Here is an 89,004-nt window from a genome sequence, read left to right on the forward strand (position 1 = left end):
CACCGGATCTCGCTCCAGCCGGAGCTGTGGGTGCGTCAGATCGACGCCGACGCGGTGGTCGCCGGGCTGGTGCCGAACGTCAAGGCCCCGCAGACCGTCCCGGCCGCGCCCACCGGCGGCGGCGTGGGCACCGGCGGCGTGGGCGCCGGGGCCGGACGGCCGTGAACGTGACGCCCCGTCGAGGAGCGGCGGCGCCCGGCGACCCGGCCCCGCTCGCCCTGGCGCAGCCCCCGGCCGAGCCGCCCGCGCACTGGCGGGCCAGCGAGCGGACCCTGCGGCTGTTCACCCTCACCGTCGCGGCGGTGTCCGCCGCCCTGCTCACCGGCCACGCCTGGGTGCTGGCGGTGGCCGCCGGCCCCCTGGTGCTGCTGGTGCTGTCCACCTCCGCCGGTGGCCGCCCCACGGTGGCCGGTGCCGAGGCCGAGGTCTCGGCCCGCCGCTGCTTCGAGGGCGAGACCGTCGAGGTGCGGATCGAGCTGGCGGTGCACGGCGCCTTCGGCCGGATCGCGCCCCGCCCGTACCCGGGCCCGGGGGTGTCGGTGGACTCGGTGGAGGTCACCGGCACCACCGTCACCCTGCGGCTCACCCCGCACCGCTGGGGCCGCTGGAGCCTGGGCACGGTGGACGTGGACGTGTACGACGCCGGCGGGCTGGCCCGGCGCACCGTGCGGGTGGATCCGGGCGAGGCGCAGGTCTTCCCGATGCCCACCCACACCGCGCTGACCCCGATCCCGGTCCGGCTGCCCGAGCGGCTCGGCGAGCACACCGCCCGCCAGCGCGGCGAGGGCGTGGAGGTGACGGGGGTGCGCCCGCACGTCTGGGGCGAGCGGCAGCGCCGGATCCACTGGCCGTCCACCACCCGGCGGGGTTCGGTGCAGCTCAACCAGTTCGCGGCCGAGCGGGCCGCCGACACGGTGGTGCTGCTGGACGTGCTCGGCGACTACTACGACCCGTCCAACGGCGTCTCCAGCCTGGACGAGACCGTCCGCGCCGGCGCCGGGATCGCCCGGGCCTACCTGCGCAGCCACGACCGGGTCGGCGTGCTGTCGATCGGCGGCACCACCCGCTGGCTGGTCCCGGGCACCGGCGGGGGCTACTTCCACCGCCTGGTGGAGACCGTCCTGGAGGTCCGCCGCGACCTCGGCTACCAGGTCCCCGACCTGGCCGGCCTGCCCCGCCAGGCGATCCCGGCCGACGCCCTGGTGTACGTGATCACCACCCTCACCGACCACCGGGTGCTGGAGGTGCTGCGGCACCTGACGGCCCGTGGGAACCCGGTGGTGGTCATCGAGGTGCCGATCGGCTCGCCCCGGCCCTCCACCCGCGCGCTGGGCGCGCTCCGCCGGGAGGCCGCCGAACTCTCGGTGCGGCTCTGGCAGGCGGACCGCGAGGCCAGCCGCTTCGCCCTGCGGGCCCGGGGCGTCCCGGTGCTGCCGCTCACGCCCGGGGCCGGGCTGGACCTGACCCTGGCACCGCTGCTGCGCGCCCGGGTCCAGGGGAGGAACCGATGAACCGTCAGCCCGCCACCCCGCCCGCGGGCCCTCCCGGCGGCCCCTCCCCCGCCCCGCCCGCGGGCCGGCTGCCCGGCCTGTTCGCCGAGCTGGGCTCCGCCGCGTGGACCGCCCGCCTGCTCGGACTGGCGCTGGTGCTGGCCGCCGACGCGGCGGTGGCCAGCACCCCCGCCGCCTGGCTCGCGCTGCTGCCCTTCACCGTCCCGGCCGCCTGGTTCGCCGCCCCGTCCGCGCCCGGCGCCGCGGCGTCCGGCTCGAACTGGCAGGCCGTGCTCTCCCGGCACCGCCCCACCGCCTTCGCCACCGGCTGCGTGCTCCTCGCCGCCCTCGGCGGGCCGCCGCTCTGGCTGGCGGCCGCGTTCACCGCCCTGCTGCTCGGCTACCTGCTGTACGTGGACCGGCTCACCTCCGGCTCCGCCGCGCCGTCCCCCCGCCGGCAGCCGGCCCCGGCCGCCGCGTACGGCGCCGCCGCCCTGGTGCTGGCGGCCGCGGCCGTCCCGGTGGGCCGTGCCGCACCCGGCCCGCTGGTGGCGCTGCTCGCGGTGGCGGGTGCGGCGCTCGCCGCCGCGGTCGCCCTCTGGGCGCCGGGCGGGGTCACCGGGGAGAACGGCACCGAAGGGGACGGCGAAGGCCCCCGGCCGGAGTGACCGGGGGCCTCGTGGCGGAGTGCGGCCCTACCGGACCGGGTGGCTACCGGACCGGGTGGCCCGACTCGCGCAGGCTGTCCTTGACCTGACCGATGGTCAGGTCGCCGAAGTGGAAGACGCTGGCGGCCAGCACCGCGTCCGCGCCGGCGTCCACCGCGGGGGCGAAGTCGGCGAGCTTGCCGGCCCCGCCGGAGGCGATCACCGGCACCGAGACGGTCTTGCGGACGGCCCGGATCATCTCCAGGTCGTAGCCGTCCTTGGTGCCGTCGGCGTCCATCGAGTTGAGCAGGATCTCGCCCGCGCCCAGCTCGGCGGCCCGGCCGGCCCACTCGACCGCGTCCAGGCCGGTGCCCTTACGGCCGCCGTGGGTGGTGACCTCGTAGCCGGAGGCGGTCTCGGTGCCCTCGGGGCAGCGGCGGGCGTCCACCGAGAGCACCAGCACCTGGCGGCCGAAGCGGGCGGCGATCTCCCGGATCAGCTCGGGGCGGGCGATGGCGGCGGTGTTGACGCCGACCTTGTCGGCCCCGGCGCGCAGCAGCCTGTCGACGTCCTCGACGGCGCGGACGCCGCCGCCGACGGTGAGCGGGATGAAGACCTGCTCGGCGGTGCGGCGCACCACGTCGTAGGTGGTCTCCCGGTCGCCGGAGGAGGCGGTGATGTCGAGGAAGGTCAACTCGTCGGCGCCCTGGGCGTCGTAGAGCTTGGCCAGCTCGACCGGGTCGCCGGCGTCGCGCAGGTTCTGGAAGTTGACGCCCTTCACCACCCGGCCGGCGTCCACGTCCAGGCAGGGGATGACTCGTACGGCGAGGGTCACTGCTTCGTACCTTCCAGGGTGCTGGCGAGCCCGGTGCGGTGGGCGTCGATCTCGATCTCGACCATCATCCGGGAGTCGATCAGGCCCTCCACCACGACCATGGTGGCGGCGGGCCGGGCGTCGGCGAACAGCGCGGCGTGCGCGCGGCCCACCTCCTCGGCGTCCCGGACGTGGGTGATGTACATCCGGGTGCGGATCACGTCGGCGGCGGTCAGGCCGTAGGCGGTGAGCGCCTTCAGGCCGATCTCGAAGGCGGCCAGGGTCTGGTGGTACGGGTCGCCCTCGTGGGCGATCGCGCCGTCGACCCAGGCGGTGGTGCCGGCCACGTGCACGTAGTCACCGGCCGCGACCGCGCGGGAGTAGCCGAACTCCGCCTCCCAGGGGGAGGGCCCGGCCAGCTTGCCGCCGACGAGCCGATACTCCGTCATGAAACCGCCTCCAAGGCCTCGGCGAGGGTGAACTTGCCCTCGTAGAGTGCCTTGCCCACGATCGCCCCCTCGACACCCAGGCCGGTGAGTCCGGCGATGGCGCGCAGGTCCTCCAGCGAGGAGACCCCGCCGGAGGCGACCACCGGGCGGTCGGTGGCGGCGCAGACCTTGCGCAGCAGTTCGAGGTTGGGGCCGGTCAGGGTGCCGTCCCGGTCCACGTCGGTGACCACGTAGCGGGCGCAGCCCTCGGCGTCCAGGCGGGCCAGCGCCTCGAACAGGTCGCCGCCCTCGCTGGTCCAGCCGCGGCCGCGCAGGGTGGTGCCGACCACGTCCAGGCCGACCGCGATCCGGTCGCCGTGCTCGGCGATCGCCTTGGCCACCCACTCGGGCTTCTCCAGCACGGCGGTGCCGAGGTTGACCCGGCGGCAGCCGGTGGCCAGCGCGGCGGCCAGCGTCTCGTCGTCCCGGATGCCGCCGGAGAGCTCGACCTTGATGTCCAGCGCGCCGGAGACCTGGCGGACGATCTCGCGGTTGTCACCGGTGCCGAACGCGGCGTCCAGGTCCACCAGATGCAGCCACTCGGCCCCCGCCTCCTGCCAGGCCAGGGCGGCCGCGAGGGGCTCGCCGAAGGACTTCTCGGTGCCGGACGCGCCCTTGGTCAGACGGACGGCCAGGCCATCGCGGATGTCGACGGCGGGCAGCAGTTCGAGGCGGCTCATCGGTGCAACTTTCCTGATCTGTAAGGGAGTTGTCAGGTTGTCAGAGGGTGTTGACCCAGTTGGTCAGCAGCGCGGCACCCGCGTCGCCGGACTTCTCGGGGTGGAACTGGGTGGCCCAGAGCGGGCCGTTCTCCACCGCGGCGACGAAGGGGTGGCCGTGGGTGGTCCAGCTGACCTTCGGGGCGCGGATGTTCTCGTTGGTGATCCGCAGCTCCCACTCGCGCACCCCGTAGGAGTGCACGAAGTAGAAGCGGGTGTCGGCGTCCAGGCCGGCGAACATCCGGCTGCCCTCGGGCACGTCCACCGTGTTCCAGCCCATGTGCGGGACGACCGGGGCGTCCAGCGGGCCGACGGTGCCGGGCCACTCGTCGCAGCCCGGCGTCTCGACGCCGTGCTCGACGCCGCGCTCGAACAGGATCTGCATGCCGACGCAGATGCCCATCACCGGGCGGCCGCCGGCCAGCCGGCGGCCGATGATCTGCTCGCCGCGGACCGCCTTGAGGCCGCGCATGCAGGCCTCGAAGGCGCCGACGCCCGGCACCAGCAGGCCGTCGGCGTCCATCGCGGTCTTGAAGTCGGAGGTCACGGTGACGTTCGCGCCGGTCCGCTCGACCGCGCGCTGGGCCGAGCGGAGGTTGCCCGAGCCGTAGTCGAAGACCACAACGTTCTTTGCCATCAGGGGAGTTCCGTCTCTTGCTAGTGGCTCAGAGGCGCATCAGGCCGGAGGCGAGGCACATCGCGGCGCCGAACGCGAGGACCGCGATCACGCCCTTGGACTGCTTCTGCTTCCAGAACGAGTAGACGCCGCCGGTCAGGAAGAGCCCGACGATGATCAGCAGTGTTGACGCGGTCACAGTGCACCCTTGGTCGAGGGGAGGATGCCCGCCGCGCGCGGGTCGCGCTCGGAGGCATAGCGGAGTGCCCGCGCCAGTGCCTTGAACTGGCATTCCACGATGTGGTGGGCGTTCCGACCGTACGGCACGTGCACGTGCAGGGCGATGGCGGCCTGCGCCACGAAGGACTCCAGGATGTGCCGGGTCATCGTGGTGTCGTAGCTGCCGATCATCGGCGCCATGCCCTCGGGCTCGGTGTGCACCAGGTACGGGCGGCCCGAGAGGTCCACGGTGACCTGGGCGAGCGACTCGTCCAGCGGCACGGTGCAGTTGCCGAAGCGGTAGATGCCGACCTTGTCGCCGAGCGCCTGCCGGAAGGCGGCGCCCAGCGCGAGGGCGGTGTCCTCGATGGTGTGGTGGGTGTCGATGTGCAGGTCGCCCTCGGTCTTCACGGTGAGGTCGAAGAGACCGTGGCGGCCGAGCTGGTCGAGCATGTGGTCGTAGAACCCGACGCCCGTGGAGATGTCGGTCTTGCCGGTGCCGTCCAGGTCGATCTCGACCAGGACGGAGGTCTCCTTGGTGGTGCGCTCGATGCGGCCGGTGCGGGACATGAGGGTTCAAAGCTCCTTGGTGGCGGTGCGGACGGCGTCCAGGAAGGCGTCGTTCTCGGCCGGGGTGCCGGCCGTGACGCGCAACCAACCCGGGACACCGTTGTCGCGGACCAGCACGCCTTGGTCGAGGATCGCCTGCCACACCGCGTGGGTGTCGGCGAAGCGGCCGAACTGGATGAAGTTGGCGTCGGAGTCGGTGACGTCGAGGCCGAGCCCGCGCAGCGCGGTGACCAGCCGGTCCCGCTCGGCCTTCAGCCGCTCCACGTAGCCGAGCAGGGTGTCGGTGTGCTCCAGGCAGGCCAGCGCGGTGGCCTGGGTGACGGCGCTCAGGTGGTACGGCAGCCGGACCAGCTGCACCGCGTCCACCACGGCCGCGTCCGCCGCCAGGTAGCCGAGCCGCAGCCCGGCCGCGCCGAAGGCCTTGGACATGGTGCGGGTGACCACCAGGTTCGGCCGGCCCTCGATCATCGGCAGCAGCGAGGCGCGGTGCGAGAACTCCACGTACGCCTCGTCCACGACCACCAGGCTGGGCCGGGCCGCCTGGGCGGCCTCGTAGAGCGCCAGCACGGTGTCGGCCGCGACGGCGGTGCCGGTCGGGTTGTTCGGCGAGCAGACGAAGACCACGTTGGGCTTCTGCTCGGCGATCGCCGCCCTGGCCGCCGCCAGGTCGATGGTGAAGTCCTCGTTGCGCGGCCCGGAGATCCACTGGGTGCCGGTGCCGCGGGAGATGAGGGCGTGCATCGAGTAGGAGGGCTCGAAGCCGAGCGCGCTGCGGCCGGGGCCGCCGAAGGTCTGCAGCAGCTGCTGGAGCACCTCGTTGGAGCCGTTGGCCGCCCAGACCTGGTCCTTCGTCACCCGGTGGCCGGTGGTCCGGCTCAGGTACGCGGCCAGGCCGGTGCGCAGCTCGACCGCGTCCCGGTCGGGGTAGCGGTTGAGGTTGCGGGCCGCCTCGGCCACCCGCTCGGCGATCCGGGCCACCAGCGGCTCGGGCAGCCGGTACGGATTCTCGTTGGTGTTCAGCTGGACGGGCACGTCCAACTGCGGTGCGCCGTACGGCGACTGGCCGCGCAGCTCGTCCCGGATCGGGAGGTCGTCGATGTTCGTCACGCGTCCGGTACCGTCCAGTCGAATCGAGCCTTGATCGCATCGCCGTGACCGGGCAGGTCCTCGGCGGTGGAGAGGTTGACCACGTGCGCGGCGATGCCCGCCAGCGCGTCGCGGTCGTACTCGACGACCTGCACGCCGCGCAGGAAGGTCTGCACCGACAGGCCGGAGGAGTGGCAGGCACAACCCCCGGTCGGCAGCACGTGGTTGGAGCCGGCCGCGTAGTCGCCGAGCGAGACCGGGGTGTACCGGCCGAGGAAGATCGCGCCCGCGTTGCGGACCTTCGCCGCGACGGCGTGCGGGTCCCGGGTCTGGATCTCCAGGTGCTCGGAGGCGTAGACGTTGACGACCTCCAGGCCCTGGTCCAGGGAGTCCACCAGGATGATGCCGGACTGCGGGCCGCCCAGCGCCTCGGCCACCCGCTCGGAGTGCTTGGTCCTCGCGACCTGCGTCTTCAGCTCGGCCTCGACCGCCTCGGCCAGCTCGGGCGAGTCGGTGACCAGCACCGAGCCCGAGGTCGGGCCGTGCTCGGCCTGGCTGATCAGGTCGGCGGCCACCTCGCCGGCGTCCGCCGAGTCGTCCGCGAGCACCATGATCTCGGTCGGACCGGCCTCGGAGTCGATGCCGATCTTCCCGGCGAAGTAACGCTTGGCAGCGGCCACGTAGATGTTGCCCGGCCCGGTCACCACGTTGACCGGCTCGCACTCCTCGGTGCCCAGCGCGAACATCGCGACCGCCTGCGCGCCGCCGACCGCGTACACCTCGGTGACGCCGAGCAGCTGACAGGCCGCCAGGATGGTCGGGTGCACCCGCCCGCCGAAGGCCTTCTGCGGCGGGGAGGTGACGGCGATCCCGGCGACGCCCGCCTCCTGCGCGGGCACCACGCTCATCACCACGGAGGACGGGTAGACCGCCAGACCGCCGGGGACGTACATGCCGACCCGGTCGACCGGGATCCACCGGTGCGTCACGGTGCCGCCGGGCACCACCTGGGTGGTGTGCCCCTCGCGGCGCTGGTCGCGGTGCACGATCCGGGCGCGGCGGATCGACTCCTCCAGCGCGGCGCGCACCTTCGGGTCCAGCGTCTCCAGCGCCTCGGCCAGCTGCTCGGCCGGCACCCGGGTGGACTCCAGCCGGACCCCGTCGAAACGCTCCGTGAGCTCGATCAGCGCCGTGACCCCACGATGGCGTACGTCCTCCGCGATCGGCCGCACCTTCTCCAGGGCGGCTTCCACGTCGAACTCGGCACGGGGCAGCACGGTGCGCGGGTCGGCAGTGGAGCCGCGCAGGTCGATTCGAGAGATCACGTGACCCAGTGTAGGGAGTGGCCGGAACGCGAGGTCTTTCATTTCAGTCCGTGATACGAAGGGCGAGACAGACGAAGATCACGGGGGAGGCAGCGGTGGAGCGACCGCCGGAGGACTGGACGGCCGTCGAGCGGGGGCTCTGGGAGGCGTTCCGGCACGGGGAGCTGTACGACCTGCGCAGCCGGCGCGAGGACGGCGAGGACGACGTGCTCGGCCCCGCCGAGTGGCCCGAGAGCCGCCACGTACGGGCCGAGGTACTGGCCACCCTGCTGCTCGACGGACCGCCCGCCGCCTCCGGCCGGGTCGCCTCGATCAAGCTCAGCGGCGCCTACGTCACCGGCCCGCTGCGCCTCGCCGGGGCCCGGATCGAGCAGTACGTCGAGCTGCACGACTGCCGCTTCGAGAAGAAGGTGCTGATCTCCGAGGCACAGGCGAGCACACTCCGTCTGATCCGCTGTCTGATACCCCGGCTGGAGGCCTCCCGGCTGGTCACCGAGGGCGACCTCCACCTGGCCCGCTGCATCTTCCCGCAGGGCATCCGGCTGACCGACGCCAAGATCGGCACCGACCTGCTGCTCAACCAGGCCAGCATCGGCGGGGACAAGTTCGGCCGCGCGCTGGCCGCCGACGGCCTCAAGGTCCAGCAGGACTGCGAGATCGAGCGGGCCTTCGTGCACGGCGAGGTCTCGCTGCGCACCGCCCACATCGGCGGCCGGCTCTCCTTCCGCGGCGCCCAGCTGCACGCCGTGCCCGGCCGCTACTGCCTCAACCTGGCCCACATCGCCGTCGTCAACACCATGTACCTCGGCGGCTCGCTGGACGGCGGCTGGGCCGACTCCCACTCCATCTACGGCGACGGCTACGGCGCCCCCGTCCCGGTCGACTCCCCCTCCACCCCGCTGCGCTGCTTCGGCGGGGTCCGGCTGGTCGACGGCCGCTTCGAGAACGCCCTGCTGATCACCCACGCCGAGTTCCACCTGGCGGAGGGTCAGGAGCTCTCGCTGCGCCGCATCCAGACCCCGGAGCTGCGCTTCACCTGCCACACCCCGCCCACCGGCAAGGTCTCCCTCTCCCGCGCCCGGATCGGCAACCTGGTCGACAACCCCGCCAGCTGGCCCCAGGACGGCCACGTCGGCCTCAGCGGCTTCACCTACGAATCCCTGCGCCCCGACCGGCCGTTCAGCGTCGAGCAGCGGATCGCCTGGCTGGAGGGCGCCCTCGGCGAGTACCAGCCCGAACCCTACGAGCAGCTCGCCGCGGCCCTGCGGCGCGACGGCCGCGACGAGGACGCCCGCGAGGTCCTCTACGCCAAGCACCGCCGCCGCCGCACCACCCTCCCCCTGCTCAGCCGCCTCTGGGGCCGCCTCCAGGACGCCACCGTCGGCTACGGCTACCGCCCCGGCCGCGCCGCCCTCTGGCTGCTCCTCGCCTGGGCCGTCGGCACCGCCTGGTTCGCCACCCACGAACCCGCCCCCCTCAAGCCCGACGAGAAGGCCACCTGGAACCCCTACCTCTACTCCCTCTCCAAGGTGATCCCCCTCATCAACCTCGCCCCCGACACCTGGAACCCCGACCGCACCGGCCAGTTCGTCGCCGCCGCCCTGGTCCTCTCCGGCTGGGTCCTCGCCACCACCGTGGTGGCCGGCGCCACCCGGATGCTCCAGCGGGGGTGAGACGTGAACGACTTCGTGTTCGACACCTCGGCCGAGACCCGCGAACTGCTCGACGCCATCGTCGATGAGATGAGCTCCACCTTCTCGATCCCCCGCCCAGAGGCCGTGGCCAGGATCAACGAGCACTGGGGCGGCCTGGACCTGTCCTCCGGTGACGACCTCGTCCTGCACGAGGACGGGTACTACTGGGCGCTCTGGATCTACTTCGACGGCGCGGTGCCCGACTGGAGCCCGCAGGCCGACCGGACCGCCTGGGTGCCACGTGCCGCACCGTCACGCGACTCCGGGCACTGGCCTGCCCAGGCCCGTGCTGACGGGTAATCGGGACGGCGGCGGGCGCGGCTGAACTACGCTGTGCGCCGTGACCGAACGCCTGCCGATCTTTCCGCTCAACACGGTGCTGTACCCCGGGTTGGTGCTGCCGCTGCACGTCTTCGAGGAGCGGTACCGGCGGCTGGTGGCCGATCTGGTGGCGCGGCCGGAGGAGGAGCCGCGGCGGTTCGGGGTGCTGGCGATCAAGGACGGGCGCGAGGTGGCGCCGGTGCGGGAGAACGAAGGGCCGGCCGGGCCGTTGGACGGGCTGGGGACGGTGACCGGGGATCCGTTGGAGGCGCTGCACCACGTCGGGTGCGTGGCGGACGTGGCCTCGGTGCAGGAGCAGCCGGACGGGCAGTACGAGCTGCTGGTGACCGGGACGACGCGGTTCTGGCTGCGGTCGGTGGATGTGACGGGCCCTTACCTGGTCGGTGAGATCGAGCCGATCGAGGAGCGGACGGGTGCCGGGGCCGGGGCGCTGGCCTCGGGGGTGGAGCGGGCGTTCCGCGCGTACCAGCAGAAGCTGGCCGGGGCCAAGGAGGTCAGTCTGACCGGGCAGACCGAGTTGCCGAACGATCCGCAGGTGCTGTCGTACCTGGTGGCGGCGGCGGCCGTGCTGCCGACGCCGGTGAAGCAGGAGTTGCTGGCCTGCCCGGACACCGAGGAGCGGCTGACCAAGGAGCTGGAGCTGCTGCGGCGGGAGACGGCGGTGATCTCCTGGCTGCCGTCGGTACCGGGGGTCGACCTCACCCGGCAGAGCTTCAGCCCGAACTGAGGGAGGGCCAGGTCGTGGCCAAGAAGAAGCAGGGCGGCGGGACCCCGGCGACGGTGGCGTTGGAGGCGGCGGGCGTGGAGTTCACCGTCCACGCGTACCAGCACGATCCGGCGGCCGCCTCGTACGGCGGCGAGGCGGCGGAGCTGCTCGGGATCGAGGCCGGGCGGGTGTTCAAGACCCTGGTCGCCGAGGTGGACGGCAAGCTGACGGTCGGGGTGGTGCCGGTCTCCGGGCAGCTCGACCTCAAGGCGCTGGCCGGGGCGGTCGGCGGCAAGCGGGCGGCGATGGCCGACCCGGCGGCGGCCGAGCGGAGCAGTGGCTACGTGCTGGGCGGGATCTCGCCGTTGGGCCAGCGGAAGGCGCTGCCGACGGTGGTGGACGCGAGCGCGCTGGAGCACGCGACGGTGTACGTCTCGGCCGGGCGGCGGGGCCTGGAGGTCGAGCTGGCCCCGGCTGATCTGGTCGCGCTGACCCGGGCGGGAGTGGCCCGGATCGGCCGGTGACGGTGGACGAGGCGATGCACAGCCCGTCGGCCCCGGCCTGCTGACCGCAGGACCGGGGCCGACGTGTGGTGACCGGACGGGCTGATCCGCCGTCAGCGGACGGTGTCGGGGCCCGGGGCGGCCGGGGGCACCGGGCCGTCGGTGGGCGGGGCCGGGGGCTGCGGGGCGGCCCAGGGGTCGGTGGCGGGCTGGACGCCCGGCTGCGGCGGCTGCGGGGCACCCCACTGCGGCTGCGGAGCGCCCTGCGGGGCGGCGGGCTGGGGCCAGTTCGGGCCGGCCCAGTCGGGGCCCGCCCAGTACGGGGAGGGGTCGGGCTCGCGCTTGCCGAAGGCGGCGGAGAGGGCGAGCAGCAGGATCATCGCGGCCATCGGCCAGACCAGCAGGGCGCCGTGCGCGCCGAGCTCCAGGGCGGCGCTGAACTGCACGCCCTGACCGGCCTTCTTGGCGCTGGCGACCACGTCGGTGGAGGGGCCGAGCCGGGTGCCGAGCTGCCAGGCGATGACCGAGCCGGCCAGGCCGCCGACCGCCAGGCCCGTGGCGACCGCGATGCCGCCGCCCCGACGACGGGTCAGGACGAAGGCGACCAGGGCGCACAGGACGCCCGCGCCGAGGCCCAGCAGGGCGAAGGTGCCGTCGGCACCGGCGCGCTGCTCGCCCTCGGGGTCGACGTAGCGGATGGCGTCGCTGCCGGCGATCAGCATCACCCGGGGGGCCAGCTGGAGCCAGAGGACGCCCATGACCGCGCCGAGCACCGCACCGGCCGCCGTGATGACCGCGCCGATCCTCAGCTCCGGCCCGAGCGGGCGCCGTTCCCGGGCGGGGGCCGGCGGCGGCAGGTACGGGTCGGGCTGGGCGGGGTACGACGGGAGGGGCGGCTCGGGAGTGGAATCCGCAGGGGTGTTCGGTACGGTCACCGGCCCATCGTTTCACGTCACGACGACGGGCGGAGGGCCGACCCGGAGCCGGGCCCGGCCCCCGGTGAACGGGAGCACCCGCCTCCGACGGGGCGTCAGCGGGTGGCGGCCCGCCGGTAGGCCCAGGTGGCGACGGCCAGCGAGACCAGGCCCACCGCCCCGCACACCGTCAGGTCGCGGAGCACGGCGGCCCAGTGCGGCTCGGCCGCGAAGCTGCGGGCGAAGGCCTCGACCCCGTAGGTGGAGGGCAGCAGGTCGCGCAGCAGCAGGACCGGTCCGGGCAGTTGGTCCACCGGGAGGACGCCGAGCAGCAGCGCCGCCGACATGCCGAGCTGGCCGAGCAGGGTGGCCAGCTCCTGACGGGGCGCCAGCAGCCCGCAGGCCGCGCCGATCCCGGCCAGCGCCGCGCCCGCGAGCGGGACGACCGCGAGCAGCACCCACAGGTGGCCCATCGGCAGCGAGAACATCCAGGCCCCGACCCCGGCCGTGACCAGTGCGCCGGGCACGGTGAACGAGGCGTACGCGGCCGCGGCGCCCAGCACCACGGCGGCGGGCCGGACCGGCAGGGTGGCGTAGTGGTCCAGGCCGCCGGTGGCCCGGAGCCTGCCGAAGTACTGGGCCAGCAGGTTGAGCGCCACGAAGGCGACCACCAGCACGCTCGACCCGGCCACCACCGAACGGGCGGCCTCGACCTCCTCGGGGCCCACCACGCCGCGCATCATCAGCAGGATGCCGAGCGACTGGAAGGTGGCCACGAACAGCAGCGGGATCCGCGCCACCTTGGCCCGGGCGAGCTGCGCCCGGTAGACCGCGGCCATCGAGGGCAGCAGCCGGGCGGCCGGGGCCAGCGGGGCCTCGGCCGTGGCGGGCTGCGCCGCGACCGTCAGGGGTACGTCGAGCACGGTCACCGGGGCTGTCCTCCGGAGCGGTGGGGGCGGTCGGTGCGGGCGGTGCGGACCGAGCGGTCGGTGCGGACCGAGCGGTGGGTGCGGTCGCGCCCCGTCCTGGGGGCTGCCGGGCGGCGGTGCTCACGGCCCGTCAGGTCGTGGCGGGAAGGGCTCACCGGGCCAGCCCCTCGTGCCGGCCGCCGAGCTTGAGGTACGCGTCCTCCAGGCTCGGGGTGGCCAGGGTGAAGTCGTCCAGGGCGGCGAAGGCGGGGCCGGTGGTGACGGCGGCGACCAGTTCGCGGGCCTCGTCGGGGGTGGTGCGGACGGTCCAGCGGCGGCCGGTGCGGGCGGCCCGGGCGGCGAGTTCGGCGACGGCGGGCACCTCCATCGGGGCCTCGGTGCGCCAGACCAGGTCCAGCCGGACGTCACCGTCCACCAGGGCCTTCAGGCCGCCGGGCGTGTCGCAGGCGATGATCCGGCCCTCGTCCACCACCGCGACCCGGTCGAGCACGGTCTCGGCCTCGATCACGTTGTGGGTCACCAGCAGCACGGTGGTGCCGCGCTCGGCGCGGCGGCGGTCCACCGCGGACCAGACCGCGCGGCGGGCCACCGGGTCCATCCCGCTGGTGGGTTCGTCCAGCACCAGCAGCGGCCGCTCCCCCACCAGCACGGCGGCGAAGCAGGCCAGTCGCTTCTGACCGCCCGACAGCTTGGCCAGCGGACGGGTGGCGACCGCCTCCAGGCCGAGCTCGGCCAGCACCTCGGCGGCCTCGCTCCGGGCCTCGGCCCGGCCCAGGCCGCGCAGCCGTCCGGTGGTCTCGGCGGCCAGGGCCACCGTCAGCTCGTCCAGCGCCGTGGACTCCTGGCCCAGGTAGCCGAGCAGCCGGGCGGCCCGGTCGGGGTGGCGCACGATGTCGTGGCCCAGGATGTCGATCGAGCCCCGGTCGGGGCGCAGCAGTCCGGTGAGCTGGCGCACCAGGGTGGACTTGCCGGCGCCGTTCGGGCCGAGCAGCCCGAACACCTCGCCGCGGCGGACGTCGAGCGAGATCCCGTCGTTGGCCCGGATCTCACCCGCCTTGCTGCGGTAGCTCTTGGCAAGGTCCCGGACGGTGCAGCACTGCCCGGCCGACTGGCCGGGACCGCCGAGTCCGCCTTGCGGCGTGGGCCGTGGTGCCCGCCGGTCGGTGTCGCTCACGGACGAAGACTCTACGCGCTGCCCCGGACCAACCGGACAAGGGGGGCCATACGACTCTGTCAGGTCCACCGGACGTGCGGGGGCTGGGCACCGCCCGTCCGCCCGTATCGGCCTGATAACGAACGGTCGGCGCACGTCCCGACCGGGTGTCCCCGCAGGGCAGTCTTGGTACGCAGAGTCGAAACGATCAAGGAGTGCCCGTTGTCCCTCCGGTTCAACCCGCCGCCCAGTTGGCCGCAGCCTCCGGCGGGGTGGCACCCACCGGAGGGGTGGCAGCCGGACCCGTCCTGGCCGCCGCTGCCGCCGGGCTGGCCGCTCTGGGTCCCGGCGGTCGCCGAGCCGACCCTGGCGTTCCCCGTCGCCGCTCCCGCTCCCGCGACCACCAACTGGCCCACCCCGGCCCCGTACCCGCAGCAGGTGCCGCCGCAGCCCTACCCGCAGCAGCAGGCACCGCAGCCGCACCCGCCGGTGCAGCCCCAGGCCCAGACCCCCGCGTGGCCGGTACCCGCCGCGCCGGCTCCCGCTACCACCACCGGTGAGGGCAAGGGCCCGCTGTTCGGCCGCCGGAGACGGCAGGCGGAGGGCGAGGTCGAGCGGCTCACCGGCGAGCTGGCCCGGGTCCAGGCCGAGGCGGCCGCGCTGCACCGGCAGCTGGCCGAGGTCCAGGGCCAGGACGCGGCCGGGCTGGTGCTGGCGACCGAGCGGCTGCGGGCCGCGTACGCCGAGGCCGACGACGCGTTGGAGGCCAAGGCCGAGCTGGCCGCCGAGCAGGCCGCCCGGGCGCTCGCCGACAGCCACCGGCAGTACGAGGAGGTGGCCCGCCGGACGGCCGACGCCGAGGGGCAGGCCCGGCAGGCGGAGCAGCGGCTGGGGCAGCTGCACCAGGTCGTCGTGCGGACCGAGGAAGCGGCCATGCTCCAGGAGGCCGGGATCTACGAGTACCGCCATCCGCTGGCCGACGCGGTGGCGTACAAGGCCGAGCTGGACCGGCTGAAGGACCGCGTCAAGGACCTGGCCAAGGGCAACGGCGCGGTGCTCGCCGCCACCGGCTGGCAGGTGAACGGCTCGCTCGCCGAGGGCCAGAAGATGGTCCGGGACTTCTCCAAGCTGATGCTGCGCGCCTACAACGCGGAGGCGGACAGCGCGGTGCGTTCGATGCGCCCGCACCGGCTGTCCTCCATGACGGACCGTCTGGAGAAGACCCGGCAGACCATCGCCCGCCTGGGCACCACCATGCACATCCGGATCAGCGACGACTACCACCGGCTGCGGGTGCGCGAGCTGGAGCTGACGGCGGATCACCTGGCCAAGCAGGAGGAGGAGAAGGAGCAGCGCCGGGAGCTGCGCGAGCGCCAGCGCGAGGAGGAGCGCCTGGTCAAGGAGCTGGAGCGCGAGCGGTCCCGGCTGGACAAGGAGCGGCGCCACTACGAGAGCGCCCTCCAGCGGCTGCGCTCCGGCGCCTCGGCCGACCCGGCCGCGGTGGCCGAGCTGCAGGAGAAGCTGGCCGAGATCGAGGGCGAGTTCGCCGCGGTGGACGCCCGGGAGGCGAACGTCCGGGCGGGGTACGTCTACGTGATCTCCAACGTGGGCGCCTTCGGCGAGCGCATGGTCAAGATCGGCATGACCCGCCGCCTCGACCCGATGGACCGGGTGAACGAACTGGGCGACGCCTCCGTGCCGTTCCGCTTCGACGTGCACGCGCTGATCTTCAGCGAGGACGCGGTCGGCCTGGAGCGGCAGCTGCACCAGGAGTTCGAGGACCGCCGGGTGAACCGGGTGAACCTGCGCCGCGAGTTCTTCTACGTCACGCCGTCCGAGGTCAGGGGCGCCCTGCAGCGGTTCGCCGGGCAGCACCTGCTGGAGTTCCGGGAGGACCCCGAGGCGCCCGAGTGGCAGGCCAGCCGGCGGACCGGGCAGGAATGACCCGCCACCGGCCCTGACCCGCCGTCAGTCCTGGGCCGCCGTCACTCCTGGGCAACCGCCAGACCCGGGCGGGGCACCGCCTCGGCGAAGGCGTCCCAGAACCCGGCCCGGATGGCGTAGCGGTGCCCCTCGTCGATCTGGTCGTCGCGGGCGGCGAGCAGGCCGAAGCGGGCGGCGTAGCGGAGCAGTTCGGCGTCGAGGCGGTGCGGGATGCGCGGGTGGTCGGCCCAGAGGCGGGTGAGGACGGTGTCCGCACCCAGCCGGGAGAGCCAGCGGACGGCGAAGCGCCGGCCGACCGCCTGGGCGTCGGCCGGGGCCTCGGCGGAGTCCTCCTCGCGGTCGGCCCAGCGCTGCTCCGGGCCGGTGAGTTCGGCCAGGGTGGGCGGACCGACCGGGACGGCGGACGGGGCGGTGGCAGCGGCAGCAGCGGCGGGGCCGGTCACCGCGGTGAGGCGGTCGGAGGACCAGCGGAGCACCAGGGCGGGCGGCGTGCCGGGGCCCGGCCGCACGGCCAGGTCGCGCGGGGTCGGGACCACCCGCAGCCCGGCGGGGCCGGGGAGCACCACCGCGGCGGGCACCTCAGGCTCCGGCTCCGACTCCGGGTCCGGCTCCGCCTCCCCGGGGAGTGACGCCCCGTCGGGAGCGGCGGTGGCCGGGGCGGCGGCCGCCGCGGCGGGCAGCGGCAGCTGCACCGAGGTCTGGAGTTCGCGCGGCTGGGCCCAGCGCTCGACGAAGGCCCGGTCCAGCACCTGCCGCTCGTCGGCCTCGGCGACCAGGTCCTCGGACTGGTTGAAGTCGTGGTCCACCGGCTGCACGGCCCACAGGTGCACCACCACGCCGTGCTCCTTGGCGCAGACCATGCCGGGCAGCAGGTCGCCGTCGCCGCTGAGCAGCACCAGGTCGGCGCAGGCCCGGTTGTGGGCGAGCTCGGTGAGCTCGGCGTGCATCGCGGCGTCCACGCCCTTCTGCACCCAGCGCCCCTCGGCCCGGGTCAGCGCGCCGAGCCGGACGGTGACCCGGGGCAGGCTGCGCAGCCGCCGGTGCTCGGGCAGCGAGCGCCGGTCGGGGGCGGCGTCGAACCAGTAGATCCGCAGCAGCGGCAGCCCGGTCTCGGCCTCGGCCCGTTCCGCCAGGGCGGTGGCCAGCCCGGCGTGATCGACCGTCAGCCGGGCCCGGCTCGGCTGCCCGGTCAGCAGGTTCGCCGTGGCACCCAGCAGGTACCCGGCGTCCACCAGGACGACGCAGCGGTCCACTCCACACCACTTCCCTCCGGAGGGCCGCCGGGCGGGGTGAGGGCTGTGGGGGCCCGCTCCGGCAGCGGGCCGGCGGTCGGGCTCGCACCGCCGGTGGGCACTCTTTACCCCCCGATCGCCCGGCGAACCGTTCCGCCTCGCCGAGCGCCCGCGCGAGCGCACCCGCGCGCACACGCACCGATGGCGCCACCGGCCGTACCCCCTGGCGGCCCCTGGCGCGTCACCGGCCGCCTGACCGGCAGCCGCGCCCGACCCGGTCATACTGGAACGATCATGCGGAAGACCCGAGTCGCGCTGTACCTCGTGACGGCCCTGGCTGCGGGGGCCGTGCTGCTGGCCCCGAAGGTCGGGGTGGAGGCCTCGCGCGGCGACACCACGGTGACCTCGATCTCGGTCAACGGCGGTCGGTCGATCCTGCTCGGCCCGGCCGAAGGGGCCACGGTGCCCCTGGTGCTGACGGCCCGTGACGGCTCGGGGATCGCCTCGGTCGGCCCGATCGGGGTCTGGGGGCCGAACTACGGGGTGCTCGGGGTCAGCCCGCTGGAGTGCACGGCGGCGGGCCCGAGCTCGACCTGCCGGGGGACGGTGACGGTCCGTCCGAGGAAGCACGAGGTCTTCGACGACGAGGCCGGCACCTGGTTCGTCGACCTCAAGGTGCGGGCCAGGGACGGCGACCGGTACGTCAACCAGACCGCGGCCGGCTTCTCGGTCAAGCAGGCCACCCTGCTGGAGCTCGCGGGGGTGCCGGAGCGCACCACGCCCGGCGAGGAGATACGGGTCACGGGGCGGCTGGACCGGGCCTCCTGGGAGGACCACGGCTACCACGGGTACCCGGGCGGGCTGGTCTTCCTCCAGTTCCGCGCGGGCTGGAGCAGCACCTGGACCACGGTGGCGGAGACCTACTCGCAGGCGGACGGGACGCTGGAGGCGACCGTCCCGGCGGCGGAGTCCGGGGCCTTCCAGTGGTACTACCCCGGCGACAAGTGGGTCGGGGACTCGCTCTCGCGCGCGGTGCCGGTCAGCGTCGGCTGACCGGCACCGCGGTGGCGTGGCGGGGTGGGGCGTGACGGGGCGTCAGGCCCGGAGCTCAGCCGCGACCAGCTCGGCGATCTGGACCGCGTTCAGCGCCGCGCCCTTGCGCAGGTTGTCGTTGGAGAGGAACAGCGCGAGGCCGTTCTCCACCGTCTCGTCCACCCGGATGCGGCCGACGTAGGACGGGTCCTTGCCGGCGGCCTGGAGCGGGGTCGGGATCTCGGAGAGCTCCACGCCCGGGGCGTCGGCGAGCAGCTCGTAGGCGCGCTCGACGCTGATCGGGGAGTCGAAGCGGGCGTTCACCTGGAGCGAGTGGCCGGAGAAGACCGGGACGCGCACGCAGGTGCCGGAGACCTTGAGCTCCGGGATGCCGAGGATCTTGCGGGACTCGTGACGGAGCTTCTGCTCCTCGTCGGTCTCGAAGGAGCCGTCGTCCACCAGGTTGCCCGCGAGCGGCACCACGTTGAAGGCGATCGGGCGCTGGTACACGCCCGGGTTGCTGGCCTGCACGGCCTCGCCGTCGAAGGCCAGCTGGTCGGCCTTCTCGGCGATCTCGCAGGCCTGGCGGTGCAGCTCGGCGACGCCGGCCAGACCGGAGCCGGAGACGGCCTGGTAGGTGGTGGCGACCAGCGCGGTGAGGCCGGCCTCGTCGTGCAGCGGGCGCAGCACCGGCATGGCGGCCATGGTGGTGCAGTTCGGGTTGGCGATGATGCCCTTGGGGCGGTTCGCGATCGCGTCCGGGTTGACCTCGGAGACCACCAGCGGGACCTCGGGGTCGCGGCGCCAGGCCGAGGAGTTGTCGATCACCACGGCGCCGGCGGCGGCGACCTTGGGGGCCAGCGCCTTGGAGGTGGCACCGCCGGCGGAGAAGATCACGATGTCCAGGCCGGAGTAGTCGGCGGTCTCGGCGTCCTCGACGGTGACCTCGCCGTCCTGCCACGGCAGCGTCTTGCCGGCCGAACGGGCCGAGGCGAACAGCCGCAGCTCCGTCACCGGGAACTTGCGCTCGGCCAGAATGCCGCGAACGACTCCACCGACCTGGCCGGTGGCACCAACGATGCCGATCCTCATCGGGATACTCCTCCTGTGTCGTGCTCGATCAAAGTCCGCACACTCCGCCCATCATGCCTGGTCGGACGGGTGGGGTGGGACGCCGTTCCACTGGGTGGGCGGGCGGCGGGGCCACGGGGGCGGAAAACCGGCGGCCGCGGTGACCGGCCGCCCCGGATTCGCCGGTGGGCGGCCGGTGGGGCTGGAAGAATCCGTCCGGGCGAAAACCCGATGGCGCCTCAGGTCACACCCCGTCAGGCGGGCGGACGGCCGAACGGGCGGTCCGCCGCACAGCCGGGCAGCGCGTGCGGCCGGGCAGCGCGTGCGGCCGACGGTCCGCGCCCGGCCGACGGCCCGTGCGCTTCCGCTTCGCACCCGCACGGCGGAGCCGCACGTCAGCAGGGCCCCGCGCCTCCGGAGGCACGTCCGACGGCGCGGCGGCCACGGACGGGCCGTCAGGCCGTGACCGCCTCCAGGGCGGCCAGCGCGGCGGCCACCGACTCCGGCCCGGCCGGGAGCAGCGGGAGCCGGACGTCCGGGGTGGGGATGCGGCCCTGGGCGTGCAGCACGCCCTTGATGACGGTCGGGTTGGGCTCGGCGAAGCAGGCCGCCGAGAGCCGGGCCAGCCGCAGGCCGAGGGCGCGCTCCCCCCAGCGGACCAGCTCCACGAACGACCCCGTGGCCAAGTGGGCGGAGGCCAGGATGCCGCCGGTGGCGCCGAGGGCGAGCAGCGGCAGCAGGAAGGGGTCGTCCCCGGCCAGCACCGCGAAGCCGGGCGGCAGGTCGGCGAGGAGCGCGACGGTCTCGCCGTCGATGCCGCCCCCGGCGTACTTGACCCCGGCCACGCCCTCCAGCGCGCCGATCCGGCGCAGCGCGTCCGCGTCCAGCTGCTGCCCGGTGCGGTAGGGGATGTGATAGACGATCAGCGGCACCGGGCTGCCGGCCGCCAGCGCCTCGAAGTGCGCCAGCGCGCCCGCCGCGCCGGGCCGGGTGAAGGCCGGGACGGTGACCAGCGCGGCGTCGGCCACCCCGGCCAGCCCGCCGAGCGCGGCCACCGTGCGGCGGGTGTCGTTGCCGCCGGTGCCGACGGTGAGCAGCGCGCCGTGGTCGCGGGCGGCCAGGGCGCAGACCTCGACCACGGCCCGCTTCTCCTCCTCGTCCAGGGTGGCCACCTCGGCGGTGGTGCCGAGCGCGACCAGCCCGGCCGCGCCCTCGGCGAGCGCCTTGCGGGCCAGCCCGTCGAGGGCGTCCAGGGCGACGGTGCCGTCGGCCTCGAACGGGGTGATCAGCGGGACGTGGATGCCGTGGAGTTCCATGCTCCGAGCCTGGCCCCCGACGGCTCGTCAGGTCCAGTTCTGATTTCCGAGGCTTTGCGTAAGCTCAGCCTGTGCTCGACGTCCGCCGTCTCCGGCTGCTCCGTGAACTGGCCCACCGCGGCACCATCGCCGCCGTCGCCGAATCGCTGGCCTTCAGCGCCTCCGCCGTCTCCCAGCAGCTCTCGGTGCTGGAGCGGGAGGCGGGGGTGCCGCTGCTGGAGCGCACCGGCCGCCGGGTGGCGCTCACCCCGGCCGGGCTGAACCTGGTCCGGCACGCCGAGGCGGTACTGGAGCGGCTGGAGCAGGCCTCGGCCGAACTGGCCGACGCCAGGCGGGGGTTGGCGGGCCCGCTGCGGATCGGCACCTACCCGTCGGCGGCCCGGGCGATCATCCCGGGCGCGCTGGCCGCGCTGGCCCGCGAGCACCCCGGGCTGGTCCCGATGGTGACGGAGGTGGACCCGGCACTGGTCGCGGCGATGCTGCGGGCCGGGGAGCTGGACGTGGCCCTGGTGCACGAGTACGACTTCGTGCCGGCCGACCCGGAGCCGGGGCTGGCGGCCGAGCCGCTGTTCACCGAGCCGATGTACCTGGCCGCCCCCGCGCCGGGGGCGGTGGCGGACCACCCGGAGAGCCGCTGGATCGTCTCGCCGCACGGCACGCTCTGCCACACCATGGTGGTCCGGGCCTGCCAGGCCTCCGGCTTCACCCCGCTGATCGCGCATCAGATCGACGACTTCGCGACGGTGCTCGCGCTGGTCGCGGTGGGCCAGGGCGTGGCCCTCGTCCCGCACCTCGGCGCCTCCCCCGCACCGCCCGGCGTGCAGCTCACCAGGCTGCCGATGGCGCGCCGCACCAGGACCGCCTTCCGGGCCGGCGCGGGCCGTCACCCGGCCGTCGCGGCCTTCGTCTCGGCGGTCCGCGAGGCCCTCCCGGAGGACCTTCGGGGAGGGTTCGGAGACGCTCCGTGACGGTGACGGCGACCGTCTCCGGGCCGCGCTAGGGTGGGGTCTTCCGTCTAGCCTGAGGAGCCGTCCCACCGTGGCCGACAGCTTTGTTCACCTGCATGTCCACACCGAGTACTCGATGCTCGACGGAGCTGCGAAGAACGGGAAGCTGTTCGGCGAGGTGGCCAAGCAGGGCATGCCCGCGATCGCGATGAGCGACCACGGCAACATGTTCGGCGCGTACGAGTTCTTCCAGACCTCGAAGAAGTTCGACGGCGTCACCCCGATCATCGGCATCGAGGCGTACGTCGCCCCGGGCTCCCGCTTCGAGAAGAAGCCGGTCTTCTGGGCCCCGGGCGGCAAGCGCGAGGTGAGCGCGGACGGCGAGGGCGGCAAGGACGTCTCCGGCGGTGGCCGCTACACCCACATGACCATGTGGGCGCAGAACGCCACCGGCCTGCGCAACCTCTTCAAGCTCTCCTCCCTCGCGTCGATGGAGGGCTACTACATGAAGCCCCGGATGGACCGCGAGCTGATCGCCGCGAACGCCGCCGGGATCATCGCCACCACCGGCTGCCCCTCCGGCGAGGTGCAGACCCGCCTGCGGCTGGGCCAGTACGAGGAGGCCGTCAAGGCCGCCGCCGCGTACCAGGAGATCTTCGGCAAGGAGAACTACTTCCTGGAGCTGATGGACCACGACCTGTCCATCGAGCGCGACGTCCGGGACGGCCTGCTCCAGCTCGCCAAGCACCTGAACATCCCGCTGCTGGCGACCAACGACTCGCACTACGTGACGGCCGATCAGGCCGACGCCCACGACTCGCTGCTCTGCGTCGGCGTGGGCAAGAACAAGGACGACCCGAACCGCTTCAAGTTCCAGGGCACCGGCTACTACATCAAGACCGCCGAGGAGATGCAGGAGCTCTTCCGCGAGCTCCCCGAGGCGTGCAGGAACACCCTGGAGATCGCCTCCCGGATCGAGGGCTACGACGAGGTCTTCAACTACGTCGACCGGATGCCCCAGTTCGACGTGCCCGAGGGCGAGACCCAGGCCTCGTACCTGCGCAAGAAGATCGCCGAGGGCGTGCAGCACCGGTACGGGGACAACCCGAGCCAGGAGGTGCTGGACCGGATCGAGCTGGAGATGGGCGTCATCTCCCCGATGGGCTTCGACGCGTACTTCCTCGTGGTCGCCGACATCTGCCAGTACGGCCGGGACAACGGGATCTCGGTCGGCCCCGGCCGTGGTTCGGCGGCCGGTTCGATGGTGGCGTACCTCACCGGCATCACCCAGCTCGACCCGCTGGAGCACGACCTCCTCTTCGAGCGGTTCCTGAACCCCGAGCGCATCAACCCCCCGGACGTCGACATCGACTTCGACGACCGCCAGCGCGACCAGATGGTGCGCTACGTCACCGACAAGTACGGCGAGGCGTACACCGCCCAGGTGAACACCTTCGGCACCATCAAGGCCAAGGCGGCCGTGAAGGACGCCAACCGCATCCTGGGCTACCCGTTCGCGATGGGCGACCGGATCACCAAGGCGATGCCGCCGGACGTGATGGGCAAGGGCGTCCCGCTCGCCGACCTGTTCAACGAGAAGCACCCTCGCTACAACGAGGGCACCGAGATCCGGAACATGTACGGCAACGAGCCGGACGTGAAGAAGATCATCGACACCGGCCTGGGCATCGAGGGCCTGATCCGCGGCACCGGCGTGCACGCGGCGGCGGTCATCCTCTCCTCCACGCCGCTGCTGGAACTGATCCCGCTGCACAAGCGGGACAAGGACGGCGTGATCATCACCGGCTTCGACTACCCGTCGTGCGAAGCCATGGGCCTGATCAAGATGGACTTCCTGGGTCTGCGGAACCTGGGCATCATCGACCACTGCCTCAAGATCATCAAGTCCAACCGCGGCGCGGACGTCGACATCGAGAAGATCCCGATCGACGACCCGACCACCTACCAGATGCTGGCCCGGGGCGACACGCTCGGCGTGTTCCAGCTCGACGGTGGCCCCATGCGCGCCCTGCTGCGGCTGATGAAGCCCACCGAGTTCGCCGACATCTCCGCCGTCTCGGCGCTGTACCGGCCCGGCCCGATGGGCATGAACTCGCACACCAACTACGCGCTCCGCAAGAACGCGCAGCAGGAGATCCTGCCGATCCACCCCGAGCTGGAGGAGCCGCTCAAGGAGGTCCTCGGCCCCACCTACGGCCTGATCGTCTACCAGGAGCAGGTGCAGCGAGCCGCCCAGGTGCTGGCCGGCTACAGCCTCGGACAGGCAGACCTGCTCCGCCGCGCGATGGGCAAGAAGAAGAAGGAGGTCCTGGAGAAGGAGTTCGTCCCCTTCCACGCGGGCTGCAAGGAGCGCGGCTACTCGGACGAGGCGATCCAGGCGGTCTGGGACGTGCTGGTCCCGTTCGCCGGCTACGCGTTCAACAAATCGCACTCCGCCGCGTACGGCCTGGTCTCCTACCAGACGGCCTACCTCAAGGCGAACTACCCCGCCGAGTACATGGCCGCCCTGCTGACCTCGGTCGCGGACGACAAGGACAAGATGGCCGTCTACCTGGCCGAGTGCCGGGCCATGGGCATCAAGATCCTCTCCCCCGACGTCAACGAGTCGGTGGTCGACTTCACCGCCGTCGGCACCGACGTCCGCTTCGGCCTCAAGGCCGTCCGTAACGTCGGCGTCCCGGTCATCGAGTCGCTGGTCAACACCCGCAAGGAGAAGGGGAAGTACACCTCCTTCGCGGACTTCCTGGACAAGGTCGAGCTGGTGGTGTGCAACAAGCGCACCGTCGACTCCCTGATCAAGGCCGGCGGCTTCGACTCGCTCGGGCACACCCGGCTCTCGCTCAACTCGGTGCACGAGAACGCGATCGACGCCGTCACCGGCGTCAAGAAGCAGCAGGCGATCGGCCAGGACGACCTGTTCGGCGCGCTGGACACCGGCGAGGACATCCCGACCATCGGGCTGGACTTCGAGCTCACCGAGAAGGAGTGGCCGCGCAAGCAACTCCTCTCCCTGGAACGGGAGATGCTCGGCCTGTACGTCTCCAGCCACCCGCTGGACGGCGCCGAGCACATCCTGGCCCGCAACCGCGACGTCTCGATCGCCGAACTCCTCGGCTCCGGCCGCACCGAGGGCGAAGTCCGCCTGGCCGGCCTGATCACCGCCGTCGACCGCCGCATCAACAAGGCGGGCAACGCCTGGGCGATCATCACCCTGGCCGACCGCGACGGCTCGGTCGAGGTGCTCTTCTTCCCGGCCGCCTACAACCTGATGTCGGAGCAGATGATCGAGGACAACGTGATCTCGATCCGCGGCCGGCTCAACGAACGCGACGGCGCCCTCAGCGTCTTCGGCCAGGAGATCGCCACCCTCGACGTCTCCTCCGCCGAGCACGGCGGCAAGCCGCCGATCCTGATCACCGTCCCCTCCAACCGGGTCAACGCCGAGATGGTCTCCGAGTTCAAGAGCGCCCTGCGCGCCCACCCCGGCGACGTCCCGGTCCGCCTCCTGACCACCTCCCGCGAGAAGAACGTCCTCTTCGAACTCGGCTTCCTGGTCAACCCCGACAACGGAGCCTTCGCCTCCGAGGTCAAGACCCTCCTCGGCCCCTCCGCCTGGAGCAACGCCCTCTAGCAGCAGGGCCCTCGAGGCCCCGGGTGGTCAGCCGGTGACCGGCAGGCCGCTCGGGGCCTTGATGCGCTTCATGATGATCTGGGAGTTGACCTCGGTGACGCCGGCGAGGGTGGTGAGCTTCTCGATCCAGAGGCGTTCGTAGGACTTGAGGTCGGCGACGGCGATGCGCAGCAGGCAGCCGGGGCTGCCGAAGAGGCGGTAGGCCTCGATCACGTCGGGGATGTCCTGGAGGGCGGCCTCGAAGGCCTCGACGGCCTCGCGCTCGCGGCGGACCTCGACCGAGACCAGCACCTCGAAGCCGCGGCCGACCGCGTCCGGGTTGACCACGGCGCGGTAGCCCTCGATCACGCCGTCCTCCTCCAGTTGGCGGACCCGGCGCAGGCAGGGCGAGGGGGTGAGGCCGACCCGCTGGGCCAGCTCCTGGTTGCTGAGGCGTCCGTCGCGCTGGAGCTCGCGCAAGATGTCGCGATCGATGCGGTCCATGGCGCAATCCTATGCCCCGCCCTGCGTCAGGTCGGGCAAGAAGTGGCGATCCGATTGCGTGATGATTCGTCTATTCTTGCGATGAGCGTTCCGCCACAGCGGAGACCGACACGGCAGCCCGGCCCAGGCAAACAGCCAGGGGCCGGGCTGCTCCCCTTTCCAGCCGCGTACCGAAGCCCAGGAGGCAGCCATGGCACGGATCGTCCTGATCAGCACCGGCGGCACCATCGCGAGCCGCTGGCAGGGTTCGGGCTACGCGGCGGACGCGCACGGCGACGAGGTCATGGAGACCGCCGCGGTGCCGGAGGGCGTGGAGGTCGAGGTCGTCGACCTGTTCAGCGTGAACAGCCCCCGGCTGACCACCCGTCACCAGCTGACCCTGCTGCGCACCGTGCACGAGGTGCTGACCGACCCGGGCGTGGACGGCATCGTGGTCACCCACGGCACCGACACCCTGGAGGAGTCGGCCTTCCTGCTCGACCTGCACCACGACGACCCGCGCCCGGTGGTGTTCACCGGCGCGCAGCTGCCGATGGGCACCGCCGACGGCGACGGGCCGGGCAACCTCTACGACGCGCTGCTGACCGCCGCCACCGTGCGGGGCCTGGGCGTGCTGGTGGTCTTCGACGGCAAGGTGCACGCGGCCCGGGGCACGGTGAAGGTGCGGACCCTGGCACCGGACGCGTTCGCCGACCCCTCCGGCCACCGGGTCGGGGACGTCGGCTTCGGCAGCGCGGTGGTGCTCCGTCAGCCCCGGCGGCCCGCCGTGCTGGCGGTGCCGGAGCTGCCGTCCGCCTCGCCCCGGGTCGACGTGGTGATGCACCACTCGGACGCCGACCCGGTGCTCCTCCGGGCCGCGCTGGCGGCCGGTGCGCAGGGCGTGGTGCTGGTCGCCACCGGCGCGGGCAACGCCACCCCGGAGTTCGTCGAGGCGGTCGCCGAGGCCACCGCCGCGGGCGTCCTGGTGGCGCTGACCACCCGGGTGGAGTCCGGCCCGGTGGCCGAGATCTACACCCACGGCGGCGCGGTGGACCTGGTCGCCGCCGGTGCGGTGCCGACCGGCACGCTGCGGGCCGGGCAGGCCCGGATCGCGGTGCTGGCCGCCGTCCTCGGGGCGGACGGGCCGCAGGGCCGCACGGCGCTGCTGCGCCGGGCCCTGGCCGCCGAGACCCCGGTGCTGGCCGCCGCCTGAGCCGTTCACCCCCGCGTCGGCCCCCGGTCACCCGCCGGCGGCCGACGCGCGGGAACCCGTCCGCATACTGTGGCGTCATCCCGATCAGGACCAGGCGACGCACCACAGAGGACACCGAGAACCATGCCGCAGCAGCAGAACGCCGCCCAGCGCGAACCCGAGCGGGCCGAGACCATCCTGCGGGTGTTCGACACCGCCTTCGGCCGGCTGCTGGCCGAGGACCCGGCCGCGTTCCGGGTGAAGTTCCGCAAGATGGCCGCCTCCGCCTTCGCCTTCTACCGGGGCACCGCCGGCCTGTACTACGCGGACCTGACGACGGGTCCGTTCGAGGCCTACGGCGCGCCGTACCTGGACGCCCGGACCAGCCGGGTCTGGATCCACGGCGACCTGCACGCGGAGAACTTCGGCACCTACCTCAACGCCGAGGGCCGGCTGGTCTTCAACGTCAACGACTTCGACGAGGCCTACGTCGGCGCCTTCACCTGGGACGTCCAGCGGCTGGCCGCCAGCCTGGCCCTGCTCGGCTACGCCAAGGCGCTCTCCGACCGCACCATCTCCGAACTGGTGCGGTCCTTCGCCGACGCCTACCGGGCACGGATCGGCGCGCTGGCCGCGGGCGACCAGGCCGAGGCGTACACCCTGGACACCGCCGAGGGCCCGCTGCTGGAGACCCTGCGCCGGGCCCGGCTGCAGACCCGGGTGGCGCTGCTGGAGCAGGACACCGTGATCGAGGGGTACGAGCGCCGGTTCCGCTCCGGCGGCGGCACCATCCCGTTGGACGGGTCCACCCGGGCCGAGGTGCTGACCGCCTTCGAGCAGTACCTGGCCACCCTGCCGCCGGCCACCCGCACCCGGCCGGACTCGCTGCGGGTGAAGGACGTGGTGGGCCGCCGGGGCATCGGCATCGGCAGCGCCGGGCTGCCCTCCTACAACGTGCTGCTGGAGGGCCACACCGACGCCCTCGAGAACGACGTCATCATCTACCTGAAGCAGGGTCAGACCCCGGCCGTCTCGCACCACGTGACGGACCCGGCGATCCGGGAGTTCTTCGTCCACGAGGGCCACCGCACCGTCATCTCGCAGCGCGCGCTCCAGGCGCACAGCGACCCGTGGCTGGGCTGGACCACCTTCCGGGGCCAGGGGATGCTGGTCGCCGAGGTCTCCCCGTACTCCTCGGACCTGGACTGGAGCGACCTCACCGAGCCGGCCGACCTGCGGGACGTGGTGACCCACCTGGGCCGCGCCACCGCCGGGATGCACGCGGCGGCCGACGTCTCCTCCAGCGGCCACGGGCTGGTGCCGTTCTCCACCGAGCACGCCATCGACGCCGCGATCGGCGGCCGGGGCGAGGCCTTCGCCGACATGCTGGTGGAGTTCGCCCACGCCTACGGGGACCGGGCCCGGCTGGACCACCAGATCTTCGTCGACCTGTTCCGTAACGGCCGGATCCCCGGCCTGGGTTGAGCCGCCGATCCGCTAGTCCGGTACCGGGAAGCGGGCGGTGAGCACGGCGCCGCCCGCGCTCCGGGCCACCCGGAGGCTGCCACCGTGGCCGGTGGCGATCTCCCGGGCGATGGCCAGCCCGAGGCCGGAGCCGCCCACCGAGCGGGTGCGGGCGTCGTCGAGGCGGGTGAACCGCTCGAAGACCCGCTCCCGGTCGGCCTCCGGGATGCCCGGGCCGTCGTCGCGCACCTCCAGCCGGACCGCCCCGTCCTCCTCCACCGCCACCCGCACCGTCACCGCGCCGTCGGCGTGGCGGCAGGCGTTGTCCAGCAGGTTGCGCAGCAGCCGCTCCAGCTGCACGGCGCTGCCCGGGACCCGGGCCCGCCCGCCGGCTGCCGCGGTCTCCGCGGTCAGCCGCAGGGCGGCCGTGCGGGGCAGGTGGCGGTACTCCTCGACCAGGTCGAGGGCCAGCCCGGCCAGGTCCACCAGCGCCCCGTCCGGGCGGGCCCCGCCGCCGTCCAGGCGGGTGAGCAGCAGCAGGTCGTCGGTGAGCCGCTGCAGCCGCTGGATGTCGCCGACCGCGCCGCGGACCGTCCCCTCCCAGTCCACCCCCTCCGGGTGGGCGAGCGAACCCTCCAGTGAGGCACGGAGGTTGGCGATCGGGCTGCGCAGCTCGTGCGAGGCGTCCGCGACGAAGCGGCGCTGCCGCTCGGCGGAGTGCTCCAGCCGGTCGAGGATGTCGTTGGTGGTCCGGGCCAGGTCGGTCAGCTCGTCCCCGGTCCGCGGGACCGGCACCCGGCGGTCCAGCGAACGGGTGCTCAACTCGGCCAGCCCGCGCCGGATCGCCTCCACCGGGCGCAGCGCGCGGCCGGCCGTCAGCCAGGCCGTGGTGGCGACCACCAGCGCGGCGGAGGGCGGCCCCGACTCGGCCAGCCAGTTGATGCCGAAGGGGTCGTACTGCGGGCCGTAGACGTTCAGTTCCTTCAGCACGGGCGAGACGAACAGCATCGGCACCAGGGCGGCCGCCCCGGCGAGCAGGGCCGAGCGGGCCCGCAACGGCGCGTCGCGGCCCAGCGGTTCGAGGGCGAAGCGGGTCACCAGGGCCACCACCAGGCCGAACTGGGGCACCGCCACCTTCAGGCCCCACTCGACCACGTTCTCCTCGACGAACGGGTAGGCCGAGTAGGCGGTCAGCCAGCGGAAGTCGCTCCAGGCCAGCAGCCCGGACGCGGCTCCGGCCAGCAGCGCGGCCTGCGGGCGGCGGGGCGGCTCCGCCCAGCGGGCGGCCTCCCAGGCCACCGCGGCGACCACCACGGCCGGCACCAGCGGGCCCGGCAGGCCGGCCGGGCCGACCAGCGGGCCGATCCGGTTCAGGTACTCCATCCGCTCCGGGTCCGGCGGCACCCCGGTGACGTCCTTGAAGGACTGGAGGAGTACGGCGAGCAGCACGAAGAGCGCCGCCACCGCGCCGACGGCCAGGGCCGCCGCCGCCTTGCGGTGCGCCCGGGCCAGACCGCCCACCCGGGACACGGCCCCGGCCAGTACGCCGAGCGGCCCGGCCGACGTGCCAGTGCCTCCCTCGGCAGGGTTTGCCCCGTCGCGCCGCCCGGCACGCACTCTCGCCGCACCGGCCAAAGGCCCGAGTAGCTCCGCTACAAGGGCCTTTCTCCGGCACGCCGAGAGCACGCACCGAACGACGCTCCTGATGGGGCAAACCCTGCCGGGGGAGGCACTAGGCGGCACGGCCGACCAGCTTGTAGCCGGCCCCGCGCACGGTGGTGATGGTCTCCCGGCCGAAGGGCGCGTCGACCTTGCGGCGCAGCGAACTCACGTACACCTCGACGATGTTGAGGTCGCCCTCGTAGTTGGCGTCCCAGACCTGGTCGACGATCTCGACCTTGGGGACCACCTCGTCCACCCGCTGCGCCAGGCACTCCAGCACCGCGAACTCCTTGGCCGTCAGCTCGATCCGGTCCTCGCCCCGGCCGCAGGTGCGGGCCACCCGGTCCAGCCAGAGGTCGCCGACCCGCAGCACCGTCCCGGCCCGGGCCGCACCGCCCCGGCGCAGCAGCGCGCGCAGCCGGGCCTCCAGCACCACGTAGGAGAAGGGCTTGGCCAGGTAGTCGTCGGCGCCGGTGTCCAGCGCCTCGGCCTCGTCGTACTCGCCGTTCTTGGCGGTCAGCATCAGGATCGGGGTGTCCACGCCCTGCTCGCGCAGCCGGGCGCAGACCCGGTAGCCGTTCAGCCCGGGCAGCATGATGTCGAGCACGATCGCCGCGTACCGGCGCTCGGTCGCCGCCCAGAGCCCGGCCTCCCCGTCGTGCTCCACGTCCACGGCGTAGCCGGCCGCGGTCAGGCCCCGTCGGAGGGCCTCGGCCAGGCGTTCCTCGTCCTCGATCACCAGCAAGCGCATCCGCTCAGTATCCACACCATCGGCGGGGTTTCCTGAAGCGGTCTTCAGGGTGCTTCAGCTCCGCTTCAGCGAGGCGGTGTGAGCCTCGGGCTTTCCGACCGCTCAGCCGCAAGGACGCCCGATGACGACGGCCACCGCCCCCGCCCGCCCGGCCCCGCCGCTCCCGCTGCCCCCACCGCGACGGCGGCGGGCCGTTGCCCCGTGGGCGGTCGGGGCCGGCGTCTTCGCGGTGTACGCGGCCGTGGCGCTGCGGCTGCACGCCCGCTTCGAGACCACCGGCTACGACCTGGGCATCTTCGGCCAGGCGGTGCGCCACTACGCGGCCGGCGAGTGGCCCGCCTCGGAGCTGCGCAGCGACGGCATCCCGGGTCTGACGGCCTTTCCGCTGCTCGGTGACCACTTCCACCCGGTGCTGGCGCTGCTCGGCCCGCTGTACGCGCTGCTGCCGCGGGTGGAGCTGCTGCTGGTGGTGCAGGCCGCCCTGGTGGCGCTCTCCGCCGGGGTGGTCACCGGCTGCGCGGCCCGCCGGGGCGTCCGGGGCGCGCCGGCCGTCGGGCTGGCCTACGCCGGGGCCTGGGGGCTGCAGTCGCTGGTGGGCTTCGACTTCCACGAAGTCGCCTTCGCCGTCCCGCTGCTGGCGCTCTCGCTGGCCGCCTACCTGGACGGGCGGTGGACCGCCTGTGCCTGGTGGGGGGCGGCGCTGCTGCTGGTGAAGGAGGACATGGGGCTGACCGTGGCGGCGATCGGCGTGCTGCTGATCCGCCGTCACCTGCGGGCCGGGCTGGCGCTCTGCGCGGGCGGGCCGCTGGCGATGGCGCTGGTCCTGCTGGTGGTGCTGCCGGCCTTCAGCCCGAGCGGCGCGTACGGCTACCTGAGCTCCTCCTCCGGCACCTTCGGGCTGTTCGAGGGGCTGGACACCAAGGCGAACACCCTGCTGATGCTGCTGCTGCCGACCGGTCTGCTCGCGGTGCGCAGCCCGCTGCTGCTGGTCGCCCTGCCCACCCTGGCCTGGCGGTTCGCCTCGGGGAACACGGTCTACTGGGGCACCTCGCACCACTACTCGGCGGTGCTGATGCCGGTGGTCTTCCTGGCCCTGGTGGACACCCTGGCCCGGCTCCGGCAGCACCGCCGCACCGCCGCCGTGCTGCCCGCCGCGCTGCTCGCGGTCGCGGCCCTGGTCACCGTCACCACGGCCCAGTTCGGGCCGCTGCTGCTGGCCCGGGCGAGCGCCCCGTCGTTCTGGGCGGACGCGCCCCGGCAGGCGGCCGGGCGGGCGGCGCTGGCGCTGGTGCCGGACGGCGCGGTGGTCGCGGCCTCCAACACCATGGCCCCGCACCTGACCGACCGGGCCACCGTGTACCTGCTCACCCCGGGTGCCTTCGCGGCGGGGCGGCCCGTCCCGGAGTGGCTGGTCGCCGACGACGCCTCGGTCTGGCCCGGCCCGACGGCGGCCGCGCTGCGCGCGGCCGCCGGGTACGAGCAGGTCCACTCCGCCGAGGGCTTCACCGTGTGGAAGCGGGTGCCCTGACCGGCCGTCAGGCCTCGGCGTCCAGCTCGGCCAGGAAGTCCAGCGCGACGGCCCAGGTCCGCTCGGTGGCCTCGGCGTCGTAGTCGGGCAGCCCGGGGTCGGTGAAGAGGTGGCCCGCGCCCCGGTAGCGGTGGATCTCGACGTCGGCCCCGGCCTTGGTCAGGTTGAGGTACCAGGCGTTCAGCCAGTCCTCGGGCTCGAAGGCGTCCGGCTCGGCGACGTGCAGCTGCACCGGGAGGGAGGTGGCGGCGTCCTCGCGGATGTCGGAGGTGCCGTGCAGCAGGAGCAGGCCCAGGGCCTTCTCGTCGGCCAGCGCGAGGTTCTGCGCGAGCGCGGCGCCGAGCGAGTAGCCGGCGTAGACCAGGCGGGCGTCCGGGACGAGCAGCGGGGCGACGGCCGTCACCGCGCGGCGCAGCAGCTCCTCGCTGCCCAGCTCCTCCTTGTACGCCATGGCCTCCTCGACGTCCTCGAAGGTGCGGCCCTCGAAGTAGTCCGGCACGTGCACCTCGTGCCCGGCGGCCCGGAGCCGCTCGGCGGCCTCGTGCACGGCCGGCCGCAGGCCGTAGACGGAGTGGAACAGGACGATCTGGGCCACGACGGGGTCCTCACCTCGGATGTTTCGGGCTAACGACCCATCATCGCCCACGCCGCCGACAGACCGGGCCGCCCCACGCCCCGGTGAAGGGCCGACGAACAGTCAGCGCGACCCCTGGACAACGACTTACCAGTCAGTAGCCTTGTCGGACGTGACTGAGCCCACAGATGCCCTGTCCTCCGCCCGGCCGCGTCGCCGCCGGGTCCTCCAGGCCGCCGCGCTGACCGCCGGCGCCGCCGCCCTCCCGCTGGCCGCGGCCGCCCCGGCCACCGCCGCCTCCGCGCCGCAGTTCCTGCACGGCGTCGCCTCCGGTGACCCGCTGCCGGACGGCGTGCTGCTCTGGACCCGCGTCACGCCGACCCCCGAGGCCCTCCCCGGATCGCTCAAGGGCCCCGACACGCAGGTGGGTTGGCAGCTCGCCGAGGACCAGGGCTTCACCGCCGTGGCCGCCTCCGGCACCGTCACCACCACCGCCGCCACCGACCACACCGTCAAGGTGGACGTGCGCGGCCTGCGCCCGGCGACCCGGTACTGGTTCCGCTTCACCGCCGAGGGCGTGACCTCCCCGGTCGGCCGGACCGCCACCACCCCGGCCACCGACGCCGCCACCGCGCACCTGCGCTTCGGCGTGGCCAGCTGCGCCAACTGGGAGGCCGGGTACTTCTCCGCCTACCGCCACCTGGCGGCCCGCGGCGACCTGGACGCCTTCCTCTTCCTCGGCGACTACATCTACGAGTACGGCACCGGCCAGTTCGCCGCCCGGGGCAGCGTGGTGCGCCCGCACGCGCCGGCCCACGAGATCCTGAACCTCGCCGACTACCGCACCCGGCACGGCCGTTACAAGACCGACCCGGACCTCCAGGCGCTGCACGCCGCCGTCCCCACCATCGCCATCTGGGACGACCACGAGGTGGCCAACGACGCCTGGTCCGGCGGTGCGGAGAACCACACCCCCGGCACCGAGGGCAGCTGGGCCGACCGGGTCGCCGCGGCCAAGCAGGCCTACTTCGAGTGGATGCCGGTCCGCCCGTCGATCGCCGGCACCACCTACCGGCGGCTGCGCTACGGCAAGCTGGCCGACCTCTCGCTGCTGGACCTGCGCTCCTTCCGCTCGGAGCAGGCCAAGGCGGCCACCTCCGGCGTGGACAGCCCCGACCGCACCATCACCGGGCGGGCCCAGCTGGACTGGCTGAAGGCCGGCCTGTCCGCCTCGGACACCACCTGGCGGCTGGTCGGCAACTCGGTGATGATCTCGCCGGTGGCCTTCCTCTCGCTGCCCGGCTACCTGCTGCGCCCGCTGGCCGAGCTGCTCGGCCTGCCCGCCGAGGGCCTGGCCGTCAACCCGGACCAGTGGGACGGCTACACCCACGACCGGCGCGAGCTGCTCGGCCACCTGAAGGCCGAGGGCATCCGCAACACGGTCTTCCTGACCGGCGACATCCACTCGGCCTGGGCCTCCGACGTCCCGCACGAGGCGGCCACCTACCCGTTCTCGGGCAGCGCGGCCACCGAGTTCACCGTCACCTCGGTCACCTCGGACAACATCGACGACTTCCTCAAGGTCGCCCCGCAGACCGTCTCGCTGGTCGCCGCCGCGGCGATCCAGGGAGCCAACCCGCACATCAAGTGGGTGGACCTGGACTCGCACGGCTACGGCGTCCTGGACGTCACGCCGGAGGCGGTCCAGATGGACTACTACGTGCTCTCCGACCGCACCCGGAAGGACGCCACCAGCCGCTGGGCCCGCGGCTACCGCACCCGCTCCGGCACCCAGCGGGTGGAGCGGGCCAAGTCCCCGCGCTGACCCCGCCCGGGTGCCGCGGCGGCTGACGTCCGGTCAGCCGCCGCGGCACCCGGCGGATCTTGCGCCCGCCCCGGCCCCGGGGTGGAATGGGCCGGGTGGAACAGCACCCCGACACCCTCGCCCCCGCCCAGGTGGACGCCTACCTGGCCCGGATCGGCGCCGTCCGCCCGGCCTCGCCGGACCACGCCGCGCTGGCCGCGCTGCACCGCGCCCACCTGCTCGCGGTCCCGTTCGAGAACCTGGGCATCCACCTCGGCGAGCCGGTGGACCTGGCGCCGGACGCGTTGTACGCCAAGCTGGTGGAGCGCCGCCGGGGCGGTTTCTGCTACGAACTCAACGGCCTGTTCGCCGAGTTGCTCCGCGCCCTGGGCTTCCGGGTGACCCTGCTGGCGGCCCGGGTGTACGCCGCGCCGGACCGGCTGACCATCCCGTTCGACCACCTCGCCCTGCGGGTGGACCTGGCGGACGGGCCCCGGCTGGCCGACGTCGGCTTCGGCTCCTTCGTCCGCGAGCCGCTGCGGCTCGACCTGACCGCCCCGCAGCAGGACCAGGGCGGGAGCTTCACCGTCCGCCCGGACGGCGAGTACCTGGTGGTCTCCCAGGACGGCGAGGCGCAGTACCGGCTGGAGCAACAGCCCCGGCAGCTCGCGGACTTCGTGCCGACCTGCTGGTGGCACACCACCTCGCCCGGCTCGCACTTCACCCGCTCGCTGATCTGCTCCCGCCCGCTCGCCGAGGGCCGGCTGAGCCTCAGCGGCACCCGGCTGATCCACACCGCGGCGGACGGCACCCGCACCGTGGAGGAGCTGACCGAGGCCGAGGCGCTGGCCGCCTACGACGAGCGCTTCGGCTTCACCCTCCCCCGCCTCCCGGAGGTGCTGCACCCGGCGCCCTGACGCCCGGTCAGCGCCGCAGCCCGAAGCCGCCGCCGGTCCGGTAGAGCTCCTTGGCGGCCTCCCCGGGGGCCTCGCACCGCCGGGCCACCTCGCCGGGGTCACCGTAGCCCGGCACGGCCCAGGCCACCTTGGGGTGCCCGTCCGCGCCGGTGCGGAAGGCGTACGAGGTCTCCGGCTTCCAGTCGGGGAGGGTCGGCGGCACGTCCTGCCCGGGCGCGAAGTCGAAGTCCACCCGCTCCACCCTCCCGGTCAGCACCGGGAAGGCGGCGTCGGCCGGGCCCGCCAGGGTCAGGCAGTCCACCGCGACGGTGAAGGCGACGGACCCCTGGAAGCTGCCGTCCTCGTTCAGGAAGGTGTGCTTCATCGCCACCCGGCCCTCGGCCCGCACCGGCTCCCCGCCGCCCGGCCGCCGCACCGCACGGGCGTCGACCGCCAGGTCCAGCCAGTCGAACCGGCCCGCCACCGGCCCCTGCACGTCCAGCCGCGCGCTGCCCAGCAGCCGCAGCGGACCGGCCGCGTGCGCCCCGGCCACCGGTTCGAAGGCCGAAACCCACCCCGCGCCGTGCGGCGCCGCCGTCGCCACCGGCGCGGCGGCGGCCACCAGGCAGGCGGCCAGGGCGATCACCGGAAGTACCTTGCGCATGACGGTCCCTCATCTCCTCGCAGCGGCGCACCCCCTGTGCGCCACCACGACGATCCCGCGCCGGCCCCCTCCGCCGCGTCGCCCCCGGGGACGGCCGCCGCTTCCCCCGCGCGGGGGAGCCGGTGTCCGCCCGTGAACGGGGTGTTGAGCGCGGATGGCAAGTTCGTGGGAGCCGCCGCACACCGCCCGTCCTCCGTTGACCGTGCCCCGACGGGCTGGTCAGGATGAGCACCATGGCACTGACCGCGCACTGGTTCCTGCCCACCACCGGCGACAGCCGCCAGGTGGTCGGCGGCGGCCACGGCTCCACCCCCGGCACGGCGGGGGCGGACCGGCCGCCGAGCATCGCCTACCTGGGCCAGATCGCCCGCGCCGCCGAGCAGTTGGGCTTCACCGGGGCGCTCACCCCGACCGGCGCCTGGTGCGAGGACGCCTGGCTCACCACCGCGATGCTGACCCAGGTCACCGAGCGGCTGAAGTACCTGGTCGCCTTCCGGCCGGGCCAGCTCAGCCCGACCCTGGCCGCCCAGATGGCCACCAGCTACCAGAACCAGTCCGGCGGCCGGCTGCTGCTCAACGTGGTCACCGGCGGCGAGTCGGCCGAGCAGCGGGCCTACGGGGACTTCGTCGACAAGGCCGGCCGCTACGCCCGCACCGGGGAGTTCCTCGACATCACCGGCCGGCTCTGGCGGGGCGAGCGGGTGGACCACCACGGTGCCCACCTGCGGGTGGAGGGCGCGGAGTTGACCCGCCTGCCGGAGCCGGTACCGGAGGTGTACTTCGGCGGCTCCTCGCCGGAGGCGGTCGAGGTGGCCGCCCGGCACGCGGACGTCTACCTGACCTGGGGCGAGCCGCCCGCCATGGTGGCCGAGAAGATCGGGCGGGTACGGGAGGCGGCGGCCCGGCACGGGCGCAGCCCGCGCTTCGGCATCCGGCTGCACGTGATCAGCCGGGACGACTCCGAGGCCGCCTGGGCCGAGACCCGGCGGCTGCTGGCCGGGATGGACCCGGCCCGGATCGCCGCCACCCAGGAGGCGCTGGCCCGCAGCGAGTCGGAGGGCCAGCGGCGGATGCGCCTGCTGCACGGCGGCTCGGCCGAGCGGCTGGAGGTCTCGCCCGGTCTCTGGGCCGGGATCGGCCTGGTGCGCGGCGGGGCGGGCACCGCCCTGGTGGGCAGCCACGCCGAGGTGGCCGGCCTGATCGAGGAGTACCACCGCCTGGGCATCGACGAGTTCGTGCTCTCCGGCGCCCCGCACCTGGAGGAGGCCTACTGGGTCGGCGAGAACGTGCTGCCGCTGCTCGCCGCCCGTGGCCTGTGGCAGCCGTCCTGACCACCCCTCAGGACACCACGTCCTTGCGGGCGAAGCCGCGGAAGGCCAGTGCGACGAGCACCAGCGCGTAGGAGAGCGAGAGCGAGACGCCCTGCACCATGCCGCCCCACTCCAACTTCGGCTGGAGTGCGTCGGCCCAGGCGTACTGCCAGTGCGCGGGCAGCCAGGCGCGCAGGCCGCCGAGCGCGGTGACGGCGTCCAGGACCCCGGTGATGATGGAGAGGAAGACCGCCCCGCCGACCGCGCCGAGCGGGGCGTCGGTCACCGTGGAGAGCCAGAACGCCAGCGCGGCGACCACCAGTTCGGCGAGGAAGACGTAGGCGATGGCGACGGCCAGCCGGGGCAGCGCCTCGCCCGCCGGGACCACCGCTCCGGTCGGCAGCCGCAGGTCGCCCCAGCCGTAGGCGGCGGTGCCGACCAGCAGGGCGGTCAGCGGGAGCAGCAGCACCGCACCGGCCGAGAAGGCCAGCGCCACCGTCAGCTTCCGGGCCAGCAACCGCATCCGGGGCACGGGGGCGGCCAGCAGGTAGCGCAACGAGGACCAGCCGGCCTCGGAGGCCACCGTGTCGCCGCAGAACACCGCGACCGGGATCACCAGCAGGAAGCCGGTGCCCATGAAGAGCAGCGTCACCGAGAAGTTGAGGCCGGAGGCGGTGGCCAGCTCGATGAAGCTGGTCCGCCCCTGGCGGCCGGGCTCGTTGCCGCCCAGCCGGATGGCGGCCAGCACGATGAAGGGCAGCGCGGCCAGCACCCCGCCGATCACCAGCGTGCGGCGGCGCCGGAGTTGGCGCACCGCCTCCACCCGCAGCGGCAGCGTGCGGCCGGGCCGGTAGCCCTCCGCCTGCTCGCGGCCCGGGCCGCCGGGCCCGCCACCCGGGCGCTCCTGGTCCAGTACGGCCGTCATGCCGCCCCTCCTCCGATCAGCGCCAGGAAGGCGTCCTCCAGCCGTCGGTGCGGCCCCACGCCCTCCACGGGTACGCCCAACCGCACCAGTTCCACCACCAGTTCACCCACCGTCAGTCCGTCCAGCCGGACCAGCACGCCCTGCTCGACCTCCTCCGCCGAGGCCACGCCCGGCAGTTCGGCCACCTTGGCGGCGGCCGAGGCCATCGGGGTGGCCACCAGCAGCAGCTCGCCGGCGCCGACGATCTCGGCCACCGGCCCGGCGGTGACCAGCTTGCCGCGGTCCATCACCACCAGGTGGGTGCAGCTCTGCTCCACCTCGGAGAGCAGGTGGCTGGAGACGATCACGCTCCGCCCGCCGGCCGCGTACCGGATCATCACCTCGCGCATCTCGCGGATCTGCGGCGGGTCGAGACCGTTGGTGGGCTCGTCCAGGATCAGCAGCTCCGGCAGGCCGAGCATGGCCTGCGCGATCGCCAGCCGCTGGCGCATGCCCTGGGAGTAGGTGCGCACCGCGCGGTCCAGCGCCTCGCCCAGGTCGGCGATGGCCAGCGCCTCCTCCAGGTGGGCGTCCTGCTCGGGGCGGCCGGTGGCCTGCCAGTACAGCCGCAGGTTGGCCCGGCCGGTGAGGTGCGGCAGGAAGCCCGCGCCCTCGACGAAGGCGCCGACCCGGGAGAGCACCGGGGCGCCGGGGCGCACGGCGTGGCCGAACAGCCGGATCCCGCCGGCGTCGGGGCGGATCAGGCCCATCAGCATCCGCAGCGTGGTGGTCTTGCCCGCGCCGTTCGGGCCCAGCAGGCCGAGCACCTGGCCGCGCTCCACCCGGAAGCCCAGGTCACGCACCGCGTACCGGTCGGCGGCGCCGTGGTAGCGCTTGCTCAGGCCTTCGATCACCAGCGGCACCCCGGCCAGCGCAGGGTCGAAGGCGGGCCCCCCGGAGCGGCGCAGCCTGCGGTACGGCACCAGCAGCAGCACCGCCGCCAGCACGGCGATCAGCGGCAGCACCCAGACCCGGTTCGGCAGCGGGGCGGCCTCGGTGCGCAGCCCGTCCACGGTCGGCACCGTGAGCGGCCCGGCCGCCGAGATCCGGTAGGTAGCCGGTTCGTTCGGGGTGGCGTAGCCCAGGTCGCTGCTGGCCAGCACCAGCCGCAGCCGGTGCCCGGCCGCGAACTCGTGCTCCACCGCCGGGAGTTGCACGTTCACGGTGCGCCCCTGGGCGGCGTCGGTGACCCGCAGCGGGGCGGCCAGCTGCTGCGGCAGCACCTGACCGCCGTCCGGGCCGACGTCGTAGAGCTTGGCGAACAGCACCGCGTCCGGCCGGTCGGCCTGTACCCGCACCGGCACGGTGGGGGCACCGGTGAGCCGCAGCGCGGTGTCCAGCGGCGCGGAGTCGAAGGAGGCGTACTGGCCGGGGAAGTCGATCGCCAGGCTGAGGCCCCCGGTGCCGCCGGCCGCCGCCGAGAGGCTGCCCAGGGCGCCGCCGATGCCGGGCAGCGCGGAGATGTTCGGCGGGGCGCCGCCGGGCGGGTTGGCCACCGCCTGCTCACCGCCCGTCAGGTGCACGGTGCGGGTGGCGGTGCCGCCGAGGCCCGGGTACGCGTCGGCGCTCGCGCCGCGCAGCACCGCCTCGAAGCCGGTGGAGTCCAGCCCGCCGGTCCTGGTCACCCGGAAGGCCGGGCCGGTGTCGGCGCCCTGGTCCTGCTTCAGGTACCGGTCGAACCAGGAGGTGACCCGCTGCTCGACCCGCTCGCTGCCCTCGGTGCCGCCGTCGTGCCCGCCGGCGAACCAGTCCACCGCGACGGGCGCGCCGTTGGCGGCCACCGCCTTGGCGATCCTGTCGCCCTGGTCGAGCGGGAAGAGCGAGTCCTGCTGGCCCTGCACCACCAGGGTGGGCACCTTCAGCCGGTCGGCCACGCTGGACGGGCTGGAGCGGTCGAGCAGCTTCACCGCCTCGGGGTCCGTCCGCCCGCTGGTGGCCACCCGGTCGTACATCGCGCAGAGCTCGTCGGAGAACTTCCCGCAGCCGACCGGGCCCTCCTGGGCCCTTCCGCCCTGAGGGGCCGTCAGCCCGCCCGCCGAGCCGGTGGTGAAGAAGATCCCGGCCCACAGCTTCTTGAAGACGCCGTCCCCACCACCCGCCGCCTGCGGGAACAGCGCCTCGTTCAGGTTCCACCAGGTCACCTGGCTCGCCACCGCGTCGATCCGCCGGTCGTACGCGGCGCCGAGCAGCGCGGCCCCGCCCCCGTACGAGGCACCGCTGATGCCCACCCGCGGGTCACCGGGCCCGTCCAGCCGGACCTCGGGGCGCTGCGCCAGCCAGTCCACCAGCCGTCCGACGTCGGCGATCTCGCGGTCCGGCGCGTCCAGGCCGATCCGGCCGGTGGACTCGCCGAAGCCGCGGGCCGACCAGGTGAGCACCGCGTAGCCCTGCCGGGCCAGCCGCTCGGCCTGCTCGCGGACGCCGTCCTTGGAGCCGCCGAAGCCGTGCGCCAGCAGCACGGCCGGGCGCGGTCCGGTGCCGCCCGCGGTGAAGAAGGAGGTGTCGATGGAGACCCGCTCGGTACTGCCCGGCGCCTCCGGCATGTCCAGCCGCAGCGCCTCCTGACGGACCGCCACCTCGTCGTCGCCGACGGCGGCCACCGCCGCCCCGCCGCCCGCGAGCACCACGAGCGCCGCCCCGGCGGCCCACCACTTCCGCTGCCCGAGGCGACGCCACGCCCCACCGAGTCCCATGGTCACCGACCCTAGCCGCCCGGCAGGTAGGAAGCTTGTAAGCGCCCTCCTGCCCCCGGACTCCGTCCAGTCCGGGAATGAACCGGCCGAACTAACCGTTGAAGAGCCTGACAGCAGTTAGGACGTACCGACGGGAGAGTCCCCATGGCCACCGACGTGAACGGCGCGACCTTCGCCGAGCAGGTGCTGGGCAGCGACAAGCCCGTGCTGGTCGACTTCTGGGCCGAGTGGTGCGGCCCCTGCCGCCAGGTGGGCCCGGTGCTCGACCGGATCGCCGCCGAGCACGCCGACCGCCTGACGGTGGTCAAGGTCAACGTGGACCAGAACCCCGACCTGGCCGAGGAGTTCGACATCCGGGCGATCCCCGCGATGAAGCTCTTCAAGGGCGGCGAGGTGGTCCACGAGCTGCTCGGGGCGATGCCCGCCGGGGCCGTGATGGCCGAGCTCGACCCCCACCTCTGATCCCGCCGCTCCACCGAACTCCCCCGAGAGGAACCGGCCATGGCCGACCGCTACGCCGAGATCGCCTTCTCCCCGAAGGTGCAGGAGCACCAGCGCCGCAACGGAAGCCTGCGCGCCTACGCCCCGCGCACCGCCGGGCCCTCGTCCGGGCCGGTCCTGCTCGGCCCGGACGAGCGGATGTTCATCGGCGCCCGGGACAGCTTCTACCTGTCCAGCGTCGGCGAGTCCGGCTGGCCCTACATCCAGCACCGGGGCGGCCCGCGCGGCTTCCTCCAGGTGCTGGACAACCGGACGCTGGCCTTCGCCGACTTCCGGGGCAACCGCCAGTACATCAGCCGGGGCAACGTCGACCACGACGACAAGGTCGCGCTCTTCCTGATGGACTACGCCAACAGCACCCGGCTCAAGATCTACGGCCGGGCCCGGGCCGTGGAGGCCTCCGAGGACCGGGAGTTGCTGGCCCGGCTGCAGCCCGAGGGCTACCGGGCCCACCCGGAGCGGGCGATGCTGATCTCGGTCGAGGCCTACGACTGGAACTGCCCGCAGCACATCCCGCAGCTCTTCCCGATCGAGAACGTCCGGGCCACGGTGAACCACTACCAGCAGAAGATCGCCGCGCTGGAGGCCGAGCTCGCCGCCCTCAAGGCGGAGAAGGACGCCTGACGGGCCGGCCGGGTACGCGTCCGCGGCCCTTAACCCGTTGGACGCGTACCTGACCAGCCGCCATAGTGACCGCCATGGCTTCTCTCGTGCACCACATCACGGTCGACTGCGCCGACACCTACGCCCTCGGCACCTTCTGGGGCAAGATCCTGGACTGCAAGCTCGCCGACGCCGACTTCCCGGGCGACCCGGAGGCACTGCTCGTCACCCCGAACGGCATCGAGATCCTCTTCATCGCCGTCCCCGACGGCAAGACCGTCAAGAACCGCCTGCACTTCGACATCCAGCCCTCCGACCGCACCCGCGACGAGGAGGTGGAGCGCCTGCTGGCCATCGGCGCCACCGTCGTCGCCGACCGCCGCCGCCCGGACGGCACCGGCTGGGTCACCATGGCCGACATCGAGGGCAACGAGTTCTGCGTCGAGCGCAGCGCCGCCGAGCGCGCCGCCACCGCCTGACCCCTCGGTCGCCGTCGCGCTGCGGGCACCCGTCCCGCCGCGCGGCCGGCCTGACGCCCGGTCAGCTCACCGCCCCGTCCTCGCCCAGCTCGGTGAAGAGGGTCAGCTGCAGCCCGGCCGGGCCCTCCAGCCGCGAGTTGAGCGAGTTCCACGGCGTGCGGACCGGCTCGGCCACCACCTCCGCGCCCGCCGCCGCCAGCCGCGCCGTCACGGCCGGGGAGTCGTCCACCTCGAAGGCCACCCGGATGTGCCCGGCCACCCGGCGGCCGACCTCCACCTCGTCGATGAATTCGGCGTGCCCCGGATCGGTGATCTCCAGGGTGGCCCGGCCGGCGTCCAGGATGGTGACCCGGCCGTCGGGCGAGGAGAAGGCCGCCTGTTCGGCCAGGCCCAGCTCGTCCCGGTAGAAGCGCAGCGCCGCCTCGTAGTCGGCGGCGGTGACGACCAGCCGCAGCTGGCGGACGGCGGATCCCTCGGACATGTCGGCTCCTCACCTGGTGGTCCCGGTTACGGAGCCGACAACCTGACGTCCGGTCAGATCATTCCGCGTCCGAACAGCGCCGCCGTGCCGCCCGCCTTCGCGGCGCCGGCCGGCACCGGGTCGGGGCGGCAGAACCGGTCCCGGGCGGGCAGCTGCCCGGTGACCAGGAAGCGGTGCGTCTCGGTGATCGCGCAGGACGGCGCCTCCGGGTCGTACGTCCCGTGGTTGCCCGCGTCCACCGTCACCATCCGGGCCCGCCCGCCCAGCGCCTCGCGCAGGCCGAGCGCGCCGGCGTAGGGGGTGGAGGGGTCGCGCAGGTTCTGCAGCAGCAGGATGTTCGCCGGCCCGCGGTCGGTGATCCGCACCGGGGGTTCCACCGGGTCGTTCCACCACAGGCAGGGGAAGACGTTGACGCCCATCCCGGCGAGCAGGGGGTAGCGCTGCCGGTGGTCCGTCACCTTCCGCTGGTAGGAGGCCGGGTCGCGGTTCCACTTCACGTCGCCGCAGACCACGGCGAGCATGGCGGCGACCTCGTTGTCCGCCGGGATGCCCTCCTCGACCACCTTCGGGTACCAGGCCGGGGCCTGGGCGTCCCTCCCGTCCAGGAAGCGCCACCAGGCGGCGATCTCCGGGAAGAGCGCGGTGTGGGTGGACAGGCCCCGGTAGAGCATCCGGAAGCGGTTGCCGCTCACCTCGCCCGCCTCGGGGTGGTGGCCGGGCGTGCGGTCCAACCGCGCGGCCAGTGCCAGGAATCCGGCCCGCACCTCGGCCGGGGTGGAGCCGAGCCCCAGCTCGGCGTCGCGCCCGGCCGCCCAGGCGGCGAAGTCGCCGAAGCGCAGTTCGGCCCCGCTGTCCCAGAGGGCCCACATGCCGTGCCAGATCCGGGCCGGGTCGACCAGGCTGTCCAGCACGAAGCGGTCGGTGCGCTCGGGGAACAGCTGCGCGTACACGGTGCCGAGGTAACTGCCGTACGAGCCGCTGAAGTAGGAGATCCTCCGCTCGCCGAGCGCGATCCGGATCCGGTCCATGTCCCGGGCGGTGTTGGCGGTGGTGACGTGCGGCAGCACGTCCCCGCCGTTGGCCAGGCAGTCCGCGGCGAGCGCCCGGCCGAAGGCGACGTTCGGCGCGATCGAGCCGTCCGGCGCCGGGAACGGGAGCACCTTCTCGGTCGGCAGGCCGGCCTCGGTCCGGCCGCAGGTGAGCGGGGCGCTGTGGCCGATGCCGCGCGGGTCGAAGCCGATCAGGTCGTAGCGGTCCAGCACCTCCTGCGGGTAGAGCTGCGCGTAGGCGCTGGGCAGGTGCAGGCTGCGGGTGCCGGGGCCGCCGCCGTTGTGCAGCAGTACGCCGCGCCGCAGACCGGGCTTGGCGGTGGGGAGCCGGGAGACGGCGATCTCGATGGTGCGGCCGTGGGGCTCGCGGTAGTCGAGCGGCACCTTGACGGTGCTGCAGAGCATCCGGGGGTCGTGCGGCGGCCAGCCGGCCTCCGGCGGACAGTCCTTCCAGACCAACTGCGGTGCCGCCGGGGCGGCTTGGGCCACGGGGACGGCGGTGGCGCCGAGGCCGGCGGCCAGGGTCAGCGCGGTGAGCACACCGACGACCCTCTGACGAATCATCAACATGGTCCAGACCATAGGGACTTGACCAAGTCTTGGGGCGGCGTTCGATCCAATTCGTCCGCCAACTCCCCGCATCCGGGGTCTTGCCGTCGCGCCCGCGCCGTCCCTACCGTCGGGTAACGTCCCGCGCCTCCTCCCCATCCAAGGAGCGACCGTGCCCCGGATCCCCCGCACCGCCCTCGTCCTGGCCGCCGCACTCGCGCTGGCCACCCTCAACTCCCCCGCCCCCGCCGCCGGTTCCCCGCCGCTGCGGGAGGTGCTGCTGGTCGGCAACAACTGGGACGGCACCGCCGACGTGCTGGCCTCCTCCGGCAGCCTCGACAAGGTGGGCCGGATCGACGTCGTCCCGGACAAGGCGGAGCGGCTGGCCGAGATCCACCGCGACCCGATCCGGCTGGCCTACTTCCTCGGTGTCCGGCTCGGCCCCGGCGAGGGCCACGACCAGTTCGTCGACGACATGTACACCACCCCGGACGGCTCCTCGGTGGTGGTCTCCCGCCCGAGCTTCGCCGACGTGGTCTCCCTGGACCTGGCCACCGGCCGTCTCAACTGGCGCTTCCCGGTGGCCGGTTACCGCTCCGACCACATGGCGGTCTCCCCCGACGGCACCCGGGTCGCAGTCTCCGCCTCCACCGCCGGCACGGTGCACGTTCTGGACATCCGCACCGGCACCCAGCTGGGCTCCTTCCGCACCGGCGACAAGCCGCACGAGAACCTCTTCACCGACGGCGGCCGACGGCTCTGGAACATGTCGATCGGCGAGGTCACCACCGCCCTGGACGCCCCCTGGCTCGACTGGACCAAGGGCGACCGGCGGATCACCGTGGTGGACGCCGACACCTACGCGCCGGTCAAGGTGATCGACATGCGCCAACGGCTGGACGCGGCCGGCCGCAGCGACCTCTCCGACGCCGTCCGCCCGGCCGCGTTCAGCCCGGACGGCTCCACCCTCTTCTTCCAGCTCTCCTTCTACAACGGCCTGGTGGAGTACGACGTGGCCGCGGACCGGATCACCCGGTTCAAGGAGCTGCCCAAGTCACCGGCCACCAACGAGGACCGCACCACCTGGGTGAACGACTCCCGCCACCACGGCCTCTCGGTCAGCCCCGACGGCGCCCACCTGTGCGTGGCGGGGACGATGGACGACTACGTCACCGTGCTCGACCGGGCCACCCTCCAGGAGGGACCGCTGATCCCGGCCGCCAAGCCGTACTGGGCCACCGTCAGCGGCGACGGCCGTTCCTGCGTCGTCTCCGAGAGCGGCAGCGACCGCGTCACCGCGATCGACTTCGCCACGGGCCGGCCGACCGCCTCCGTGCCGGTCGGCGACCACCCGCAGCGCGTACGCCTCGGCCACGTCCCGGCCGGCTGGACCGGGCCGGCCGCACGCTGAGACTACGCAGACCTGTCATCGCATGCAACACAGGAGTGAAAACTTTCTGACAGACAAGCAGTTCGGCATTGCAAGATCTACGGCGGCCGATGAGCACCACCGCCCCTCGACCGCCCGGCCACCCAGAGCGCCAACCTGACACGCCAGCACCTCTGACCTGCGCGAACACCAGGCCGGTCGGCCCGTTCCGGACGCATCCGAACGGCGCCGACCGGCCTGCACGTTTTTGAAAGCGCTGCGATTGAACGGGATTCAACTATTGACACCACTCCCCGGCGAAGTCCTCAATAGGCGACGCAGTTCAACGACTTCCAACACGGCGAGCGAACCGCCCCCCACCCCTTCGCCCATGCCGCTGCGGCCCCCATGTCCGACCCGCGCCTGCCCCCACCCGAAAGGACCGCCCATGCGCCGCCACCCTCGCGCGCTCTCCGCCGCCATCGCCCTGATCGCCGGCACCATCGCGCTCCCCGCCCTGCCCACCACCGCTTCGGCGGAGGCGGCGGCCGGTCCGTACGTGCTCCAGGTCGAGAACATGTCGCTGACCAACTTCGCGACCGAGACCGTCAACCACACCGCGTACAACAACCCGGTGGAGACCATCACCTACGCCCGCGGCGCGGCCGGCCAGACCAGCACCGCCCGCTCCACCTTCGCCGGCACCGCCGGCACCTACGACCTGATCACCCGTTACAACGGCAAGACCCAGGGCGGCGTCAGCTACCGCCTGACCGTCAACTCCGTGCAGGTGGACAGCTGGAACGGCAACTCCCGCTACGGCGCCGACTACACCGACGCCCGCAACGTCGACAACCGCACCAGCAGCAAGGTCTCCCTCAAGCCCGGCGACGTCATCGAGCTCACCGCCGTCGGCTCCACCGACGTGCCGCGGGTGGACCGCATCACCATCCAGCAGTACGTGGGCGCCCCGACCAGCCCGCTGACCATCAACTCCCCCAACGCCGCCCTGAACGACGGCTTCGCCTGGGGCCGCGACCGCGCGCTCGGCATGACCTTCTACCAGGGCAACCCGCTGATGGGCCACGAGCCCGAGTGGTGGCGCCTGAAGGACGCCACCCACCAGACCGTCCAGCCGGGCTACTGGGGCGCCTACCTCCAGCGCGAGTCCTACTACAACCGTGACATCTCGCACCAGTCGGACGGCGCGCACGTCATCGGTCTCGACAACGAGACCCTCAGCATGTTCAGGACCTTCGCCGCCGACGCCGACGACCCCGGCCAGAACGGCTGGCCGCTGTGGGCCCACAGCTCCACCGGCGCGATGTACTACATCGACCAGACCGGCTTCCGCGAGCTGCCCTCCCCGTTCAACCTGATGGCCAAGGCCTTCAAGCAGTACCAGTGGACCGGCAACGCCGCCTGGATCAACGACCCGGCCCTGTCCGCGTACTACGACTCCACCATGAACCAGTTCCTCACCTCCCACGAGGTCCGCTGGGACGACGCCAACCCCGCCAACGAGCAGCCGGTCGCGAAGAAGCAGAACGGCGAGTACACCGCCACCTTCTTCGAGTTCCCCAACGAGAACCTGACCTCGGCCGCCGACGCGCTGGGCTTCCAGTACCAGTCGATGCTGGCCTACTCGCAGATCCTCAAGATCCGGGGGGACCAGGCGGGGAGCACGAAGTGGGCCGACCGCGCGCAGCGGGTCCGCAACCACTTCGAGAGCCAGTGGTTCGACTCGGCCAACAACCGCTACGTCCGCGGCAAGGACGCCAACGGCACCGGCTACAGCAGCTGGGGCCACGAGGCCAGCTTCCTGATGCTGCTCAACGGCCTGGGCGACCACGGCCAGCGGACGTCCAACTACCTGGACTTCATCGCCGCCAACGACGACAACCTGAACGTCGAGGCCACCTCCTACCTGCCGGAGATGTACTACCAGTACAACCGCAGCGGCGAGGGCTGGTCCTGGCTCAAGAAGCTGATGAAGGACAAGGACACCTACCCCGAGATCTCCTTCCTCGCCGTCAGCAACACCGTCGACGGCATGATGGGCGTCCAGCCCGACGCCCCGAACCACAAGGTCGCCACCGTCTCCCGCCTCACCTCCGAGACCCCGTGGGTCGAGCTCGACCACCTCAAGGTCGGCGACAACGACCTCAAGCTCAAGCACGTCGGCACCACCGGCTCGGTGCTCACCAACAACTCGGGCTCCACGGTGAACTGGGAGGCCCAGTTCTACGGCACCCACTCCACCATCAGCGTCAACGGCACCGCCTACCCGGCGCAGACCAAGTCGCTGTACGGCCAGACCGTCTCCTACGTCACCGTCCCGGTGAACGCGGGCGCCACCGTCACCGCGGCCGCCGGCAACGCCGTGGTCGACACCACCGCCCCGAGCACCCCGTCCGGCCTGGCCACCGCCAACCTCACCGACGCGAGCGTCGACCTGAGCTGGAACGCCTCCACCGACAACGTCGGCCTGACGAACTACCAGGTCCTGCGCAACGGCACCGTGATCGGCACCACCACCGGCACCACCTTCACCGCCAACGGCCTCAGCGGCGCGACCGGCTACACCTTCACGGTCAAGGCCGTGGACACCACCGGCAACGTCTCCGCCGCCAGCAACGCCGCCGCGGTGACCACCCTGCCGACCCCCAAGACGGTCAACCTCAGCGACCTGGCCTGGGCGAGCTACCAGAACTCCTTCGGGACCCCCCGCAAGGACACCAGCATCGACGGCGCCCCGATCAAGCTCCAGGGCACCACCTACCCCAAGGGCATCGGCACCCACGCCAACAGCACCATCACCTACAACCTGGGCGGCGGCTACACCCGCTTCCAGTCCGACACCGGCGTCGACGACGAGATCACCTCCACCGGCTCGGTCCGCTTCGAGGTCTGGGGCGACGGCGTCAAGCTCTACGAGAGCCCCTACACCCTGGGCCCCAACAACCAGACCCAGTCCGTGAACGTCGACGTCACCGGCGTCAACACCCTGGTCCTGAAGGCCCTGGACGGCGGCGACTCGATCAACAGCGACCACGCCGACTGGGCCGGTGCCAAGCTCACCGTCAAGGCCTCGGCCCCGGTCAACGCCAGCGACCTCGCCTGGACCTCGGCCCAGGCCGACTTCGGCACCGTCCAGAAGGACCGCAGCATCGACGGCAACCCGCTGAAGATCAACGGCACCACGTACCCCAAGGGCATCGGCACCCACGCCAACAGCACCATCACCTACAACCTCAACCGCGGCTACACCCGCTTCCAGGCCGACACCGGCGTGGACGACGAGGTCAGCTCCTACGCCACGGTGAAGTTCGAGGTCTGGGGCGACGGCGTGAAGCTCTACGAGAGCCCGTCCGTCCACACCCCGACCACCCCGGTCCAGCCGGTCGACGTCAACGTCACCGGCGTCAACACCCTGACCCTGAAGGTCACCGACGGCGGCAACGGCATCAACAGCGACCACGCCGACTGGGCGGGCGCCAAGTTCCTCCAGTAACCCCCCTCTCGGGTACCCCCTGAACGCCGGAGCCGGCGGGCGCCACTCGGACGCGCCCGCCGGCTCCGGCCTTCCCGCTCCCCTAACGACCCGTCACCAGACCCACCGGCAGGTACTCCGACGCCACCTCGACCCGCATCCCGGCGTCGTGCGCCAGACAGGCCACCGCCAGCGGCGCCAGCGCCACGAACCCGGTGGACGTCGCCGCCCGCTCGCCGTCCGCCGTCCAGTACTCCCGGTGCAGCTCCAACGCCCGCACCAGCGCCGCGTCGAAGCCCGCCTGGTCCCGCGCCACGAACCGCCCGAACAGCTCGACCGCCGGCCGCACCACCTTCACCAGGTGCTCCCGGTCCGCGATCCCGGCCAGCTCCGACCCGGCCGCCGCCTCCAGGGCCTCGACCTTCCCGCGCACCTCCGGCTCCTGCCGCCGGTACGCCTGCAGGGCCTCCACCCACAGCCGGGCGTACTCCTCCTCCACCGCACCCGACTCCCGCAGCACCCCCACCGGCACCGCCGCCAGCCCGTCCAGCAGCCCCTCCTCCCGGCAGACCGCCGCCAGCCAGAACGCCGTCAGCCAGTTCCCCGCGTGCGCCTCCCGCCGCGAGTCCCCCGCCCCCACCGTCCGCACGGCCCCGCCGATCCGGGCCTCCACCCGGCCCTCGCCGTCCTCCAGCCCCGCCACCGCGAACAGCGCCGCCGCCGCCTGAGCCGCCGTCAGGAACGCCTCCCGGCTCTCGGCCCGCTCACCCCCCGGATCCAGCAGCAGCCCGGCCTCGGCCATCACCAACGCCGTCTCCAACACGCTCGCCAACCCCAGCGAAGCTCCCGGCCGCAGCCTCCCCAAGTCCACCGCCAAGTCCTCGCCCAGCAGTGCCAGGCCGCTCTCGACGTGCTCCGTGGAAATGCCGTGCCGCGCCACCGTAACGTTCAACTCTCGCCACTCCCAGGCCAGTTCGTCCCACCCAAGGCGCCACCCGGCACTCCTCCGAGCACCCCGACTACCGTCGGTGCCGCCGCAACTACTCCCCTCAACACCCGCCCGAACCACCCCTGTTCCCAGCCCGCCCTCAGACCTCCGACCGATCCTGGACGTAGTCCCACCGAAGTGGTTTGACCCCGGACACCCCTCAGGTCGGGAACTCACCGACCCACGACCGCCGGAGCAGGTGCTTCGGCGGGTACGCGGACTCCAGGCCCTCCCGCCCGGCCCCGTGAACTCCTGCCCACCGATCGCCGGCGCCCCGGGCCGCTACCCGACCAGGGTGTAGTCGTCCTCAAGGGCCTGGAACCACCACCAGTCCGGACCGCTCTCCCCGGCCGCCCCGGGGTCGACCCGTGCAAGCGCCGCGCGGACGAACGCCAGGAACTCGTAACGCTCCGAGAAATGACGCTCCGTCGACACCGACAGGGCCCACGTGGCCAGTGCCTGACAGGTCGCGAAGGCCGTGAGCGAGGTGTTGACCACCTCCGGCTCGCCGTCGAAGGCCTGGACCACGCGGCCGGTACCGTGCTCCACACAGAGCGCGCTCTCGTCCCCGGACACGGCGATCACCGTGTAGCCGCTCGCGTCCACCTCGCTCTCGACGCCCTCGTCCGCGAGGAAGTCCTCCAGCGACCGCAGGGTCGACAGGGATCCGAGGGTGTCCCGCCAGTGGACGGGGAGGCCGGGAAGCCCCGTCTCGCAGAGGACTCGGGCCGCCTCCGGCAAACCGGCCAACGCGCCGAGCGCACCGGGGTCGGCCACCGCGACGCCCCCTTGGTAGTACGGCCGGAGATCGTCCGCCGCCAGCAGGCCGGGGTTCCACCAAGCGTCCCGGGGCAGCAACGCGGGATCGGTGATCCGCTCGGACAGCACACCGGCCGGATGCCCCTGCGCCCCGTCGAACCGGATCAACGCGACACCGCTGTGCCCCGCGAGGAGGAGCCGACCGTCAGGAAGCGGGTGGGCCTGCGCCCCCGGCCACGGTGCGCAGAGCCCGAAGTCCCCGGTGCCCCCGTCCGGCCCGAAGTCCACCCGGACCCTCAGCAGGCCGTGTCCGCCATCCGCCGGAACCACGGCGACCGTGGCCCCTCCTGCCGCCTTCCCTCCGAGGGCGTCCGCCGTCTCCGGCGGGTGCGTGGTCGCCTCACCCTCCTGCACCCCGTCCGTCAGCGAGTACCAGCGGTACTTCCGGTCGTAGGCCGACCTGAGGCACACCGCTCCGTCGGCTCCGACCGCACCGCGCCAGCCGACGACCTCGACCGGACCCGTCCAGCCCGCACAGAACTCCCTGGCATCGAACGCCCCTTGCGGACGCCAGAGCGCCCAGTCCGCCCGCCAGGGCAGCACCAGTCCGGTCCCGTCCAACGTCCGGACCAGCTCCTCGTCGCCCCAGGCCTGCGCGGCGAACCGCAGCCGGGCCGCCCATTCGACGGCACCGCGCCGGGAGTCGGACCGGTACACCTGCACGGCCTCGGTGACGGCACCGCGTCGCCGGGCTTCCGGGCCGTCCACCCCGCCGACCACCCCGCCGACCGCGGCCACCGCCTCGGCGAGTGCCTCGGGATCGCCCAGGACCAGCACCCGCGCGTCGGCCAGCCACTCGTCCAACCGACCGCCGTCCAGGGCGTGTCCGACACCGAACTTCAGCGCGTACGTCTCGGCCGCCGTCAACGACCGGCCCCGGATCACCGCGGTCACGTCATCCGGAAGCGCCTCCCGGAGCACCGCAGTGATCCTCCGCTGAACCTCCGAGACCCCCGGGCCGTACGAAGCGGCCGCGGCCTCCGCCAGGGCCCCGTCACGCAACCTGACGTGCCCCACCGGAACGGCCCCCGCTTCCTCCACCACTGCGGCGGACAGGAACGAGGCCACCGCCCCCTCGAAGGCGCTCAACTCCTCCCGCGTGACCCGGTCGCCGGTCACAGCGGCCGCGGCCCGCAGCCGCAGCTCGCCGGGCATCCCGACGATGCCCTCGGCCAGCACCACCGGTGCCAGCAGCTTCCGGGCACGCGATGCGTCCCGGCCGAAGGCGTCGAGGACGAACTCCCAGGCGCCCTCCAACGATCCGGGAAGCGTCCCCACCTCACCGGAACGCGCCCGGAGTTCCCTCGCGAGCACCTCCGCCACCAGGAAATTCGGCCAGGCCGCCACCGCCACCGCCGACGCGGCGGAAGCCGCGTCTCCCTCCCGGTCGGCGAAGACCGAACCCGGTGCGTCCAACAGACTCCGCACCCACGCCGTGAACGCGGCGCGGTCGGGCGCGAAACGCTCCCGGTCGAGGTCGATCACCGATGCGGCCAACTTCGGCTTCCAGCGCAGCAGTTCGGCCAAGGTGGCCCGGTCGACCTCAGCCAGCAGGAACGCCAGACCACCCCCGGGCCGCTTCGCGGTGACCGGGTCGATCAGCTTGCGCACCAACTCCGGCACGCCGGCCGACCGCCGGACCGTCACCCTCAGCCGACCAGGAGCACCGGACAGCAGAACACCCAGTGGAGAGTCACTCTCCTTGAGCGCGCGGGTCAACCCGGAGACGTCGCCGTCGTACCGGATCCGGTCCGCCAACCCCATGCCGTCCGCGAGCGACCGCAACCACTCCGCGCCCGTCCCGCCGTCCCCGTCCGCCACCCCGTCGAAAGCGCCGACCGGCGGCAGTGGCCCGTCAACGGCGGCGACCAGCTCACGAGTTTCGGCATCGGCCGCACAGGCCGTCCTGACAAGAAGCCGGCTCTTTCCCGCCCCGGGGTTGCCGGTGATCAGCCTGATGCCGTCTCCGAGGTCACGCCGTTCCAGCCAGGCAGCCAGTTCCTCCGCAGCGGTCTGACGTGCTGCCAGTTCGAAACGCATCCGGCGGTCCCACTCCTCGGTTCTCGGCTGGTCGTCTGTACTCTGCCTGGCTCGGCCCCACCGGGTCAGGTGGTCTCGTACTCGCCGATCCAGCTGCGGTCCAGCAGGTTCTCCGGCAGGTAGCCGGACTCCACGTCAATCTGCATCCCGCTGTCGTACGCCATGCACGCCACCGCCAACGGCGCCAGGGCGAGAAAGCCAGTGGACTCGATCGACAGCTCCCGATCGCCCGTCCAGTACTCCTTGTGCAACTCCAACGCCTGCACGAGCGAAGCGTTGAACGCCGCCTGATCATCCTTCAGGAACTGGTAGAACATCTCCATCGGCGGATAGGCCACCCGCAACAGGTAGTCCTTGGAAGCGATCCGCGCGACCTCCGGATCCGAGCCCTCGATCGCGGCCGCCAGCTTCTCCACCTGCTGAGGCTCCTTCCTCCAGTACGCCTGCAGCGCCTCCACCCACACGTAGATGTACTCGTCGTACACGGCGCCGGACTCCCGCAACAGCTCGACGGGCACCGCCGCCAGAGCGTCGAGCCGCTCCGTCTCCCGGCACACGATGCAGAGCCAGAACGCCGCCAACCAGTTCGCCGCATGCACCTCCCGCAGCGAATCACCAGCAGGAATCGTCCGCACTTCACCGGCGATCCGACACTCCGCCGCACCCTCGGCGAGCCCGGCAGCGGTGAACAACGCCGACGACGCCTGCATCGCCGTCAAGAACGCGTCCCACGTCTCGATCCGATCGGCCTTCGGGTCCGTCAACGTGTGCATCTCCGCGATGGTCACGGCCGTGTCCATGACCTGGTACGCACCGAGCGGCTGAGAACCCAGGGTCCCGAGCCACATGGCGAGGTACCTGTGCATCTTCCCCAGCACGGACTCGGCGTTTGTGGCGACGACCTCATGCCGCGCGACGATCACAGTCAACTGGCCCAGCCCCTCTCCATCGGATTTCCCTTCTCCGCATCGCCGTCAAGAGCGCGTCCCGCGTATCGATCCGCAACGGAGCAAGGGAGGCGCACTCCGGAGAAGCACCGTCAGGCAGTCGGGTAATCGCCGACCCAGGAACGCTCCAGGAGGTTCTTCGGCAGGTACTCCGACTCGATCTCGATCGGGACCCCTCCGTCATACGCCATGCACGCCACCGCCAACGGCCCGAGAGCGACGAACCCCGTCGATGTGATCGCCCGGTCGTCGTCCTCCTCGGACCAGAAGTCGCGGTGCAGTTCGACCGCCTCCACCAGTGCCGCGTTGAACTTCTCCCCGTCACCGCGCAGCAGTTGGTACAAGACAGCCATCGGCGGATAGATCAGGCTCAGCACCGACTCCGGCTTGCCGACCCGCAACACCTCGGGGTCGGTGCCCTCGATCGCCGCCGTCAGCTTCTCCACCACCACCGAGTCCTTGCGCCAGTACGCCTGCAGGGTCTCGACCCAGGAGTACACGTACTCGTCGTACACCGCTCCCGAAGCACGCAGTACCTCAATCGGTACCGCACACAGCATGTCCAGCCGCGCCGGCTCGCGGCAGATGACGGACAGCCAGAAGGCCTCCACCCACGTGCCCGCATCGGCCGCGCTCTGCGGCCCGGTCGCGGCAATCAGCCGCGTCTCCTCACCGAAGCGGCACTCCACCGGAGACACCTCCGACGTGGCGACCGCGAAGAGCGCCGTCCTCGCATGCATCGCCAGCACATAAGCGTCCCACGTCTCCAACTGCCGCGCGGTCGGATCCAGCAGCCCGCGCGACTCGGCGACCGTCAACGCGACCTGACCGACCCGCGCCAACTCCCGAGGCCCCGCATCGACCACCGCCAGCGCCCGCGACAACGACCGCCCCAGCACTTCGAGACCGCGTTCCGCATTGCCGGTAGGCACCTCGTGGCGCGCCAACCGGAAGGCCCCTCGGCCCGACTCCATCGCGGCAGCCGTCACGCGTCGAACTCGCCGACCCGACTGCCCCGCACCAGGTGCTTCGGCAGACAGCCCGACTCCACGTCCGTGTAGTCCGCCGACCCGATTGTCGGAATCGTCCGCACCGCACCCGCGATCCGGCACTCCGCATCCCCCTCGGCGAGCCCGGCCGCCGTGAACAACGCAGACGACGCCTGCATCGGCGTCAAGAACACATCCCAACTCTCGATCCGATCAGCCTTGGGATCAGCCAGGATGTGCATCTCCGCGATGGTCATCGCCACATTCATGACCCGGGACACACCAAGAGGCTGGAACCCCACTCGCTCCAGACAGAAGGCGAAGTACTGACCCAGCTTCTCAACGGCAGACCCGACGTCTCCGCCGGCGCTCTCATGACGTGCGACAACCACCGTCACCTGACTCAGAACTCCCTCTCCCTGCTGCCCAGGCTCCCTGAGCGGCACTCAACCGGAGACGTCTCCGACGTGGCGACCGCGAAGAGCGCCGTCCTCGCATGCATCGCCAGCACATAAGCGTCCCATGTCTCCAACCGCCGCGCCGTCGGATCCAGCAGCCCACGCGACTCGGCGACCGTCAGTCAACGCGACCTGGCCGACCCCCAGCCAACTCCCGCGGCCCCGCATCGACCACCGCCAGCGCTCGCGACAACGACCGCCCCAGCACCCCGGGGCCCCGTTCGACATTGCCGGTCGGCACCTCGTGGCCAGCCAGCCTGACAACCGATTCTCTGGACAGCACTCAGGTGGGGAACTCGCCGATCCAGGAGCGCCCCAGTAGATGCTTCGGGAGGTACTCCGACTCCACGTTGACGCTGAGCCCGGCATCCCGCGCCAGGCAGGCGACGCCGAGCAGGGCCAGCGCCACAGCTCCCTCCGGGTCCGATCGACGCTCCTCATCCACGGACCAGTACTGCTGGTAGAGCTGAACTCCCTCGGCCAGCGCGGAGTCGAAGCCCTCCTGGTCCCGCTGAACCACATGGAAGAAGGCCACCAGTGGGGGGGTACAGGACCTTGAGCATCAGCTCGGCACCGGCAACCTCGGCACGGTCCGGGTCAGCCCCCTCAACCGCTTCGGCCAGCCGGTCACCAAGCTCATCGCCGTCGTTCCAGAAGGCTTGCAAGGCCGCAACCCACGGGTACACGTATTCGTCGAACTCGGTACCCGACCCGCGCAGTACTTCTTCCGGCACGCGGCTCAGCGTCGAAAGACGCCCGGGCTCCTGGCAGACGACACCGAGCCAGAAGGCGTTCAGCCACGCTCCCGGCCCCGTGAACTCCTGCGCACCGATCGCCGGCACGTCCCAGAGGGTCCCGTCGATACGGCACTCGACGGTGTCGTCCTCGTCGGCGGTCGCGGCCGCGAACACCGCCGTGGCGACCTGCATCGCGAGGACGTGCGCCTCCCAGGTCCCGAGCCTGTTCGCCGTCGGGTCGGCCAGCGATCGAAGCCGGGCGACCGTCATCGCCGTCTCGAAGGCACCGCCGAGGACCTGCGGTGAACTCTCCACCGACTCCAGCGATTCCGACACACCACGACCGAGCACCTCGGCCAGGTCCTCCGCCCCGCCCACCGGAATCCCATGACGGGCCACCCTGCTGATCATCGTGGTCCTCCCTGACCCGGCTCACGTGATGCGTCCCCGGCCCGCGGCACCGTCCAACGGCAACGACGCCCCATCGGGACGGTCACTTCGTGGGCTCCGAGGTGGTGATGGGACAGTAGATCGTGACAGGTCGTCGACCTACTCGTCGTACTCGTCGATGTACTCGAACACGCCGCCCCAGGGCTCCGGATGGGCGGCCCGCAAGCCGAGCCGGTCGAGCCGGCCCAGAAAGGTCTCCAGTGCGGGTTCGAGGTCCGTCTCCACGTCGTCCACCTGTGCCACCGCAGTCACTGCGAGCCCGACGACCGAGACCAGACGCGCGACCGAGGGCGCGTAGTGCCCGCCGTAGCCCCTCCCCCGGTCCCACTCGTCCGGGAGGAACAGGTCAACGGCGCCGGACTCACCGTCCAGCACGAAGTGGAAGTCCGGATGCTCCATCAGCTTGATGCAGACGTCCGAGGGAGCACCGTCACCCTGCGGACGAGACCCGCTGTACAGCTCGTCCGCCCTCTGGACCCACAAGCCGTCCTGACGCAGGAACCGGGCGTCGAGGCCGAGCCGCCCGATCCTGACCGCGGGCAGGCCCACCGTGGTCAGGAAGAACCGGGTCGGACGGTGGGTCAGCCCGTCCGGCAGCTCGGCCTCGGACGGACGCCAGAGGCCATCCACGCCGAACACCTGCTCCAGCCACGCCGGATCCGGCCCCGCCGCCCCGTCGGGCAGGTCGGCGTTCGGAGGGGTGCCGGGTGTCCGTGCCACGTCTTCCTCAGCTCTGTCAGGTGCCGGCCCGACCAGTTCAGGTGGTCTCGTACTCACCGATCCAGCTGCGGTCCAGCAGGTTCTCCGGCAGGTAGCCGGACTCCACGTCGATCTGCATCCCGCTGTCGTACGCCATGCACGCCACCGCCAACGGCGCCAGCGCCAAGAAGCCGGTGGAAGTGATCGTCCGGTCCTCGTCCGACGTCCAGTACTGCCTGTGCAGCTCCAACGCCTGCACCAATGAGGCGTTGAACGCTGCCTGATCACCCTTCAGGAACTGGTAGAACATCTCCATCGGCGGGTACGCGATCCTCAACAGGTAGTCGGAGGAAGCGGCCCGCGCGACCGCCGGATCAGATCCCTCGATCGCGGCCGCCAACTTGTCGACCTGCTGCGGCTCCTTCTTCCAGTACGCCTGCAGTGCCTCCACCCACGAGTAGACGTACTCGTCAAACACCGCACCGGACTCCCGCAGCACCGACAGCGGTACCGAGGCCAGCACGTCCAGCCGCTCCGTCTCCCGGCACACGACGGCGAACCAGAAGGCCGTCAGCCAGTTCCCCGCATGCGCTTCCCTCCTGGAATTGCCGGCAGGAACGCTCCGCACCTCACCGGCGATCCGGCACTCAGCCGCACCCTCGGTGAGGACGGCCGCCGCAAAGAGCGCCGATGACGCCTGCATCGCCGTCAAGAACGCGTCCCAGGTATCGATCCGTCCGGCCGTCGGATCGAGCAGCACCCGTCCCTCTGCGATGGTGACGGCAGTATCCATGACCTCGTTCAGCCCCAGCGGCCGGCTTCCGAAGTCCTCGAGGTCAGAGGACAAGTCCTCGCCCAACCTCTCCAAGGCACGCGGGGTGTGCTCCGTGGAGATCTCATGACGTGCAACGACCACAGTCAACTGAGCCAGCCCCTTCAGATCGGGTTGCCATTGGCATCGAGGTTGTAGATGTTGAAACGCTCCATCTTATATCCGTCGTACTTGTCCCTGAACTTGTTCCCGTCCGGCGTCTGCAGATCCGGTCCAGACGTTCCGTCACCCGACTGTCCGTCAGAACCGTCCAGCGGCACTCGCTTGACCTTTGCCTGAACAACCACGTAGACGACCTTCTGGTCCCTCAGTGCCTGCTTCAGGTCGCGCGCAAGGTCGCCTTCCTTCGTATCCGAGATACCGCGCTTCTTCATCTGGGCCAGAATTGCTTCGAAGTACGCCGGGTGCCCCTGCTGCACCTGCCGTCCCGAAACATCCTTTCGACTGCCCAGGTCCGCTGATGGTGCCTTGGCTTCCACAACCAGTATCCTGCCGTCCGGCAGGCGGTAGATCTGGTCGAACCTGTTGTTGCCCTTCTTCATGTTGTCCACGCGGTCCGCACCGGGGAAGTGATCACGCACTGCATGGAACTGGGCAGCCTCCTCGCCCAGTTTCTCCCCGACGTCGCCGACCTCCCTGTGAGAGTCCGCGTAGGAAGACCGCGAATCAGCGAGAACCTGCTCCGTCTCAGGCGTCGAGTGCGCGTCGTCCTCGGCCTTCGCAGCGTCAAGGGCCGCCCTGTTCCCCTGATCCGTGGTGATCGCAGCGCGGCGCTCCTGCACGACCTTGTCGAAGGCCTTCTTGCGCTCCTCCGTCAAGGTGTCCACGTCACCGTCCTTGCGGTCGGTCGTCTTCGACGGAAGCGGTGTCGCTTCGTTGGCGGTCCACGTCCCTGGGTTGTCCGGGTCGTCCCTGAGAATCGTCAGCGGCTCACCGGTCTCGTCGTCGACGCCCTTGGCATCCCACCGATGACCGTCACCCGGGCGGTAATGCCGGTTGAACCACGACTTGTCGGGATCGTTCGCCTTCCGGACCTGCTCCTCTACGACCCGTTTACGTGCTTCGACCGCATCGGTGTCCGGAGCGGTACCGGCGGCTTCTTCGGGGGCGGTGCGGTCGTGGTCGGGGTTGTGGGTGGGGTCGGTGGTGTGGTGGTCGGGGGTGGTGGGGGTGCGGTCGGGGTCGAGGGGGATGGCGAAGACGCCGTTGTCGCCGTTGTGGAGGGGCTGGTTGCTGCGCTTTCCGGTTTGGGCGTCGATGTAGGTGATGGTGCCGTTGTGGTTGACGGCGTTCCAGGCGTGGGAGCGGCCGTCCTTGTCGGTGGTGATGATGACGGCCTGGGAGCCGTGGCCGCTGTTGCGCAGGGTGTCTTCGAGGCGGCGGTAGGCCTGGGGGCCGTTGCCCATGTCGTTGAAGCGGGCGCCGAGGGCGTTTTCGATGCGGTCGCGGCCGCCGCGCTCGCCCCGGTCGGAGGGGTTGCCGCCTGCGTCGGTGTCGGGGGTGCGGGAGGCGGCGGCGGTGGGGTGGCCGGAGTAGGTGTCCACCATCGCCAGGGCGACGTCGACGCAGTTGTTGTTACGCCCCGGCGCGTTGGGGTCGGTGCCGTTGACGGCGGCGGGCCAGTTGCCGTCGTTGGGGTCGGGGTGACGGGTGGGGGTGCCGTCGGGGTTGCGGGGCACCGCGTCGTTGACGTGCCGGTTGTCGGCGGGTGAGGGGTCATCGAGGCCGCCGGGGCTGCCCTGCGGGCGGTCCTGGGTGGCGGGCCGGTAGGGCTCCTTCGACACCTGGCCGTCGTTGTCGTCGGTGCGGTGGGTGGTGTGGCCCTCGGGGTCCAGCCGGCTGCCGATGTCCGGCCTGGTGCCGTCGTCGTGGTGCGAACGGGGCGCGTCCGGGCGGGAGTTGTTGCCGCCGTCCGGGTCGAGCCGGTTGCCTATGTCCGGGCGCGGCGTCGTGTCCGGCTTCGGCGTCGCGGTGTTCTGCCCGTTGGGATCGAGGCGGTTGTTGATGTCCGGGCGCGGCGTGCTGTCCGGCTTCGGCGTCGCGGTGTTCTGCCCGTTCGGGTCGAGCCGGTTGCCCAGGTCCGGGCGCGGGGTCGCGTCCGGCTTGGGCGTCTGGTTCTGGCCGTCGGGGTTCAGGCGGTTGCCGAGGTCGGGGCGCGAAGTGGCGTCCGGCCTCGGGGTGGTGTTCTGGCCGTCGGGGTTGAGGCGGTTGCCGATGTCGGCGGGGCGGGGGTTGGCGTAGGCGGCGCGCGGATCCGGGCGATTGGTGGCGGGGCCGCGGTCGGCGGCCGGACGCGGCCCGAAGGTCGGCCCGTCACTCTCGGGGCGGCGCTGCGAGGGCACCGGACCCGTCGGCGTGGCCGGCGCCTGCGGTGCGGTGGGCCGGTTCGGCGCAGTGCTCGGGGTGGCGGCCTGCGGGGTACCGGCGTGCGGGACACCACCCGCCATCCCCGGAGTCCCCGGCGTGCCGGGGGTGTTGGGGGTGGGGTCGCCGGTGGGCACCGGACCCGGACGGTGATCCGACGACGACGCCGGCGGGGCGGTGGCGGTGGCGCCCAGGCCCGCGGTGTTCAGCCGCGGGGTGCCCGCAGGCGACGCCGGGTCCGACGACGTGGGGGCGGGGGTGGGGTCGTTGGCGAACGCGGTCCTGGGGTCCACCCGCGTCGGCGACGGCGAGGGCGTGCTGCCGTCCGGACCCGGCGCATGCGACGAAAGCGGGGTGTGGGCGGGGGCGCCGGCCGGCTCCGCGGGCGCGGTGCGCTCCGGCGCGGGCTGCTGCGGGGACGGCGTCGTGGCATCGGGGCGCGTCGATGCGGGCTCCGGCGCGCTCTCGTGACGCGGCGTCGGCACATCCGCCGCAGGACGTCCCGCCTCCGGCGCAGGGGTGTGCCCGGGCTGCGGAGCCGGTCCCGCCTCGGAGGGGCGCACCGGCCCCAGCGTCGGCGCAGCAGGCTCCTGCGACGGCCGCGACGGACCCTCGTTGGTGGTCGGCCGCGTCGAACCCGGATCGTGCTCAGGCGTACGGGACGGGCCCTCGTTCGCCGACGGACGCGTCGAACCCGGGTCGTGGTCAGAGGTGCGCGACGGACCATCGTTCGCCGAGGGCCTGGTCGAACCGGAGTCGTGCTCGGGCGTACGCGACGGACCGTCGTTGGCGCTGGGCCGGGTCGGGCCCGGGTCATGGTCAGGTGTGCGCGATGGACCGTCGTTCGCCGACGGACGCGACGAACCCAAGTCCTGGTCAGGAGTGCGCGACGGACCCTCGTTGGTGGTCGGCCGCGTGGAACCCGGGTCGTGATCCGGGGTGCGCGACGGACCGTCATTGGCGCTGGGCCGGGTCGAGCCCGGGTCCTGGTCAGGCGTGCGCGTCGAGCCGGAGTTGTCCGGCGCCGAACGGCCTTCCGGGGCAGGGGTGTTGGTGCGGCTTCCCGCGTCGTCGTTGCGTGCCGGCGGCGTGCTGCTCTCCGGCGTCACCGGCGTGCGCGACGGACCGTCGTTCGCCGCGTCCGGACCCACCCGCGTACCGAACGGGTCCAACGCCGGCGACGGCGTCCGCGACGGAGACGAATCCCCACCCGGCTGCGACGGCGCCGCCGTGTGGCTCGGGGTCGTACTCGTCGTCGGCGAACCGGTCGAAGCCGGCCCCGTGTCACGCGAGCCGGAGCTGTCTCCCGACGATGTGCTGTGCGTGCTCGACGGACTCGAAGAGGACGAAGACGCCGAAGAGTTCGACGACGACGGCGTGGAACTGGACGAGGACGGCGAACTGCTCGACGTGGGAGCCGAGTTGGACGGCGAGGAGTTGGACGTGGTCGACGGCGAGGAGCTGTTGCTGTTCGACGAGCCCGCGTCGTTGTTGGAGCCCGAGTCGTTGTTGCGACCCGCCGCGCTCTCCAACCCGTCCCGCGCATGCCGCCCCGCCCGCGAACCCACCCCGTCCCGCAACGCCTCCGTGAACGTCTGCCCCGAGTTCTTCACCGCATCCGTGAAGTCCTCCGCACCCCGCTTCGCCGTCCGCCCCAGGTCATACCCGTCCTGCGCACCGAAACCCTGGTTCACCGTCTGCGCGATCAGATCACTGATCATCCCCTGAACAGCCGAAACCACCGGCTCCTTCAGCGTCTCCATGATCGCCTCGACCAGAGCCTGCCGCAGCTCCTTCAACAGCCGCCGCACGATGGCCTTCGTCGCCAACGTCGCCCCGGCCGCCCCCAACTCCGACAACCCCAACGTGAACGGCGCCGCCGCCTGAGCAGCGATCAACTCCACCGCCAACGCCACCAACTGCGCAATCACAGCGATCTTGCACGTCACCACGATCACCGCAGCAGCATCGAACGCCGCCGCGATCAACCGCGCAGCCGTCGCCGCATCCGCCAGATACCCGCCCCCACCACCCGAGAACTTCTCCCACGTCCCCCGGAACGCATCGATCGAATCACCCGAATTGCTCGACAACACCCCGTTCGCCGCCGACGCCCCCCGATAGTGCAACTCCTCCACCTGATCGGCGAAGTCACGCCACACCTGCGCCGACTCCCGCAGCTTGTCCTCATTCGCCGTCGGCCAGTCGAAGCCCAGCATCTCGAGAACCCACTCGACGCTGTCCGGCAACATGAGCGCCATCTGGCCATTCCCCCTGCGGTGACGAAGACTTCAACTACGAACGGGTGGACGAACGGCGGTGGCCGGGCCCGCCCTCGGACCCGGCCACCCACGCCGTGGGACGACGGTGCGTCAGTGTTGCGGGCGGTGGATCGCCTGGACCCGCTGGCCGAGCATGCCCTGGCGGCCCTCCATGGTGCGGATGTCGCCGCTGGTCTGGGACTCGTTGTTCTCGTGGGCGACGGCCATGCCCTGGAGCTTCTGGCCGATCTCGCCGATGCGCTCGCCGAGCGACTGCATCGACTCCTTCATGCCGTCGCGCAGGCCCTCGTAGACGACGCCGAACTTCTCACCGAGGTCGTCGTCGCCCCACGGCGGGGTGTCGCCCTTCTCCAGGGCCTCCAGCCTGCTGGAGAGGTTCTTCACGGCCGCGAGGAAGTCCTCACCCATGCTGGCCATGTTCCTGCCCTCGGACCGGAGACTGTCCGGGTCCACCACGATCTGCTGTGACATCTGCGCCCCCTACTGCACTGCCCGCTACCCACTACCTGCCTGATGACCCGTCGGCCGAGCCGGCCCCGGCACCCCGCCCCGTCAGCGCTGGTACCCGCCGGGCTGGTGCCCGCCGGGCTGGAACCCCCCGTGCTCCCACTCCTCGGGCTCGTCCGGCCCGAACTCGGCCTCGTAGTCCTCGCGGAGCTTGACCGCCCGCGCATCCGAGGCCTCCCGTTCCGCGGGGCTGAGGTTCTCGGCGGCGGTGCGCATCTGGCCCAGCCGTTCCCCGATCGCGTTGAGGTAGCGGTCGGACTCGACCACCTCGCGCATGCCGACCCGGCCGGTCAGCACGTCCCGGGCCATCTGCTGGAGCTGCGGGCCGACGGAGTCGTTGTCGGCGAGGGTGCGCAGCGCGCGGTGCAACTCACGTGCCTGCGCGGGATTGTCGGCGACGTCGAGCAGTTCGTCGTCCGTGATCTCCGGAATGTCCCGGTCCGTGGCCATCGCCTGTCCCCCTGCCCCGTTTGCTTCTCCACCGCGGTCCGTCCGGGCCAACTTCCCCGGCCGCCCGCAGCATTGCCCATGAGATCATAAGGTTTACTTCGTGGCTGTACCCGTACCGTGCCCGTTCGGTCTCGACCTTGCAACGGGTAGCCTCGTCCCGGCTCGCGGCAGCGACCCTTAAGACCCCTAAGACCCCCAAGGCCCCGGCCGACGAAGCGGCACCGGTCCCCTCAGTCCAGGAGTTCTCGTGATCACCCAGGAGCTTGCCCTCAGCACCGCCGACGCCTGGCTGAACAGCGGCGCCGACACCGCCGGGCTGCCCCGGCGCGAGGTCCGGCACCGGGAGTTCGACCTCGGCTGGGTGGTCTGGGCGGCGCCCGCACCGCTGGAGCGGGACCCGGTCACCGGGCAGCGCCGTCCCCCGGCCGACCTCGGTGACGCCTGTGGCGTGGTCGACCGCGCCACCGGCCGGCTCTCGGTCTGGTCCTCCATCCCGGTGGACGAGGTCATCGAGGCGTACCGCGAGAGCAAGCGTCCGGCCACCGGCCCGGGCAACGCGCTCACCGCCGACTACACCGACCCGGCCACCAACCAGCCGGTGCGGATCGAGCTCACCGCCGCCCCGGGCCACCCGCCCGTGGAGCACCAGCTGCTGGCCGAGCTCCAGCGGCGCGGCGTCGCCCCCGAGGCGGTCACCGCCGTCCACACCGCGCTGTACCCGTCCACCCTGCCCGGCGGCTACCCGGCCGTCGTGCTGGAGCAGCTGCCGAACGCGGCCGTCAGCCACGACTTCCCGTACGGCATCACCGCCGACGAGCGCGCCCAGGGCGTCACCGCCCTCACCGAGCGCCTGCGCCCGACCCCGCGGCCGAACCGCACCCCCGCCCCGCTGCCCGGCTCGGTCGAGCCCGCCGAGGCGGTCCGCGACGTCGCGCTCGGCCGTCAACTCCCCACCGTCTTCGACCTGGTGACCCGGTACGACGCCGACGACCTGGCCGCCAGCGCGCTCCCGGAGGCCACCCGTTCCACCCTCACCTGGGCCGGGCTGCCCAACGAGCTGCCGCTGTTCTTCACCGCCGACCAGGCCGACCGGCCCGCTCCCGGCGGTCTCTTCGCCGACCTGCGCACCCACCTGACGGCCGCCGGCTCCCCGATCGCGCCCGCCACCCTGGACGTGCTGGCCGGCTGGACCCGGATCGGCACCGACGGCCTCTGCGTGATCGCCGTCCAGACGGCCGGCGACGAGGCCGGCTCGGTCTGGGCCGTCCACCCGCGCACCGGCAGCGGACGGTTCGTCAACAGCACCGTCGCCGCCTTCGACCGCAGCCTCGCCCTGCTCGCCACCGCCCGCCCGGCCCTGGCCGAGCTCGCCCCGGCCGAGGCCGGCGCCGCCCTGGCCGAGTTCCAGAACGGCCTGGCCGCCATCGACCAGGATGCCTTCCGCAAGGACACCACCTGGTGGTCGGTGGTCGTCGAGCAGATGTGGCACGGCCTGTTCTGACGGTCCCGCAGGGCCCACGGACGACGGCGCCGGCCGGGAACACTCCCGACCGGCGCCGCGCCGTATCCACCCCAGGGGCCGTCAGACCGGGTGCCGCACCCAGACGTTCGGCTCCACGTACACCGCGTGGTCCCGCTCCGCGTCGCAGCGCACCGGCACCAGCGCCCCCGGCACCAGCACCTCCCCCGTCGCGTCGAACGGCAGGCCGGTCCACTCCCGCCACTCCGCCAGCGAGCCGGCGATGGTCATCGAGACCGGCGCGACCCGCTCCACCGTCGCCCCGGCCCGGACGTGCACCCGCAGCCACGGGTCGTACGGCAGCCCGTCCTCCGCGCGCACCCGGAAGGCGTACTCCTCCATCGGCGTGCCGGGCTCGCGGTGCTTGGCGCTCGGCCGCACCGGGGCCACCACCTCGGCGTACCCGCGCGCCCGCGCCGCGTCCCGCATCGCGCCGAGCACCACGCCCGACAGGCCCTTGCCCTGCAGGTCGGTCCGCACCGCGATCTCGATCGCGCTGACGGTGTCGGGGCGTTCGCCCCGGCGGTGGCCGTTCACGGCCCAGAGCAGCACCTGGTCCCAGCCCCGGTCCGGCAGGCGGCCGTCCCGGCCCTCACCGTGCAGCCGGAACGGCACGCTGTGGCCGCGCGCCACCAGGGCGCCCTCGGCGTCGGTGGCCACCACCACGTGCTCGGGGAAGAGCTCGGCGATCGAACCCATCAGCGCGTTGGCCACCAGGTCGTGGTCCATGAACGGGGCCCAGGTGTCGGGCATCTCCCACAGTCGCTCGCGCAGTTCGGGCCGCTCGGCCAGGGTGGTCACGGTCAGGTCGTCGTTCATGGGCCGCACCCTAACCAGCCACCGCCGGCCACCGCACCGGGGTTTTCCCAGTTCACCGCCGGTCATCCGGCCGGTCAGGGGTGCATCCTGGCACCCTTCAGCACCTTGTCCACCGCGTTGCGCGGCCCGTACAGGGCGATCCCGACCAGGTCCAGCTCCGCCGTGGCGACCGCCCGCACCGCGGCCCGGTTGTCCCGGTCGTTGCCGGTGGCGAACAGGTCCGAGGTGAACACCGCGAGCGGCAACTCCCGCCCCAGCGCCCGCCCGTGTGCGACCGTCAGCACCTCCTTGGCCCCCTCGAAGACCAGCACCGGCTGACGGAACATCGGCAGGTAGCCGGTACCGTCCCCGTCCTCGTACGGCTCCCCGATCACCTCGGACACGGCCGTGCCCAGGCCGCTGACCAGGAAGGCCGTCACGTTCAGCCGCTGCCAGGGCTCCAGGTCCTCGCGCAGCAGGACGGCGATCTTGGTGTCGAACCGGACCTGCTCCACCGCACTGCTCAGCTCTTCGCTTCTCATGCACCGAGACTGCCCGGCCCCCGCCCACCCGGTCTTGTACGTTCTTGGCATGACGCCCGGCCAGGAGGTCTCCGCGTGGCGGCCACCGGTGCCCGGCCTGGTCGAGGTCCTGCACGCGCGCTTCACCGAGCACCGCTACCCGATGCACGTCCACGACAGCTGGACCCTGCTGATCGTGGACGACGGCGCCGTCCGGTACGAGCTCGACCGCCACCGCCGCGGCACCCCGCTCGGCACCGTCAGCCTGCTCCCGCCGCACGTCCCCCACAACGGCGCCCCGGCCACCGCCGAAGGCTTCCGCAAACGGGTCCTCTACCTCGACACCACCCAGCTGGACACCTCCCTCACCGGCCCGGCCGTGGACGGCCCCGACATCACCGACCCGCTCCTGCGCGACCGCATCGGCCGCCTCCACACCGCCCTGGCCCACCCCGGCGAGGAACTGGAGGCCGAGAGCCGCCTCGCCCTGGTCGCCGCACGCCTGCACACCCACCTCCGCCCGGACCCACCCGACCAGCCACCACCACCCCGGGGCCTCGCCCACGACCTGCGCGACCTGCTGGACGCCGACCTGCTCACCCCGCCCACCCTCGCGGAGGCCGGCGGGCTGCTGCACGCCCACCCCACCGCCCTCGTCCGGGCGTTCAGCTCCGCCTTCGGCATCCCCCCGCACCAGTACCTGACGGCCCGCCGGATCGACCGCGCCCGCCGCCTCCTGCTCGCCGGACAGCCCCCGGCCGAGGTCGCCACCGCCGTCGGCTTCCACGACCAGCCCCACCTCAACCGGCACTTCCGCCGCTTCCTCGGCACCACCCCGGGCCGCTTCGCCCGCCCACCGGGCTCCCCCTGCCCTCCCGGTCAGCCCGTCCGGGCCGACCTCACCCCCCCTTCCGGGCAGACCTCCTTCGCCCCAGCCAGTCCCGACGCGCACCCCTCCCGCAGCTGAGTCCGACCGCGCGTCACTTCCCGGGACATCACAAAACGTCACGGTATGGTGCAAATCGCCGACCTCTGGAGGTGCACCGTGCTCTGGCCGCTCTCCGCCCTGCTCGCCATCGTCCTGGTCACCCTGGCGCTCGGCTGGCTGGGCGACCAGATCCTCCAGCGGGTGGCCCGCCGGCACCCCGAGTCACCCGTCTGGGCACTGCTGCGCCGCTGCCGCATCCCGCTCCAACTCGTCGTCTGCACCAGCCTGTTGCTCGCGGCACGCCCGATCGAGCGAATCTTCGACCTCAAGGGCGACGACGCCCACCACACCGTCCTGCTCGCCCTGATGGCCTCGCTCGGCTGGCTCACCATCCGGGTGGTCGCCGCCGCCCTGGAGGCCTTCTTCCTCCGCTACCAGACCGTCACCGAGGAGCCCTACCGCGTCCAGCGGGTCCAGACCCAGCTCAGCCTCACCCGACGGGTCGTCAGCGCACTGATCGCCGTGGTCACCGTCGCCGTCATGCTGCTGACCTTCCAGGCCATGCGCACCATCGGCGCCAGCCTGCTCGCCTCCGCCGGCATCCTCGGCATCGTGGCCGGCATCGCCGCCCAGAGCGCGCTCGGCAACTTCTTCGCCGGCCTCCAGATCGCCTTCGGCGACACCGTCCGGATCGGCGACACGGTGGTGGTGGAGACCCAGCAGGGCACGGTGGAGGAGATCACCCTCTCCTACCTGGTGATCCGCCTCTGGGACTACCGCCGCCTGATCGTCCCGACCTCCTACTTCGTCAGCAAGCCCTTCGAGAACTGGACCCGCAAGGACCCGGGCCTGCTCGGCGCCGTCCTCCTCCACCTCGACCACACCACGCCGGTCCCCGAACTCCGCGCCGCCCTCCACGAGTTCCTCACCACGAACCCGCTCTGGGACAGCACCGAGTGGGCCCTCCAGGTCACCGACACCACCCCGAGCACCATCGTCGTCCGGGCCACCATGACCGCCCGCACCCCGGACGACGTCGCCGTCCTCCGCTTCGAGGTCCGCGAACACCTGGTCGCCCACCTCCGCGACCACCACCCCACCGCCCTCCCCCGCATCCGCACGGGCGAGTAGCCCCGGACGGTCACTCCCCCTGCTGATCGCTCTCGGGGGTGATCCACCTGATCTGACCGTAGAAATGGTCACGCACGTCCGTCGGAGTGTTTCCCTTCTCCTCCATCTCCCACTTGAGGATGGGGTGCTGGATGGCCACCGGTCCGGTGACCGCCGCAGGCTCCTGGAGGGCGGCCTGAAGAGCCATCAACCGTTGCTTCTCCAAGCGAAGCTCCAACACCTTGGAGTCCTCGGTCTTGCTCGACTGCCAGAGGCTGCTCCAGGTGCGCTTCGGCTCCTCCACCTTCACCTCCGGGAGGGGAATGTCCTCCGAGAGTTCCATGATCTTCTTGTCGAGCAACTTCTCGCAGGTTGCGATGGTCTCGTCCATGAAGCTGGAGTCCTGCTGAACAGCGATGAAGTGGTTTCCGGGCATGTCTCCCCTGTTGGCCATGTCCGCAGCTGCCTGACGGATCAGAGCGTCACGAACGAGGGGATCCGTCATTTCCGCCAGCACTTGGTTCACTACGGTTGATTTCGAAGCACCGTCCGCCTCCCCTGCCCTGATGCGCATCTCGGCAAGGCGATTCACGAGGGCCTCTTGGTCGCGGAGCCCCGGACCGAACACAGGGGCATCCTCCGAACTGGCCCGAGCGAACACATCCTTGAGTTTGAGTTCGCCCGGGTGGATGTCCACGTCCAGATAGACACCGCCCTGCTGGTGGAGGATGTTGTAACGGGCCAGATCCGAAGTCGCCGCATAACGCTTGTACATGGGCCCTGCCAGGTCCCTCGCGTCCTGGGCCGCCTTGGCCGCCTCACTCCTGGCTTTCTCTTCGAGCGCGACCATGGCCTCAAGGCGGGTCCGCTTGGCTTGAGTATCGTCATTGTCCGGGGCGTCTGCCGGGATCGTGCCCTGGATCTCCTGTACCTGCTGCCGCATCTCCTCGTGGAACGCCTCGGCCACGCGAGCCCGTTCCTTGGCCGCTCGCACGGCCTCGATCTCGGCGGGTGTGGGCGCCGCCGTGTCGAAAGCGGTCTTGATCCTCCCGTCCACGGTCACCTCGTCCAGGTACTTCACCTCGAAGGGAAGGCCCTCCATACCCGGGGTGCCCTGCGTGGTCCAGATGGTGAACTCCCACGGCTGTTCGCCTTCCAGGGGTTCACCGCCGGCGTCCTTCCAAGCCTGCAGATTCTCCTTCGCCGCCTGGGTCATGGGCCCACCCATCCAGATGGCGTGGACCTTTCGGGGGATCACCTTTCGAGCCTCGGCCTCCGGAATCTCATCCCTGAGTGCCTCGATCTCGGCATGCATCTCCGACGGTGTCTTCTTGATGAGCAGGTCGAGGACGGCGTGCTCGTTCGCCTCCCTCGCCCGCCGCGCGTACGCCTTCACCTGCTCAGGGTCGTTCAGGTTCTCGACGGTCAGACCGTCGAGGGGCGGCAGGTTCCAATGCTCTGACACGGCACCGAAGTCGCGCTGAACCCCGCCGAAGAGGCTGTGGTCCAGGGTTCCGCCCGGCACCGTCTCGCCGTCCTGGTCGGTGGTGGCCGCCCAGACGGGTGAGCCGGGGGCCATGTACGTGGGCAGCTTGCCCGGCTCGACCGCCGTCACCTCGTGCGTGCTCGGATCGACCCAGTGCAGGGTGCTCTCACCGTTCTCGTCACGACCGTGCACCAGGGCGAACGCGTGCCCGACGGGCTGACCCGTGAGCACCGTGGAGAAGGTCCCCGGTCCGGCGTCCTTGACCTGCTGCACCAGGGCGTCGATACCGGCCTGCCCGGTACCGAACCGCATCGGGTGGAGCCCGGCCGGCTGCTTCACCAAGTGCCAGGCGGACTCGGCCAGTCGGCTCGGGTCGCCCTGCGGCAGCGGACGGTCCGCGGGCCGCTGCGCCCCGGCGCCGTAGTGCGTGTCGCGCAGTGCGGCCGTGTTCTCCAGGCAGTTGTACAGGTCGTTGCCCGGCTCCGCCTTCCCGTGCGGGTTGACGTTCTCCAGCAGCTTCGGCGTGTAGGTCGGGAACCTCCCCTGCCGGTGCTCGGCGAGGGAGGCCTCCAGGGCGGCCTGCTGATCCGGCGTCGGCTTCGCCCGCATCCGGTCGGCGAGGACCGCGTCCGTCCGCTCGTGGGCAGGCGTCCGGGCCTTCTTGATCTTGCGCGGGCCGTCCTCCTGCTGCGGGGGCACGGCGCCCGACATCTCGTCGAGCGACCGCTTGAGGGGCCGCACCGGACCGAGCGTCAGGGGCGCGGCGGCGGTGGTGCCCTGCGCCGGCGGCGTGGCCGTGGGTGCCGGGGCCACGGGGGCCACCGGGGGCACCGTCGTGTCCGGGGCCGGCACGTGCTGCGCGTTCTGGTCGGCCGGCGGGCGTGCCGCGTCCAGGCGCGGTCCGGGCGAGACCGCGCCGAACTGGGGCGAGTCGGAGTCCTGGCCGGCCGGCTGATCGGCCGCGCCGGTCCGCGGCGGCAGCAGGAACACCTCGTACCCGTACGGGGCTTCGCCGTCCTCGATGTCCGCAGGGTCCGCCTCGATCGTCCCACTGTTCTCGATGATGTTCTGGAGGTCGTCGGGGCTCGCCAGCCGGACCACCCCGGACGTCTCGCTCTCGGTCACCGACAGCACCTGGGCACCGTTCTCCCAGCGCACCTGGACACCCATGTGGTGCGAGGGGGTCTGCAGGTGGACGAAGTAGCCCTGGTCGTTCTGGGGAAGCTGGTGGACCACCTGCGCGAAGCGCTGCGCGACCTGCTCCGCAGCGGCCTCGTCGGTCGCCGCCGGGTTGTCGAGATCCGCCTTCGAGTGCGACACCAGCGGGCTGGTGTCCATCCACGCAGGGGTCCCGCCGATGTCCTGCAAGGGCCTCGGCGCCGGGGCGTAGCCCTCCTCCTGACGCCCCATCATCTCGTAGGCGGCCGTGAGCGTCGCCGTCACGTCACTGACCTGGAGACCGCTGGGGGCCAGCAGGGCTTGCAGTTGCTCGAGGTCCGCCCTCCGGGCCGCGTCCATCGCGGCGAGGTCCCCGTGCTCCGCCATCAGGGCCTCCTGCTTGTCGGCGTAGGCTCCCTTGCCCTCCGCATGCAGCATCCCAGCGTCCCAGTTGGAGAGGGCGCCCCAGACCTCGGCGAGCTTGTCCGGGTGGTGCTTCTGCATCTCCACCCAGCCACCGCACAGACCGTTGCTGAAGGCCAGCCCGTAGAACGCGAGGGCATCCGGTTCGGGCTCCTGGCCCTCGTTCACGTCACCGTTCTCGAAGTCCTCCGCCGAGGCGTACTTCTTCCAGTACGCGTCCCCGTCCATGTCGGTGAACGGGTCGTAGCCGACACTGCCGTCGCCTTCGAAGTGGACCAGCAGCTTGGTGGCGTAGATCATCTTGGCCTGGATGACGTCCTGCCCGTTGACCGGCTTGCCTCGGTCGTCCGTATCCGGTTCATCCGTGTTCTCGTAGACGACGGCACCCGATCCCATCGGCCGGAGGACGGGCGGCGCCTGGTCCGGGAGCGCGCCGAACGTCGGCGTCGCCGTCCGGGGAGTCGAGGAGTCACCGTCCTGCGGCGGCATCGAGCGCGACTGCGTCTCCTGCGGGGCGGGCGACGATTCCGGCCCGGGCGCGGCGTTGCCGAACACCTCGTAGCCGTAAGGCTTCTGGTCCTTCGCGTCCTCCGCTTCGGCGTCCCCCTCGTCGTACAGCGCGATCATGCCGCTCTCCTCGAGGATCACCTTCAGATCCTGCGGGTCGTTCAGCCGCACGACGCCGAACCGCTGGCTCTCACAGACCGTCAGGACCTGGGCGCCGTCCTGCCATTCCACCCTGACGCCCATGTGGTGGACGGGGGTCTGCAGGTGGACGTAGTAGCCCGAGTCGTTCGGCGTCAGTCCGTGGACCGCATCGGCGAACTGCTGCGCGACCTTCTCCGCCGCATCGTCGTCCGCCGCCGTCTTGTCCGGGAGTTCGACCTTTCCGAGGGAGTCCGGTCGGTTCGCCCCGGTCAGTTCAGGGGTGTTGCCGATGTTCTGGAGCACCTCGGGCGCCGGGCCGTACGGCGTCTCGTCCGGGCCCAGGGTGTCGTTCTCCAAGGGGCCCATGAACTCGTAGGCGGCGGTGACCGCGGCCGTCGCGTCCTCGGGCTTGAGGTCCGCGGGTGCCAGCAGGTCGTTCAGGCGCTGGAGATCCGCCCGACGCGCGTCGTTGAGCTGGTCGTGGGTGGGGTAGTCCGTGTGCGCCTTCTGCTCCAGCGACCAGTAACTGCCGATCCCCTGGGCGTGCTGCGCGACGGGCTGCCAGTCCGACAGGGCCTTCCAAACCTGCGCGGCCTTCTCGGGGTCACGCTTCTGCAGTTCGACCCAACCACCGCAGAGGCCGTTCGTCATGACGGCCGTGTAGAACTTCTTGACCTCCGGGTCCACGTCCGGATCGGTGTGCCCCTCCACGAACGGGTTGTACGCGGCGGCGCCCTGGAAATGGACCAGCAGCTTGGTCGCGTAGACCATCTTCGCCTGGGTGACGTCCTGCCCGTTGACCGGGTTGCCCTGGATGTCCGTCACCACCTCGGCGTCGAACGCGAGCACCTCGGGCCTCGGCGCCCTGCTCCCGGACCGGTCGTCGCCCGGCGTCGGCGTGGTGTCCGCCTGGTCCGTCGTGGTCGGCCGGATCGTGCCGAAGACCGGAGGTGCGGACGGCGCGGCGCCCGGGCGGGTCGTCGTGGTCGTCGCAGGAGGCGTGGTCGCCCGGGGAACCTGGGTCGGAGGGACGTCGGTGCGCGGCGGCGCGGCGGCCGGCGGCACAGCACCGGTCTGCGGCGGGACGTTCGGTGCCGCGTCCGGGCCGGGCATCGCGACGGGCGGCGCGAAGTCCGACGTGCCCGTGGCACCCTGCTGGGCCGCCGCGGGCATGCGGGGTGCCGTGATGCCACCGGCGATCCGGGTGCCCTCGTGAGGAGCCGACGGGGCGTCGGCCGGCGGAGCGGACTGGTGCGGGACGCGGGCGTCCGGCTGCGACTGCGATTGCGGGGACGGCTCCGGTCCACGCGGCGAGGAGGTCGGCACCTCCTGGGCAGGGGTGTGGTCCCCGGTGTCGCCGCTGCGCGGCGCCTGATAGGCGGAGGGGTCGTAGGGGGTGAGGGTGCGCGGGGTCGACGTGTCCGGGACGGAACTGTCCGGGCCTCGGTAGGAGGTGGGCGTGACGTCGTCGTGGGTGATGGTGGAGAAGGTGCGCGGAGTGCTCCCCGCGTCCGACCTGCTCGGCGGGTCGAAGTCGGAGGAGACGTCCCCGCGGATGTGGTGGCCGTCGCTGCCGATCGGCGACAGGTTCTGCGGCGGCGCGTCCGCATCGGGAGTGGCACCCTCGGCGTACGGCTGCCGAATGTGGTGACCATCGCTGCCGATCGGCGACAGGTTCTGCGGCGAGGCGTCCGCATCGGGCTTCCCACCGCTGTCGGGCCTGTTCGAGGAACCGGAGGCACTGGGCTTGTCGGAACCGCCCGCGTCGGAGCTGTCCGGCCGGTTCGACGTCGTGGATCCGTTCGAACTCGACGAGCCGGTCGAGCTGCCACCCGTGGAGCTGTTGCCCGAAGTACCGCTGTTCGCAGGCCCGTTGTCTACCGTCGAACTTCCGTTTGAGCTCGTGTTGCCGGAGCCGCCCATGCTGGGGGTGTCGGCACCGGAGCCACCCGTCCCACCCCCGGTGAAGTCGGAGGCGTCCGGGATGTCCGAGGAGTTGAACTTGCCCTTGAGCGCGGAGGCACCGCGCATGATGGCCGGGCTGCCCGCGCCGCTCAGCGCGGAGCCACCGAGCTGACCCGCGTCGACCTCACCGGTGAGGGCGAACTGCGTGAACGCGTCCGCACCGACGTCCGTGATGGCGCCCTCGACCATCTGGGCCGGCAGCCGGTCCATGTTCTTGCCGATGAGCTTGTTGCCCGCCGCACCGAGCCCCTTGCCCAGCACACCACCCGCGGCGCCACCGATGGCACCACCGGCCGCGCTCATCCCCAGCTCCTTGCCGTCCAACTCCTTGCGGTTGCCCGCCGCGAGCTGGATCGACTGCGCCAGCAAGTTGATGGCGACCTCCTGGAAGGCCTCCTTCAACGCCAGGACGATGATCTCCTTGGCCAGCTTCTTCAGAATCTGCTGGACCGTCATCTTGCTGGCCTGGATCGCCACCGGGATCGCCGCCAACGACGCACCGGCCGTCACCGGTGCAGAGGCCTCGGCGGTGGCGATCTCGAAGGCCAGGATGCCCAGTTGGGCCACGATCGAGATCTTCGCCGTCTCGGTGGAGTTGGCCATCGCCTCCAGGCTGTCGGCCATCGCGTTGCAGGCCTTGACCATGCCGGGGAAGAAACCGGGCTTGGAGCCGTCCACCGGCAGGGTGAGCGTCTCCCACTTCTTCGCCAACTCGTCCATCGCAGCGCCCTGCTGACCGTCCAGCGCGCGCTTCATCGCCGAATCGGCGGCCCGCCCGCCCTCGTCCACGGTCTCGGCGGCGGACCGCCAACGACGGGCCATGTCCCGCATCAGGTCCTCGTCGCCCTCAGGCCAACGGGAACCGGCGAGCAGCATCAGGACCCACTGCAGGGGCTCGGGGAGTTCGACAGCCATGGTGGGTCAGTGCCTTCCGTTGTACTTGCCGGCGGCGATGTCGCGGTGCAGCAGGTCCTGCTGGCCGGTGCCGGGGAGGGGGAGCTCGGGCTTGCCCATGCCGGAGAGGTTGAACTGCTCGGTGTTCTCGTAGCCGTCGGCCATGCCCTTGAGGCGCTTCCCGATCGTTTCGAGGATCTGGGGGAGCGCCTCCAGGCCCTCCAGCACGTCCTTCTCGTTGGCGAGGTAACCGGGCTCGCCGTCCTCGCCGTTGGCGAAGGACTTCCCGTCGTCGTCGTTGCCCCAGGGGGAGTTGCCGCGCATGCCGCTGAGGTAGGCGTTCATGCTCGTGAAGAGTTCCTTGAGATCGTCCGCGACCCCGAGCACCGGGCCGGAGGCGGCCCGCAGTTGCTCCGGCACGATCAGGAACCCACCGGCCTTCGCCGAACCGACGGAGGGAGAGGGAGTACCCGTGCTGCGCGCCTGCATGGCAGGAGTGCCCTGACCACCCACCTTGAGGGCGGCCGTCATACCGTCCGGCGACTCCGCACGCTCGGCGGGAACCGTTCCGTCGAGCGGGACACCCGCGCTCTTCGGCACGGCCCGCGTGAACTCGGGCGAACCGGCCGGGACACCCGCACTGGCAGCCCCGCTCGCGGGCACCGCCTGCGTGAACTCGGGCGAACCAGCCGGGACACCCGCACTCGCAGCCCCGCTCGCGGGCACCGCCTGCGTGAACTCACCCGCCCTCGCCTGCACTCCCTCGGTGTACGCAGGCGAACCAGCCACCGGCACACCCGAACTCGCCCGAACCCCCTCCGTGAACCCCGGCGACGCAGCACCACCCGCCTGCACCGCCTCGGTGTACGCAGGCGAACCAGCCACCGGCACACCCGAACTCGCCCGAACCCCCTCCGTGTACTCGGCGTTCGCGACCGGTACGCCCGAACTCGCGGGCACGGCCTGGGTGTACGCCGGCGTACCCGCCACCGCCGCCTCGCCGCCCAGCGGCACGCCCGTGCCGGCCCGCACCGCCTCGGTGTACTCCGGCGACACCCCACCACGCGGAACGCCGGCACTCGCCGGAACCGCCTCCGTGTACGCGGCCGTCTGCGCAGGCATCGTCGTGCCGAACGGGTCCGTCCCGCTCATCGCCCGCATCACGCCGGGCTCGTAGGCCGCCTCGGCAGGGATCGCGGCCTCCACCGGCCGCCCGACACCGCCCCCGACCCGCGGCTCGTACTGGGCCGCCACCGTCTCGCCGTCGCCCCACAACGGCGCGGCCTGCGGCTGCATCCGGTGCTGCGCGGGGATCACGTCCTCGGAGGGCCCGTAGCTGGCCGGGATCACGTCCTCCGACGGCCCGAACCGCGCAGGCATCTCACCCTCCGACGGCCCGAACCGCGCAGGGATCACATCCTCCGACGGCCCGTAGCTCGCCGGGATCACGTCCTCCGACGGCCCGAACCGCGCAGGCATCTCATCCTCCGACGGCCCATAGCTCGCCGGGATCACATCCTCCGACGGCCCGTAGTACGCCGGGATCACGTCGTCCGTCGCCGGTCCGTACTGCGCGGGGACCGTCTCCTCGTCTCCCCCGCCCCAGAGCGGTGCGGCCTGCGGCTCCATGACGGCACGCCGCGGAGTGGTCTCCACGTAATCGGCCGGCCGGAAGGGCGACTGGTCAGTCATGACGGTCCCTCAGCGATGTCGACGGTACAGGGGAAGAGAAGGGCGGCGGAGGGCTCGGGGGTGCCCTCCGCCGCCCGGACGGGCGGAGCGGTCAGCTCCGCGGAGCGCCGTCGCCGGAGGAGGCGGCGATCCGGGTGAGCGCGGCCCGCAGGAACGGGCTCGGCACGTCGTACCCGCCCTCCTGCCGGATCGGCGTCGGCTCGGCGGCGGGAGCTGCCGGAGCGGCCGCCGGTGCGGAATCGAGCGTGGGGGCGGCCTCGTCGGTGCGCCCGCGCCGCTCCGCCACCGACCGCGCCCGGTCCAGGTACTCCTGCTCGGAGGAGGAAGAGGACGAGGAGGAAGAGGAAGAGGCAGCGGCCTCCGCCACCGGAGCGCTCCCCGCCGCCGAGGACTCCGCCGTCGTGACGGTGCCCTCCGCGGCCGGAGCGCCCGCCGCAACGGCTGACGGAGCGTCACCCGCCGCCGCGTCGCCGCCGCCCAGCAGCGCACCCGCCAGCTGCGTCATCAGGTCGGCCCCACCGGCCGCCGCCGGCTGCGCCGCCGCGGCCGCCGCAGCGGCCTCGGCACCCTCCGGCACCCCGCCGCCCCGCGCCTCGTCCAGCCACTGACGCCGCATCCGCTCGAAGTGCGGGTCTCCGCTCTCGTGGTCGACCTGCTCGCCGCCGACGATGCCGCGGTCGCGGCGACGCCGCTCCTTCTCCTCCTCGCCGCCGAAGCGGGTCGGCCGGACGAACTTGCCGCCGCCCTTGCCCGCACCGGCGCCACCGGCACCGGCACCGCCGCCGTGGCCGGCACCCGCCGCGCCGGGCATCCCGGCCGCACCGCGCCCGGCGGCTCCCGCGCCGGCTCCGGCCAGGCCGCCGCCGCGCCCGTAGGCACCGGCACCGCCCGCTCCGCCCATCCGAGAACCGGCGCCACCGGCCCCGGCCAGGCCGCCGCCGCGCCCGTAGGCACCGGCGCCACCGGCGCCGCCGCCGACCCCGCCGAAGCCGAGCCCACCGCCACCGCCGACGCCGCCACCGCCGCCCCCGCCGGAGCCGGAGGAGGAGTAGGGGCTCAGCGTGGAGCCGAAGCTGCCCTTGTAGTCGGGGTGGCCGGCCAGGTTGAGGCCGGGCGGCTGGACGGCGGGCTTGAACTTGCCGCCGCCGTTCGGGCCGCCGTCCAGGTACGGGTTCTTGACCTTCGGCGGCTCGTACGGCTTGACCTTCGGCGGCTGGTAGGGCTTGGTCTTCGAACCGCCCCCGCCCGCACCGCCGCCGGCCCCGCCGGAGCCCGAACCGCCCTCGCCGCCGCCGGCGCCACCACCGGCACCGCCCCCGGCGCCGGCGCCCGCTCCGCCGCCGGGCGGGTTGGCCGAGTTGATGCCGGTGCCCGGCGGCGGGGTGCCGGGCGGGGGGCCGGCCTTGCTCTTGTTGAGGTTGCAGATCTCGGTCGCCGCCTGGGTGGCGGCGCCGTGGTCGGCACCCTTGCGCAGCATCTGGTCGACGCTGCCCGTCACGCTCTTGACGTAGGTGTGGTACGCCTCGACGGCCGACTTCACGCCCTCGGACTTGGCGATGTCGTCCTTCTTGCCGGCCGGGTTCTGCTCGATGTACTTCTTCGCGTACTGGAGCTGGTTGATCATCTCGGTCTTGGTGTCCCCGATCGCCTGGGAGGCACCGGTGAGGTGAAGCTCCATCAGCTTCCCGGCCATCAGGATCGTCCCGGCGTGCGAGCCGTCGCCGACCCCGTACTTCTGGAGGTAGCGCTCGAAGCTGTCCGCCGCCTCGCCGGACATGCTCTCGCAGGCCCGCTGGGCGTGCGCCAGGATCGTCCTGATCCGCACGTCGGCGACGTCGTTGAACTTCTTCCAGGCAGCGGCCAGATCGGCGATCCGGGTCTCGTTGCCGTCGGGGAAGAGGACGTCCTTGCCCTCCTCGTTGCTCTGGAGGGTCTTGAGCACGTCCTCGAGATCGGCAGGCAGCTCGATCGGCACGGCGGGTCACTCACTTCTCAAGGAGGGAACGGGACGGACGGGAGGGCGGAGGCCTCAGAGGAGGTTGCGGCCACCCGGCTGCGGCCGCGGCGCCGGCTCCGGCCGGTCCCCCGCGTGGTTGTAGTCGAGCTTCGGCGGGGCCTGCGGCGAGACGTAGCCGCCGCCGGGGGCGCTGCTCGGGGGCAGCGGCAGCGGGATGTCGTTGCCCTGTTCGATCTTCTTCATGTCGTCGGCGCTGTCCGAGTCCGTGCCCCGGTGGCTCGCCGCCATGGTCTTGAGGTTGGCGGCCACCTGGGCGGTGTTCTCCAGGAAGGCCTTCATCCCGGCCAGGGTCTTCTCCTGCTGCTCCGACAGGCCGATCACCGCCGCGGTCTTGCCGCCCAGCGACGTGCCCACCAGGTCCTTGCCGTAGATCTCCTTGTTCACCGTCCCCACGTAGGTGTTCAGGACGATGAACGCCTCGTGGAGGTCGTCGTGCATCCGCTGGATCATCGTCGCGGAGGACTCGACCTCGGCCAGGTCGATGCTGAAGGAACCGGAACTGCCGGACATGTACCCCTACCCCTATGACAGTTGGGAAGCCTGAAAGGACGAACGGTGCTCAGAGCGTGACCGGGCCACCGGGGCCGACCACGTGCAGCCCGGCCTCGCCGAAGGCGATGGCCAGCGGGGTGCGGTCCAGCGGCGCCTCGTTGACCAGGGACCCGCTGGCCAGGTGCCAGAGCCGGAGCACCGAGCCCTCGTCCCCCGCCGCGACCAGCACCTCCCCGTCGAGTACCTGACAGACCAGAGAGCGCACTTCGGCGCTGCCGCCCGGGAGTTCGGCCAGCGTGTGACCGCCGAGCACGTCCCAGCCGCGCACCGCGCCGTCGGTGCAGCCCGCCAGCAGGACGGCCCGGCCGTCCAGCGTGCCGATCGCCAGCACCGCGGCCGGGGCGGCGAGTCCGTCCAGCACCGGACCGGCCTGGCCGGCGTCCACGTCCCAGAGGCGGACGGTGCGGTCCTGGCCGGCGCTGGCCAGCACCCGGCGGCCGCCGACCTCGCCCACCGCGAGGGCCGTGACGCCGCCCTGGTGGGCCGTCAGCTGCCGGACCGGGACGCCGTCGAGGGCCTGGCGCACCCGGACGGTGCCGTCCGCGCCGCCGGAGAGCAGCACCGCGTCCGCGCCGGGGACCGGGGCGGCGAAGGCCAGCGCGGTGACCGGGCCGGTGTGCGGGGTCGGCACCGAGAGCGGGGCGCCGTCCTTGAGCCGGTGGCAGCGGACCGCGCCCGCGACCGTGCCGCAGACCAGCACCGGGCCGTCCGGGTCGGCCAGCAGCGCGACGGAGGCCACCGGGCCGCCGTCCGGCTCCAGCACGTACAGCTCGGTGCGGGTGCCCGCGTCCCAGAGCCGGACCCGGCCGTCGCCGTAGCCGGCGGCCAGCACCGGGCGGCCGTGCAGCTCGCCCACCGCCAGCGCGTTGACCGGCACCGGGCCGGTGGCGGCGGCCCCCTCCGGCTCGCAACTGCCCACCGGCTTACCGCCCTTGAGCTCCCAGAACCGGATCCGGCCGTGCTCGTCACCGCTGGCCAGCTGCACCGTGCCGGCCACCGGGACGGTGGTCAGCGCGGTCAGCCAGCTGCCGCCGGCCGGGCGGCCGGCGAGCGCCTCGGCGGCGTGCACGTCCCAGCTGCGCAGGGTGTTGTCCAGTGCGGCGGAGAACAGCACCGGGCGGCCGTCGAGCTCGGCGAAGGCCAGGCCCGTGACGGTCGCGGAGTGGCCGGAGAACTCGGCCACCGGCCTGCCGGTGGCCAGGTCCCAGAGCCGGATCTCGTGGTCCCGGCCGCCGGTGGCGAGCAGCGCCTGCTCGCCCAGCGGCAGCAGGGCCAGCGCGGTGACCGGGGCCGAGTGGCCGACCAGCAGCTGGAGTTGGGCCCCACGGGCGGCGTCCCAGACCCGGACGGTGCCGTCCGGGGCGGCGGCCGCGACCAGGTCGAGGCCGGCCACCCGGGCGTGCAGCAGCGCCGTGACGCCCTCGCCGCCGACGGCCAGCAGGCCGAGCCCGCGGCCGTCCTCGGCCTGCCAGGCGCGCAGCTCGCCCCGGCTGCCGCCGGAGAAGACCAGCGGCACCCCGCCGATCAGACCGGCGGCCACCAGCTGGGAGCCCTCACCGCCCGAAGTCCCGTGCGCCAGCGCGCCGGTGTCGGCGTCCCAGACCTGGACGGCGCCGTCGGCCGCGCCCAGCGCGAACAGCTCCCGGCCGGCCACCTCGGCGAGCGCGACGGCGGTCGGCAGCAGCCCGTCCTCACCCTCCGAGCCGCCCAGCGAGGCGCCGCCGGGCAGCCGCCCGAGGTCGAAGCCGGCCGCGCCGTCGGCCAGCGCGTAGGCGGGGGCACCGCCGACGGTGCCGATCGCGGCGGCCGGGCGGAGCGTGCCGTCCACCGCCCCGGCCGTCTCCGACCGGACCACGGCGAACGGGAGCTGTCCGTACTCCAGCGGCTGCAGCAGCTGGACGGCGAGCGCCTCCAGCAGCCGGCCGACCGGCGGTACGGGGGTGTCGGTGCCGTCGGCCCAGCTGCTCTCCCCCACGGTGAGCTGCCGGGCCGCCGGCTCCTCGGCCAGGCCCACATCCTGGCCCCTCCCCGGTGTCCCCGGGGTGGTCCTCAGCGCGGCGCGCAGCCGCTGGTGCACCGCGTGGTCAACGGCGCCGCCACGGGTCTCGGTCCGGTCGGCGGTCAGCCGGCGGACGGTCAGCCCGCCCTCCTGATCGATCGCCAACTCGATCCGCCCGGAGGGCAGGTGGCGCGATCCGGCGGTGAAAAGCACGTCGCTCACGGTTCTCCCAAGGAACGTCAGCAGAGCTCGCCCGGCACCGCGGTCGCGTGCGCGGCGAGGGTCCGGGAGCTGCGGAAGATTTGCGGCCGGGAAATCAGCTGGCGCATCGAAACCCCCAAACCTGTCCCTGCGCAGTGGCCGTCATCGAAACACCACCGGCACACACCGCTCAAGCTGGGAAGGCCCGTTGGGGCACTTCACCGCAAACTCTGCCCGGTCGGTCACGGAGCATCGCACGAGAAGGGCAACCCTCCGGTGACCGGGCGGGGACCGCAAAGGGCAGCCCCCGCCCGGATGGCACACAAAGCCGCTGGTAGTGCCGGTGGAACCTAGAGCCTGTCTGACCATTCCCGCCGGGGTCGGCCCGCCCGGCACGCACGCTCGCCGCACGGCCGAAACGCCCAAGTAGCTCCGCTACGAGGGCGCCCCGGCCGCACGCCGATCGCACGCACCGAACGACCCGCCCTGATCCGACGCGAATGGTCAGACAGGCTCTAATGCGCACCGATCGCCCGGAGCAGGTCGAGGCGGGCGGCGCGGCGGGCGGGCCAGAGGGCGGCCAGGACGCCGATCACGGGGCCGAGGAGGAGCAGCAGGCCGAGGCGGGCCCAGGGGAGCACCAGGGCGTACTGCGGGAGCGCGGTCATGGCGAGACTGCTGCAGGCCCAGGCCAGGAAGATCCCGGTGGCCAGGCCGAGCACGGTGCCGAAGAGGGCGATCACCACCGACTCCAGCCGCACCGTCCGCCGCACGCCCCGGGCGTCCAGCCCGACCGCGCGCAGCAGGCCGATCTCCCTGGTCCGCTCGAAGACCGACAGGGCCAGGGTGTTGACCACGCCGAAGACCGCGATCACCACCGTCATCGCGAGCAGCCCGGCCACCATGCCGAGCATGGCGTCCACCTGTCCGGCCTGGGCCCTGGTCAGCTGCTCCCGGCTCTCCACCCGCAGCAGCGGGCTGCCGCCGAGCGCCGCCCGGACGTCCCGGTCCAGCGCCTCGCCGGCCCGGCCGGGCTCGGCCCGCAGCAGGACGGTGTCCGGCTTGCCGCCGAAGGACTGCGGCAGGGTCTCGTCCAGGGTGGCGAGGGCGCCGCCGAAGGCGCGGGTCTGCCGGTAGACGCCGGCCACGGTGAACTCCCTGGCGGGGGCGGTGCCGAACTTGCCCTCGAAGACGCCACCGGTGGTCAGCCCGGTCCTCGCGGCCAGCGCGTCGGAGACCGCGATCCGGCCGGGTCCGATCCCGGCCGCCGAGCCACTGGCGAACTCCAGGTCGGAGACGGCGGCCAGGCCCTTCGGGTCCACGCCGGTGAGGGTGACGTACTCGCCGCGCGCCCGGAAGGCGGCCTCGGCGAGCGGCACCGCGGCGGTGACGCCGGGCACGGCGGCGAGCCGCTCGGCGGCGGACGGGTCCAGGCCGCCCGGGCCGGCCAGGGAGACCTTGCGGTCGGCGGTGAGCCCGGCCACCGCCGCCTCCCGCAGGGCGGCGTCCATCGAACTGCCGGTCACGCTCAGCCCGGTGATCAGGGCGAGCCCGATCATCAGCGCGGAGGCGGTGGCGGCGGTGCGGCGCGGGTTGCGCAGCGCGTTCTCCCGGGCGATCACGCCGGTGACGCCGAACAGCCGGGCGGTGGCCGCCCCGGCCAGCAGGATCAGCGGCCGGGCGAGCAGCGGCGCGAGCACGACGGTGCCGGTGAGCAGGAGCAGGGCGCCGAGGCCGGCCGCGAGCAGGTTGCCGTCGCTCCCGGCGCGCTGCGCGGCGACGTACAGCAGGACGAGCACGCCGGAGCCGGTGAGCAGCCCGCCGATGGCATGACGGAGCATCAGACTGCGTGCGGGCGGCGGGAGTTCGGCACTGGTCAGGGCCTCGACCGGCGCGGTGCGGGCGGCCCGGCGGGCCGGCAGCCAGGCGGCGAACAGGGTGACGCCGACCCCGACGGCCAGCGAGCGCAGCACCGCGTCCGCGGTCACCACCAGCGGCCCGTCCGGCAGCTCGGTCCCTCCGGCGTCCAGCAGCGGGCGCAGCGCGGCGGCGATGCCGAGGCCGAGCCCGGCCCCCGCGAGGGAGGCGAGCAGGCCGAGCAGCCCGGCCTCGGCCAGCACGCCGCGGACCACCTGGCCGCGCGAGGCGCCGACGGCGCGCAGCAGCGCGGTCTCCCGGCGGCGCTGGGCGACCAGCACGGTGAAGGTGTTGGCGATCACGAAGGAGCCGACGAACAGGGCGATCCCGGCGAAGGCCAGCAGCAGCCGGGTGAGCCCCTTGCTGCTCTCCTCGATCTGCTCGGCCTGCTCCCGGGCCAGTTGGGTCCCGCCGGTGACGGTGAGGCCCTCGGCGGGCAGCAGGGCGCGGATCCGGTCGGCCAGGGCCCGGTCGTCGGTGCCGGGGGCGGCGGCGACCGCCAGCTCGTCGAACTGGCCGGGCCGGAGCAGCAGGTGCTGGGCGGTGGCGGTGTCCAGCAGCACCAGGGTGGCGCCGGCGGTGACCCGCGGGTCCTCGGTGTCCACGGTGCCGACCAGCGTCTTGGTGAGGGTCGGCCCGTCGGCGGCGAAGCGGACGGCGTCGCCGAGCCGGTACCCGCCGCGCTCGGCGGTGCGGCGGTCCAGGGCGAGTTCGGCGGCGGAGGCGGGGGCCCGGCCCTCCCGCAGCGGGTGGCGGCCGTCCCGGTCACCGCCCGGGGTGTCGGGCGAGAAGTTGACCGCCAGGTTCTGCCGGGTCTGCTCGGCGTTCAGCGGGCGGCCGTCCTTGTCCGCCACGGTGGCGGTGCCCTCGACCACGGCACGGACGGAGGTGACGCCGGGCACCGTCCGTACCCGGTCGGCGAGTTCGGAGGTGAGCGCGGTGCGACGGCCACCGGCCGGCCCGTCGTCCGCGGCGGCGGAGGCGGCCCGGACGGCGACGGCGACGCCCCTCAGGTCCTTGGTGGCGGCGCCGCGCAGGGCACCGGCGACGGTGTCGCCGAAGACCAGCGTGCCGGAGACGAAGGCCACCCCGAGGGTGACGGCGAGGGCGGTGACGACCAGTCGGGCGCGGTGCGCGAGCAGGCCGCGCAGGGCGGTGCGGAGCATGGTGGCGGGTCTCGTTCCTGAGGTCCGGGGGTCCGGGGATCCGGGGAGTGGTGGCGCAGGGGTCAGCTGGTCCGGGAGGCGGTGTCGAACCGCCGCATCCGCTCCAGCACGGCCTCGGCGGTGGGAGCGTGCAGCTCGTCGGTGATCCGGCCGTCGGCCAGGAAGACCACCCGGTCGGCGTGCGCGGCGGCCGCCGGGTCGTGGGTGACCATCACCACCGTCTGCCCCAACTCCCGGACGGCGCCCCGCAGCAGGCCCAGCACCTCGGCCCCGGAGCGGGAGTCCAGGTTCCCGGTCGGCTCGTCGGCGAAGACGATCTCCGGGCGGGAGACCAGCGCCCGGGCCACCGCGACCCGCTGCTGCTGGCCGCCGGAGAGCTGGGCCGGGCGGTGGCCGAGGCGGCCGGAGAGGCCGACGCTCTCCACCACCTGCTCCAGCCACCTGCGGTCGGGGCGGCCGCCGCCGATGGCCATCGGCAGGGTGATGTTCTCCAGCGCGGTCAGGGTGGGCAGCAGGTTGAAGGCCTGGAAGACGAAGCCGGTCTTCTCCCGGCGCAGCCGGGTGAGCTGACGGTCGTTCAGCCCGGAGAGCTCGGTGTCGCCGATCCGCACCGACCCGGCCGTGCCCCGGTCGAGACCGGCCAGGCAGTGCAGCAGGGTCGACTTGCCGGAACCGGACGGCCCCATGATCGCGGTGAACCGGGCCCGGGCGAACTCCACCGAGACGGAGTCCAGGGCCACGACCCTGGTGCCGCCCTCGCCGTAGACCTTGCTCAGCCCGTCGGCCCGGGCGGCAGCGGTGCGGGAGGGGGCGGGGGCGTGCGTCGTCATGTCAGCTCCGGGGAGGGGTGGGGTGGTCGGCTCCCATCCTCCGAGCGCCGCACCGCCGTACCGTCGCCCTCAGGTCCCGACCTGCGCCTCTGCCCGAGGTCGGGCCCCGGGCACCGCCTGCTCCCCGGGGCGTACGGCCGTCTCCCTCCTCCGGCAGAGACGGTCCCTAGGAGCTGAGCCCCGAGCGGTGGGCGAGCACCGCCGCCTGGAGCCGGCTCTCGGTGCCCGTCTTCACCAGCACGGCGCTGACGTGGGTCTTCACCGTCCCCACCCCGATGCCCAGGTGACGGCCGATCTCCGCGTTGGCCAGGCCCTCCCCCAGCAGCGCCAGCACGTCGCGCTCGCGTTCGGTGAGGGCGGCGAGGCGCTCCTCGAAGACCGTCGGCGCGGCGGGCCTCGGCCCGGCGGAGCCGTCCAGCATCCGCTCGATCACGGTCCGGGTGACCCCCGGCGAGAGCACCGCGTCCCCGGCAGCCGCCGACCGCACCGCGCTGACCAGCTCCTGCGGGCCCTCGTCCTTGAGCAGGAAGCCGGTGGCACCGGAGCGCAGGGCCCGGGTGACGTTCCGTTCGTCGCCGAAGGTGGTGAGCATGACCACCTGCGGCCGGGGCTTCAGCGCCAGCAGCCGGCCGATCGCGGCCAGCCCGTCCAGCACCGGCATCCGGACGTCGACCAGCGCCACGTCGGGGTGGGTCTCGGCGGCGAGGCGCACCGCCTCCTCGCCGTCCGCGGCCTCGGCGACCACCTCGATGCCCGGGGCGTGACGCAGGATCAGCCGGACGCCGTGCCGGACCAGCACCTCGTCGTCGGCCAGCAGCACCCGGATCGGCCGGTCGGCGGGCAGGGTCACGGGGTCTCCCAGGGTGGTGTGCGGGCCGCGAGCGGCACGGTGAAGGCGTCGACGGCGATCAGCACGTCGTCGCGCAGGCAGTAGCGGGTGATCCGGAGCCGGCCGGGACCGTCCGTCGGCCCGGTCGGCGGGCCCGGCCGGTCGGGGCCGTAGAGGCACTCGGTCGCCCCCGCCGGGTGGGCGGGCTCCCGGCCGGCCGCCGCCGCCCGGGACGCCGGGTCGTCCGCGTAGATCGCCCGGAGCAGCGCCGCGCGGTGCATCCCGGGCACGGGCTCCTCCCGCGCCGGGGCCGGTTCGGGGGCCTGGAAGGCCTGCGAGGCCAGCACCAGGCCGCCCAGCATGGTGACGCCCACCCCCAGCAGCCCGACCAGCCCGCCGGCCACCCGCACGGCCCGCCGCCCGGCGGCGCCGCTGCCGCTGCCGCCGACGGCTCCTGACGGTTCCTCAACCGTCCGGGCGACGGCCGGTCCGGGCCCGGCGGGTCCGGGCTCGGCCGGCATCGAGGCGGTCACGGCGTAGCCGCCGTCCGCCTCCGGTCCGGCCGCCAGGGTGCCGCCGAGCAGGGCGAGGCGCTCGCGCAGCCCGATCTGGCCGCGCCCGGTGCCCAGCCCGGTCCGGGCCCGCGGCGGCACCGGCGGCTCGCCGTTGCGCACCCGCACCTCCACCCGGTCCTCGGTGTGGACGACGGCCACGGTGACCTCGGCCCCGGGGGCGTACCGGTGCACGTTGGTCAGCGACTCGCGCACCACCCGGTGCACGGCGTGCCGGACCCGGGCCGGGCACCCGTCCAGGTCGGGCCCCTCCCAGGCGACCGCCACCCGGACGCCCGCCGCGCGCGACTCCCCCACCAGCTCCGCCACGTCGGCCCGGGTGCCGGTGGCGGCGGTCGCGGCGGCCGGGCCGCCCTCCGGCTCCAAGGGGCCGAGCACGCCGAGCAGTTCGCGCAGCTCGCGCATCGCCTCGCCGACCGAGCGGCGGACCAGGGCCGCCTCGTCCCGCAGGTCGGGCGACTGCTCCCCCATCGCCATCTCCAGGCCGCCCGCGTGCAGCGAGACCACGCTCAGCCGATGGCCGATCAGGTCGTGCATCTCGGCCGCGATCCGGGACCGCTCCTGCGTCCGGGCCTCGCTGTCCGCGAGCCGCCGGGCCGCCTCCGCCGCCTCGGCCCGCTCCCGCAGCGCCCGCAGCAGCCGCTCCTCCTGCCCGCCGGTGCCGCCCAGCAGTCCGGGCAGCACCAGCGTGGTGGCGGCCAGCACCGCGCCGTAGCCGAGGCCGAACCCGTGCCCGCCGTAGTGCAGCGGCGGCGCCGCCACCGCGGCCACCGCCACCGTCAGCCCTCCCGCGGCGAGCAGCACCCCGATCCGGCGCCGCGGCTCGGTCAGCCGCCGGGCGGTGGAGTACGCGACCACGGCGGCCGGCAGCCCGGCCGGCGGGTAGAGCCCGAGCACGGCGGCCGCGCCCAGCAGGGCCGCCACCGGGAAGCGCCGACGGAGCGTCAGCGGCACCAGCGCGGCCACCGCCAACGCCGACTGCACCCGGGCGGACGGCCCGGGGCCGGTCAGGATCAGCTGGGTGACCAGTACCAGCACCGCCCCGCCGGCCAGCTCGGCGCAGGCGCGCGCGAGGGCCCGGCCCGGTCGGCCGTGGTCCTGGGTGGTGGGGGTGGAAGCCATCGGCCCATTCTCCGGTGCGGGGCGGGGCCGCCCGGTCCTCCCCGGGGACGACCGGGGCTCTGTCGAAGGGCGGAGACGCCGGGGGGGGCCGGGGGGGGGGCCCCCCCGGCCCCCCCCCCCCCCCCCCGGGCGCCCCCCCCCGGGCCCCCCCCGGGGGGGGGGGCCCCCCCCCGGGAGACACGGGCCCCCGCGCCCAAC

Annotated in this window: 72 protein-coding genes (1 of these 72 cut by a window edge); 25 read left to right on the forward strand and 47 right to left on the reverse strand. The window is 73.0% G+C overall.

Annotated features, from left to right (window positions below; translation table 11 throughout):
• The 3 genes in view from ACIA8O_RS05335 to ACIA8O_RS05345 are tightly spaced (at most 2 nt apart) and all read left to right on the forward strand, a layout consistent with a single transcriptional unit that may run on beyond the window.
• On the forward strand, positions 1 to 165 hold the 3' end of the coding sequence (locus ACIA8O_RS05335; RefSeq protein ID WP_396292930.1) for an AAA family ATPase. The gene continues 888 nt to the left of window position 1, outside the view; only the last 165 of its 1,053 coding nucleotides appear in the window; the start codon falls outside the window, past its left edge; it ends in the stop codon at positions 163 to 165.
• 2 nt (positions 166 to 167) lie between these two features.
• Positions 168 to 1,511, forward strand: coding sequence for a DUF58 domain-containing protein (locus tag ACIA8O_RS05340; RefSeq protein ID WP_396292205.1), 1,344 nt, complete (start codon positions 168 to 170; stop codon positions 1,509 to 1,511).
• A complete protein-coding gene (locus tag ACIA8O_RS05345; RefSeq protein WP_396292206.1) occupies positions 1,508 to 2,158 on the forward strand; it encodes a hypothetical protein in 651 nt (216 codons plus the stop codon). The genes ACIA8O_RS05340 and ACIA8O_RS05345 overlap by 4 nt, the downstream gene beginning before the upstream one ends.
• A 43-nt stretch (positions 2,159 to 2,201) precedes the next feature.
• On the opposite strand, the gene hisF is transcribed toward ACIA8O_RS05345, so the two are convergent.
• The 8 genes from hisF to hisD are packed head-to-tail and all read right to left on the reverse strand — an operon-like array spanning position 2,202 to position 7,974.
• The gene (hisF, locus tag ACIA8O_RS05350) at positions 2,202 to 2,972 is read right to left on the reverse strand and encodes an imidazole glycerol phosphate synthase subunit HisF (RefSeq protein ID WP_396292207.1); all 771 of its coding nucleotides are present in this window, start codon (positions 2,970 to 2,972) and stop codon (positions 2,202 to 2,204) included.
• Positions 2,969 to 3,400: a RidA family protein gene (locus ACIA8O_RS05355; RefSeq protein WP_396292208.1), complete on the reverse strand. Its 432-nt coding sequence runs from the start codon at positions 3,398 to 3,400 to the stop codon at positions 2,969 to 2,971. Before ACIA8O_RS05355 ends, hisF begins: the two co-directional genes overlap by 4 nt.
• Positions 3,397 to 4,119 carry a bifunctional 1-(5-phosphoribosyl)-5-((5-phosphoribosylamino)methylideneamino)imidazole-4-carboxamide isomerase/phosphoribosylanthranilate isomerase PriA gene (gene priA / locus ACIA8O_RS05360; protein ID WP_396292209.1) on the reverse strand — a complete coding sequence of 241 codons (723 nt, stop codon included), beginning with the start codon at positions 4,117 to 4,119 and terminating at the stop codon, positions 3,397 to 3,399. The genes ACIA8O_RS05355 and priA overlap by 4 nt, the downstream gene beginning before the upstream one ends.
• A 40-nt stretch (positions 4,120 to 4,159) precedes the next feature.
• Positions 4,160 to 4,795 (reverse strand): imidazole glycerol phosphate synthase subunit HisH, encoded by a 636-nt coding sequence (gene hisH, locus ACIA8O_RS05365; RefSeq protein ID WP_396292210.1) that lies wholly within the window; start codon positions 4,793 to 4,795, stop codon positions 4,160 to 4,162.
• A 28-nt stretch (positions 4,796 to 4,823) separates the two neighbouring features.
• Entirely contained in the window at positions 4,824 to 4,973 is a 150-nt protein-coding gene (locus ACIA8O_RS05370) for a hypothetical protein (protein ID WP_396292211.1), read from the reverse strand.
• Positions 4,970 to 5,563, reverse strand: a complete 594-nt coding sequence (gene hisB / locus ACIA8O_RS05375; protein WP_396292212.1) for an imidazoleglycerol-phosphate dehydratase HisB — start codon at positions 5,561 to 5,563, stop codon at positions 4,970 to 4,972. Before hisB ends, ACIA8O_RS05370 begins: the two co-directional genes overlap by 4 nt.
• 6 nt (positions 5,564 to 5,569) lie before the next feature.
• Positions 5,570 to 6,670 carry a histidinol-phosphate transaminase gene (locus tag ACIA8O_RS05380; protein ID WP_396292213.1) on the reverse strand — a complete coding sequence of 367 codons (1,101 nt, stop codon included), beginning with the start codon at positions 6,668 to 6,670 and terminating at the stop codon, positions 5,570 to 5,572.
• Positions 6,667 to 7,974: a histidinol dehydrogenase gene (gene hisD, locus ACIA8O_RS05385; protein ID WP_396292214.1), complete on the reverse strand. Its 1,308-nt coding sequence runs from the start codon at positions 7,972 to 7,974 to the stop codon at positions 6,667 to 6,669. The genes ACIA8O_RS05380 and hisD overlap by 4 nt, the downstream gene beginning before the upstream one ends.
• A 95-nt stretch (positions 7,975 to 8,069) precedes the next feature.
• Between hisD and ACIA8O_RS05390 the strand changes: the two genes are divergently transcribed.
• From ACIA8O_RS05390 to ybaK, 4 genes are read left to right on the forward strand one after another with little or no spacing between them, the layout of a single operon-like run.
• Complete coding sequence (locus tag ACIA8O_RS05390; protein WP_396292215.1) at positions 8,070 to 9,647, forward strand: oxidoreductase; 1,578 nt, start codon at positions 8,070 to 8,072, stop codon at positions 9,645 to 9,647.
• Between the two features lie 3 nt (positions 9,648 to 9,650).
• Complete coding sequence (locus ACIA8O_RS05395; protein ID WP_396292216.1) at positions 9,651 to 9,968, forward strand: hypothetical protein; 318 nt, start codon at positions 9,651 to 9,653, stop codon at positions 9,966 to 9,968.
• Between the two features lie 40 nt (positions 9,969 to 10,008).
• A complete protein-coding gene (locus tag ACIA8O_RS05400) occupies positions 10,009 to 10,737 on the forward strand; it encodes an LON peptidase substrate-binding domain-containing protein (protein WP_396292217.1) in 729 nt (242 codons plus the stop codon).
• 14 nt (positions 10,738 to 10,751) lie between these two features.
• The gene (gene ybaK / locus ACIA8O_RS05405) at positions 10,752 to 11,240 is read left to right on the forward strand and encodes a Cys-tRNA(Pro) deacylase (protein WP_396292218.1); all 489 of its coding nucleotides are present in this window, start codon (positions 10,752 to 10,754) and stop codon (positions 11,238 to 11,240) included.
• Between the two features lie 92 nt (positions 11,241 to 11,332).
• Here ybaK and ACIA8O_RS05410 read toward each other — a convergent pair whose 3' ends face one another.
• From ACIA8O_RS05410 to ACIA8O_RS05425, 4 genes are all read right to left on the reverse strand, one after another.
• Positions 11,333 to 12,154 (reverse strand): hypothetical protein, encoded by an 822-nt coding sequence (locus ACIA8O_RS05410; RefSeq protein WP_396292219.1) that lies wholly within the window; start codon positions 12,152 to 12,154, stop codon positions 11,333 to 11,335.
• Between the two features lie 95 nt (positions 12,155 to 12,249).
• Complete coding sequence (locus tag ACIA8O_RS05415) at positions 12,250 to 12,972, reverse strand: ABC transporter permease (protein WP_396292931.1); 723 nt, start codon at positions 12,970 to 12,972, stop codon at positions 12,250 to 12,252.
• 86 nt (positions 12,973 to 13,058) lie between these two features.
• A complete protein-coding gene (locus ACIA8O_RS05420; RefSeq protein WP_396292220.1) occupies positions 13,059 to 13,217 on the reverse strand; it encodes a hypothetical protein in 159 nt (52 codons plus the stop codon).
• Positions 13,214 to 14,236, reverse strand: coding sequence for an ABC transporter ATP-binding protein (locus tag ACIA8O_RS05425; RefSeq protein WP_396292221.1), 1,023 nt, complete (start codon positions 14,234 to 14,236; stop codon positions 13,214 to 13,216). The genes ACIA8O_RS05420 and ACIA8O_RS05425 overlap by 4 nt, the downstream gene beginning before the upstream one ends.
• Before the next feature lie 201 nt (positions 14,237 to 14,437).
• On the opposite strand from ACIA8O_RS05425, the gene ACIA8O_RS05430 reads away from it, so the two are divergent.
• A complete protein-coding gene (locus ACIA8O_RS05430; protein ID WP_396292222.1) occupies positions 14,438 to 16,159 on the forward strand; it encodes a DUF4041 domain-containing protein in 1,722 nt (573 codons plus the stop codon).
• A gap of 41 nt (positions 16,160 to 16,200) precedes the next feature.
• Here ACIA8O_RS05430 and ACIA8O_RS05435 read toward each other — a convergent pair whose 3' ends face one another.
• Complete coding sequence (locus ACIA8O_RS05435; protein WP_396292223.1) at positions 16,201 to 17,412, reverse strand: NYN domain-containing protein; 1,212 nt, start codon at positions 17,410 to 17,412, stop codon at positions 16,201 to 16,203.
• 273 nt (positions 17,413 to 17,685) lie between these two features.
• Between ACIA8O_RS05435 and ACIA8O_RS05440 the strand changes: the two genes are divergently transcribed.
• Positions 17,686 to 18,444 (forward strand): hypothetical protein, encoded by a 759-nt coding sequence (locus ACIA8O_RS05440; protein ID WP_396292224.1) that lies wholly within the window; start codon positions 17,686 to 17,688, stop codon positions 18,442 to 18,444.
• A gap of 42 nt (positions 18,445 to 18,486) precedes the next feature.
• Here ACIA8O_RS05440 and ACIA8O_RS05445 read toward each other — a convergent pair whose 3' ends face one another.
• Both ACIA8O_RS05445 and ACIA8O_RS05450 read right to left on the reverse strand, forming a co-directional pair.
• On the reverse strand, positions 18,487 to 19,515 hold the full coding sequence (locus ACIA8O_RS05445; RefSeq protein ID WP_396292225.1) for an aspartate-semialdehyde dehydrogenase: 1,029 nt from the start codon (positions 19,513 to 19,515) through the stop codon (positions 18,487 to 18,489).
• A 434-nt stretch (positions 19,516 to 19,949) separates the two neighbouring features.
• Positions 19,950 to 20,810, reverse strand: a complete 861-nt coding sequence (locus tag ACIA8O_RS05450) for a dihydrodipicolinate synthase family protein (RefSeq protein ID WP_396292226.1) — start codon at positions 20,808 to 20,810, stop codon at positions 19,950 to 19,952.
• A 71-nt stretch (positions 20,811 to 20,881) separates the two neighbouring features.
• Between ACIA8O_RS05450 and ACIA8O_RS05455 the strand changes: the two genes are divergently transcribed.
• Together ACIA8O_RS05455 and dnaE are read left to right on the forward strand one after the other, a co-directional pair.
• Entirely contained in the window at positions 20,882 to 21,778 is an 897-nt protein-coding gene (locus tag ACIA8O_RS05455) for a LysR substrate-binding domain-containing protein (protein ID WP_396292227.1), read from the forward strand.
• A 70-nt stretch (positions 21,779 to 21,848) separates the two neighbouring features.
• Entirely contained in the window at positions 21,849 to 25,409 is a 3,561-nt protein-coding gene (gene dnaE, locus ACIA8O_RS05460) for a DNA polymerase III subunit alpha (protein ID WP_396292228.1), read from the forward strand.
• A 27-nt stretch (positions 25,410 to 25,436) separates the two neighbouring features.
• Here the strand turns inward: dnaE and ACIA8O_RS05465 are convergent, their stop codons facing one another.
• Positions 25,437 to 25,892 carry an Lrp/AsnC family transcriptional regulator gene (locus ACIA8O_RS05465; protein WP_396292229.1) on the reverse strand — a complete coding sequence of 152 codons (456 nt, stop codon included), beginning with the start codon at positions 25,890 to 25,892 and terminating at the stop codon, positions 25,437 to 25,439.
• A gap of 190 nt (positions 25,893 to 26,082) precedes the next feature.
• On the opposite strand from ACIA8O_RS05465, the gene ACIA8O_RS05470 reads away from it, so the two are divergent.
• Both ACIA8O_RS05470 and ACIA8O_RS05475 read left to right on the forward strand, forming a co-directional pair.
• Positions 26,083 to 27,084, forward strand: a complete 1,002-nt coding sequence (locus ACIA8O_RS05470) for an asparaginase (protein WP_396292230.1) — start codon at positions 26,083 to 26,085, stop codon at positions 27,082 to 27,084.
• A 123-nt stretch (positions 27,085 to 27,207) separates the two neighbouring features.
• A complete protein-coding gene (locus ACIA8O_RS05475; protein ID WP_396292231.1) occupies positions 27,208 to 28,548 on the forward strand; it encodes a DUF2252 domain-containing protein in 1,341 nt (446 codons plus the stop codon).
• A gap of 12 nt (positions 28,549 to 28,560) precedes the next feature.
• Here the strand turns inward: ACIA8O_RS05475 and ACIA8O_RS05480 are convergent, their stop codons facing one another.
• Positions 28,561 to 30,057, reverse strand: coding sequence for a sensor histidine kinase (locus ACIA8O_RS05480; RefSeq protein WP_396292232.1), 1,497 nt, complete (start codon positions 30,055 to 30,057; stop codon positions 28,561 to 28,563).
• A gap of 202 nt (positions 30,058 to 30,259) precedes the next feature.
• Positions 30,260 to 30,940, reverse strand: coding sequence for a response regulator transcription factor (locus ACIA8O_RS05485; RefSeq protein WP_396292233.1), 681 nt, complete (start codon positions 30,938 to 30,940; stop codon positions 30,260 to 30,262).
• A gap of 121 nt (positions 30,941 to 31,061) precedes the next feature.
• On the opposite strand from ACIA8O_RS05485, the gene ACIA8O_RS05490 reads away from it, so the two are divergent.
• On the forward strand, positions 31,062 to 32,468 hold the full coding sequence (locus tag ACIA8O_RS05490) for a DUF2079 domain-containing protein (protein ID WP_396292234.1): 1,407 nt from the start codon (positions 31,062 to 31,064) through the stop codon (positions 32,466 to 32,468).
• Positions 32,469 to 32,475: 7 nt separating this feature from the next.
• Here the strand turns inward: ACIA8O_RS05490 and ACIA8O_RS05495 are convergent, their stop codons facing one another.
• Positions 32,476 to 33,063: a dienelactone hydrolase family protein gene (locus tag ACIA8O_RS05495; RefSeq protein WP_396292235.1), complete on the reverse strand. Its 588-nt coding sequence runs from the start codon at positions 33,061 to 33,063 to the stop codon at positions 32,476 to 32,478.
• Positions 33,064 to 33,082: 19 nt separating this feature from the next.
• On the opposite strand from ACIA8O_RS05495, the gene ACIA8O_RS05500 reads away from it, so the two are divergent.
• The gene (locus ACIA8O_RS05500; RefSeq protein ID WP_396292236.1) at positions 33,083 to 34,867 is read left to right on the forward strand and encodes an alkaline phosphatase D family protein; all 1,785 of its coding nucleotides are present in this window, start codon (positions 33,083 to 33,085) and stop codon (positions 34,865 to 34,867) included.
• An 86-nt stretch (positions 34,868 to 34,953) separates the two neighbouring features.
• Positions 34,954 to 35,763 (forward strand): arylamine N-acetyltransferase, encoded by an 810-nt coding sequence (locus ACIA8O_RS05505; RefSeq protein WP_396292237.1) that lies wholly within the window; start codon positions 34,954 to 34,956, stop codon positions 35,761 to 35,763.
• A gap of 7 nt (positions 35,764 to 35,770) precedes the next feature.
• Here the strand turns inward: ACIA8O_RS05505 and ACIA8O_RS05510 are convergent, their stop codons facing one another.
• Positions 35,771 to 36,406, reverse strand: coding sequence for a hypothetical protein (locus tag ACIA8O_RS05510; RefSeq protein WP_396292238.1), 636 nt, complete (start codon positions 36,404 to 36,406; stop codon positions 35,771 to 35,773).
• 233 nt (positions 36,407 to 36,639) lie between these two features.
• On the opposite strand from ACIA8O_RS05510, the gene ACIA8O_RS05515 reads away from it, so the two are divergent.
• Positions 36,640 to 37,737, forward strand: a complete 1,098-nt coding sequence (locus ACIA8O_RS05515; RefSeq protein ID WP_396292239.1) for an LLM class flavin-dependent oxidoreductase — start codon at positions 36,640 to 36,642, stop codon at positions 37,735 to 37,737.
• A 7-nt stretch (positions 37,738 to 37,744) separates the two neighbouring features.
• Here ACIA8O_RS05515 and ACIA8O_RS05520 read toward each other — a convergent pair whose 3' ends face one another.
• Both ACIA8O_RS05520 and ACIA8O_RS05525 read right to left on the reverse strand, forming a co-directional pair.
• Positions 37,745 to 38,641: an ABC transporter permease gene (locus ACIA8O_RS05520; protein WP_396292240.1), complete on the reverse strand. Its 897-nt coding sequence runs from the start codon at positions 38,639 to 38,641 to the stop codon at positions 37,745 to 37,747.
• On the reverse strand, positions 38,638 to 41,373 hold the full coding sequence (locus ACIA8O_RS05525) for an alpha/beta fold hydrolase (RefSeq protein WP_396292241.1): 2,736 nt from the start codon (positions 41,371 to 41,373) through the stop codon (positions 38,638 to 38,640). Before ACIA8O_RS05525 ends, ACIA8O_RS05520 begins: the two co-directional genes overlap by 4 nt.
• A 144-nt stretch (positions 41,374 to 41,517) precedes the next feature.
• Between ACIA8O_RS05525 and trxA the strand changes: the two genes are divergently transcribed.
• The 3 genes from trxA (at position 41,518) to ACIA8O_RS05540 (ending at position 42,956) form a co-directional block, all read left to right on the forward strand.
• Positions 41,518 to 41,835, forward strand: coding sequence for a thioredoxin (gene trxA, locus ACIA8O_RS05530; protein ID WP_396292242.1), 318 nt, complete (start codon positions 41,518 to 41,520; stop codon positions 41,833 to 41,835).
• A gap of 39 nt (positions 41,836 to 41,874) precedes the next feature.
• Positions 41,875 to 42,498, forward strand: a complete 624-nt coding sequence (locus ACIA8O_RS05535) for a pyridoxamine 5'-phosphate oxidase family protein (RefSeq protein ID WP_396292243.1) — start codon at positions 41,875 to 41,877, stop codon at positions 42,496 to 42,498.
• 74 nt (positions 42,499 to 42,572) lie between these two features.
• Positions 42,573 to 42,956 (forward strand): VOC family protein, encoded by a 384-nt coding sequence (locus ACIA8O_RS05540; protein ID WP_396292244.1) that lies wholly within the window; start codon positions 42,573 to 42,575, stop codon positions 42,954 to 42,956.
• Between the two features lie 61 nt (positions 42,957 to 43,017).
• Here the strand turns inward: ACIA8O_RS05540 and ACIA8O_RS05545 are convergent, their stop codons facing one another.
• Positions 43,018 to 43,437 (reverse strand): VOC family protein, encoded by a 420-nt coding sequence (locus tag ACIA8O_RS05545; RefSeq protein WP_396292245.1) that lies wholly within the window; start codon positions 43,435 to 43,437, stop codon positions 43,018 to 43,020.
• A gap of 53 nt (positions 43,438 to 43,490) precedes the next feature.
• Entirely contained in the window at positions 43,491 to 45,056 is a 1,566-nt protein-coding gene (locus ACIA8O_RS05550; protein ID WP_396292246.1) for an alpha/beta hydrolase, read from the reverse strand.
• A 151-nt stretch (positions 45,057 to 45,207) separates the two neighbouring features.
• Between ACIA8O_RS05550 and ACIA8O_RS05555 the strand changes: the two genes are divergently transcribed.
• Both ACIA8O_RS05555 and ACIA8O_RS05560 read left to right on the forward strand, forming a co-directional pair.
• The gene (locus ACIA8O_RS05555) at positions 45,208 to 46,446 is read left to right on the forward strand and encodes a YncE family protein (protein ID WP_396292247.1); all 1,239 of its coding nucleotides are present in this window, start codon (positions 45,208 to 45,210) and stop codon (positions 46,444 to 46,446) included.
• 406 nt (positions 46,447 to 46,852) lie between these two features.
• Entirely contained in the window at positions 46,853 to 49,918 is a 3,066-nt protein-coding gene (locus ACIA8O_RS05560; protein ID WP_396292248.1) for an NPCBM/NEW2 domain-containing protein, read from the forward strand.
• 82 nt (positions 49,919 to 50,000) lie between these two features.
• On the opposite strand, the gene ACIA8O_RS05565 is transcribed toward ACIA8O_RS05560, so the two are convergent.
• The 12 genes from ACIA8O_RS05565 to ACIA8O_RS05620 all read right to left on the reverse strand — a co-directional run bounded on the left by ACIA8O_RS05565 (position 50,001) and on the right by ACIA8O_RS05620 (position 64,459).
• A complete protein-coding gene (locus ACIA8O_RS05565) occupies positions 50,001 to 50,849 on the reverse strand; it encodes an immunity 49 family protein (protein ID WP_396292249.1) in 849 nt (282 codons plus the stop codon).
• A 318-nt stretch (positions 50,850 to 51,167) separates the two neighbouring features.
• Positions 51,168 to 53,744: a hypothetical protein gene (locus tag ACIA8O_RS05570; protein WP_396292250.1), complete on the reverse strand. Its 2,577-nt coding sequence runs from the start codon at positions 53,742 to 53,744 to the stop codon at positions 51,168 to 51,170.
• A 65-nt stretch (positions 53,745 to 53,809) separates the two neighbouring features.
• Positions 53,810 to 54,667, reverse strand: a complete 858-nt coding sequence (locus ACIA8O_RS05575) for an immunity 49 family protein (RefSeq protein WP_396292933.1) — start codon at positions 54,665 to 54,667, stop codon at positions 53,810 to 53,812.
• 116 nt (positions 54,668 to 54,783) lie between these two features.
• Positions 54,784 to 55,638, reverse strand: a complete 855-nt coding sequence (locus ACIA8O_RS05580; protein WP_396292251.1) for an immunity 49 family protein — start codon at positions 55,636 to 55,638, stop codon at positions 54,784 to 54,786.
• Positions 55,639 to 55,676: 38 nt separating this feature from the next.
• A complete protein-coding gene (locus ACIA8O_RS05585) occupies positions 55,677 to 55,937 on the reverse strand; it encodes a hypothetical protein (RefSeq protein ID WP_396292252.1) in 261 nt (86 codons plus the stop codon).
• A 484-nt stretch (positions 55,938 to 56,421) separates the two neighbouring features.
• Positions 56,422 to 56,673 (reverse strand): immunity 49 family protein, encoded by a 252-nt coding sequence (locus tag ACIA8O_RS05590; protein WP_396292253.1) that lies wholly within the window; start codon positions 56,671 to 56,673, stop codon positions 56,422 to 56,424.
• Positions 56,576 to 57,286, reverse strand: coding sequence for an immunity 49 family protein (locus ACIA8O_RS05595; RefSeq protein WP_396292254.1), 711 nt, complete (start codon positions 57,284 to 57,286; stop codon positions 56,576 to 56,578). The genes ACIA8O_RS05590 and ACIA8O_RS05595 overlap by 98 nt, the downstream gene beginning before the upstream one ends.
• 138 nt (positions 57,287 to 57,424) lie before the next feature.
• Positions 57,425 to 58,045 (reverse strand): SUKH-4 family immunity protein, encoded by a 621-nt coding sequence (locus ACIA8O_RS05600; RefSeq protein WP_396292255.1) that lies wholly within the window; start codon positions 58,043 to 58,045, stop codon positions 57,425 to 57,427.
• Between the two features lie 37 nt (positions 58,046 to 58,082).
• A complete protein-coding gene (locus ACIA8O_RS05605) occupies positions 58,083 to 58,871 on the reverse strand; it encodes an immunity 49 family protein (RefSeq protein ID WP_396292256.1) in 789 nt (262 codons plus the stop codon).
• An 89-nt stretch (positions 58,872 to 58,960) separates the two neighbouring features.
• The gene (locus tag ACIA8O_RS05610; protein WP_396292257.1) at positions 58,961 to 63,481 is read right to left on the reverse strand and encodes a toxin glutamine deamidase domain-containing protein; all 4,521 of its coding nucleotides are present in this window, start codon (positions 63,479 to 63,481) and stop codon (positions 58,961 to 58,963) included.
• A 111-nt stretch (positions 63,482 to 63,592) separates the two neighbouring features.
• Positions 63,593 to 63,973: a hypothetical protein gene (locus ACIA8O_RS05615; RefSeq protein WP_396292258.1), complete on the reverse strand. Its 381-nt coding sequence runs from the start codon at positions 63,971 to 63,973 to the stop codon at positions 63,593 to 63,595.
• A gap of 81 nt (positions 63,974 to 64,054) precedes the next feature.
• Entirely contained in the window at positions 64,055 to 64,459 is a 405-nt protein-coding gene (locus ACIA8O_RS05620; RefSeq protein ID WP_396292259.1) for a hypothetical protein, read from the reverse strand.
• A 247-nt stretch (positions 64,460 to 64,706) separates the two neighbouring features.
• On the opposite strand from ACIA8O_RS05620, the gene ACIA8O_RS05625 reads away from it, so the two are divergent.
• A complete protein-coding gene (locus tag ACIA8O_RS05625; protein WP_396292260.1) occupies positions 64,707 to 65,960 on the forward strand; it encodes an SUKH-4 family immunity protein in 1,254 nt (417 codons plus the stop codon).
• A gap of 81 nt (positions 65,961 to 66,041) precedes the next feature.
• Here the strand turns inward: ACIA8O_RS05625 and ACIA8O_RS05630 are convergent, their stop codons facing one another.
• A complete protein-coding gene (locus tag ACIA8O_RS05630; protein ID WP_396292261.1) occupies positions 66,042 to 66,797 on the reverse strand; it encodes an N-acetyltransferase in 756 nt (251 codons plus the stop codon).
• 74 nt (positions 66,798 to 66,871) lie between these two features.
• Entirely contained in the window at positions 66,872 to 67,318 is a 447-nt protein-coding gene (locus ACIA8O_RS05635) for a DUF2000 family protein (protein WP_396292262.1), read from the reverse strand.
• Positions 67,319 to 67,367: 49 nt separating this feature from the next.
• Here ACIA8O_RS05635 and ACIA8O_RS05640 point away from each other — a divergent pair, with 49 nt between their 5' ends.
• A complete protein-coding gene (locus ACIA8O_RS05640) occupies positions 67,368 to 68,264 on the forward strand; it encodes an AraC family transcriptional regulator (protein ID WP_396292263.1) in 897 nt (298 codons plus the stop codon).
• Positions 68,265 to 68,309: 45 nt separating this feature from the next.
• The gene (locus tag ACIA8O_RS05645) at positions 68,310 to 69,356 is read left to right on the forward strand and encodes a mechanosensitive ion channel family protein (protein WP_396292264.1); all 1,047 of its coding nucleotides are present in this window, start codon (positions 68,310 to 68,312) and stop codon (positions 69,354 to 69,356) included.
• A 10-nt stretch (positions 69,357 to 69,366) separates the two neighbouring features.
• Here the strand turns inward: ACIA8O_RS05645 and ACIA8O_RS05650 are convergent, their stop codons facing one another.
• The 9 genes from ACIA8O_RS05650 to ACIA8O_RS05690 form a co-directional block, all read right to left on the reverse strand.
• A complete protein-coding gene (locus ACIA8O_RS05650) occupies positions 69,367 to 75,930 on the reverse strand; it encodes a glycosyltransferase (RefSeq protein ID WP_396292265.1) in 6,564 nt (2,187 codons plus the stop codon).
• A 6-nt stretch (positions 75,931 to 75,936) separates the two neighbouring features.
• The gene (locus ACIA8O_RS05655) at positions 75,937 to 77,538 is read right to left on the reverse strand and encodes a hypothetical protein (protein WP_396292266.1); all 1,602 of its coding nucleotides are present in this window, start codon (positions 77,536 to 77,538) and stop codon (positions 75,937 to 75,939) included.
• Between the two features lie 154 nt (positions 77,539 to 77,692).
• Positions 77,693 to 79,576 (reverse strand): hypothetical protein, encoded by a 1,884-nt coding sequence (locus ACIA8O_RS05660; protein ID WP_396292267.1) that lies wholly within the window; start codon positions 79,574 to 79,576, stop codon positions 77,693 to 77,695.
• Positions 79,577 to 79,630: 54 nt separating this feature from the next.
• The gene (locus ACIA8O_RS05665; RefSeq protein WP_396292268.1) at positions 79,631 to 80,128 is read right to left on the reverse strand and encodes a hypothetical protein; all 498 of its coding nucleotides are present in this window, start codon (positions 80,126 to 80,128) and stop codon (positions 79,631 to 79,633) included.
• Between the two features lie 49 nt (positions 80,129 to 80,177).
• On the reverse strand, positions 80,178 to 82,391 hold the full coding sequence (locus ACIA8O_RS05670) for a WD40 repeat domain-containing protein (RefSeq protein WP_396292269.1): 2,214 nt from the start codon (positions 82,389 to 82,391) through the stop codon (positions 80,178 to 80,180).
• Positions 82,392 to 82,885: 494 nt separating this feature from the next.
• Positions 82,886 to 85,453 carry an ABC transporter permease gene (locus ACIA8O_RS05675; protein ID WP_396292270.1) on the reverse strand — a complete coding sequence of 856 codons (2,568 nt, stop codon included), beginning with the start codon at positions 85,451 to 85,453 and terminating at the stop codon, positions 82,886 to 82,888.
• Between the two features lie 62 nt (positions 85,454 to 85,515).
• Entirely contained in the window at positions 85,516 to 86,283 is a 768-nt protein-coding gene (locus ACIA8O_RS05680) for an ABC transporter ATP-binding protein (RefSeq protein ID WP_396292271.1), read from the reverse strand.
• Between the two features lie 166 nt (positions 86,284 to 86,449).
• Positions 86,450 to 87,133, reverse strand: coding sequence for a response regulator (locus tag ACIA8O_RS05685; protein WP_396292272.1), 684 nt, complete (start codon positions 87,131 to 87,133; stop codon positions 86,450 to 86,452).
• Complete coding sequence (locus ACIA8O_RS05690; protein ID WP_396292273.1) at positions 87,130 to 88,806, reverse strand: sensor histidine kinase; 1,677 nt, start codon at positions 88,804 to 88,806, stop codon at positions 87,130 to 87,132. The genes ACIA8O_RS05685 and ACIA8O_RS05690 overlap by 4 nt, the downstream gene beginning before the upstream one ends.
• Between the last annotated feature and the right edge of the window lie 198 nt (positions 88,807 to 89,004).

The organism is Kitasatospora sp. NPDC051853 (assembly GCF_044452665.1).
GTDB lineage: Bacteria > Actinomycetota > Actinomycetes > Streptomycetales > Streptomycetaceae > Kitasatospora.

Coding starts and splice junctions, on each gene's coding strand:
- ACIA8O_RS05415 (WP_396292931.1), bottom strand. CDS start 12,972: ATGGCCGCGGTCTACCGGGCGCAGCTCGCCCGGGCCAAGGTGGCGCGG.
- ACIA8O_RS05680 (WP_396292271.1), bottom strand. CDS start 86,283: ATGACGACGCACGCCCCCGCCCCCTCCCGCACCGCTGCCGCCCGGGCC.
- ACIA8O_RS05500 (WP_396292236.1), top strand. CDS start 33,083: ATGTTTCGGGCTAACGACCCATCATCGCCCACGCCGCCGACAGACCGG.
- ACIA8O_RS05490 (WP_396292234.1), top strand. CDS start 31,062: ATGACGACGGCCACCGCCCCCGCCCGCCCGGCCCCGCCGCTCCCGCTG.
- ACIA8O_RS05535 (WP_396292243.1), top strand. CDS start 41,875: ATGGCCGACCGCTACGCCGAGATCGCCTTCTCCCCGAAGGTGCAGGAG.
- ACIA8O_RS05570 (WP_396292250.1), bottom strand. CDS start 53,744: ATGCGTTTCGAACTGGCAGCACGTCAGACCGCTGCGGAGGAACTGGCT.
- ACIA8O_RS05645 (WP_396292264.1), top strand. CDS start 68,310: ATGGTGCAAATCGCCGACCTCTGGAGGTGCACCGTGCTCTGGCCGCTC.
- ACIA8O_RS05550 (WP_396292246.1), bottom strand. CDS start 45,056: ATGTTGATGATTCGTCAGAGGGTCGTCGGTGTGCTCACCGCGCTGACC.
- ACIA8O_RS05465 (WP_396292229.1), bottom strand. CDS start 25,892: ATGGACCGCATCGATCGCGACATCTTGCGCGAGCTCCAGCGCGACGGA.
- ACIA8O_RS05510 (WP_396292238.1), bottom strand. CDS start 36,406: ATGCGCAAGGTACTTCCGGTGATCGCCCTGGCCGCCTGCCTGGTGGCC.
- ACIA8O_RS05525 (WP_396292241.1), bottom strand. CDS start 41,373: ATGGGACTCGGTGGGGCGTGGCGTCGCCTCGGGCAGCGGAAGTGGTGG.
- hisB (WP_396292212.1), bottom strand. CDS start 5,563: ATGTCCCGCACCGGCCGCATCGAGCGCACCACCAAGGAGACCTCCGTC.
- ACIA8O_RS05615 (WP_396292258.1), bottom strand. CDS start 63,973: ATGTCACAGCAGATCGTGGTGGACCCGGACAGTCTCCGGTCCGAGGGC.
- ACIA8O_RS05450 (WP_396292226.1), bottom strand. CDS start 20,810: ATGGAACTCCACGGCATCCACGTCCCGCTGATCACCCCGTTCGAGGCC.
- ACIA8O_RS05650 (WP_396292265.1), bottom strand. CDS start 75,930: ATGGCTGTCGAACTCCCCGAGCCCCTGCAGTGGGTCCTGATGCTGCTC.
- ACIA8O_RS05655 (WP_396292266.1), bottom strand. CDS start 77,538: ATGGAGCCGCAGGCCGCACCGCTCTGGGGCGGGGGAGACGAGGAGACG.
- ACIA8O_RS05640 (WP_396292263.1), top strand. CDS start 67,368: ATGACGCCCGGCCAGGAGGTCTCCGCGTGGCGGCCACCGGTGCCCGGC.
- ACIA8O_RS05540 (WP_396292244.1), top strand. CDS start 42,573: ATGGCTTCTCTCGTGCACCACATCACGGTCGACTGCGCCGACACCTAC.
- ACIA8O_RS05610 (WP_396292257.1), bottom strand. CDS start 63,481: ATGGCGCTCATGTTGCCGGACAGCGTCGAGTGGGTTCTCGAGATGCTG.
- ACIA8O_RS05665 (WP_396292268.1), bottom strand. CDS start 80,128: ATGTCCGGCAGTTCCGGTTCCTTCAGCATCGACCTGGCCGAGGTCGAG.
- ACIA8O_RS05485 (WP_396292233.1), bottom strand. CDS start 30,940: ATGCGCTTGCTGGTGATCGAGGACGAGGAACGCCTGGCCGAGGCCCTC.
- ACIA8O_RS05585 (WP_396292252.1), bottom strand. CDS start 55,937: ATGACCATCGCGGAGATGCACATCCTGGCTGATCCCAAGGCTGATCGG.
- hisH (WP_396292210.1), bottom strand. CDS start 4,795: ATGGCAAAGAACGTTGTGGTCTTCGACTACGGCTCGGGCAACCTCCGC.
- ACIA8O_RS05355 (WP_396292208.1), bottom strand. CDS start 3,400: ATGACGGAGTATCGGCTCGTCGGCGGCAAGCTGGCCGGGCCCTCCCCC.
- ACIA8O_RS05675 (WP_396292270.1), bottom strand. CDS start 85,453: ATGCTCCGCACCGCCCTGCGCGGCCTGCTCGCGCACCGCGCCCGACTG.
- ACIA8O_RS05475 (WP_396292231.1), top strand. CDS start 27,208: ATGCCGCAGCAGCAGAACGCCGCCCAGCGCGAACCCGAGCGGGCCGAG.
- ACIA8O_RS05470 (WP_396292230.1), top strand. CDS start 26,083: ATGGCACGGATCGTCCTGATCAGCACCGGCGGCACCATCGCGAGCCGC.
- ACIA8O_RS05440 (WP_396292224.1), top strand. CDS start 17,686: ATGCGGAAGACCCGAGTCGCGCTGTACCTCGTGACGGCCCTGGCTGCG.
- ACIA8O_RS05505 (WP_396292237.1), top strand. CDS start 34,954: ATGGGCCGGGTGGAACAGCACCCCGACACCCTCGCCCCCGCCCAGGTG.
- ACIA8O_RS05345 (WP_396292206.1), top strand. CDS start 1,508: ATGAACCGTCAGCCCGCCACCCCGCCCGCGGGCCCTCCCGGCGGCCCC.
- ACIA8O_RS05690 (WP_396292273.1), bottom strand. CDS start 88,806: ATGGCTTCCACCCCCACCACCCAGGACCACGGCCGACCGGGCCGGGCC.
- ACIA8O_RS05635 (WP_396292262.1), bottom strand. CDS start 67,318: ATGAGAAGCGAAGAGCTGAGCAGTGCGGTGGAGCAGGTCCGGTTCGAC.
- ACIA8O_RS05515 (WP_396292239.1), top strand. CDS start 36,640: ATGGCACTGACCGCGCACTGGTTCCTGCCCACCACCGGCGACAGCCGC.
- trxA (WP_396292242.1), top strand. CDS start 41,518: ATGGCCACCGACGTGAACGGCGCGACCTTCGCCGAGCAGGTGCTGGGC.
- ACIA8O_RS05595 (WP_396292254.1), bottom strand. CDS start 57,286: ATGATCAGCAGGGTGGCCCGTCATGGGATTCCGGTGGGCGGGGCGGAG.
- ACIA8O_RS05560 (WP_396292248.1), top strand. CDS start 46,853: ATGCGCCGCCACCCTCGCGCGCTCTCCGCCGCCATCGCCCTGATCGCC.
- ACIA8O_RS05630 (WP_396292261.1), bottom strand. CDS start 66,797: ATGAACGACGACCTGACCGTGACCACCCTGGCCGAGCGGCCCGAACTG.
- ACIA8O_RS05445 (WP_396292225.1), bottom strand. CDS start 19,515: ATGAGGATCGGCATCGTTGGTGCCACCGGCCAGGTCGGTGGAGTCGTT.
- priA (WP_396292209.1), bottom strand. CDS start 4,119: ATGAGCCGCCTCGAACTGCTGCCCGCCGTCGACATCCGCGATGGCCTG.
- ACIA8O_RS05520 (WP_396292240.1), bottom strand. CDS start 38,641: ATGACGGCCGTACTGGACCAGGAGCGCCCGGGTGGCGGGCCCGGCGGC.
- ACIA8O_RS05620 (WP_396292259.1), bottom strand. CDS start 64,459: ATGGCCACGGACCGGGACATTCCGGAGATCACGGACGACGAACTGCTC.
- ACIA8O_RS05545 (WP_396292245.1), bottom strand. CDS start 43,437: ATGTCCGAGGGATCCGCCGTCCGCCAGCTGCGGCTGGTCGTCACCGCC.